108 protein-coding genes (2 of these 108 only partly in view) are annotated in these 113012 nt (G+C 64.0%); 49 read left to right on the top strand and 59 right to left on the bottom strand.

What is annotated here, in order from left to right:
* From ACTJK6_RS02110 to ACTJK6_RS02100, 3 genes are all read left to right on the top strand, one after another.
* On the top strand, positions 1-235 hold the 3' portion of the coding sequence (locus ACTJK6_RS02110) for an ABC-F family ATPase (RefSeq protein ID WP_440838234.1). Its footprint begins 1388 nt before the window's first position; only the last 235 of its 1623 coding nucleotides appear in the window; its start codon lies off the left edge, out of view; its stop codon occupies positions 233-235.
* A 242-nt stretch (positions 236-477) separates the two neighbouring features.
* Positions 478-1101, top strand: a complete 624-nt coding sequence (locus ACTJK6_RS02105) for a carboxymuconolactone decarboxylase family protein (protein ID WP_440838233.1) — start codon at positions 478-480, stop codon at positions 1099-1101.
* A gap of 320 nt (positions 1102-1421) precedes the next feature.
* Entirely contained in the window at positions 1422-2969 is a 1548-nt protein-coding gene (locus ACTJK6_RS02100) for an acetyl-CoA hydrolase/transferase family protein (protein ID WP_232042777.1), read from the top strand.
* 17 nt (positions 2970-2986) lie between these two features.
* Here the strand turns inward: ACTJK6_RS02100 and ACTJK6_RS02095 are convergent, their stop codons facing one another.
* Both ACTJK6_RS02095 and ACTJK6_RS02090 read right to left on the bottom strand, forming a co-directional pair.
* Positions 2987-3880, bottom strand: a complete 894-nt coding sequence (locus ACTJK6_RS02095; protein ID WP_440838232.1) for a LysR substrate-binding domain-containing protein — start codon at positions 3878-3880, stop codon at positions 2987-2989.
* 169 nt (positions 3881-4049) lie between these two features.
* The gene (locus ACTJK6_RS02090) at positions 4050-4586 is read right to left on the bottom strand and encodes a hypothetical protein (RefSeq protein ID WP_343617931.1); all 537 of its coding nucleotides are present in this window, start codon (positions 4584-4586) and stop codon (positions 4050-4052) included.
* A 151-nt stretch (positions 4587-4737) separates the two neighbouring features.
* Between ACTJK6_RS02090 and ACTJK6_RS02085 the strand changes: the two genes are divergently transcribed.
* Positions 4738-6174 carry an aldehyde dehydrogenase family protein gene (locus ACTJK6_RS02085; protein ID WP_440838231.1) on the top strand — a complete coding sequence of 479 codons (1437 nt, stop codon included), beginning with the start codon at positions 4738-4740 and terminating at the stop codon, positions 6172-6174.
* 68 nt (positions 6175-6242) lie between these two features.
* Here ACTJK6_RS02085 and ACTJK6_RS02080 read toward each other — a convergent pair whose 3' ends face one another.
* Positions 6243-6503 carry a DUF1289 domain-containing protein gene (locus ACTJK6_RS02080; RefSeq protein WP_440838230.1) on the bottom strand — a complete coding sequence of 87 codons (261 nt, stop codon included), beginning with the start codon at positions 6501-6503 and terminating at the stop codon, positions 6243-6245.
* Positions 6504-6508: 5 nt separating this feature from the next.
* On the bottom strand, positions 6509-8410 hold the full coding sequence (locus ACTJK6_RS02075) for a glycoside hydrolase family 15 protein (RefSeq protein WP_440838229.1): 1902 nt from the start codon (positions 8408-8410) through the stop codon (positions 6509-6511).
* 42 nt (positions 8411-8452) lie between these two features.
* Between ACTJK6_RS02075 and ACTJK6_RS02070 the strand changes: the two genes are divergently transcribed.
* The 5 genes from ACTJK6_RS02070 (at position 8453) to ACTJK6_RS02050 (ending at position 14598) form a co-directional block, all read left to right on the top strand.
* Positions 8453-9679: a DUF2252 family protein gene (locus tag ACTJK6_RS02070; RefSeq protein ID WP_440838228.1), complete on the top strand. Its 1227-nt coding sequence runs from the start codon at positions 8453-8455 to the stop codon at positions 9677-9679.
* Positions 9680-9777: 98 nt separating this feature from the next.
* On the top strand, positions 9778-10908 hold the full coding sequence (locus tag ACTJK6_RS02065) for a 3-deoxy-7-phosphoheptulonate synthase (RefSeq protein ID WP_232042782.1): 1131 nt from the start codon (positions 9778-9780) through the stop codon (positions 10906-10908).
* A 485-nt stretch (positions 10909-11393) separates the two neighbouring features.
* Positions 11394-12341 (top strand): fimbrial protein, encoded by a 948-nt coding sequence (locus ACTJK6_RS02060; RefSeq protein ID WP_440838227.1) that lies wholly within the window; start codon positions 11394-11396, stop codon positions 12339-12341.
* Positions 12342-12487: 146 nt separating this feature from the next.
* On the top strand, positions 12488-14029 hold the full coding sequence (locus ACTJK6_RS02055; RefSeq protein WP_440838226.1) for a methyl-accepting chemotaxis protein: 1542 nt from the start codon (positions 12488-12490) through the stop codon (positions 14027-14029).
* Between the two features lie 101 nt (positions 14030-14130).
* On the top strand, positions 14131-14598 hold the full coding sequence (locus ACTJK6_RS02050) for a hypothetical protein (RefSeq protein ID WP_440838225.1): 468 nt from the start codon (positions 14131-14133) through the stop codon (positions 14596-14598).
* Positions 14599-14616: 18 nt separating this feature from the next.
* Here the strand turns inward: ACTJK6_RS02050 and ACTJK6_RS02045 are convergent, their stop codons facing one another.
* The 12 genes from ACTJK6_RS02045 to ACTJK6_RS01990 all read right to left on the bottom strand — a co-directional run bounded on the left by ACTJK6_RS02045 (position 14617) and on the right by ACTJK6_RS01990 (position 26656).
* Positions 14617-15339, bottom strand: a complete 723-nt coding sequence (locus ACTJK6_RS02045; RefSeq protein WP_081785425.1) for an MgtC/SapB family protein — start codon at positions 15337-15339, stop codon at positions 14617-14619.
* 99 nt (positions 15340-15438) lie between these two features.
* Complete coding sequence (locus ACTJK6_RS02040) at positions 15439-16542, bottom strand: SDR family oxidoreductase (protein ID WP_252692543.1); 1104 nt, start codon at positions 16540-16542, stop codon at positions 15439-15441.
* A gap of 274 nt (positions 16543-16816) precedes the next feature.
* Entirely contained in the window at positions 16817-17848 is a 1032-nt protein-coding gene (locus ACTJK6_RS02035; RefSeq protein WP_260774515.1) for an XdhC family protein, read from the bottom strand.
* Positions 17849-17904: 56 nt separating this feature from the next.
* Complete coding sequence (locus tag ACTJK6_RS02030) at positions 17905-18579, bottom strand: SRPBCC family protein (RefSeq protein WP_440838224.1); 675 nt, start codon at positions 18577-18579, stop codon at positions 17905-17907.
* Positions 18570-19802: a vWA domain-containing protein gene (locus tag ACTJK6_RS02025; RefSeq protein WP_440838223.1), complete on the bottom strand. Its 1233-nt coding sequence runs from the start codon at positions 19800-19802 to the stop codon at positions 18570-18572. The genes ACTJK6_RS02030 and ACTJK6_RS02025 overlap by 10 nt, the downstream gene beginning before the upstream one ends.
* 3 nt (positions 19803-19805) lie before the next feature.
* Positions 19806-20702: an AAA family ATPase gene (locus ACTJK6_RS02020; RefSeq protein ID WP_260802496.1), complete on the bottom strand. Its 897-nt coding sequence runs from the start codon at positions 20700-20702 to the stop codon at positions 19806-19808.
* Positions 20703-20722: 20 nt separating this feature from the next.
* Positions 20723-21529 carry an FAD binding domain-containing protein gene (locus ACTJK6_RS02015; protein WP_440838222.1) on the bottom strand — a complete coding sequence of 269 codons (807 nt, stop codon included), beginning with the start codon at positions 21527-21529 and terminating at the stop codon, positions 20723-20725.
* Positions 21530-21543: 14 nt separating this feature from the next.
* Positions 21544-23922, bottom strand: a complete 2379-nt coding sequence (locus ACTJK6_RS02010; protein ID WP_440838221.1) for a xanthine dehydrogenase family protein molybdopterin-binding subunit — start codon at positions 23920-23922, stop codon at positions 21544-21546.
* A 19-nt stretch (positions 23923-23941) separates the two neighbouring features.
* Positions 23942-24469 (bottom strand): (2Fe-2S)-binding protein, encoded by a 528-nt coding sequence (locus ACTJK6_RS02005; RefSeq protein ID WP_260802494.1) that lies wholly within the window; start codon positions 24467-24469, stop codon positions 23942-23944.
* 369 nt (positions 24470-24838) lie between these two features.
* The gene (locus ACTJK6_RS02000) at positions 24839-25015 is read right to left on the bottom strand and encodes a hypothetical protein (RefSeq protein WP_009238172.1); all 177 of its coding nucleotides are present in this window, start codon (positions 25013-25015) and stop codon (positions 24839-24841) included.
* 162 nt (positions 25016-25177) lie between these two features.
* On the bottom strand, positions 25178-25657 hold the full coding sequence (locus tag ACTJK6_RS01995; RefSeq protein ID WP_440838220.1) for a CreA family protein: 480 nt from the start codon (positions 25655-25657) through the stop codon (positions 25178-25180).
* A gap of 33 nt (positions 25658-25690) precedes the next feature.
* Positions 25691-26656: a LysR family transcriptional regulator gene (locus ACTJK6_RS01990; protein WP_232042796.1), complete on the bottom strand. Its 966-nt coding sequence runs from the start codon at positions 26654-26656 to the stop codon at positions 25691-25693.
* A 64-nt stretch (positions 26657-26720) separates the two neighbouring features.
* Between ACTJK6_RS01990 and ACTJK6_RS01985 the strand changes: the two genes are divergently transcribed.
* Positions 26721-28274, top strand: coding sequence for an MFS transporter (locus tag ACTJK6_RS01985; protein WP_440838219.1), 1554 nt, complete (start codon positions 26721-26723; stop codon positions 28272-28274).
* 271 nt (positions 28275-28545) lie between these two features.
* On the opposite strand, the gene ACTJK6_RS01980 is transcribed toward ACTJK6_RS01985, so the two are convergent.
* Positions 28546-31581, bottom strand: coding sequence for a transglycosylase domain-containing protein (locus ACTJK6_RS01980; RefSeq protein WP_440838218.1), 3036 nt, complete (start codon positions 31579-31581; stop codon positions 28546-28548).
* A gap of 103 nt (positions 31582-31684) precedes the next feature.
* A complete protein-coding gene (locus ACTJK6_RS01975; protein ID WP_414560632.1) occupies positions 31685-32596 on the bottom strand; it encodes a LysR family transcriptional regulator in 912 nt (303 codons plus the stop codon).
* Positions 32597-32707: 111 nt separating this feature from the next.
* On the opposite strand from ACTJK6_RS01975, the gene ACTJK6_RS01970 reads away from it, so the two are divergent.
* From ACTJK6_RS01970 to ACTJK6_RS01940, 7 genes are read left to right on the top strand one after another with little or no spacing between them, the layout of a single operon-like run.
* On the top strand, positions 32708-33817 hold the full coding sequence (locus tag ACTJK6_RS01970; RefSeq protein WP_322016687.1) for a muconate/chloromuconate family cycloisomerase: 1110 nt from the start codon (positions 32708-32710) through the stop codon (positions 33815-33817).
* Positions 33818-33855: 38 nt separating this feature from the next.
* On the top strand, positions 33856-34146 hold the full coding sequence (gene catC / locus ACTJK6_RS01965; RefSeq protein ID WP_232042801.1) for a muconolactone Delta-isomerase: 291 nt from the start codon (positions 33856-33858) through the stop codon (positions 34144-34146).
* Positions 34147-34201: 55 nt separating this feature from the next.
* Positions 34202-35137 carry a catechol 1,2-dioxygenase gene (gene catA / locus ACTJK6_RS01960; RefSeq protein ID WP_440075922.1) on the top strand — a complete coding sequence of 312 codons (936 nt, stop codon included), beginning with the start codon at positions 34202-34204 and terminating at the stop codon, positions 35135-35137.
* 28 nt (positions 35138-35165) lie between these two features.
* Entirely contained in the window at positions 35166-36524 is a 1359-nt protein-coding gene (locus ACTJK6_RS01955) for a Rieske 2Fe-2S domain-containing protein (protein WP_440838217.1), read from the top strand.
* Positions 36521-37009, top strand: a complete 489-nt coding sequence (gene benB / locus ACTJK6_RS01950) for a benzoate 1,2-dioxygenase small subunit (RefSeq protein ID WP_260802487.1) — start codon at positions 36521-36523, stop codon at positions 37007-37009. The genes ACTJK6_RS01955 and benB overlap by 4 nt, the downstream gene beginning before the upstream one ends.
* Positions 37010-37056: 47 nt before the next feature.
* Positions 37057-38085 carry a benzoate 1,2-dioxygenase electron transfer component BenC gene (benC, locus tag ACTJK6_RS01945; RefSeq protein ID WP_440838216.1) on the top strand — a complete coding sequence of 343 codons (1029 nt, stop codon included), beginning with the start codon at positions 37057-37059 and terminating at the stop codon, positions 38083-38085.
* A complete protein-coding gene (locus ACTJK6_RS01940) occupies positions 38082-38864 on the top strand; it encodes a 1,6-dihydroxycyclohexa-2,4-diene-1-carboxylate dehydrogenase (protein WP_260802485.1) in 783 nt (260 codons plus the stop codon). Before benC ends, ACTJK6_RS01940 begins: the two co-directional genes overlap by 4 nt.
* A 93-nt stretch (positions 38865-38957) precedes the next feature.
* Here ACTJK6_RS01940 and ACTJK6_RS01935 read toward each other — a convergent pair whose 3' ends face one another.
* Positions 38958-39125 (bottom strand): hypothetical protein, encoded by a 168-nt coding sequence (locus ACTJK6_RS01935; protein ID WP_232042807.1) that lies wholly within the window; start codon positions 39123-39125, stop codon positions 38958-38960.
* Between the two features lie 392 nt (positions 39126-39517).
* Between ACTJK6_RS01935 and bioA the strand changes: the two genes are divergently transcribed.
* From bioA to ACTJK6_RS01910, 5 genes are all read left to right on the top strand, one after another.
* Entirely contained in the window at positions 39518-40924 is a 1407-nt protein-coding gene (gene bioA, locus ACTJK6_RS01930) for an adenosylmethionine--8-amino-7-oxononanoate transaminase (protein WP_260802484.1), read from the top strand.
* On the top strand, positions 40911-42158 hold the full coding sequence (gene bioF, locus ACTJK6_RS01925; protein ID WP_232042809.1) for an 8-amino-7-oxononanoate synthase: 1248 nt from the start codon (positions 40911-40913) through the stop codon (positions 42156-42158). The genes bioA and bioF overlap by 14 nt, the downstream gene beginning before the upstream one ends.
* A gap of 1 nt (position 42159) precedes the next feature.
* Complete coding sequence (bioD, locus tag ACTJK6_RS01920; RefSeq protein WP_440838215.1) at positions 42160-42849, top strand: dethiobiotin synthase; 690 nt, start codon at positions 42160-42162, stop codon at positions 42847-42849.
* Positions 42850-42904: 55 nt separating this feature from the next.
* Entirely contained in the window at positions 42905-43423 is a 519-nt protein-coding gene (locus ACTJK6_RS01915; RefSeq protein WP_322016693.1) for a hypothetical protein, read from the top strand.
* 165 nt (positions 43424-43588) lie between these two features.
* Positions 43589-44113 (top strand): hypothetical protein, encoded by a 525-nt coding sequence (locus ACTJK6_RS01910; protein WP_260802481.1) that lies wholly within the window; start codon positions 43589-43591, stop codon positions 44111-44113.
* A 42-nt stretch (positions 44114-44155) separates the two neighbouring features.
* On the opposite strand, the gene ACTJK6_RS01905 is transcribed toward ACTJK6_RS01910, so the two are convergent.
* Together ACTJK6_RS01905 and ACTJK6_RS01900 are read right to left on the bottom strand one after the other, a co-directional pair.
* Positions 44156-44365: a DUF1653 domain-containing protein gene (locus tag ACTJK6_RS01905; RefSeq protein ID WP_316871303.1), complete on the bottom strand. Its 210-nt coding sequence runs from the start codon at positions 44363-44365 to the stop codon at positions 44156-44158.
* Positions 44366-44372: 7 nt separating this feature from the next.
* On the bottom strand, positions 44373-44720 hold the full coding sequence (locus ACTJK6_RS01900; RefSeq protein WP_440838214.1) for a hypothetical protein: 348 nt from the start codon (positions 44718-44720) through the stop codon (positions 44373-44375).
* Positions 44721-45077: 357 nt separating this feature from the next.
* Between ACTJK6_RS01900 and ACTJK6_RS01895 the strand changes: the two genes are divergently transcribed.
* Together ACTJK6_RS01895 and ACTJK6_RS01890 are read left to right on the top strand one after the other, a co-directional pair.
* Positions 45078-46064: a hypothetical protein gene (locus ACTJK6_RS01895; protein WP_440838213.1), complete on the top strand. Its 987-nt coding sequence runs from the start codon at positions 45078-45080 to the stop codon at positions 46062-46064.
* 191 nt (positions 46065-46255) lie between these two features.
* On the top strand, positions 46256-46594 hold the full coding sequence (locus tag ACTJK6_RS01890) for a zinc ribbon domain-containing protein YjdM (RefSeq protein WP_440838212.1): 339 nt from the start codon (positions 46256-46258) through the stop codon (positions 46592-46594).
* A 139-nt stretch (positions 46595-46733) separates the two neighbouring features.
* Here the strand turns inward: ACTJK6_RS01890 and ACTJK6_RS01885 are convergent, their stop codons facing one another.
* The gene (locus ACTJK6_RS01885) at positions 46734-47945 is read right to left on the bottom strand and encodes an MFS transporter (protein WP_260802476.1); all 1212 of its coding nucleotides are present in this window, start codon (positions 47943-47945) and stop codon (positions 46734-46736) included.
* Between the two features lie 119 nt (positions 47946-48064).
* Here ACTJK6_RS01885 and ACTJK6_RS01880 point away from each other — a divergent pair, with 119 nt between their 5' ends.
* On the top strand, positions 48065-49027 hold the full coding sequence (locus ACTJK6_RS01880) for an AraC family transcriptional regulator (RefSeq protein ID WP_260802475.1): 963 nt from the start codon (positions 48065-48067) through the stop codon (positions 49025-49027).
* A gap of 3 nt (positions 49028-49030) precedes the next feature.
* Here ACTJK6_RS01880 and ACTJK6_RS01875 read toward each other — a convergent pair whose 3' ends face one another.
* The gene (locus tag ACTJK6_RS01875) at positions 49031-49948 is read right to left on the bottom strand and encodes a LysR family transcriptional regulator (protein ID WP_440838211.1); all 918 of its coding nucleotides are present in this window, start codon (positions 49946-49948) and stop codon (positions 49031-49033) included.
* 234 nt (positions 49949-50182) lie between these two features.
* On the opposite strand from ACTJK6_RS01875, the gene ACTJK6_RS01870 reads away from it, so the two are divergent.
* From ACTJK6_RS01870 to ACTJK6_RS01860, 3 genes are read left to right on the top strand one after another with little or no spacing between them, the layout of a single operon-like run.
* The gene (locus ACTJK6_RS01870; protein ID WP_440818449.1) at positions 50183-51484 is read left to right on the top strand and encodes an MFS transporter; all 1302 of its coding nucleotides are present in this window, start codon (positions 50183-50185) and stop codon (positions 51482-51484) included.
* A gap of 34 nt (positions 51485-51518) precedes the next feature.
* Complete coding sequence (locus ACTJK6_RS01865) at positions 51519-52730, top strand: M20 aminoacylase family protein (RefSeq protein WP_112184854.1); 1212 nt, start codon at positions 51519-51521, stop codon at positions 52728-52730.
* Positions 52731-52750: 20 nt separating this feature from the next.
* Complete coding sequence (locus ACTJK6_RS01860) at positions 52751-54226, top strand: amidase (protein WP_440818448.1); 1476 nt, start codon at positions 52751-52753, stop codon at positions 54224-54226.
* On the opposite strand, the gene ACTJK6_RS01855 is transcribed toward ACTJK6_RS01860, so the two are convergent.
* Entirely contained in the window at positions 54215-55144 is a 930-nt protein-coding gene (locus ACTJK6_RS01855; protein ID WP_440838210.1) for a LysR substrate-binding domain-containing protein, read from the bottom strand. The genes ACTJK6_RS01860 and ACTJK6_RS01855 overlap by 12 nt on opposite strands.
* A 142-nt stretch (positions 55145-55286) precedes the next feature.
* Between ACTJK6_RS01855 and ACTJK6_RS01850 the strand changes: the two genes are divergently transcribed.
* Complete coding sequence (locus ACTJK6_RS01850) at positions 55287-55970, top strand: FMN-dependent NADH-azoreductase (protein WP_440818446.1); 684 nt, start codon at positions 55287-55289, stop codon at positions 55968-55970.
* Here ACTJK6_RS01850 and ACTJK6_RS01845 read toward each other — a convergent pair.
* From ACTJK6_RS01845 to ACTJK6_RS01820, 6 genes are read right to left on the bottom strand one after another with little or no spacing between them, the layout of a single operon-like run.
* The gene (locus tag ACTJK6_RS01845) at positions 55967-56815 is read right to left on the bottom strand and encodes a phosphodiesterase (protein WP_440818570.1); all 849 of its coding nucleotides are present in this window, start codon (positions 56813-56815) and stop codon (positions 55967-55969) included. The two genes, ACTJK6_RS01850 and ACTJK6_RS01845, sit on opposite strands and share 4 nt — an antisense overlap.
* Positions 56816-56820: 5 nt before the next feature.
* Positions 56821-57882 carry an ABC transporter ATP-binding protein gene (locus ACTJK6_RS01840; protein ID WP_232042825.1) on the bottom strand — a complete coding sequence of 354 codons (1062 nt, stop codon included), beginning with the start codon at positions 57880-57882 and terminating at the stop codon, positions 56821-56823.
* The gene (locus ACTJK6_RS01835) at positions 57879-58676 is read right to left on the bottom strand and encodes an ABC transporter permease (protein WP_232042826.1); all 798 of its coding nucleotides are present in this window, start codon (positions 58674-58676) and stop codon (positions 57879-57881) included. Before ACTJK6_RS01835 ends, ACTJK6_RS01840 begins: the two co-directional genes overlap by 4 nt.
* A complete protein-coding gene (locus ACTJK6_RS01830; RefSeq protein WP_440838209.1) occupies positions 58673-59524 on the bottom strand; it encodes an ABC transporter permease in 852 nt (283 codons plus the stop codon). Before ACTJK6_RS01830 ends, ACTJK6_RS01835 begins: the two co-directional genes overlap by 4 nt.
* Positions 59525-59526: 2 nt before the next feature.
* Positions 59527-60558 carry an ABC transporter substrate-binding protein gene (locus tag ACTJK6_RS01825; protein ID WP_024975671.1) on the bottom strand — a complete coding sequence of 344 codons (1032 nt, stop codon included), beginning with the start codon at positions 60556-60558 and terminating at the stop codon, positions 59527-59529.
* Positions 60555-61625, bottom strand: coding sequence for a LacI family DNA-binding transcriptional regulator (locus tag ACTJK6_RS01820; protein WP_260802465.1), 1071 nt, complete (start codon positions 61623-61625; stop codon positions 60555-60557). The genes ACTJK6_RS01825 and ACTJK6_RS01820 overlap by 4 nt, the downstream gene beginning before the upstream one ends.
* Positions 61626-61866: 241 nt before the next feature.
* On the opposite strand from ACTJK6_RS01820, the gene egtB reads away from it, so the two are divergent.
* Positions 61867-63165 (top strand): ergothioneine biosynthesis protein EgtB, encoded by a 1299-nt coding sequence (egtB, locus tag ACTJK6_RS01815; protein WP_440838208.1) that lies wholly within the window; start codon positions 61867-61869, stop codon positions 63163-63165.
* Between the two features lie 28 nt (positions 63166-63193).
* Here egtB and ACTJK6_RS01810 read toward each other — a convergent pair whose 3' ends face one another.
* The 6 genes from ACTJK6_RS01810 to mltG all read right to left on the bottom strand — a co-directional run bounded on the left by ACTJK6_RS01810 (position 63194) and on the right by mltG (position 68051).
* A complete protein-coding gene (locus ACTJK6_RS01810) occupies positions 63194-64045 on the bottom strand; it encodes an ankyrin repeat domain-containing protein (protein ID WP_232042831.1) in 852 nt (283 codons plus the stop codon).
* Positions 64029-64832 carry a TatD family hydrolase gene (locus ACTJK6_RS01805; protein WP_232042832.1) on the bottom strand — a complete coding sequence of 268 codons (804 nt, stop codon included), beginning with the start codon at positions 64830-64832 and terminating at the stop codon, positions 64029-64031. Before ACTJK6_RS01805 ends, ACTJK6_RS01810 begins: the two co-directional genes overlap by 17 nt.
* Before the next feature lie 52 nt (positions 64833-64884).
* Positions 64885-65304, bottom strand: coding sequence for a PilZ domain-containing protein (locus ACTJK6_RS01800; protein WP_440838207.1), 420 nt, complete (start codon positions 65302-65304; stop codon positions 64885-64887).
* A gap of 42 nt (positions 65305-65346) precedes the next feature.
* On the bottom strand, positions 65347-66357 hold the full coding sequence (locus tag ACTJK6_RS01795; RefSeq protein ID WP_316881126.1) for a DNA polymerase III subunit delta': 1011 nt from the start codon (positions 66355-66357) through the stop codon (positions 65347-65349).
* Between the two features lie 81 nt (positions 66358-66438).
* Complete coding sequence (tmk, locus tag ACTJK6_RS01790) at positions 66439-67056, bottom strand: dTMP kinase (protein WP_440818443.1); 618 nt, start codon at positions 67054-67056, stop codon at positions 66439-66441.
* A complete protein-coding gene (mltG, locus tag ACTJK6_RS01785; protein ID WP_260802459.1) occupies positions 67053-68051 on the bottom strand; it encodes an endolytic transglycosylase MltG in 999 nt (332 codons plus the stop codon). Before mltG ends, tmk begins: the two co-directional genes overlap by 4 nt.
* A 133-nt stretch (positions 68052-68184) precedes the next feature.
* On the opposite strand from mltG, the gene ygfZ reads away from it, so the two are divergent.
* The 3 genes from ygfZ to ACTJK6_RS01770 all read left to right on the top strand — a co-directional run bounded on the left by ygfZ (position 68185) and on the right by ACTJK6_RS01770 (position 70474).
* Positions 68185-69225, top strand: coding sequence for a CAF17-like 4Fe-4S cluster assembly/insertion protein YgfZ (gene ygfZ, locus ACTJK6_RS01780; protein ID WP_260802458.1), 1041 nt, complete (start codon positions 68185-68187; stop codon positions 69223-69225).
* A gap of 14 nt (positions 69226-69239) precedes the next feature.
* Positions 69240-69530, top strand: coding sequence for a DUF4936 family protein (locus ACTJK6_RS01775; RefSeq protein WP_260802457.1), 291 nt, complete (start codon positions 69240-69242; stop codon positions 69528-69530).
* A 128-nt stretch (positions 69531-69658) separates the two neighbouring features.
* Positions 69659-70474 (top strand): NRDE family protein, encoded by an 816-nt coding sequence (locus ACTJK6_RS01770; RefSeq protein ID WP_260802456.1) that lies wholly within the window; start codon positions 69659-69661, stop codon positions 70472-70474.
* A 12-nt stretch (positions 70475-70486) separates the two neighbouring features.
* Here the strand turns inward: ACTJK6_RS01770 and ACTJK6_RS01765 are convergent, their stop codons facing one another.
* Entirely contained in the window at positions 70487-71395 is a 909-nt protein-coding gene (locus tag ACTJK6_RS01765) for a sterol desaturase family protein (RefSeq protein WP_232042838.1), read from the bottom strand.
* Between the two features lie 100 nt (positions 71396-71495).
* Here ACTJK6_RS01765 and ACTJK6_RS01760 point away from each other — a divergent pair, with 100 nt between their 5' ends.
* The gene (locus tag ACTJK6_RS01760; protein ID WP_440838206.1) at positions 71496-72401 is read left to right on the top strand and encodes a LysR substrate-binding domain-containing protein; all 906 of its coding nucleotides are present in this window, start codon (positions 71496-71498) and stop codon (positions 72399-72401) included.
* Here ACTJK6_RS01760 and ACTJK6_RS01755 read toward each other — a convergent pair.
* Genes ACTJK6_RS01755 through ACTJK6_RS01745 form a run of 3 tightly spaced genes read right to left on the bottom strand, consistent with a single transcriptional unit; the run spans position 72391 to position 74293 of the window.
* Positions 72391-72843 (bottom strand): GNAT family N-acetyltransferase, encoded by a 453-nt coding sequence (locus tag ACTJK6_RS01755; RefSeq protein WP_232042840.1) that lies wholly within the window; start codon positions 72841-72843, stop codon positions 72391-72393. The genes ACTJK6_RS01760 and ACTJK6_RS01755 overlap by 11 nt on opposite strands.
* Before the next feature lie 9 nt (positions 72844-72852).
* Positions 72853-73290, bottom strand: a complete 438-nt coding sequence (locus ACTJK6_RS01750; protein ID WP_440838205.1) for an acyl-CoA thioesterase — start codon at positions 73288-73290, stop codon at positions 72853-72855.
* Positions 73291-73312: 22 nt separating this feature from the next.
* Entirely contained in the window at positions 73313-74293 is a 981-nt protein-coding gene (locus ACTJK6_RS01745) for an alpha/beta hydrolase (RefSeq protein ID WP_440838204.1), read from the bottom strand.
* Positions 74294-74403: 110 nt separating this feature from the next.
* On the opposite strand from ACTJK6_RS01745, the gene ACTJK6_RS01740 reads away from it, so the two are divergent.
* Positions 74404-75552: an iron-containing alcohol dehydrogenase gene (locus tag ACTJK6_RS01740; RefSeq protein WP_440838203.1), complete on the top strand. Its 1149-nt coding sequence runs from the start codon at positions 74404-74406 to the stop codon at positions 75550-75552.
* A 9-nt stretch (positions 75553-75561) separates the two neighbouring features.
* On the opposite strand, the gene ACTJK6_RS01735 is transcribed toward ACTJK6_RS01740, so the two are convergent.
* From ACTJK6_RS01735 to ACTJK6_RS01680, 12 genes are all read right to left on the bottom strand, one after another.
* Positions 75562-76488, bottom strand: a complete 927-nt coding sequence (locus ACTJK6_RS01735; protein WP_440838202.1) for an alpha/beta fold hydrolase — start codon at positions 76486-76488, stop codon at positions 75562-75564.
* A gap of 36 nt (positions 76489-76524) precedes the next feature.
* Positions 76525-77427: an SDR family oxidoreductase gene (locus tag ACTJK6_RS01730; protein ID WP_045206327.1), complete on the bottom strand. Its 903-nt coding sequence runs from the start codon at positions 77425-77427 to the stop codon at positions 76525-76527.
* Between the two features lie 56 nt (positions 77428-77483).
* The gene (locus ACTJK6_RS01725; protein ID WP_440838201.1) at positions 77484-78440 is read right to left on the bottom strand and encodes a glutathione S-transferase family protein; all 957 of its coding nucleotides are present in this window, start codon (positions 78438-78440) and stop codon (positions 77484-77486) included.
* Positions 78441-78467: 27 nt separating this feature from the next.
* On the bottom strand, positions 78468-79316 hold the full coding sequence (locus ACTJK6_RS01720; RefSeq protein ID WP_232042845.1) for a class II aldolase/adducin family protein: 849 nt from the start codon (positions 79314-79316) through the stop codon (positions 78468-78470).
* A gap of 97 nt (positions 79317-79413) precedes the next feature.
* Complete coding sequence (locus ACTJK6_RS01715) at positions 79414-80424, bottom strand: NADP-dependent oxidoreductase (protein WP_260802449.1); 1011 nt, start codon at positions 80422-80424, stop codon at positions 79414-79416.
* A 44-nt stretch (positions 80425-80468) separates the two neighbouring features.
* Positions 80469-81872, bottom strand: a complete 1404-nt coding sequence (locus tag ACTJK6_RS01710) for a serine hydrolase domain-containing protein (protein WP_440838200.1) — start codon at positions 81870-81872, stop codon at positions 80469-80471.
* Positions 81873-81953: 81 nt separating this feature from the next.
* Positions 81954-82388 (bottom strand): PaaI family thioesterase, encoded by a 435-nt coding sequence (locus tag ACTJK6_RS01705; protein WP_027681422.1) that lies wholly within the window; start codon positions 82386-82388, stop codon positions 81954-81956.
* Between the two features lie 32 nt (positions 82389-82420).
* Positions 82421-83203 (bottom strand): SDR family oxidoreductase, encoded by a 783-nt coding sequence (locus tag ACTJK6_RS01700; protein WP_012762008.1) that lies wholly within the window; start codon positions 83201-83203, stop codon positions 82421-82423.
* A 37-nt stretch (positions 83204-83240) separates the two neighbouring features.
* Positions 83241-85109, bottom strand: a complete 1869-nt coding sequence (locus ACTJK6_RS01695) for an acyl-CoA dehydrogenase (protein ID WP_440838199.1) — start codon at positions 85107-85109, stop codon at positions 83241-83243.
* A 355-nt stretch (positions 85110-85464) separates the two neighbouring features.
* Positions 85465-86643 (bottom strand): acetyl-CoA C-acyltransferase, encoded by a 1179-nt coding sequence (locus ACTJK6_RS01690; RefSeq protein WP_232042849.1) that lies wholly within the window; start codon positions 86641-86643, stop codon positions 85465-85467.
* A gap of 66 nt (positions 86644-86709) precedes the next feature.
* Positions 86710-87348 (bottom strand): bifunctional nicotinamidase/pyrazinamidase, encoded by a 639-nt coding sequence (gene pncA / locus ACTJK6_RS01685; protein ID WP_440838198.1) that lies wholly within the window; start codon positions 87346-87348, stop codon positions 86710-86712.
* A gap of 36 nt (positions 87349-87384) precedes the next feature.
* Entirely contained in the window at positions 87385-89466 is a 2082-nt protein-coding gene (locus ACTJK6_RS01680; protein ID WP_440838197.1) for a 3-hydroxyacyl-CoA dehydrogenase NAD-binding domain-containing protein, read from the bottom strand.
* 359 nt (positions 89467-89825) lie between these two features.
* Between ACTJK6_RS01680 and ACTJK6_RS01675 the strand changes: the two genes are divergently transcribed.
* Positions 89826-91361, top strand: coding sequence for an amino acid permease (locus ACTJK6_RS01675; protein WP_440838196.1), 1536 nt, complete (start codon positions 89826-89828; stop codon positions 91359-91361).
* Between the two features lie 78 nt (positions 91362-91439).
* Positions 91440-92966, top strand: a complete 1527-nt coding sequence (locus ACTJK6_RS01670) for an amino acid permease (RefSeq protein WP_414560659.1) — start codon at positions 91440-91442, stop codon at positions 92964-92966.
* A gap of 67 nt (positions 92967-93033) precedes the next feature.
* On the opposite strand, the gene ACTJK6_RS01665 is transcribed toward ACTJK6_RS01670, so the two are convergent.
* From ACTJK6_RS01665 to ACTJK6_RS01640, 6 genes are all read right to left on the bottom strand, one after another.
* Entirely contained in the window at positions 93034-93753 is a 720-nt protein-coding gene (locus ACTJK6_RS01665) for an ABC transporter ATP-binding protein (protein WP_232042854.1), read from the bottom strand.
* Complete coding sequence (locus tag ACTJK6_RS01660; RefSeq protein ID WP_027681415.1) at positions 93753-94541, bottom strand: ABC transporter ATP-binding protein; 789 nt, start codon at positions 94539-94541, stop codon at positions 93753-93755. The genes ACTJK6_RS01665 and ACTJK6_RS01660 overlap by 1 nt, the downstream gene beginning before the upstream one ends.
* Entirely contained in the window at positions 94538-95872 is a 1335-nt protein-coding gene (locus ACTJK6_RS01655; RefSeq protein WP_440838195.1) for a branched-chain amino acid ABC transporter permease, read from the bottom strand. The genes ACTJK6_RS01660 and ACTJK6_RS01655 overlap by 4 nt, the downstream gene beginning before the upstream one ends.
* Entirely contained in the window at positions 95873-96820 is a 948-nt protein-coding gene (locus tag ACTJK6_RS01650) for a branched-chain amino acid ABC transporter permease (protein ID WP_024975637.1), read from the bottom strand.
* A 126-nt stretch (positions 96821-96946) separates the two neighbouring features.
* Complete coding sequence (locus ACTJK6_RS01645; RefSeq protein ID WP_232042856.1) at positions 96947-98203, bottom strand: branched-chain amino acid ABC transporter substrate-binding protein; 1257 nt, start codon at positions 98201-98203, stop codon at positions 96947-96949.
* 218 nt (positions 98204-98421) lie between these two features.
* A complete protein-coding gene (locus tag ACTJK6_RS01640; protein ID WP_232042857.1) occupies positions 98422-100050 on the bottom strand; it encodes a 3-(methylthio)propionyl-CoA ligase in 1629 nt (542 codons plus the stop codon).
* A 344-nt stretch (positions 100051-100394) separates the two neighbouring features.
* Between ACTJK6_RS01640 and ACTJK6_RS01635 the strand changes: the two genes are divergently transcribed.
* The 9 genes from ACTJK6_RS01635 to ACTJK6_RS01595 all read left to right on the top strand — a co-directional run bounded on the left by ACTJK6_RS01635 (position 100395) and on the right by ACTJK6_RS01595 (position 108588).
* Positions 100395-101984 carry a protein adenylyltransferase SelO gene (locus ACTJK6_RS01635; RefSeq protein ID WP_433867394.1) on the top strand — a complete coding sequence of 530 codons (1590 nt, stop codon included), beginning with the start codon at positions 100395-100397 and terminating at the stop codon, positions 101982-101984.
* A 159-nt stretch (positions 101985-102143) separates the two neighbouring features.
* Positions 102144-102530, top strand: a complete 387-nt coding sequence (gene msrB, locus ACTJK6_RS01630) for a peptide-methionine (R)-S-oxide reductase MsrB (RefSeq protein WP_440838194.1) — start codon at positions 102144-102146, stop codon at positions 102528-102530.
* A gap of 34 nt (positions 102531-102564) precedes the next feature.
* Entirely contained in the window at positions 102565-103140 is a 576-nt protein-coding gene (locus ACTJK6_RS01625; RefSeq protein ID WP_260802438.1) for a septation protein A, read from the top strand.
* On the top strand, positions 103140-103412 hold the full coding sequence (locus tag ACTJK6_RS01620) for a BolA family protein (RefSeq protein WP_065855099.1): 273 nt from the start codon (positions 103140-103142) through the stop codon (positions 103410-103412). Before ACTJK6_RS01625 ends, ACTJK6_RS01620 begins: the two co-directional genes overlap by 1 nt.
* 42 nt (positions 103413-103454) lie before the next feature.
* Complete coding sequence (locus ACTJK6_RS01615) at positions 103455-104252, top strand: peptidylprolyl isomerase (RefSeq protein WP_232042860.1); 798 nt, start codon at positions 103455-103457, stop codon at positions 104250-104252.
* 288 nt (positions 104253-104540) lie between these two features.
* Positions 104541-105521 carry an ABC transporter substrate-binding protein gene (locus ACTJK6_RS01610; protein ID WP_260802437.1) on the top strand — a complete coding sequence of 327 codons (981 nt, stop codon included), beginning with the start codon at positions 104541-104543 and terminating at the stop codon, positions 105519-105521.
* A gap of 175 nt (positions 105522-105696) precedes the next feature.
* Positions 105697-106605 carry an ABC transporter permease gene (locus ACTJK6_RS01605; protein WP_232042862.1) on the top strand — a complete coding sequence of 303 codons (909 nt, stop codon included), beginning with the start codon at positions 105697-105699 and terminating at the stop codon, positions 106603-106605.
* Position 106606: 1 nt separating this feature from the next.
* Complete coding sequence (locus ACTJK6_RS01600) at positions 106607-107401, top strand: ABC transporter ATP-binding protein (protein WP_232042863.1); 795 nt, start codon at positions 106607-106609, stop codon at positions 107399-107401.
* Between the two features lie 86 nt (positions 107402-107487).
* Positions 107488-108588, top strand: coding sequence for a J domain-containing protein (locus ACTJK6_RS01595; protein ID WP_322016730.1), 1101 nt, complete (start codon positions 107488-107490; stop codon positions 108586-108588).
* 84 nt (positions 108589-108672) lie between these two features.
* On the opposite strand, the gene ACTJK6_RS01590 is transcribed toward ACTJK6_RS01595, so the two are convergent.
* On the bottom strand, positions 108673-109746 hold the full coding sequence (locus ACTJK6_RS01590) for a porin (RefSeq protein ID WP_440838193.1): 1074 nt from the start codon (positions 109744-109746) through the stop codon (positions 108673-108675).
* Between the two features lie 207 nt (positions 109747-109953).
* Here ACTJK6_RS01590 and ACTJK6_RS01585 point away from each other — a divergent pair, with 207 nt between their 5' ends.
* From ACTJK6_RS01585 to ACTJK6_RS01575, 3 genes are all read left to right on the top strand, one after another.
* Positions 109954-110646 (top strand): response regulator, encoded by a 693-nt coding sequence (locus ACTJK6_RS01585; protein WP_232042866.1) that lies wholly within the window; start codon positions 109954-109956, stop codon positions 110644-110646.
* Positions 110643-112061, top strand: coding sequence for a sensor histidine kinase (locus tag ACTJK6_RS01580; protein WP_440838192.1), 1419 nt, complete (start codon positions 110643-110645; stop codon positions 112059-112061). The genes ACTJK6_RS01585 and ACTJK6_RS01580 overlap by 4 nt, the downstream gene beginning before the upstream one ends.
* A gap of 442 nt (positions 112062-112503) precedes the next feature.
* A protein-coding gene (locus ACTJK6_RS01575) for an ABC transporter ATP-binding protein (RefSeq protein ID WP_232042868.1) crosses the window boundary here: on the top strand, positions 112504-113012 show its beginning. Its footprint extends 580 nt past the window's final position; the window shows 509 of its 1089 coding nt (coding positions 1-509); the start codon lies at positions 112504-112506; the stop codon falls past the right edge of the window.

Raw genomic sequence — 113012 nt, 5'->3', positions numbered from 1 at the left:
CCGCCACAACGTGCTGGCGCTGGACGAGCCGACCAACCACATGGACATGGAATCCATCGAGTCGCTGCAGATCGCGCTGGACAAGTTCGAAGGCACGCTGATCTTCGTGTCGCACGATCGCGAGTTGATTAGCGCCCTGGCCACGCGCGTAATCGAAGTGTGCCCGGACGGCACGCTCACCGACTACCTCGGCACCTACGACGAATACCTGCAGAGCCAGGGCGTCGAAGTCTGAGCGCCGATCCTCTGCCGTCACGAAGGGGCCGCCGATGTGCGGCCTCTTTTTTTGGCGGCGGGCTTTGCAAGGCGAACACACGTTTTCCGATCCTGATCGGCGCTTCGCGCGCCGCTCGCCAAGGCTGCGTTGACAGTACCTCCTCCCGATTCCAGAATGCCTTGGGCGAACGCCGCACCTGCATGCGTGCCGTTGCGTTCTGCACCAGCAAAGAACAATCAAAACATATGAGGAGACTGACGTTGAAAAACGTACTGACATTACTGTCGACAGCCGCATTGGTGCTGATGACGTCTGCACACGCAGCCGGGCGCCTGCCAACCATTCCGCCGGACAAATACGACGCCGAACAGGCCAAGGCGGCGCAAGACTTCCAGGCTGCGCGCAAGGTGCCTGTATTCGGCCCGTTCGAGCCCCTGATGCATAGCCCGGAGGTGATGAGCCAGACCCGCGCCATGGGCGACTATCTGCGATATCACTCCGCCATCGGCAACACGCTGAGCGAATTGGTCATCCTCGTCACCGCGCGGGAGTGGAGCCAGGATTACGAGTGGTACGTGCACCATCCGATCGCCCTGAAGGCCGGCATCAAACCCGGTATTGCCGATGCGATTGCCGATGGCCGCCGCCCCACCGGGATGAGTGAGGACGAGGAGATCGTCTATGACTTCACGACCGAACTGATCCGCAACAAGCGCGTGGCCGACGGCACCTATGCACGGGCGGAAAAGCGCTTCGGCAATAAGGGCGTCGTAGACATGACCGGTATCTGCGGTTACTACACGCTGCTCGCCATGGAAATGAACGTGGCGCAGTATCCGGTGCCGAAAAATGCCGCCAAGCTTGCGCGTTTCCCCGAGCCCTGACAGCCGTGCTGCCGAGCGAGGACTACGCACAGCTTGATGCTGCGCATGGTTAGCATCGATTCTTCGCCGTAATCAAGGGGCCGCCTATGTGCGGCCCTTTGCTTTTGGTATTCACCGCAAGCGGCGGACGCGCCACCAAGGTCGGCCAGCTATGAATAAACCGACTGGATTCCATGATTTTTTATCGCTATCGGAATTCATTGCCGTCGCTACACTGGGGCTGCATATCACAGTGAACAAGCCGAGAGCTGCGGACCAGGCGCCGCGCGTCACACCAAGAAGCGCCAAACGCAGGCCCGGCGAAGTACCCAGGAGACGAGATGACCTCTGATATTGGCGGCCGCATTCGGTTGCAATCCTTGCTGGACAAAGTGGTATCTGCGGACGAAGCCGCAGCCCTGATCCGCGATGGCATGACGGTCGGCATGAGCGGCTTCACCCGCGCCGGCGACTGCAAGGCCGTGCCGTTTGCCCTGGCCCGACGTGCTGCGCACGAGCCGCTGCGCATCACCCTCATGACTGGCGCATCGCTGGGCAACGACATCGACAAGGTGTTGGCCGAAGCCGATGTCATTGCCCGCCGCCTGCCGTTCCAGGCCGATGCCACCTTGCGGCGCAAGATCAACGCAGGCGAGGTCATGTTCATTGACCAGCACTTGTCGGAAACCGTCGAGCAACTGCGTTCGCGGCAGATTGCACCGCTGGATGTGGCGGTTGTCGAAGCCACGGCCATCACCGAGAACGGCGGCATCGTGCCGACCACGTCGGTAGGCAATTCCGCCAGCTTTGCGGTGCTGGCGAAACAGGTGATTGTCGAGATCAACCTGAACATGCCCGCCAATCTGGAAGGGCTGCACGATATCTTCTTCCCGGTGCAGCGGCCGCACCGTCAGCCGATTCCGCTCATTGCACCGGAGCAGCGCATCGGCCTGCCGTATATCCCGATCGATCCGCGCAAGATTGCTGCCATCGTCATCACGGGGCAGGACGACAGCCCCTCCAACGTGCTGCCGCCCGATGTGGAGACCAACGCCATTGCCGGGCATCTGAACGCATTCCTGGCGCGAGAGGTCCGCACGGGCCGTCTTTCGCCCACGCTGCAGCCGCTGCAGGCGGGTATCGGGACGATTTCCAACGCGGTCCTGCATGGCTTCATCGACTCGCCGTTCCATGACCTCAAGATGTATTCGGAGGTCTTGCAGGACAGCTCCATCGAGCTGCTCGACTCGGGCAAGCTGGCGTTTGCCTCGGCTTCGTCGATCACGCTGTCCCGCCCGGTGTACAAGCGGTTCCTGACAGAACTGGAGCGCTACAAGTCGCGGGTGGTGTTGCGGCCGCAGGAGATCAGCAACCACCCGGAGGTGATCCGCCGGCTGGGTCTGATCACCATCAACACCGCGCTGGAATGCGACATTTACGGCAACGTGAATTCGACGCACGTAGGCGGCACGCACATGATGAACGGCATTGGCGGCTCGGGCGACTTTGCGCGCAATGCGCATCTGTCGGTCTTCGTGACCAAGTCATTGGCCAAGGACGGCGATATTTCGAGCATCGTCCCGATGGTCTCGCATGTGGACCACACCGAGCACGACGTCGACATCATCGTCACCGAACACGGGCTGGCCGATCTGCGCGGGCTGGCGCCGCGCGAGCGTGCCGTGCAGATCATCAGCAACTGTGCGGACCCCCGCTACCGCGAGCTGCTGCGCGACTACGTTGTGCGCGCGCAGCGGCGCGGCGGACATACCCCGCATCTGCTGGAAGAGGCGCTGGCCTGGCATGTCCGCTTCCGCGATGAGGGCTCGATGGCTCCGGCGGGGTTCACGGAAGAAGGCGTGCTCCCGGAACCTGCATTGAGCGCTTGATGCGTGGGCGCCGCTGCTCAGGCGCCCAGCACTTCCTCGCACGTCGCAAGCCACGCGCGAGCGGCGTGGGACAGGTACCGGCCCGGCGACCACAGGTGCGCAAGCGCCCAATCCATGTCGGGAGCGGTCAGGCGTGCCACGGCCAGCTTGTCGCGGTTGGCAAGGTTGGCCACCAGCGGCTGTGGCAAAAACGTCGTGCCCAGTCCCGCAGCCGCCATCGAGGCGAGGAATTCCCAGTGCCCGCTCTGCGCGGCGATGTGCGGCTCGATGCGGGCTTCGAGAAACGCCTGGCGCAGCTTGCGCGTGAGGGAAAAATCCTCGGCCAGCAACAGCAGCGGCTCGTCACGCAGCGCCGAGAGGCTGACGGTCTTGCCCTTGGCCCATTTCGCTTTGCGCGGTCCCACCACCCAGATCGGATACTTTGCAAACTGCCGCGTAGCGAGTTCGAGGCCGCTGTCGCCGGGCAGAACCGTGGCGCCGACCTCCAGTTCGCCGTTGGCTACCTGTTGTTCCACCGTCTTGCCGCCGTACTCGGCCAGGTTCAGCGCCAGGTTGGGATAACGCTGCCGAAATGCTCTGACGACGGGCGAGAAGAACAGGTTCACCATCGGTGGGATGCCGACCGTGAGTTCGCCCCGCCCAAGCGAAGACAAGTCAGCCACTTCAAGCGTCAGTCTGTGCACCACACCAAGCGTTTCCTGGCCGCGCGCATACACGACCCGGCCCACGTCGGTGAGCCGCACCTGCCTGCCTTCGCGGATCAACAGCGGCTGGCCAACCTCGTTTTCCAACTGACGCACCATCTTGCTGATGGTGGACTGTGTGACCGAGAGCGAACTCGCTGCCTGCGTGAAGCTCTGCAGCCGCGCGGTTTCAACGAAGTAACGAAGAGCTCGGATATCGATGGGCATGGGCGGACCTTTGCCATGAAGCACGCGAATGGGATTCGCCATGGTAATGAAGTTTTCCCATTCTGCGATGCGGCGGTTTCAAGATCCGACGGACGCTCGCATTCAACGGCGCGCGAAAAAAAAGGCGGTTCACGCGACCGCCTTTCATGCAAGCGACGACGTCCTGCCGTCAGCCGGTGGCCTCGTCGATCAGCAGATCGAGCTGGGCGATCACGTTGCTGGTGTCGGGCTCGCCGCGCGTTTTGCTCAGTGCGGTCTTGAGCGTGTCGCGCAGGGCGACAAGTTCGGCGATGTTGCCCGCTTTCTCCACTTTCATCTCAAGCAGATAGCCGCGCAGGCCAAGATACCGGCTGATGGTTTCGGTATAGAAGCGGTAGAGGCGTTGATAGCCTTCGGCGGCCGGCTCTTTTGAAGTTGCTGCAGATGCGGGGGACGCCGCCTCTGCAGTTGCCGCAGATGCGCTGGCCGGTGCCGCCTTCACGGTAGTGGCCCCAGGCACGTGCAGGCGTATATACCCGGCGTTCTCGAGCTCGCCGAACACGGCTTGCGTCATGCCCAGAGGCTGCAGCTGGACGAGGATGTCGTCGCAGGTTTTTTCGCCGTTGATCATCAGAAGGACCGCGCGGTGACGCTGGTCGAGGTGATTCGCACGTGTGCGGATCTCGTCCTGACCTTTTTCGGTCTTCTGGTAGATGGTGGTGGTCATGCTGTCTCCCTCGGCCGGCGCGTCTGCAGCGCGCGCTCTGCTGGCTCTACAATAGACCGATCATAACCGCCCGGGGGCGACGTGGGCCTCAGTCGCAACCCGGATAGCACAACGCGCAAATCGCGCATCCACCAGAGCGAGACGACCAACGATGCAGCAACGCGACAAGCTTTTCATCAATGGCAAGTGGGTGGCACCCCAAGGCAAGGGCGTCATTGAAGTGATTCATTCGGCCACTGAAGCGGTGATGGGGACCATTCCCGAAGGCAGCGCGGCCGATGCGGAAGCCGCCGTGGCAGCGGCCCGCGCCGCATTTGATGACTGGGCTGCCACGCCCGTGGCCAAGCGCGCCGAATACATCCAGAAGATTGCCGACGGCCTGCAGGCCCGCAGCGAAGAGCTGGCGCAGTTGATTGCCGGCGAAGTCGGCATGCCGATCAAGCTGGCACGCGCCATCCAGGTGGGCGGCCCCGTCTATAACTGGGGCAATTTCGCCAAGCTGCTCAGCACGTTTGAATTTGAAGAGCACGTTGGCAACTCGTTGGTGGTGCGTGAGCCGGTGGGCGTGGTGGGTGCCATCACGCCGTGGAACTACCCGCTCAACCAGATCACGCTGAAGGTTGCGCCCGCGCTGGCGGCTGGCTGCACGGTGGTGCTCAAGCCGTCGGAAGTGGCGCCGCTCAACGCCTTCGTGCTGGCGGAGGTCATTGAAGAAGCCGGGCTGCCGCCGGGTGTGTTCAACCTTGTCACCGGCTATGGCCCTGTGGTGGGCGAGGTGCTGGCAAGTGATCCGGATGTCGACATGGTGTCGTTCACGGGCTCGACGCGTGCAGGCAAGCGTGTGGCGGAACTGGCATCGCAGTCGGTCAAGCGCGTGGCGCTGGAGTTGGGCGGCAAGTCGGCGTCGGTGATCCTGGATGATGCGGACCTGGCATCGGCGGTAAAGGGCACGTTGTCGGCGTGCTTCCTGAACTCTGGGCAGACGTGCTCGGCGCACACACGCATGCTGGTGCCGCGCGCGAAGTACGAAGAGGTGAAGGCGCTGGCCGCGCAGTTTGCCGCCGCGTACGTGCCGGGTGATCCGGCGCAGGAGGCCACGCGCCTGGGGCCGCTCATCTCTGCTGTGCAGCGCGACCGCGTGCTGGGCTACATCCGCAAGGGCCTGGAAGAGGGCGCCGAACTCATTACCGGTGGAGCAGACACGCCGGAAGGCCTGTCCACCGGCTTCTTCGTCAAGCCGACGGTGCTCGGCAACGTCAAGACGACCGACACCGTGGCGCGCGAAGAAATCTTCGGCCCCGTGCTCACCGTGATCTGCTACGACGACGAGGAAGAGGCCGTCCGCATTGCCAACGACAGCATCTACGGCCTGGGCGGCGGTGTGTGGTCGGGCGATGAGGCGCGGGCGATTCGTGTGGCGCGGCGCATCCGCACGGGCCAGGTGAACATCAACGGCGGACCGTTCAACATGCAGGCGCCGTTTGGCGGCTACAAGCAGTCCGGCCACGGGCGCGAGAACGGCAAGTACGGCCTGGAGGAGTTCCTGGAGTACAAGGCGATGCAGCTCAATCCTGCGAAGACGGCCTGATCGGCTGGGCGTGCCGCACCAATGAAAAACCCGGCTTCTGCCGGGTTTTTTGTGTTTGACGCTTGCGCCTACTTGTGGCTGCCATCGGGGTTGTAGCCCTGGGCCGTGCCTTCGGCCAGGATGCGCGTCCAGACCGTGTTGCGCTCTTCGTCCGTCATGAACACCCAGTTGCTGACCTCAAGCTGTGTGCGCCCGCAGCCTTGGCAGACCTCGTCGAAGAGCGTCGAGCAGATGCCGATGCAGGGACTGTTTGGGCGGCCCAGCAGGGTGCTGTCGGAAGCACTGGTTGCGTCGTCTGGCATGGGGCTGAATGCGGTCGATTCGGTCATGGCCGCTATTTTACCGGGTTCGGCCGGTCGTCAGCTGCGCGGAGAGCCGGGGCGGCCGTGCGCTGGCTGACGTGATCCGCCGCGGCAGATAGCGTCAGCGCTGAATTCACGAGCGCGATGTGCGAAAACGCTTGCGGGAAGTTGCCAACCAGCCGTTTCACGCGCGGGTCGTATTCTTCGGCCAGTAGGCCCACGTCATTGCGCAGTGCCAGCAGCTTGGTGAAGAGCGCGCGAGCCTCGTCCTGGCGGCCTTGCATGACGAGGTTGTCGACATACCAGAAGCTGCAGGCGAGGAATACGCCTTCGCCCTGCGGCAGGCCGTCGGTCACGGCTTCGGTGCGGTAGCGGCGCACGAGGCCATCAACGAGCAGGTCTTCTTCGATGGCCTTGACCGTGCCCTGGATGCGCGGGTCGGATGCCGGCAGAAAGCCGACGAGCGGCAGCATCAGAAGCGCGGCGTCTAGCTCATCGCCGCCGTAGCTCTGAACGAAGCAGCCGCGCGTGGCGTTGTAGCCGTGCGCACAAACCTCCGCGTGGATGCGATCGCGCACGGCGCGCCAGCGCTCTACCGGGCCGTCCACATTGAATTGCTCGATGGTTTTGACGGCGCGGTCGAACGCCACCCACGCCATGACCTTGGAATGCGTGAAATGGCGCGACGGCCCCCGGACCTCCCAGATGCCTTCGTCGGGCGTCTGCCAGACGCTTTCGAGGTGCGTCATCAGCGCGACCTGCAGCTGCCACGAGGCTTCGTCGCCATCCAGGCCGCCTTTGCGAGCAATGAAGAGGGCGTCCATGAGTTCACCGTACACGTCGAGCTGGAGCTGCATCGCGGCCGCGTTGCCCACGCGCACAGGCTGCGCGCCTTCGTAGCCGGGCAGCCACGGAACAGTCCACTCGCCCAGGCGGCGCTCGCCGGCAATGCCGTACATGATCTGCACCTGTGCAGGGCTGCCGGCGATTGCGCGTTCGAGCCATTCGCGCCAACTGCGCGCCTCGTCATAGAACCCGGCGTTCATGAGCGCGAGCAGCGTGAGGGTGGCGTCGCGCAGCCAGCAGTAGCGGTAGTCCCAGTTGCGCACCCCGCCGAGCTGTTCAGGCAGCGACGTGGTGGGCGCGGCCACGACGCCGCCGGTGCGGTGATACGTCAGCGCCTTGAGCGTGATGAGCGAGCGTTCCACGGCTTCGGTCCATTCGCCCGCACCGTGGCAGCGGCCGGACCACGCGCGCCAGCGCGCCTCGATGTCGACCTGCGCTTCGAGCGCGTCGATCGACGCCGGCAACGGCAGGTGCGACGGCGAATGCGTGAGCACAAAGGGCACCGCGTCACCCTCGCTCACCGTGAAATCCGCCACGGTGGAGAGGTTCTCGCCGCGGATTGGCGCAGGCGTGCGGAGCGTCGTCATATTGGGCCCGGCCACCGCCCGCAGTACGCAATCGGGCGTGTCGCATGGGCGCTCCGCAGCCGCACCCGTGAGTTCGGACACGCGGCTCACCCATGGCACGGATGTGCCGTAATCGAAGCGCAGCGTGAGGTCCATTCGCATGTCCACGGTGCCTGACAGCCCGCGCACGATGCGGATGAGATCCGACGTGTCATCCCGGGCACCGGCCGTGCCCGGCAGCCGGGCCGTCATCAGGTCTGTCACGCTGGCGGAGCCGGTGTCGGTCTCGAATACGGTTTCCAGCACCAGGGTGCCAGGTAGGTAGCGGCGCCGCACGGTGCGCCCGCCAGCCCGCGGCGCCAGGCGCCATCGGCCGTTGTCCGGTGTGCCGAGCAGCGCGGCAAAACAGGCGCCCGAATCGAACCTCGGCCAGCACAGCCAGTCGATGGACCCGTCGCGCGAAACCAGTGCCGCGGTTTCGCAATCGCCAATCAACGCGTAATCTTCGATCTTCGAGGGCATTGCACTCCACTCCAAGCCAAACAAATCGACGAGGCCTCGACCATGCACGACAGCACCCGCATCCTGCTTGAATACAACGCGGGGCGTGATCCCGAGCGGCTGACCCGCAAGCTCGATGCCATTGCCGCTGACCCGTTTTCATTCTTTCGCGGCACCAACAACCTGTATGCCGCGTCGCTGGCCGATGCGGCGTTGCTGCACGACGCGCCCCGCACGCTCGTCTGCGGTGACCTGCACCTCGAGAACTTCGGCAGCTTCAAGGGCGACAACGGCCTCGTCTACTTCGACATGAACGACTTTGACGAGGCACTGGCCGCGCCGTTCACGGTCGACCTGGTGCGCGTGCTGTCCAGCCTGCAGGTAGCGTCCTTCAGTTGGAAGCTGGCCGATGAAGACGCTCATAACCTGTGCCGGCGCTTTCTCGACACGTATGCGGCTGCGCTGGTTGATGGCAAGCCGCGCTGGGTTGAGCGTGCCACTGCCACGGGCATCGTGCGTAATCTGCTGCGCGGCCTGCGCAAGCGCAACCGGGCGGCGTACCTGGCCGATCGCACCGAACGCAACGGCAACCGGGTCACCCTGCGCATCGACGGCCGGCGCACTTTACGGGCAAGCAAGGAAGAGGCCCGCCGCGCGCGCCGCATTCTCGAGGCCTACGGCCAGCAGGGCAACGGCCAGCGTTTCATTGCCATCGACGTCGCGCGGCGGATTGCCGGCACAGGCAGTCTGGGCCTTGAGCGCTATTCCGTGCTCGCTCGCCCCGAAAACGACCCCTCCACGCTGCGCCTGATCGACATCAAGCTCTCCATCCCAAGTGTCTGGGACGATGTGCTGGGCGACGCCTGTAGCGTTGCGCCGTGGCGTAGCGAGGCCGGGCGCGTGGTCGATATCCAGCGCCTGTCGCAGGCCATTTCGCCCGCACTGCTGCGCGGTGTTGTCTACGCAGCCAAGGGCGAGAAACCGAAGTCGTACGTCGTCAAGAGCCTCCAGCCGACCGCCGACCGCGTTGCGCTGGGCTCGGGCAAGAACGTGGTCGCCAACCTGGACGATGCCCTGCAGACCATGGCGCGCGTGGCAGCGTGGTGTCATTTGCGCGGCTGTGGCCGACACGGCACCGATCTGGTGGAAAAGGTGCAGGACTACGCGGCCGGCACGGCATGGCGCAAATCGGCGTTGAAGCTGGCGGCGCATGGCAAAGACGTGTCGCTCAAGCAATGGGCTGAGTTTGCTGAAGATTATCGTCAGGCGCGCGGTGGCAAGTCCGCCTAAGTCCGCTTAAGTCCGCTTAAGTGCGCGGCGTAAGTGCGCGATGGCGCGCCGTTGACGTCAGGCCCGTGACTACTATTTGAAATCCCCCTGAGATTGCAATGAAAAACCTCGACAACCCCTCACATGACCGCGAGGTGGGCACCGCCGACGCGACGCAAGACACGACGCGTATCGACGACACCCGCATCGGCGCGGTGCGTCCGCTCATTTCCCCGGCGCTGCTCCTGGACGAGCTGCCCGTGCCTGCCGATACGCAGACACTCGTCGAAGACACCCGCCGGGCCATCAGCAACATCCTGCACGGCCGCGACGACCGGCTGCTGCTCATCGTCGGCCCGTGCTCGATCCACGATCACGACCAGGCGCTCGATTACGCGCGCCGCCTCAAGGCTGCGGCCGATGCACTGAAGGACGACCTGCTGATCGTCATGCGCGTCTACTTTGAGAAGCCGCGCACGACGGTCGGCTGGAAGGGTTACATCAATGATCCGCGTCTGGACGGCAGCTTCCGTATCAATGAAGGGCTGCGCGCGGCGCGGCAGCTGCTGCTCGACGTCAACGCGCTCGGTCTGCCCGCCGCGACGGAATTCCTCGACCTGCTGAGCCCGCAATACATTGCGGACCTCATCGCCTGGGGCGCGATCGGCGCGCGCACGACAGAAAGCCAGAGCCATCGACAGCTTGCGTCGGGCTTGAGCTGCCCGATCGGCTTCAAGAACGGCACCGACGGCGGCGTGCAGGTTGCGTCTGACGCGATCATCGCGGCGCGCGCCAGCCATGCGTTCATGGGGATGACCAAGATGGGCATGGCTGCGATTTTCGAGACACGCGGCAACGACGACGCGCACGTCATCCTGCGCGGCGGCAAGAGCGGGCCGAACTACGACAGCGCGCACATCGAGGCGACCTGCGCGGCGCTGCGCGCGGCAAAGTTGCGCGAACAGGTGATGGTCGACTGCTCGCACGCGAATTCAAACAAGTCGCATGAACGGCAGGTCGACGTCGCGCAGGATCTGGCGCGGCAACTATCGCAGGGTGACCACCGGATCGTCGGCGTGATGGTCGAAAGCAATCTCGAAGCGGGCCGCCAAGACCTGAAACCGGGCGTGCCGCTCAAGTACGGCGTGTCGATCACCGATGCCTGCCTGAGTTGGGCGCAGACCGAGCCCGTGCTCGACATACTGGCCGAGGCGGTTCGGCATCGGCGCGCGTATTCGTACGACGGGTGAGATAAGGGCGGCGGATTCTGCTTTTGCCGCCTTGTACCGATCGCCGACGTACGTCAGCGTTTTTTTTGTCAATTCAATGACTGCCAGCCGGATGCGCACTCGCATGCGGCTTGGTCCCATCTTGCGTGCAGGCCTTCCCGCCCGCACGGCCCACGCCCTGATGCTGTCGCGTCGGCGGATCTCTTCCCAAATCACATTGTGTGTTCGGCTTGGCGCGTTGCGTGCCTGCATTGAGCTGCATTTAAGACTGCGCTTACATATCTGGCGTCGCCCGACATCCAGAATTCCGACCAGACATTGCATTGCAATAGCTGGAGAAGTCAATTAGCAGCGCGTTGTTCACCGTACGGACGGCGCTTCGGCGGCATCTCGCAATTCACCGGAGATGCGCGTAGGAATTCAGTCGGGTTTAAATTGAAATAACGCGATAAGTGAAATTAGGCTGCCCGGCTGCTGCAAAAAATATTTTTTGGGACGATTTAATCATGACAAAAAGACTGAGTGCGCAAGTCATGCGCAGAATTGGATGCACAGTATTGGCGGCCCTGATTTTTCCTGTGTCAACGTCGGCTTTGGCTAATACAGCTATCTATCCGTTTCCTGCTCTGCTGACACTGCCGAAAAACACTCCGGTCAATAAAGTTGTGGCAAGGGCATACAGGACGCCTCAAGAGTTATGTGGCGCGGCCACCTGCCGTTTATCTAATTTTGCTGCCTTCAATCTCCGCGGTAACACTTGGCACATGTGGGACACTGGGCCACTCGCTGGCACGGAAATCGTGAATTTGGATATGCAAGTCATTGTCAATGGGAAACCTCAGACAAAAATTGAAGGAGGCTCAGACCCAGTGGAATTTTCCTCTCCCGTCGAATTTCAGTTGGTGAGGAACAAGTCCGAAAACTTGGTGAATGGAATCTCCCACGACAAACTTCAGTTCTGGTTTTTCACACAAACAAAGCCTGGAACTACGGTGATCCAAAATTACATCAAATTCGACACGAGCCTCACCTGGCTCGAAGGAAGCTGCTCGGTGCCAAGTCAGACGGTAGAGCTGCCATCCACGCGGGCAGGGCGCTTAACCGGCATTGGGACGACGGCCGGCGAGCGCAGCTTCCAGATTCAGATCAACAACTGCCCCAAGGGATACAGCAAGATTCTCTACAGGCTCACGCCGGAGGGCGGCACCATTGAGAATGCACCGGGTGTATTGCCGCTTTCCGCTGATTCCACCGCAAAGGGCGTGAAGATCAAGGTGACCGACAATGCGGGCGCGGCGGCAGCATTTGATACGTCGATCAGCGTCGATGATTACAACAAGGACACGGGCGGCTCTTTCTCGATCCCGATGCGGGTGTCGTATGTTCAGACCGAAGCCAACATCACGCCGGGCACCGTGAATGGCGCCATGTCGGTGCTGATGGAGTATCAGTGACACGCCACGCATGTGCTTTAGTGACGCCTTCATCACTGCACTCTCAAGTTCCAGCGCTGCGCGGCCGATAGTGCCAGGGTAGCCGGCCGCCCGGCGCGATGGTCGCGCCTGCGGGAAGAGCCGTGCACGCCACTCTCGCCGCGCCCATGTCCGCTCGTCTGACCATCCGCACCCGCCTGGTGCTTTCGGTTTCCATTCTGTTTCTGCTTGCCTTGCTGATTGGCGTGGCGGGCCTGCTTGGCCTGCGCGATGCCAACCATGCGCACGAGGAAACCTTCACCAATCAGTTTCCGTCCGCACTCGCGCTGGGCGAATCCGACCTGAGCCTCACGCGTGCCCGCACCGCGCTCGACAAGGCGATGCTGTATCCGGAAGACAAGGGCGCGATGAAGCTGCTCGACCGCACCGAAGAGTTGATTGCGGAATCGGATGCAGCCTGGAAGAAATACCTGGCACTGCCGCGTGACGACGAGGAGGAACGCCTGGCCAAGGACGTCGCCACCAAGCGTGAAGCGGCTGCCGGCAGCTTGCGCAACATCATCAAGGCGCTGCGCGCCGGGGATCGTGCAGCGGCAGACAAGATCATGGAAAAGGGCGTCTCCAAGGCCTTCCGCGATTCCAACGATTCGAGCCTGGCGCTGAGCAAGAAGCAACTGGCGTTCTCCAAGGCCAACTACGACGCATCGCGCGACGCTTATGCGCGCTTCCAGTTGATTGTGATTGCCGCCATCGTCCTCGCGCTGGTGGTGGCGCTGTGGTGCGCGTGGTCGCTGCTGCGCGCGATCGTGGGGCCGCTGAACGCCGCGCTGGCGCAGTTCGATCGCATTGCTGCCGGTGACCTGACCGAGCGTGTGCGCATCGATCGTCACGACGAAATGGGCCGCCTGCTCGAAGGCCTGGCCCGCATGCAGACTGCACTGACCGACACCGTGCGCCGCGTGCGCACCGGCTCCGAGTCGATCGGCGCGGCCACCAAGCAGATTGCCGCCGGCAATGCAGACTTGTCGCAACGCACGGAAGAGCAGGCCAGCTCGCTGGAGGAAACCGCTTCCAGCATGGAAGAAATGACCTCCATCGTGCGCCAGAACGCCGACAACGCCCGTCAGGCCAGCCAACTGGCCGACAGCGCCTCGGAAGTTGCGAGCCAAGGCGGCGCGGTGGTGACCGACGTGGTGGCGACCATGCGCGAGATCAGCGCGTCGTCGCGCACGGTGTCTGAAATCATTGGCGTGATCGACGGCATTGCGTTCCAGACCAATATCCTTGCACTGAACGCGGCCGTGGAAGCTGCCCGTGCCGGCGAGCAAGGCCGTGGCTTTGCCGTGGTGGCCGGTGAAGTGCGCAACCTCGCGCAGCGCAGCGCCGCCGCCGCGAAGGAAATCAAGGAAATGATCGAGGCGTCGCTGTCCAAGGTCGAGACCGGCAGCGCGCTGGCCGAACGCGCGGGCAGCACGATGGAAGACATCGTGTCGTCCATCCGCCGCGTGACCGACATCATGGGCGAAATCGCTGCCGCCTCGAACGAGCAAAGCTCTGGCATTGAGCAGGTCAACAAGGCCGTCACGCTCATGGATGAGGCCACGCAGCAGAACGCCGCGCTGGTGGAGCAGGCTGCCGCAGCGGCGGAATCGCTGGAGGAGCAGGCCCAGGCCCTGAACGCCGCCATCGCCGCATTCCGCCTCGCCTGATATGGGCCCCATGGATGCACGGGGCCCGCTGAAGCCTTAAGACTTGCCTTGAGCGCCGTTTCGGTTGATATAACCGACTGGCCCATTCAAGGAGTCGCCTCATGCCGTTCATCATTGCCGCGCTCGCGCTGGTTGGTCTGCTGATCTACGGCGCGGTCCGGCTGTATGCGGTGGTTGCTGCCGCTTATGGCGCGGTGGTGGGCGGTGTTGCGGTGCTGGTTGCCGTGGCGCTGCTGGCCGGCGCAGTCACCATCTTCATCCGGCGTTACCGCGCCGTTCATGGCGTGAACGTGAAAGGGCAGCGGATTGTGTCGCTCAGCGCAAGCTGGGGGCAGGTCGCGGTTGATGCCGAACAGAAACGCGGGACGCTGCAGTTGCACGGGCAGGGCGCCCGTTTTCTCTTTGCCGATATTGCCGCCGCCGATGCGGTCGAACACGAAGGTGCCTGGTCGCTGGCGCTGCGTCTGAAGCATCAGACGCAGGCAGATTGGCCGATCCCGATGCGCAATCGCCATGAAGCGAAACGCTGGGCGAAGATCTTCGCGCTGGCGGCCAGCCAGGAGCTTTGACCGGCGCCTCGGTCCGGATTATTCCGTCGTACTTGGGTTCCAGAACGCCTGCGCCACGTGCGGCTGCGACTGCAGCGACGTGACGATGCGGTCCAGCTCGGCCGCGTTCACGGCCGTCGACATCAGCATCGCTTCAATTTCCACGTGGTCGTCGCCAAAGGGTTCGACTGACAGATCGCTGATGGGGTAGCTGGCCTCTTCCAGCAGGCGTTCCAGGTCGGCCAGCGCCTCTTTCTGGCGCTCGCTGGTGGAGATGACGCACATCGTGTACGTGACTTCGCTGGCCTGATTGTCGAGCGGCGTACGGTTGATACGGTCCACCACCGGCCGCAGCAGGATGTTCGAGGCCAGCACGAACAGCGTAATCAGAATGGCCTGGCCAACAAGGTCGGAGCCTGCCGCCGCACCCACAGCGGCCGAGCCCCACAGCGTGGCGGCAGTGTTCAGCCCGCGCACGTTCAGACCTTCCTTCATGATGGTGCCGGCACCCAGAAAGCCGACGCCCGACACCACATAGGCGATCACGCGCGTGGTGTCCGATGCGGTGCCGATCTGAGCGGCCATGTCGACGAACGCCGATGCCGCGACCGCCACCAGCGCATTGGTGCGCAGCCCCGCAGTCCGCTGCCTGACCTGCCGCTCGAAGCCGATGAGTGACCCGAGCGCAAAGGCCGAGGCAAGGCTGATGAACGAATCCACCAGTGTGGCGACATTGAGATGGACGAGGGCTTGCAGCGTCATCGGCGGCTCCTTGTTGTGGTGACCGGAGTCTTGGTGAAGGGCGCCGATGGTTATAGCACGGCGCCATGACACGCCGTGCGGGCCGGGGAGGCTGGACGGCTACTTATAGTCCCATTGCATCTGCTCGGGAATCGGCACGGCGTCCGAGGTCTCGAGGCAGCGGTCGAGGTAAGCGAGCAGGGAGCGCGGCTGAAAGCCCGTCTCTTGCACCAGGCGCGTGTTGTCGAACACGTAGCTCATGCTGGCGAACTTGGCATACAGGTGGATGCAGCGCGCGACCAGTCGCACGTTGCCGTCACCCGTCAGGCTCAGGAATTTACGCGCCAGTGCTTTCTCGGCGATTTTTTCCTGATACACGTAACCGGCCAGCGCCTGGGCGTCTTCTTCCGGCGTCTTGCAACGCTTGAAGCGCGGGTACAGCGTTTCGATGCGCTCGGAGTTCGCGTCGCCGGCGCTGATGTGATACAGGTCGTGCGCAAGCGTCGGCTTGGTCGACAGCTGCACGATGGCTTCGGCGCAGTCGTCCACGGGCAGGATGTCGACGCGGTCAGACAAGCGGCAGCTGAACGTTTCGAGCAGCGCCACCATGCGCAGCATCCAGAAGATGCTGCCCGACGGCTCGCACCCCAGCGTGCTGTGGCCGACCACGATGGACGGCCGCACCACCACGAGCGGCAGCTCGGGCACTGTTTCGCGCAGCTTCAGCTCGGCCATCCCCTTGGAATACGTGTATGGCACCGCATGCTGCTCCAGCGGGGGAACATCCCAGCTTTCGCTGACATGGCGATCCGCCAGTTGGCCGCACGACATGGCCGTGCCGATCTGCAGGAAGCGCTTCAGGCGTTTGCCCTGCGCCGCCAGCCGGCCCAGCGCCAGCACGCCTTCCACGTTGGTTTCCCACAGCGACGGGTGGTTCGAGAACGTTGCCAGTGCCGCGCAGTTGATGATGATTTCCGGATCGCCCAGCTTGGCGGCGCCGGCCTCGCGCAGGTCGAACGGCACGATCTGTGATTCGGTAATGCCGTCCAGCGTGCTCTGTGCGAATTCAAAACGCCGCAGGTTGTTGCGCAGCCGCGTCAACCCCTCGGCAGGTGTGTCGCCGCGCACGGCAAAGCGTGTGTCGGCCAGCAAACCTTTGGCTGCCAGATTGGCGGCAATGGCGCCGCCCACGAAACCGGTCGCACCGGTTAGCAAAATACTCATGCGAGAAAACCTGAATCCCTTGGGAAGCAAAACGGGCGACCAACCCGCTTGCAAACAACACTGCCGCTGCCGCACCGGCGAGGCACGTATTCGCAGTGCGCTCGAAGCTGGGGACAGGCAGGTCATGCCGGATGAAGCCGCGCACACGAAACAGGGTTCGCGGGCCGCAAGATTCGCGTGACGCGAAGCGGCCGAAACCTGCGCACAATCAGCGATTTATAAGAATGTAACCTTTCAGGTGCCTTTCAGCACCCCATTCCATCAGAGGGTTGACTCAAGTTTGCGGCACAGCGCAACTCGACGTGGCATTGGCGGCAATCTCGCGCGCGGCCTTGGCGCCCTCGACTTGCAGGATGGTCGGCAGCGATACGCCGTTCTTGGCGGCTGTCACCTCGGCCAGGATCGAGATGGCGATTTCGGGCGGCGTGCGGCTGCCGATGTAAATGCCGACCGGCCCATGCAGGCGCGCCAGCTCGGCATCGCTCAGGTCGAATTCCTTCAGGCGCTCGCGGCGGTTGGCGTTGTTGCGGCGGCTGCCCAGCGCGCCCACGTAGAACGCGGGCGTCTTGAGCGCCTCCATGAGCGCGAGGTCGTCGAGCTTGGGGTCGTGCGTCAGGGCGATGACGGCGCAGCGCTCGTCGAGCTTCATGGCCATCACCGTATCGTCGGGCATGGTGCGGACCATGGCCACGCCCGGGATCGACCATTCCTCGCTGTACTCCTCGCGCGGGTCGCAGACGGTGACCTGGTAATCGAGCCCCACAGCGATCTGGCACAGGTAGCGCGAGAGCTGCCCCGCACCGATGACGAGCATCCGGTAACGCGGCCCGTGAATGGTGACGAGGCGCGCTTCGTCAAACTGCAGGCCGTCGGTGACGGTGGCGTGCTGCAGTGTCGAGGCGCCGGTCGCCATGTCGAGCGTGCGTGCGACGAGCTGACCGGCCTCCACGGCACGCAACAGGGCGTCGATTCCGCTGGAGGCGTTCAGTGGCTCCAGCACGAGCTGCAGCGTGCCGCCGCAGGGCAGCCCGAAGCGATGCGCTTCTTCAGCGCTGATGCCGTATTTGACCGCTTCGGGCTGGGTGTAATGCAGGCCTTCACGGCGCACGCGGTCGATGAGGTCGTCTTCAATGCAGCCGCCCGAAACCGAGCCGATGACGACGCCGTCATCGCGCAGCGCAAGCATTGCGCCTTCGGGCCGCGGCGACGAACCCCACGTTTTGACGACCGTGACGAGCAGCACGCGGCGCCCTTGTTCCAGCCAGCGCACGCTGGTTTTCAAGACTTCGAGATCGACGCTGTCCATGATGCGTTGGCTGCGCTTTCGCGCGCTTGATGGTTCTGTTGCGGGGAATGCACCGATTATGCCCCGTGGTGCAAAAACAGGTAGGCGGCGGCCACGGCCACCAGCGCCACGATGATCCACGGCCATGGGTTCCGCGGCTGCAGCGCGGGGCTGACGTTGGGAGCGGCGCCCGGCGGTGCGCCGTGGGCTTGCAGTTGGCCGGCCGCGAGGTCGGGAATCGCCTGTGTGGCCGGCATGCCGTCGATCGGAGCGGCATGCCCGTCGATGCCAGCCGTATCTGCGGGACCGAACTCTGCCGCAAAACGCTGGAAGAACTCATCGGCCAGCTTGCGTGCGGCACCGTCGACGAGCCGCGAGCCAATTTGGGCAAGCTTGCCGCCCACCTGCGCGGTTGCCGTGTAAGAAAGCCGCGTGACCGTGGGGCCTTCCGGCGTGAGCTGCACTTGCGCGCTGCCTTTGCCGAAACCGGCCGCGCCGCCCTGGCCGTCGAAATGCAACGTGTAGCTACGCGGGGGCGTCACGTCGGCCAGTTCCATGCGTCCCTTGAAGCGCGCCTTGACGGGCCCGACGGCGGCGGTCATGGCGATGTCGTAGGCGGGGTTGGCGCTGCCCTCTGCGGCGGTGATGCTCTCGCAGCCGGGAATGCAGCGTTGCAGCACGGCTGGGTCGTTCAGCGCGTCCCAGGCGGTCTGGAGTGGCACGGGCAGGAGATGGGTCTGGGTCAGTTCCATGGGGCGGTCGATGGGGCTGGGGTTGGGTGGCGGGGGGTACGCGTGCGGCGAGCATGCGCCAGTTCGTGCTCCAGCGCAGTCAGGCTGTCGAAATGGTGCGCAGGCACCATCACATCGACATGCGGCAGGATGGCCCGCACGCCACGTGCCCGCGGCTCGAAGCCGGCAAAGCGCAGCAGCGGATTGAGCCAGACGATGCGATGGGCAAAGCGCGCCAGGCGCGCCATCTCGGTATCGAGCAGCTCGATGTGCTCATGGTCGAGCCCGTCCGTCACGAGCAGGACGGTGGCACGGCCGGATAGCGTGCGGCGCGCCCATTGGCGATTGAACTCCGCCAGCGCTGCGCCGATGCGCGTGCCGCCGGACCAGTCGGGCACAAGCTCGGCGATGGCTTGCACGGCGACATCCGGATCACGCTCGCGCAGTTGCCGCGAGACGTTCGTCAGCCGCGTGCCGAACAGGAAAGCCTGGATACGCTCACGCGACTGCACCAGCGCGTGGCAGTAATACAGCACGGCGCGCGAATAGCGGCTCATCGATCCCGAGATGTCGAGCAGCAGCACCAGCGGCGGCGTGCGGTCGACGGGCTGGCGGTATTTCCAGCCGGTCCATTCGCCGCCGGCGCGCACGGCCTGGCGAGCGGTGGCGCGCAGATCCGGATGGCGCCCGCGCGAAGCGGCCTTCAACCGGCGCGTCCGCTCCTGGGCGAGATGCACGCGCCGGCGGCGGATCATGTGTTGCAGCGTGCGCCATTCGGCCGCGTTGAGCGTGTCGAAGTCACGCGTGCGCAAGGCCTCGTTGGCGGAAAACGCCAGCGGCGCCACGATGTCATGGCGTTCGCCATCGGGCTTCGGGCCGGGCGGCAGGTTGGTCGACGGCTGAGCGCGCAGGGCATCGGCCAGGCGGTTGCTGCGCGCCGCGGGAATGCCGCCGCGGACTTTGGGCAGCAACAGCGCACGCAGCTTGCCTTCCCAATCCGGATCGCGCCAGAACACGTTGAAGGCCGCATCGAACAGCGTGCGCTCGTCGGGGTGAGAGACAAGCAGGGCGGACAGCGCAGCCTTCACGTCGTCGCGGCGGCCGATGTCGATATGGCTCAGGGCTTCGATGGCATCGACCGCGCGCGAGGGCGCAAGCGGCATGCCGGCATTGCGCAGCAGCCGCACGAAATGCGTCACGTTGCGCGCCAGCATCGGGAGCTGCATCGGCACGGTCGCTTGCATGCCTTACTCCGGCAGCGCGGGGGCGGCCAGCAATTGTTCGATGGTCGACATATCGACGCGCGCCAGGTCGTCCTGGTACTTGAGCAGCACGCCCAGCGTGTCCTGCACGGATTGCGGATCCAGCTCCGTCACGTTCAGCGCCGCCAATGCGCGACACCAGTCGATGGCTTCGGCAATACCCGGCGCCTTGAACAGGTCGATGCCGCGCAGGCGGTGCACGAAATCGACCGCACGCTGCTGCAGGCGGGCAGAGGTCTCGGGCGCGCGCTGCGCCACGATCTGCAGCTCCCGTGCCTTATCGGGGTAGCCGATCCATTGATACAGGCAGCGCCGCTTGAGCGCGTCGTGCACCTCGCGCGTGCGGTTGGACGTCATGATGACCAGCGGTATCACCTGCGCGCGCACCGTACCGAATTCCGGAATCGACACCTGGAAGTCGGACAGCAACTCCAGCAGAAACGCCTCGAAGGGTTCATCAGCGCGGTCGATCTCGTCGATCAGCAGAACGCGCGGTGTGTCGGGATGGCGTGGGTCGGGCAGCAGCGCTTGCAGCAGCGGCCGCTTGAGGAGGAATTCGTCGCGGTAGAGCGTGTCGGCGCGGGGCTTCTCACCGGCGGCCTCGGCCAGGCGCAGCGCCATGATCTGGCGCGGGTAATCCCATTCGTAGAGCGCACTGGCGGTGTCGAGCCCCTCGTAACACTGCAGCCGCAGCAGCGACGTGCCGAGCAACCCCGCCGCCGCCTTCGCCAGCTCGGTCTTGCCGACGCCGGGCTCGCCTTCCAGAAACAGCGGCCGCTGCATGCGCAACGCAAGAAACAGGGCCGTGGCCAGCTCTCGGCTGGCGAAATAGCCCTGGCCTTGCAGTTGCGCGATGCAGTTGTCGATGGAATCGACCGGCATGCCGTTCCTTGGGCGTTCGCTCAATGATGGTGCGCCAGTGCCTGTTCGACCGCGCGCGCCGTCAATACCGGAATGAGGTGCGCCCGGTATTCTGGCGAGGCATGCAGATCGCCCACCAGATCATCGGCCGGCACCACCACCTTGCGTGCGGCTTCCGATGTAAAGCTGGCCGTCAGTGCCTGCTCCAGCGGCGTGCAGCGGAACACGCACGGCGCCGCGCCCGTCACCGCCACGCGCACGTGGTTGCCCTTGCGGCTGATGAACACGCCCACCAGCGCAAATCGCGACGCGGGGTTGCGGAATTTCACGTAGGCCGCCTGGTCCGGCACGGGAAACTGCACCTCGGTGATGAGTTCATCCGCAGCCAGCGCGGTCTCGTACATGCCGAGGAAAAAGTCGTCCGCTGCGATGTTGCGCCGCTCGGTGACGACGGTGGCGTTCAGGCCCAGCACCGCAGCCGGGTAGCACGCCGCCGGGTCGTTGTTGGCAAGCGAGCCGCCGAGCGTGCCCATCGCGCGCACTTGGCGGTCTCCGATGCCGCCGGCCAGTTCACCCAGCGCGGGTAGCATGCGGGCGATGTCCGCGTTGTCCGCCACATCGGCATGGCGTGTGGCTGCGCCCACCGTAATCACGCCCGGCTGTGTGCGAATGCCCGACATGCCCGGAATGCGCGTGACATCCACCAGCGTTGACGGCTGCGCCAACCGCAACTTCATCGCCGCAAGCAGGCTCTGACCGCCGCCGAGGTATTTGGCATCGGTGTGCGTCTTCAGCGCGGTCACGGCGGTCTGGGCGTCGGTGGCTTTCTGGTACTCGAAGTCATACATGGTGGGCTCCTTGCCTAGGCCTTGGCCGCTTGAATGGTTTGCCAGACGCGGTGCGGCGTGGCGGGCATCTGGATGTCCTTCACGCCCAGCGGCGCAAGCGCGTCGACGATGGCGTTGATCAGCGCCGGCGGCGAGCCGATCGCCCCGGCCTCGCCGCAGCCTTTGACGCCGAGCGGGTTGTGCGTGCACGGCGTGCCCTTGGCGGTTTCCACCGTAAAGCTGGGCAGGTTGTCTGCGCGAGGCATGGCGTAGTCCATGTACGAGCCTGTCAGCAACTGGCCGTTCTCGTCGTAGACGCAGGCCTCCATCAGCGCCTGTCCGATCCCTTGGCCAAGCCCGCCGTGCACCTGGCCCTCGACAATCATCGGGTTGATGATGTTGCCGAAGTCGTCCACCGCAACGAATCGGTCGATGTGGGTTTCGCCGGTGTCGGGGTCGACTTCCACCTCGCAGATGTACGCGCCGGCCGGGTAGGTGAAGTTGGTCGGATCGTAGAAGGCGTTTTCGTCCAGCCCCGGTTCGAGCTTGTCGAGCGGGTAGTTGTGCGGCACGTAGGCCGTGAGCGCGACTTCGCCAAACGTCTTGGTGCGGTCGGTGCCGGCCACGCGGAAGACGCCATCCTTGAACTCGATGTCTTCCGCCGATGCCTCCAGCAGATGCGCGGCGATCTTCTTGGCCTTGGCCTCGATCTTGTCGAGCGCCTTCATGATGGCCGAGCCGCCCACGGCAATCGACCGCGAGCCGTACGTGCCCATGCCGAACGGGATGCGGCCGGTGTCGCCGTGCACGATCTCGATGTTGTCGATGGGCACGCCCAGCCGATCGGCCACCACTTGCGCGAACGTCGTCTCGTGGCCCTGGCCGTGGCTGTGGGAGCCGGTGAAGACCGTGACGGAGCCCGTTGGGTGCACGCGAATTTCACCAGCTTCGAACAAGCCGGCCCGCGCGCCCAATGCGCCGGCGATGTTCGACGGCGCCAGTCCGCACGCCTCGATGTAGCAGGAGTAGCCCATGCCGCGCAGCCGGCCCTTGGCGCGGGAGGCATCGCGTCGGGCCGCAAATCCTTTTACGTCCGCCAATTCGATGGCGCGGTCCAGGCACGGCTCGTAGTCGCCCGTGTCATACGTCAGGCCGACCGGTGTGGCATACGGGAACGTGCGGATGAAGTTGCGGCGGCGCAGCTCAGCCGGGTCGACCTGCAGTTCGCGCGCAGCCGTCTCAACAAGGCGTTCGACCACATACGTTGCCTCGGGCCGGCCGGCACCGCGATAGGCGTCGACCGGCGCCGTGTTCGTGAACACCGCTTTCACTTCGGCATAGATGGCAGGCGTCTTGTACTGGCCCGCCAGCAACGTCGCATACAGGATGGTCGGCACGCTGCTGGCAAACGTCGACAGATACGCGCCCATGTTGGCCGTGGTGTGCACGCGCATGGCGAGGAAGTTGCCCTGCGCATCGAGCGCCAGTTCCGCATGCGTGACGTGGTCCCGGCCATGCGCATCGGTCAGGAAGGACTCGGAGCGCTCGGCCGTCCACTTGATCGGTCGGCCCACCTTTTTCGATGCCCACGTGAGCGCCACGTCTTCCGGGTACAGGAAGATCTTCGAGCCGAACCCGCCGCCCACGTCCGGCGCAATCACGCGCACCTTGGCTTCGGTCAGGCCCAGCACGAACGCCGACATCAGCAGGCGTTCGACGTGCGGGTTCTGGTTGGCGACGTAGAGCGTGTAGCTGTCGTCCTGACGCGAATAGCTGGCGTTGACGGCGCGTGGCTCGATTGCGTTCGGGATCAGGCGGTTGTTGACGATGTCGAGCTGCGTTACGTGCGCGGCCTTGGCGAAGGCGGCATCCGTGGCGGCTTTGTCGCCGTGGCCCCAGGTGTAGCAGGTGTTGTTCGGCACGTCGTCGTGGACGGCGGTGCCGGCGGTATCTGCGGTGGCGGTGTCCACCACGGCGGGCAGTTCGTCGTATTCCACGTCGATCATCTCGACGGCGTCCTTGGCGATCTTCACCGATTCAGCCACCACCAGCGCGACCTGGTCGCCCACGTGGCGCACCTTGCCTTGCGCGAGCACGGGGTGGGGCGGCTCCTTCATCGGCGTGCCGTCAATGCTGTGGATGAGCCAGCCGCACGGCAGGCCGTTCACCTTGTCGGCAGCCAGGTCGTCGCCCGTGAGCACGGCCAGCACGCCCGGATGCTTGCGTGCGGCATCCGCATTGATGTGTTTGATGCGCGCATGCGCATACGGCGAGCGCAGGAACACCGCGTAGGACTGGTGGGCCTGCACGACATCGTCCGTGTACTGCCCGACGCCTGTCAGGAAGCGGAAGTCTTCCTTGCGCTTGACGGCCGCGCCGATCAGGTGATTGTTGGGTTCTGCGGGAGCGTTCATGGTGGTCTCCTCGCTGGGGTCAGGCGGCGTGGGCGCGCGCCGCGGCCAGGCTTTGCAGCGAGGCATCCTCGCCCTGGGCTTCTGCCATGGCTTCAGCCCCGTGCATCACGGCGCGCACGATGTTGTGATAACCCGTGCAGCGGCACAGGTTGCCGTCGAGCTGCTCGCGCACCGTGTGTTCATCGGGATGCGGATGCTGCGCAACCAGCGCCGTCGCTGCCATCACCATGCCTGGCGTACAGAAGCCGCATTGCAGGCCGTGGCATTGGCGAAAGGCTTCCTGCATCGGGTGCAGCGTGCCGTCCTTCGACAAGCCTTCGATGGTGGTCACCTCGGCGCCGTCAGCCTGCACAGCCAGGATGTTGCAGGACTTCACCGCGCGCCCATTCATATGCACGGTGCAGGCGCCGCATTGCGCGGTATCGCAGCCGACGTGCGTACCGGTCAGGCGCAGTTGCTCGCGCAGCAATTGGACTAGCAAGGTATGGGGTTCGACACTGACGGTGACAGGCGCACCGTTGACCGACAGCTTGAGGCTGATCGCCATGGGAGTCTCCTTGGGGAATGGGCGCCGGTGCCATGCTGCGCGCCTTCGTTGCTGCGAAGATGCGCGCGTGGTCTCGATATCGGTGGTCGCGGCTCTACTCAGTAAAGCACAGGCGAACCAGAAGACAACCGCAGCGCGGTGCGCTGGTCGCAGGAAAAAGGGCGATGCTGCGGCACGCAGACAAACCAAACAAATGCCGCAGAAATGACAAAGGGCCGGAATCCGGCCCTCGATTGGCACCAGGCGGTCATGACCTGGCGGGTGTGGCGGCGGGTGTGATGACACACGGCCGGCGCACGATGCTACTGAGACTGCGAGTACTGCTGACTGCTAGCTTGGGCACACGCCCATCAACAATAGCGTGGCGGGTTAGGCCTTGGCGGTGCGGTGCGTGCCGAACAGGTTCGCAATCGCCGAGAAGAACTGGGCGAACGAGAACGATTGGCCGCTCGGACGGCGATAGTAGTAGATACCTTCGGACATTTCGCGCTCGATCAGTTCGCGTTCGAGTTGATCGGTCAGCTTCAGGTCGTTCGTGTTTTGCATGATTGGCCTCTTAGGGAAATCCCGGTTAGGGAATACCCTGACTATACACCAGATGATGCAATGCACCATACGTAGGCTTACGTATGCACCCCTTTTGCGCCGTCCACCGTTGCTCCCCCACCACGCTTGCGTTGCGCCGCACCAATGTGGTGCGGCCACCGCTTATTTGACTGGAATCGGCTGGCTGGCCGGGATGGGCACCGCCGTCACGCTGTTTTTCGGGCTGCCCGAAATGACCTTGTCCGAATACGTCAGATAGACCAGCACATTGCGCTTGCGATCGACCGTGCGCACGACGTGCAGCGTTTTGAAGACGAGGGACAGGCGCTGCGTGAACATGTCGTCCTGCTGCGGCAGCGGCTTGGCGAAGCTGATCTCGCCGACTTGGCGGCAGGCCACGGCGGCTTCGCTCACGTCTTCGGCCACGCCCAGCGTGCCCTTGATGCCGCCGGTGCGCGCCCGTGAGACATAACAGGTCACGCCCTGAACGAGCGGGTCGTCAAAGGCTTCGATGACGATCTTGTCAGAGCCCGTGATGCGGAAATTGGTGCTGACGCTGCCGATGTCTTCCGCGCGGGAGCATCCAACAGTGCTCAGGGCGAGCGCGGCAATCAAAACGGGGAGTTTGGTGAACGGGCGCATGGCTTTGCGTAGGTAAAAAAAGAGGGTTGTCAGTCAGAGCAGCGATTCGGGCGGCCAAGATGCGGCTGCCTCGTCTACGAAGGTGGGCCGCATATCAGTGTGTTGGCGGGAATGCTCTATGCGGCGGTGCAGGGCGTCCATGAAGACCTTGACCTTGGCGGGCATCAGGCGGCGCCCTGGAAATACGGCATACACGCGCATCGGCGGGGATTGGAAATCCGTCAGCACTTCCTGCAGCGCGCCCGAAGCGATCAGGTCGGTAGCAAACACGGAGGTGATGCGAGCGACACCCAAGCCAGCAATGGCGGCCTGCATGCGCAATTCGCTGTTGGAGGTGCGCATGCGGAAGTCGAGCGGCAGGTTGATCGTCTCGCCGCCGGGCGTGCGGAACTGCCATTCGGCTTCGTTCGAGGTGCCGAGGCAAGGCCAATCGGCGAGCTGATCTGGGTGGGTGAGCGGCCCGAGGCGCTCCAGCAATTGCGGGGCGACGACCACGGCGCGCCGCAAATCAAAGACGCGCTGGGCGACGAGGCCGGAATCGGGCAACGGCCCGCGCGGCACGGTCAGCATGATGTCGTAGCCCTGGGCGAGCGGGTCGATCTGGCGCGGCGCCACGTCCACCTCAATGCGCAGGGCGGCGTGCTCGCGCATGACTTCGAGCACCACCTCTGCGAGCTGCTTGGCGGCAAATTCATATGGCATGGCAATGCGCAAGGTGCCGGCGGGTGACTGGAACGTCGCTGCGGCATCTTCCGACACTTCGCGCAGCCGCTGGAACAATGGACCGGCGTCGCGCAGCAGGGCTTCACCGGCGTCGGTCAGGCGCAGGCGGCGCGTACTGCGCTCGAAAAGGCGGACGCCCATCTTGCCTTCCAGGCGCGACACCGCCGTGCTGACCGACGACTTGGGCAGCCCGAGCCGATCGGCTGCGCGCGTGAAGCTGCCGAGCGTTGCCACCGTGCAGAAAGTGTCCCAGTCGTTCCAGTCCGTCGTTCGCATATTTGAACAATGAATTTGTTGGCAGGCGATTTCCGCCGGTTTCGAGGCAAATTACCATCCCTGCATGAACACGCCAAGCACAGACCACACGGTTTCTTCACCGCCCGCGCCGCGCAAACCGGCCGCCGAATCGACCGTCAGCAGCCGGATGGAATTGCGCATGGTGGGCATGGTGATTGGCCTGGCGACGGGCGTGGACTACATGTCCAACCTGATGTTTTCGATTGCCGGACCGCATATCGAAGGTGGGGTGCTGGCGTCACAGGATGTCTATCTCTGGGCCGTGACGGCGTACGCGGCAGCAGCCAGCCTGGCGATTCTGGTGATGGGTCGGCTGGCCGATCACATGACATACCGGAAGCACACGCTGCTGTCGCTGCTGGTGTTCATTGTCGGCACGCTGATGTGCGCGGCGGCCGAGGGCGGCACGATGCTGATCGTCGGCCGCGCGGTGCAGGGGTTTGGCGGCGGCCCGATGCTGTCCACCTCGCGCATCTTTGTGCAGCACAGCCCAGCGCAGGAACGCCGCACGATGATGAAGGGCATGATCTACGGCATCTTCGGGCTGAGTTGCGTGTCACCGATGCTGTCGGCGGCGCTCACGGAGCAATTTGGCTGGCGCGCCATCTTCGTTGCGCAGTTGCTGGTGGCCGTGGTGGTGTGCGGGCTGGTGGCGGCGTTCTATCCGCATCCGAAACTGCACGAGCGCAAGGGCGATTTCGCCTCGCTCGACTGGCCGTCGGCCATCGCGTTTGGGCTGGCGGCGCTGATTGCGCTGCACGGCTTTCAGCAGGCCCGCTTCATTCACCCCGACGGCTCGCCTGCGCAGGTGGTGCCGATCATTGCGGTGGTGGCGCTCGTCATCTGGGTCGGCATTCGCCAGACGGGCCATCCGCTGCCGTGGGTCGATTTACGAGCCACGCTGCAGCGGCGCTTCCTGATGGGCATGGTGTTCTACGCCATCTATTACATGTTTGCGAGCGCCTGGGGTTTCCTTTCGTCGAGCCTGCTGCAGAACGGTCTGGGTTTCCGCTACGAGACCACCGCGCAGTTGATGAGCCTGGGCGGCCTGGTGACGGTGGTGCTGGGCATCCTGAACTTTCAGTTGACGAACGTGCTGCCGACCAAGCGCGTGCTGATCTCCATCGGCTTTGTGCTGATGGCGACCGCGCTGCTGTGGATGTCGCATGTAGCCATGCCGGGTGCCTCGGTGGGGGCGGTGGTGCCGGGGTTCATGATCGAAGGCATGGTGGGAATGTTTGTGGTGATCCAGGTGGCGGGACTGTCTTACGTGGATTTGCCGGCCAAGGATTTCGGCCATGCCTACCAGTTCAAGGGAATCATGCGGGCCTGGGCGCAGGCGTTTGGGACGATGGGGGCGACGCTGTTGCTGCAGCGCGGGCAGGCGCAGCACCGCACCGACCTGGTCGGGCATGTGAGCGCGCTGACGCCGGCTTGGCAGTGGCCGCATCCGTTGCAGGGTTCGGAGTTGATTCGGATTTCGGCGGAGATCGATCGGCAGGCGACGTTATTGGCGGTGGGGGATTTGTTTGCCTGGGGCGCGGTGGTGGCGTTGGGGTGTGCGGGGGCGATCTGGTTGCAGCGGTCGTTGCGGTGAGGGGTGCTGCGGGCCGGGTGTTTCGTCCCCTGGCGGGGCCGACTTACTTTCTTTGTCTTGCCAAAGAAAGGTAAGCAAAGAAAGGCGCGCCCGATGCGGCGACTTCCTCCTTGGATTTCTGTCGCGGGGAGGGAAGGGAGGCAAACTCGCTGCGCTCAGACAGCCTCCCTTCTTTTCCCTCCCCGCAACAAAAATCCAAGGCGCCGCATAGGGCAAGGTACGGCCACACCATCGTGCGGCACATGCCTCCGCGATGGTCTCGTGGCTTGTCTCAATCCAGCTTCTGTTCCGGCGCTGTGGCCTGCGGCACCTTGCAGTTGAAGGCGGGCGCTTCGTCTTGCAGGTCCAGATGGTTCATCAGCGTGGGTGCTAGGACCTTGAGCACTTGCACCGTCAGTGCGCTGGTGAATTTGTACTTGGCGGCATCGGCCCCGGCCACGTACGCGACGACGGTGCCGAAGTAGCGGTCTCCCAGGTAGAAGACGAAGGCGCCGGAGCGGCTGACGACCCGTTCGGAGATGAGGCCGCCGCCGCGGCTGAACGTTTTGAAGCGGTTGTCGCCGGTGCCGGTTTTACCGCCGATGGCGATGGGTTTGCCGTCCTTCTGGACGAAGGTGCCGGAGATGCGCTTGGCGGTGCCGCCTTCGACGACGCCGGCCAGCGCGGATTTGACCAGGGGCGGAATTTCCGGCGGCAGCACGCGCTCTCCGGCGTTGGGATCGCGGCAGAGCATGACTTCGTAAGGCGTGTTGGCGGCAAAGCGCAGGCGATCGATGCGTACGCTGGGCAGGCGGATGCCGTCGTTTTCGATGATGCCCATCAGCTCCGCCAGCGATGCCGGCCGGTCTGCCGATGCACCGATGGCCGTGCCGTATGACGGCACCAGCGACTCGAACGGATACCCCAGCCGCTTCCACATGGCGTGAATCTGCTGGAACGCTTCAATTTCCAGCATCTGCTTGATGCGCTTGTCTTGCGCGGCCTTGCGGTGCGATTGCAGCAGCCATTTGTAGACGGACAAGCGCTCATCGGCGCTTGCGTCGTTCACCTGCGTGAGGGTGGCTTGTGGGTGGGTGCGCAGATACGCCACCAGCCACAGCTCCAGCGGATGCAGCTTGGCGATGTAGCCGCGGTCGGCCAGGTCGAAACGCTGGACGGAATATTTCTCATACAGGTTGGTGAGTTCGGCCTCATCCAGCTTTGCGCCTGGCAGGTAGCTGCGGATGAACGCAGCGAGTTTTCCTGGCCCGGCCTCCGGGTCGATGCTGCGGTAGATCGTGGCCAGCCGCACCGGCGTGGCGCGCGTGCTTTGCACCAGGATGGCTTCGCGCTCCTTGTCGGTCTTGCCTTTGTATTTGGCGTAGAACCGGCCCATGAAGAGCTTGCCTTCGCGGTCGGCAAAGCGTCGCAGGTAGACCTGCCGCTGTGGGGAATCCGGGTTGGTCAACGCCTCGGCGCCGGCATTGGGCAACTGGTGCTGAAAGTAGCGCGAGATGTCGCGCATGATCCGGACGAAGACAAGGTTGACGGAGTGCTTGAGCCCCTCGCGCACCGTGAAGTTCTGGGTGCCTTCCCATTTCTCGAAGTTTTCGAAGCTCTGCATGCCGCCGCCGGTGGCAAACCATTCGCCAGCGTTGCCGGAGTACTTGCGCTCCATCGATGCATCGAGCATCGCCGCGAGCGACCGGTCTTGCGTGTGGGCGAGGTAATCGACGGCCCAGCGCTCGATCGGGTTCTGCACGGGAATGTTGACCTTGCGCAGCGCCGCAGCAGGCTGGTCGGCATAGCGCTTATGCAGCTCCGCCACGATCTGGAGATACGTCACCAGCGTGCGCAGCTTGGCTGTTGAGCCCAGATCCAGCTTGACGCCTTCGTTGATGTCGAACGGCTTGTCGAACGTGTCGGCCTGCACCAGCACCCGGTTGCCGCCCGGCGCGCGTTCGTAGAGCGTGAAGCTGTACGTCACGCCGCGCGGGTCGCCGCGCTCCAGCATCATGTCGCCGACGAGGCCGGCGGCCTTGGCGTGCGCGGGGTCGCGCAGCTTGCGCAGCTCAGTTGAGATATCGCGCTGCAACGGCGCATCAAGCGTGCTGCTGGCGGTCAGGTCGAGCCGGTCGAGCGCATACATGCGCGAGATGCCGAGCATGCTCGCCAGATTGACGCGTACGGCGTTTGTGCCTTTGTGCTCGATGGGCGGAGGCGGTACGCGCGTGTTCAGTGCCTGCTGCTTGAGCGATTGTGCGATCGCCGCATCGCGCAGCGCTGGCGGAATCACGCCGGATACGGCCAGCACGCGCAGGTAGGCGTTGGTCAAGGTTTCGAGTTCATCGAGGTTCTCAAGGTAATACGACGGCCGCCGCTGCGATACGAGCAGGCTCAACGCCTCCTTGTACGCAAGCGCGCGGTCTGCGAGCGGGGCGGTCGATTGGGCCGAGAGCAACGCATTCACCTGGGCGAAGTCGCGTCCGTACCAGACCCATAGCGCATCGCCAATCCCTTGGATTTCGCCAAACCCGGCGCGCGCGCCCAGCGGCACGGTGTTCAGGTAATCGACCGCGAGCTGGTGGCGCGTGGCGGTGGTGTCTTCTCCGTTCAGGTAGGCACGCGCGGATGCGGAGAACATCTGGCGCAGCTTTTCGCTGGGGGAATCAGTGCGGCCCTCTGGCGAGTGGCGGTACTTCTCGATTTGCGTGGCGAGCGTGCTGCCGCCAGGCGATTCATGCGCCGGGTTCACGACGTGCAGGGCGCGGTCCCACACGGCGCGTGCCAGGCGTGACCACTCCACGGCCGGGTTGCGCTTGGGGTATTCCGTCTGCAGCAGGGTGCGGTTTTCAATTGCGAGCAGCGAGTTGACGAGCAGCGGCGGTACCGACGCGAAACTGTCATACACACGTTCGGGGTGCCGCACGCGGTAGATCGGTCGGCCATCATCGTCCAGCAATTCCAGGCCGGCCTGGTCTTTCTCGCGATAAGGCGGGTTCATGCCGCTGTCCATTCGCGCGACCATCTCTTTGGATGGCACAGCCTGCTGGGCAACGATGTAGCCGCGCGAGCGCAGGCGGTCTAGAAAGGTTGGAAGGTCGTGATAACCGAGCCGCTGGTCATACGGGCCGGAGCTCGGGTAGCGGGCCGACGTGTTTGGCCCCGGCTTGACGGGAAAGGTTTGCGATTGCGCCAGATGCGCGAAGTAGCGGGCTTGCCAGGCGGAGGTGCGGAATTCGTGAGCGACCAGCAAGGCGCCCACCGCAAGCACCAGCGCCACGACGAGGGCCAACTTGATGATGATGGGGCGGCGTATTCTTTTCACTCGCTTGCGCTCCAATCGCAGGCGAACGTGCGCCTTGCTTCAATCTAGCCCATGCGGCCGTCGTGTCCAGCGGCTTGTAACTTTGGTGCCACCATTGCAAGCCTTACGAGGGCGCGTAATACGGGATCTTCTGCTCGTCATACAACCGATACGTCAGCGCCAGCATGGCCTGGATGTCTTCAGACTCGTCGAGCAGGCGCGTGCTGAAGATAATGGGCGAGACCAATTGCGGATCGTCGAGTTCCATGTAGCAGACATCTTCCCGCCGCAAGCCCGCCACACTGCGCGGCACCACCGACACACCTTCGCCCGCGGCGACCAGTCCCAGGGCAATTTGCAATTCCCGTGCCTCGTAAATCTTGCTGGGTTCGAGCGCGCGATCGTGGAAGAGGGCGAGCACTTGGTCCGCATAGCTAGGACGCGGCGCGCGCGGGTAGATGATGAGCGTGTCGCCGACAAGGTCGCGCAGGGATACCGTCGGTCTGCCGTCCAGCAGGGCATGGCCTGATGGCAGCGCGACGATCAATCGCTCATCGCGCAGGAGGATGCGCCGCACGTTCGGGTCTTCGTAACGGATGCGGCCGAAGCCGACGTCGATGCGGCCGTCCTTGAGCGCCTGGATCTGGTCCATGGTCGTCATCTCGTGCATGGTCAGATCGACCATGGGGTACTCCGCCCGAAAGCGCCGGATGACCTTTGGCAGCATCCCGTACAGCGTTGAAGCCACGAAGCCGACGGACATGCGCCGCTCGATCTGGCCGACGCGTTGCGTCATCGAGGCAAGTTCCGCCGTCTGTGCGAGCAACTGCCGCGCGTGCGCGTGGAAAAAGCGGCCGGCTTCGGTCAGCTTGAGCGGGCGGCTGCCGCGCTCGAACAGCAGCACGCCGACTTCCTCTTCCAGTTGCTGAATCTGCCGCGACAGCGGGGGCTGCGCGATGTGCAGCCGTTCAGCGGCACGCGTGAAGTTCAGCTCTTCAGCAACCGCGACGAAATAGCGAAGATGGCGTAGCTCCATTTTTATACCCGTCAGGTATGAAGCCGATACTAAATCGGTGTTGGACGTGACAATTTGCGCTGCGTAATCTGGTTTCCACGTTGATAGCAGTTCTTCTGATACCTGGAAAACATGATTCGCTCGATCGAGGCCATTCTAGTGGATGTGCCCACCATCCGTCCGCACAAACTGTCCGTCGCCACCATGCACACGCAGACGCTCGTCCTCGTGCATGTGTGCTGTGAAGACGGCATCGAAGGCTGGGGCGAGGCCACCACCATTGGCGGTCTCAACTACGGCGAAGAGAGCCCCGAGAGCATCAAGGTCAACATCGACACGCACATTGCGCCGCTGCTGATCGGCATGGAGGCGCGCAACGTGGCGGCCGCCATGGCCAAGGTGCGCAAGACCATCCAGGGCAACCGCTTTGCCAAGTGCGCGTTGGAAACGGCGTTGCTCGATGCGCAGGCCCGCCGGCTTGGCGTGCCGCTGTCTGAGCTGCTGGGCGGCCGGCTGCGAGATGCGCTGCCGGTGGCCTGGACGCTCGCCAGCGGCGACACCAAGAAAGACATTGCCGAGGCAGAAGCGATGCTTGCCGAGCGCCGTCACCGCATCTTCAAGCTGAAGATCGGTCTGCGCGCGGTGGCTGACGATGTGGCGCACGTACTGGCGATCAAGCATGCACTGGGCGACGCCGTGAGCGTGCGCGTGGACGTCAACCAGGCCTGGAGCGAGCTTGACGCCGCCAACGGCATCGCCGCGTTGCAGGCCGGCGGCATCGACCTGATCGAGCAACCGGTGCGCGCGGAAAGCCGCGCCGCGCTCGAGCGCCTCGCCCGCCAGTTCGCGGTGCCGATGATGGCCGACGAAGCACTGCATGGTCCGCTGGATGCATTTGAGTTGGCCTGTTCTGCCAGCGCCGACGTCTTCGCCGTGAAGATCGCGCAATCCGGTGGTCTCGTGCCGGCGATGCAGGTCGCCGCCATCGCGCAGCTTGCGGGCATCGGCCTGTACGGCGGAACGATGCTCGAAGGGGCGGTTGGCACGGCGGCGTCAGCCCACGTGTTTTCCACCTTTGGCGAGCTGCAGTTCGGCACCGAGCTGTTCGGCCCCTTGTTGCTGACGCAGGAACTGCTGACCGAGCCGCTGCAATACCGCGATTTCATGTTGCAGGTGCCAACCGGCCCCGGCCTGGGCATCCAGATCGATCGCGACAAGCTGGCGCGCCTGCGCCGCCAATGAGAACAACCAGACCAAGACACCCCACCAAGGAGACCACGATGCTGTTCCACGTCCGCATGGATGTCCGCCTGCCGGCCGACATGCCCGCCGATGTCGCCAACGAGATCAAGGCGCGCGAGAAGGCCTATTCGCAGGACCTGCAGCGCAGCGGCAAGTGGCGCCACATCTGGCGCCTGGTTGGCGAGTACGCGAACGTCAGCGTCTTCGACGTGCAGAGCAATGCAGAACTGCACGACATCCTGACGGCGCTCCCGCTGTTTCCGTACATGGAGATTTCGGTGACACCGATGTGCCGCCACCCGTCGTCAGTGCACAGCAAGGACGATTGAGATCGCGCCTGACACATTCCACATTCCCCCAGAAAGCCACGAGGAGACACCCATCATGAACGCGCGCGTATTCGAAACGAAAGAAGTGCAGGACCTGCTGAAGGCCGCCACCAACCTGGACGGCAAAGAGGGCAACGCCCGCCTGAAGCAGATCACCCACCGTTTGCTGGCCGACCTGTTCAAGGCCATCGACGACCTCGACATCACGCCAGATGAAGTCTGGGCGGGCATCAATTACCTGAACAAGCTCGGCCAGGACGGCGAAGCCGCATTGCTGGCGGCCGGCGTGGGCCTGGAGAAGTATCTCGATATCCGTATGGACGCTGCGGACGAGGCCCTTGGCATCAACGGCGGTACGCCGCGCACGATCGAGGGCCCGCTGTACGTTGCCGGCACGACGGTGCGCGATGGCGTGTCCAGGATTGACATCGATCCGGACCCGGCGGCAGGCCCGCTCGTCATTCACGGCACGGTGACGGGGCCGGAGGGCAAGCCGGTGGCCGGCGCCGTGGTCGAGTGCTGGCACGCAAACTCGAACGGCTTCTATTCGCATTTCGATCCGACCGGTGCGCAGAGCCCGTTCAACCTGCGCGGCGCGGTCAGGACCGGTGCCGATGGCAAATATGAATTCCGCACGCTCATGCCAGTGGGCTACGGCTGCCCGCCGCAAGGTGCTACGCAGCAACTGCTGAACGGGCTTGCCCGCCACGGCAACCGGCCGGCGCATGTGCACTTCTTCGTCACGAGCAATGGCCACCGCAAGCTGACGACGCAATTCAATATCGAAGGCGATCCGCTGATCTGGGACGACTTCGCCTACGCCACCCGCGAAGAGCTGATTCCGCACGTGGTGGAGAAAACGGGCGGTGCGGCGCTGGGCCTGAAAGGCGATACGTACAAGGACATCGAATTCAATGTCGTCCTGACGCCGCTGGTTCAGGGCAAGGACAACCAGCGCGTGAACCGCCTGCGCGCTTCGGCAGAGGCTTGAGGCCGAGTGCCTCACCGTGGAGACGACCATGTCCGCCTTGATTGATAAAGCCAGCGAACTGGACCAACTGCTGTCAACCGCTGTGGTGGATGACGAAGAGGCCGGCATTTTCCGCTGCCGCCGCGACATCTTCACCAACCCCGATTTGTTCGAGCTGGAGATGAAGCACATCTTCGAGAACAACTGGGTGTATCTGGCGCACGAAAGCCAGGTTCCGAACAACAACGATTACTACACCACGTGGATCGGCCGCCAGCCGATCGTCATCACCCGCGACAAGACCGGGGAGCTGCATGCGGTCATCAACGCATGTGCGCACAAGGGCGCGATGCTGTGTCGTCGCAAGCATGGCAACAAGGGCAGCTTCACGTGCCCGTTCCATGGCTGGACGTTCTCCAACACCGGCAAGCTGCTCAAGGTGAAGGACGAAAAGACCACCGAGTATCCGGTGCAGTTCAACACGCACGCCTCGCATGATCTGAAGAAGGTCGCTCGGTTCGAGAACTATCGTGGCTTCCTGTTCGGCAGCCTCAATGCCGATGTGCAGCCGCTTGAGGCGTACCTTGGCGAAGCGCGTGTGATCATCGACCAGATCGTCAATCAGTCGCCCGACGGCCTGGAAGTACTGCGCGGCAATTCTTCCTACGTGTATGACGGCAACTGGAAGATGCAGATGGAGAACGGCTGCGACGGCTACCACGTCAGCACGGTGCACTGGAATTACGCCGCCACGATGGGGCGACGCAAGGAAGGCGGCACGCAGGCGGTGGATGCGAACAGCTGGAGCAAGTCGGTGGCGGGCGTCTATGGGTTCGAGCACGGCCACATCTTGCTGTGGACGCAGACGATGAATCCGGAGGTGCGGCCCGTCTATGCGCACCGCGAAGAAATCAAGGCACGCGTGGGTGAAACCCAAACGGACTTCATCGTCAACCAGACCCGCAATCTGTGCCTGTATCCGAACGTGTTTTTGATGGATCAGTTCAGCACGCAGATTCGCGTGGTACGGCCGATCAGCGTCGACAAGACCGAGGTCTCGATCTTCTGTTTCGCGCCGAAGGGCGAAAGCGCAACGGACCGCGCAACGCGCATCCGCCAGTACGAGGACTTCTTCAACGTTACCGGCATGGGCACCGCCGATGACCTGGAAGAATTCCGTGCCTGCCAGAACGGCTACGCCGGCACCACCGCGCTGTGGAACGACCTGTCGCGCGGGGCGCCGCTGTGGATTCACGGCCCCGACGAGAACGCAACGAAGATGGGATTGAAGCCGCTCATCTCGGGTGAGCGCAGTGAAGACGAAGGCTTGTTCGTCTGCCAGCACGAATATTGGGTGCGCGTCATGCGCGAGGCGCTCAAGCAGGAATGCGAAGGGGTGCCGGCATGAGCATGGATTACCAGAACATCTGCGCTGCCCTGTACCGCGAGGCGCGACTGCTTGATGACCGCGATTGGGACGCGTGGCTCGAGTGCTACGCAGAAGACGTCACCTACTGGATGCCCGCATGGGATGACGACGACCAGTTGACCGACGACCCGCAGAGCCAGATCTCGTTGATGTACTACGCCAATCGCTGCGGGCTGGAAGATCGCGTCTTCCGCATCAAGACCGAGCGCAGCGGGGCTTCCACGCCGGAGCCGAGAACCAGCCACACGGTCGCCAATGTTGAAGTTGTGGCCGAACGCGGCGATGAAGTCGACGTGCGCTACAACTTCCACACGCTCAGCCATCGGTACAAAACCACCGATCACTTCTTCGGCACGATGTTCGTCACCCTGCGCCGCGCGGGCGATGGCTTCCTGATCGCATCCAAGAAGATCGTGCTGAAGAACGACTACATCCGGCAGGTGCTCGACGTTTATCACGTCTGATTTGCACCCACGTATAGGACACGCACAAGAGGCAGCGGAGGTATTCCATGTCCAGTTTCACAGTCGCATTGAACTTCGAGGACGGCGTGACCCGTTTCATCGATTGCAAAGCGGGCGAGAAGGTGCTCGATGCCGCCTTCCGCGCGAAGATCAACCTGCCCATGGATTGCTCCGATGGTGTGTGCGGAACCTGCAAGTGCCGCGCCGAGAGCGGAAGTTACGACCTCGGCGACGATTACATTGACGATGCCCTGACCGAAGACGAGAAGAACACGGGCCTCGTCCTGACGTGCCAGATGGTGCCGCAAAGCGATTGCGTGATCGCGGTGCCGACCACATCGACCAGCTGCAAGACTGGTCAGAGCAGCTTCGGGACAACGGTGTCGAAAGTCGAGTTGCACAACGACGCAGCCGTCGTGCTGGAACTGGACGTGGATGCCACTGCGCCGGTGTTTCTTCCTGGCCAGTACGTCAACATCGGCGTACCGGGCACCGGCCAGCACCGCTCGTATTCGTTCTCATCCGCCCCCGGAGAATCGAAGATCAGCTTCCTCATCAAGAAGATTCCCGGCGGCGTGATGAGCCGTTGGCTGGAAACCGCGCAGCCCGGCGACAAGCTCGATCTGCACGGGCCGCTGGGCAGCTTCTATCTGCGCAATGTGCAGCGGCCGCTGTTGTTCCTTGCTGGCGGCACGGGGCTCGCTCCGTTCCTGTCGATGCTTGAAGTGCTGGCACGTGCGAACTCGCAGCAGAAGGTGCACCTGATTTATGGCGTCACCCGTGACCTCGACCTGGTGCAGGTCGACGCGCTTGAAGCCTATGCAGCGCGGTTGCCGAATTTCAGCTACGCCACGGTCGTGGCTGACGCCGCGTCGAATCATCCGCGCAAGGGTTGGGTGACGCAGCACGTGCCGGCCGATGCCCTGAACGATGGCGACGTGGATGTCTATCTGTGCGGGCCGCCCCCGATGGTCGATGCCGTGCGCAAGTACTTTGACGACACGAGCGTGAAGCCCAACAGCTTCTACTACGAGAAATTCACACCCAATGCAGTACCGGAGGCGAAGGCGGCATGAGCATGCAACGATTCTCAGGCAAGACCGTCGTCGTGACGGGCGCGGCCCAAGGTATCGGGCGCGGCGTGGCATTGGCGGTGGCCGAAGAGGGCGCCCAGGTGCTGCTGGTGGACCGGGCGGAGCTGGTCTACGAAGTACAGGCCGAGATTGCCGCAGCGGGCGGCCGAGCCCTCGCCACCACCGCCGATCTGGAGACCTACACCGGCGCGCAACACGCCGTGCAGGCCGCGCTCGATGCGTTCGGCGGCATCGACGTGCTCATCAACAACGTCGGCGGCACGATCTGGGCGAAGCCGTATCAGCACTATGAAGAAGCGCAGATCGAGGCGGAGATCCGCCGCTCGCTGTTCCCCACGCTGTGGTGCTGCCGCGCCGTGCTGCCGCACATGGTGGAGCGCCAGCGGGGCGTGATCGTCAACGTGTCGTCGATTGCCACGCGCGGTATCTATCGGATTCCGTATTCGGCGGCCAAGGGCGGCGTGAATGCGCTGACGGCCAGCCTGGCGTTGGAGCACGCGCAGGACAACATCCGCGTCAACGCCGTCGCCACGGGCGGCACCGAAGCGCCGCCACGCAAAATCCCGCGCAACACGGCGCCCATGTCGGAGCAGGAAGCCACTTGGTACCAGGGCATCGTTGACCAGACCATCGCCAGCAGCCTGATGCACCGCTATGGAACGATCGACGAGCAGGTGCGAGCGATCCTGTTTTTGGCGTCGGACGAGGCTTCTTACATCACCGGGACGGTGTTGCCGGTGGGCGGTGGAGATCTGGGCTAGGCGCACCGTCGAACGCCCCAAAACAAAAACGGCGCCGATGCGCCGTTCTTTTTACGTGTCTTTGCGGCATGGCCGAACATTCGGCCGCGGCATTCAGCCCAGGTACGAACCGGACTTGCCAACCACTTCTGCATACACCAGGTTGTCATCCCAACCGTTGCGGAAAAAATTGATGACTGCGCGCAGCAGCGACGTACGGTTGGTGGCCTGAACTTGGATGTCGCCGGCGAACTTGGGGGTGAAATAGGCTTGCTGGACCATGATGTTTTCTCTCGGTGTGTTATCTAGGGTTTTCCCGAGTATAGGGTTATCCCTAGGCCTGAGCAATGATGCAAAGCAAACCTGCGGTCCATTCTGAATATCACTCCAGGTAAATAGTCGGCCAAAGCTGCGCCACCCTAGCGCAATACCGATAGGCGTAAGCGTCGGGTTCTTCGAAGTGCCTTTTGGCACTCATTTGAGCCCTGGCACAAAGATTTTTTAGCGACATGATCCGCGCAGGACGTTGGGAATCCGCCGAAGAAGTGCGCTTCTTCTTTCTTTTTCGGCGTATGAGCGCGTAATTTCATCCAACGTGCGGGCTTGTTGTTTGATCCACATGACCTCTACCATACGCCGCCGAATCCCCCGCTTATGCTTCGAGGAGGCCTCGTATGGCGTATCCCCCAATCCCGGTGCCGGTCGACGGCGCGCCCAGCGCCAACACGGCGTGGCAGGCGCGCAGCCGCGCGGCCGTCTGGCATCCGTGCACCCAAAATGCACGGCTTGATGCCATGCCGCCGCTGCCGATCGCACGCGGCCAGGGGCCGTGGCTGATCGACTTTGACGGCAAGCGCTACCTGGACGGCACCAGTTCGTGGTGGGTCAACCTTTTCGGCCATGCGAATCCGCACATCAATGCGGCGTTGAAGACGCAGCTCGATTCGCTGGAGCACGTCATGCTGGCGGGGGCCACGCATCGGCCGGCAGTGGAGCTGGCGGAGCGCCTGATCGACCTGACAGGCGGTGTGCTGGGCCACAGCTTCTTCGGCTCCGACGGCGCTTCTGCCGTGGAAATCGCGCTCAAGATGAGCTTCCACGCCCATCGCAATGCAGGGCAGGGCGCACGCAGCCGCTTCGTCTGCCTGGAACACGGCTACCACGGTGAAACGCTGGGCGCGCTGGGGGTGACGGATGTCGCGATCTTCCGGGATGCCTATGACCCGCTGATCCTGCAATCGCACCGGGTGCCATCGCCTGACGCGCGCCTGGCCGGCCCGGGCGAGACCGCCGTCGACGTAGCCGAGCGTGCGCTGGCCGCGCTGCGGGATTGCCTGAGCACCCACGCCGGCACCATCGCCGCCGTCATCATCGAGCCGCTGGTGCAGTGTGCCGCCGGCATGGCCATGCACGACGTGAGCTATTTGCGCGGCGTGCGTGCGCTGTGCGATGAGTTTGATGTGCATTGGATTGCCGATGAAATTGCCGTCGGCTGCGGTCGCACCGGTACGTTCTTCGCATGCGAACAGGCCGGCGTGTGGCCGGACTTGCTGTGCCTGTCGAAGGGCATCAGCGGAGGCTATCTGCCGCTGTCGATCGTGCTGTCGCGCAATGCCATCTATGACGCCTTCAACGACGATGCGCCGGTGCGCAGCTTCCTGCATTCGCACTCATACACGGGCAACCCGCTGGCATGCCGCGCGGCACTCGCCACGCTCGACCTGTTTGCTGAAGAAGACGTCTTTGCGCGCAATCGCGTGACCGCGGCGCGCATCGCCCAGGGCCTGGCGCCGCTGTCGCACGATGCGCGTTTTGCCCATCTGCGGCAGACGGGGATGATCACCGCGTTCGACGTGCACCCCGACGTGGCCGGTGCGCGCTTTGCCGAACGCTTTGCGCTGACGGCACGCACGCACGGGCTGCTGCTGCGCCCCATCGGCAACACCGTTTATCTGCTGCCGCCTTATGTGCTGAGCGACGAAGAGACCGACACGCTGGTCGAACGCACGCTGCAGACGCTTGAAGACACGCTGGCCCAAGCTACGGGCGAAACAGAAGGACACACCTATGCGATTGCTTGACGACCTGCAGGCGGGCCTTGACGCCATCGACGCCGCGCACCTGCGCCGCGTGCGCCGTACCGCGTACAGCCCGACCGACCGCAGCCAGCGCATCAGCGTGCCTGGCGAAGAGCCGCGCGACATTCTGGGCTTTTGCGGTAACGATTATCTCGGCCTGGCAGCGCACCCCGCCTTGGCCGAGGCGGTGACGCAGGGCACGCAGCAATATGGTTTCGGCAGCGGCGCATCGCATCTGGTGAGCGGCCATTCGATCGCGCACGCGCGGCTGGAAGCACGCATGGCTGCACTGCAAGGCGAACACATTCCTGATGCGGATGCGCTGTTCTTCTGCACGGGCTACATGGCCAACCTGGCCGTGGTGAGCGCCATGGCGCAGGCTGGCGGTATCCGCCCGGCTGACGAATGCACGATCTTTTCCGACGCGCTGAACCACGCATCGCTCATCGACGGTGCGAGGTTGTCGCGCGCGCCCATCAAGGTCTATCCGCACGTCGACCTTGCTGCGCTGGAAGCGCTGCTGGCGGCGAGCACGAGTCGCAATAAGCTGATCGTCACGGATGGCGTGTTCAGCATGGACGGCGACATCGCGCCGCTGCCCGAACTGCTCGCGCTGGCCGAACGCTACGATGCCTGGCTGATCGTGGACGACGCGCATGGCCTGGGCGTGCTCGGTGAGAAGGGCGCGGGCGTGCTGTCGCATTTCGGGCTGCGCTCGAAGCGCCTCGTCTATGTCGGCACCTTCGGCAAGGCCGCCGGCGGATCAGGCGCCGCCATCGTTGCGCATCGACTGGTGATCGACTGGCTGGTCCAGCGCGCCCGCACGTACATCTTCACAACAGCCACGCCGCCGGGCATTGCGTGTGCGGTGGAAGCCGCTTTGGATCTGATCGCAGGCGAGGAGGGCGCTGAACGCCGCGCGCGCCTCGATCGGCATATCGCCGTGTGGAGTGCGCATGCACAGCGTCTGGCTGCGCGTTTCGGTTGGCAGTGGATGCCATCGCCCACGGCCATCCAGCCGATCGTGATCGGTGAGAACGCACCGGCATTGGAGTTGGCCGCTGCACTGGAACGCGAAGGCATCCGCATCGCCGCCATCCGCCCGCCGACGGTGCCGGCCGGAACGGCCCGTCTGCGCATCACGCTGTCGGCGGCACATACCGATGCAGACATCGAGCGCCTCGCGCAGGCGCTGGAAGCGGCCGGCCAATCGCTTCAGCCAGCCAAGGCAGCCTGATATGCGCGCACGCTTCGATTGCTTTGTCACCGGCACGGATACGGAGATCGGCAAGACGCTGGTCAGCGCGACATTGCTGACCAAGCTGGCTGATGCTGGCTACCGCGCCGCAGGCCTCAAGCCGATTGCTGCTGGCACGCTGGCGGGCGCGCCCACGCGCACCAACGAAGATGTCGAGCAACTGCGTGCCGCTGCGTCGGTCGATCTGCCGCTCGATACCGTTTGCTCCTGGTTGCTCGACGCGCCAATGTCTCCGCATTTGGCAGCAGCGCGCGAAGGCGTGACCATTACGCTGCCACCGATTCTCGACGCGTTTGCGCACGCCAGATCGCTGGCGGATGCCGTCGTGGTGGAGGGCGTCGGTGGTTTCCGCGTGCCGTTGTCGGACGACTTTGATACGGCCGAGATGGCCGTGGCGCTGGGCTTGCCCGTTGTGCTGGTTGTCGGGTTGCGCCTGGGCTGCCTGAATCACGCCGCGCTCACCGCCGAGGCGATTGCCGCGCGCGGCCTGCATCTGGCCGGCTGGGTCGGTAACGTGGTCGACCCGGCCATGGCAGGGCTTGACGACAACGTCGCTACCTTGCGTCGGTGGATCAACGCACCGCATCTGGGCACGATTCCGCGATTGCCGCGCGCCAATGCGCGCCTTGCCGCAACGCACCTCGATATCGCGCCGCTACTCGCACGTTGAGCTGACGCGCGGCGGTAAACTACGGGCTTCACTCAGTTTGGCGAGGACGGGCGTCATGCGCGCAATGCGGTGGGCGGCGGTAGCGATTGTGGTTGCGGCAACGGCGGGATGTGCTGCATTGGAATCCCCCGTCACCAAGGGCCAACGCTTGGTGGGCGCGGACGAGCCCGCTGTGCAGGCGCAGTTTGGGCCGCCGCGCGAAACCTATCCACTCAATGGCGGCACCCGCTGGCTCTATCCGACCAAACCGTACGGCCAGTTCACCTACGCGGCCGACTTTGATGCCAGCGGCAAGCTCGTCGCCTTCAAGCAGGTCTTGAGCAGCCTTGAGTTTGCCCAGGCCAGGATCGGCGTCTGGACTCGGGACGACGTGCTGCGACATTTTGGCCAGCCAGTGGAGACGGCGTATTTTCCGCGCATGGACCGCCTAGTCTGGTCGTACCGCTTCAAGGCGGACGATGTCTGGCCGTCGCTGATGCATTTCTACTTCGACCCCGCCGGCGTATTGCAGCTCACGCAGATCACGCCCGACCCGCTCTACGATCCGGACCGCCCGCGACTGTTCCGCCGATAGCTCGCCGGCAGTTGAGGTAGCGCAATCCGATTGTGCGCTCAGGGTTCCTCCCGCATTGCGCGCTTTGCGCAGCGACCTAAGCTACAGAGCAGGGGAGGCAGACGCCGCCGGCGCTTGCCGAAAGCAGCCGTCATCAGAACGGACGCGCATTGTTGGGGGTGCATCATGCTGACGCATCGCTGGGTCGACATCGACCCGATCGCAGCGGGTCAACATCCGCTGTACGGCATTGCCGGATGGCTGCCGTGGGTGCTTGCCATTGCCATCGCAGGGCCGACGTGGGTGTTCTGGCAGGGGCTTTCGATGGATGCACTGCAACTGGCCGGCGCCGACCTGTTCGATGCCAACGCGCCGGGCAGCGGGGCCATCAACCTCACCACACTGCTGTATCTGATTTCCAGCGTGACGGTGCTGGTGCTGGCCACCACGCACGACAGCGCATTCCGGCCGGCCATGCTCGTGCACATGGCGCTGCTACCGCCGCTGATTGGTCTGATGCTCATGGCTGGCGGCGTACCTGGAGCGCGCTCCACCTTCATCGACGGCGTGGCCGTTGCCGTGGCGATGACGCTGACGTGCGGCGTCTACCTGCAGGTCTCGCGCCGCGTGCACATCACCTTCGAACTACGCGACCGGGCGCCGGGCGAGCATGCCTGGTTCAAGCGTCAGAAACGGGCGGCGGCGGGTTGACCAGCGTGACCATCACGTAGCTCATGATGGTCAGATCCGCATTCAGTCGATCAGCGCAAAGCGCGGCACCTGCCGGCCGTCGACTTCAACCATCTCATGGAACATCGTCGATGGGCGTGTCCAGATCGTGCCGTTGGCGGCGCGATAGACCGTCATCTTGATGGCGGGATCGGGTTCGTACGTGGCCTCGCACAGCCATTCGTATTCGCCGCCCTTGTAGTGGCGGTAGCGGCGCCTTGGCATGTTCTGCATGATGGCTTCAGTGTTGCGTGGGCTTGTCTTCTTCGTCGACGTAGGGCACGTGCTTGCCTTCCTGCGTCTGTGCGCCAAGCTTGGCGTTTTCCATGGCGTCCTGGTAGGCCAGCATGGCGGCGGCCACGGCTTCGGGTTCGCCGTTGAAGGAAATCACGCTTTCGCCGCAGTTCGGGCATTCGCCGCCGAAGATCGCGTGGATGCCGGGCATGTCGCGCGGCTCCATCCCCTCGAATTCGGTAAAGGCGGTCTGGCAGGCGCCGCAGACGAGTTTTTCAGGGCGCAAGGCTTCCAGTCGGCTCCGCGCCTGGGACATGCGTTCGGCTTGCGTGCCGCGTCGTTTGGCTTCGCCCATGGTGGTTCTCCTGTTCAGCAACGGTCGTTGAAGGCTGGATCATAGAACGAAGACCGGTGCCTGTCGCGCACTTGACGGATTGCACACCAATTGAACAGGCGGGGATGTCCGCGAAAGGGCGGTGGCAATGACGCGCCGAGGCGAGGGCGGCCAAGCGAAAGAAAGGCGGATATTCAACGAATGAATTGAATTGAAGGTATAAGCAAATTCTGCTTTGGCAGATTATTTTCAGGGGAATTTTGTGTTGCGGTGGATCAATGAAGTTTTAATCATCAAGTGCAATGAAATCCACGATTCATAAGCTGATGTCTCCAGCATGGATTGTTGAATCTTCGTTAAAAGAATAAGGAGTTCGCCATGAAGACATTGCTGCAGACAACGCTGATCACTGCAATGGCAGCGGCTTTGGCCGCGTGCGGGGGCGGGGATGACGAAGGCGGTGTCGTTCCCCCTGTGCCGCAGCAACCTTCCTCCATCCGGCTGGCGGACCCTGCCAACGGTTACCTGAACGCGCGGACTGCTGCTGCCTATACGTACTTTGGTTCCCGCGATACCTACAGCCTTTACGCGATCAGCCTCTTCTCCGTCATCGCAGCGGGCAGCCAGGCGGGCCCTGGGAACTTCTCGTCCAACTGCACAGGCGGAGGCACCGCATCGATTACATTCGACGATCGAGATGGGTCGGGCAGCATCTCGGCAGGCGATACCGCCAGCATGACGTTCGCGAATTGCCAGGAGAACGTTGAACTTGCCGGCGCAACGTTATTGACGACGCTCAATGGCGGAATGTCATTTGTCATCAATGCGGCGTCGGGCCCGACGGCAAACCTGCAGGATTTTTCGTTTGTCGCGGCCGTCACCGCAAATAATCTGAGTGCGCAGGCTGGTACCGCCTCAATGACATTCAATGGAACCATGACGATTTCCAAATCGATTCCGCAGCCCGACAGCACGCTCAAATACATTGCGACGTCCAATGACGTAACCGTGAACCGCAACATCAATGGCGTTCAGGACTCCATCATGCTGGCAGGCTGGCGTCTGGATGATGCGCTTTCGCTGCTGACCTTTATCGATGAGGTGAAGCTTTCCGGCAACCTGAATTTCACAACGGCCTCGGGCAACGAAAACCTTCTGCTGACCACGACGTCGCCGTTGGTCGTGGGCGCCTCGGGCGTACCGAGCGCCGGTTCCGTGGCGTTTGCCACCACACAGGATCAAGCGAGCGCATCCTTTGCCTCCACGGGCGATGTGGCGCTTGCGATCGACGCAGGGAAAACGGGTACGGTTTCCGCGACCCTTTCAACGACGATCAGCGCGCTGGAGAGCCTGTTCGGCAACTGAGCAGGGCAGCCTTGAGGGCGTCGTAACGGACGACCTCAAAAGCGAGATGGAAACGGGCCCCGGTTGGCGACGGGGCCCGTTTTCTTGCTGGCGCGGAGCATATCGATATCGGCGTGACAATGGTCAAGCCATCCAGGAGGTTCCGGCTGGTATAGTGCGGGCCCCAATTCAGCCGCTTTATGCCACTCGACATGTCCACGATTCCCGCCTGTCCTCAATGTGCCTCTGAGAATACCTACCAGGACGGCGAACTCTATATCTGCCCGGATTGCGCGCACGAATGGAATCCGTCGGCACAGGACGACGAGGATGAGACGGAGGTGGCCATCAAGGACGCCAACGGCAATCAACTGAATGCTGGCGACTCTGCGACGCTGGTGAAGGACCTGAAGCTCAAGGGCGGGTCGGGCACGCTCAAGGCGGGGACCAAGATCAAGAACATCCGGCTCGTGGCGGGCGACCATCCGATCGACTGCAAGATCGACGGTGTGAGCTATCTGCTGAAGCCGGAGTTTTTGAAGAAGGCTTAGTGGAGGGCGTTGGATCGAGACCGGCGGATGCTGGTCGATCTACAATTTAACATAATGCAAATTATGAGAAATACAGATGGCGCGCACTGGACCGATTCAAACGGTAGCCGACCGACCCAGCGGCGCGCATCTCGCTCTGTCACTCCGCCATTGCCGGCACCACCTCGACGCGTTTCGGCACGCCCGTCACGATGGTCGCGACGGCAATCGCCAGCACCACAGCGGCGCCGATGAACACACCGGCCGCGCCGTTCGCGTCGAACACCACGCCGCCGGCTGCTGCACCGGTAGCAATCGCGAGTTGCACGGCGGCGACGATCAGGCCACCCGCGCTTTCGGCTTCGTCGGGCACGGTGCGCGTGACCCATGTCGACCACGCCACCGGCACGCCGCCAAACGCCATGCCCCACAAGGCGATCAGCACGGCGTCGATGACGGGCGCGCGCCCCAGCGCCACGAGTGCGATGCCGAGCACCACCATCAGCGCCGGCATTGCAATCAGCATTGGGCGCAGCCGGTGTTCCAGCACGCGGCCTGCGAGCGATGTGCCTACAAAGTTGGCAATGCCATAGCCCAGCAGGATTGCCGATAGCCCGTTCACGCCAACGCCCGCCACCTGCTCCAGGAACGGCCGCAGGTACGTAAAGAACGCGAAGTGCCCGGTGAACACGAGGATCGTGGCGAACATCCCGATGCCGACGGATGGGCGACGCAGCACGTCGACGAGCGTGCGCAGGCGCGTCGTGCCGCTTGGCGCCATCGAGGGCAGCGTCGCCACCTGCGAGACGAACGCAACCACGCCAAGCCCGGCCGCGGCCAGGAACACGTTGCGCCAGCCGATCAGATGGCCGAAGTAGCTGCCCAGGGGCGCGGCGGCAATCGTGGCGACGGCCACGCCGCTGAAGATGATCGACAGCGCCCGCGGCACCAGCGCTGCAGGCACGAGGCGCATTGCGGTAGCGGTGGCCATGGTCCAGAAGCCGCCCAGCGCAATGCCAAGCACCACGCGACCGATCAGGATCGTCGTCAGGTTGGTCGCAAACGCTACTGCAAGGTTGGATGCCACAAGCAGCACCGAAAACGCCAGCAGCACGCGCCGACGGTCAATGGAACGCGTGACGGCGGCGGTCAGCAAGCTGGTGACGAGCGCAACCGTTGCGGTGGCCGTGACGGCCTGCCCTGCCACGCCTTCGGTCACGCCCAGGCTTTCCGCCATGGGCGTCAGCAGGCTTGCGGGCAGGAATTCGGCCGTGACGAGCCCGAACACGCCCAGCGCCATCGCAAAGACAGCGCCCCAGGCGGGTTCACGCGGGGCCGCGATTGAAGCGGCCGTGGAGATTCCGGGATTCATGCGTCGTTCCGTGGAAAGGATCAGGGAAAGTACCAATAAGGCCGCATCGTAGGGCCCGTTAATCGGACGGTCTATGACATACAATCCGGTCTTGTTGATCAATCGTCCGGACTTTCGACATGCTCACTCCCCTGCCCGACGTGCACGACCTTGTCAGCGAGCTGCTGCTGGGCATGCGGCTGAGCGGTGTCCAGTACCGCCGTATCCACGTGGCGCGGCCCTTCGGGCTGAGCTTTGGTGAGGCGCCAGGGCGTGCGCAGTTCCACTTCGTGGGGCGCGGGCCCGTGTTGCTGCGCGACGCGTCGGGCGCAACCATGCAACTTGAGGCTGGTGATGCGGTGTTGCTGCCCCAGGGCACCCCACACGCGTTGCTGTCCGATCCGGATGCGCCTTGCCGCGAGATCGCCGGTTTTGAAGCCGCGAAGATCTGCGAGACGGTGGCGTCGGTCGGAGCCGGCACGGAAGCGGCCCCGGGCGATGCGCTCATTTTCAGCGCGTGCATGGAGTTGGATCTTGGCGGCATGCAGCCGCTTGTGGGCACGATGCCGGAGTTCATGCACGTCGGCACCCTGCTCGCGCGCTACCCGGAAATCCGCCCGATGCTCGACGCGATGGAGCGCGAATCGTGCTCCGAGCGCGCAGGCTTTGCCGGCATCCTCGCGCGGCTGGCGGACGTGGTGGCGGCCTTCATTGTGCGCGGCTGGGTGGAATGCGGTTGCGGCGACGCGACGGGCTGGGTGCAGGCGCTACGCGAGCCGAAACTCGGTCGTGCGATCGTTGCCCTGCATCGAGACCCGGGTCGCAACTGGAGCGTCGCGGAGCTGGCGGCGCAAGCAGGCGTCTCGCGCTCGGTGTTTGCCGAGCGCTTTCTTGCAGCGACCGGAATGACGCCCGTGCGTTATCTGACCGAGCTTCGAATGCGTCTCGCCGCGCAATGGATCACGCGCGACCGCGAGGCAATCGAAGCCGTCGCGTACCGGCTCGGCTACGGGTCTCTCGCTGCGTTTAGCCGCGCATTCAAACGCGTCGTTGGGCGACCGCCGGGGGCGATGCGCACGGAAGGCGCCGAACTTGGGGCGTGATGATCAGCGCTGGCGATAGTGCTGCGCCGCGTGCCGGATCTCTTTGCTGAATTCCGCACACACATGCGTCATCAGGTCCGCCGACCGATAGACCATGTAGACATTGAAATCCGGCAGCTCATCTTCCATCGGCAAGGTTTCGAGCGAGCCCGGCACCATGCGCAGCGGCCCGCCGGTGCCGCTGAAGACAAACTCCGACCACATGCTGACGACATCCGTCTTTGTGGCCAATTGCAGCCCCAGCAGATTCGACGCGCTTTGCACGATCCGGCGCGGGATGTCGAGACGATGCAACCGCATCAGACTCACCATCGGGCCGCCCGGATCCTCCAGCGGGTCGAGCACCAGCCAGTCGGCATCCAGCAGCGGGCGTAGCCGGCGCACGCGGCGCAACGGATGGCCCGGGCGCACCGCCAGGCGCATCGGCACTGAAAACAGCGGCTCCCACTGAAAACTGCCCGTGCCGGGGCCGCTGTTGCTGGAGATCAAGCCGATATCGAGCCGCCCCTCCCGCAGCCCCTCCAGAATCTGCTGCGGACGCTGTTCGAAGCCGCGCAGCGCAACGTTGGGAAAGCGCTTGCGCAATGCCGCCATCGCATCTGGCAGCGGCCCGCTCGACGCCACGGCGGTAAAGCCGATGTTGAGTTCCGCCTCCGCATGGCCACGAATGGCTTCGATGTCTTCCAGCGCGTGACGCAGTTCCTGCTCGACGACACTCGCGCGCTTGACCAGCGCCATGCCATATGAGGTCAGGCTCACGCCGCGCACCGAACGCGACAGCAGCGTGACGCCAAGCTCCCTTTCCAGTTCCGCAATCGCCTTCGACAGCGCCGGCTGCGAGATGTGCAGCCCGCGAGACGCTTCGTGGATGCTGCCGTGCTGTGCCACGGCCAGCAGGATGCGCAATTGGTGCAGTTTCACGTCGCTCCTCCCCATCGTTGGGCGCACTGCCCGGCATTCGGTACGTCACCCGACATCGCCCCAATGATTCGCGGGCTTTCCCCGATAGCGGATGCAGGCCGGTTATGACGGCGATTCTATTTGGTTATCGGGATGAATATTTACGATTTTTTCCGGACGGCGGCTTGGCGGAATACTGCAAGCGCCCAAGGGTTCGCAGAAGCCCTCTCGCCAATACCCCGGATGGAGATCCACATGAATGACGCCACCCTGCAGCCGCCCTTGACCGCCTCGGTCGCTGCTGCGCCCAAGCCTGTCGGCCAGGCACGCCTGATCGCCGCATGCTCGATCGGCAATGCGCTGGAGATGTACGACTTCACGGTCTACAGCTTCTTCGCACTGATGATCGGCAAGCTGTTCTTTCCGTCCGATAGCGCGTATGGCTCGCTACTGCTGGCAGTGGCGACGTTCGGCATCGGCTTTGTGATGCGCCCGCTGGGCGGCTTCGTGATCGGCAACTATGCAGACCGCCACGGACGCAAGGCCGCGATGACGCTGACGATCGGGCTGATGGTCGTCGGCACGCTGTGCCTGGCGGTTGCGCCGACTTACGCCACCGCAGGGCTGTTCGGCCCGCTGGTCATTCTGGCCGGCCGGTTGCTGCAGGGCTTTTCGCTGGGTGGAGAAATCGGTGCGTCGACCGCGATGCTGATGGAGTCAGGCGGCGTCCGTGGGCGCGGGTTTCGCGTGAGCTGGCAACTCGGCAGCCAGGGCATTGCGGCGCTGTGCGGCGCGCTCACTGCGGCCATTCTGTACGGCAGCCTGTCGCCGGAAGCGCTGCAGAGCTGGGGCTGGCGCGTACCGTTCTTCCTCGGCTTGCTGATCGCGCCGGTGGGCCTGTATATCCGCTCGCACCTGGATGAAACGCACACCGCCGAAGCGCATGCCCCGAGCCCGCTCGGCACCCTGTTCCGCGACCACGGCGGGCTGGTCATCAAGGGCGTGCTCACGATCATCGGCGGGACGGTCGGCACGTACCTGGTGATCTATTTCATGCCGACCTACATGATCCGCGAGCTGCATCTGCCGCCTTCGCTGTCGCTGCTGGCCGGCTGCGTGACGGGGCTGACTAGCTTTGGCGCGTCGCTCCTTTCCGGTTGGCTGGCGGATCGCCTGCCGCGCCGCAAGCCGCTGGTGGTGGGCGCAACGCTGGTCACCGTGGTGGCGCTCTATCCGGCCTTCTGGCTGATGACGCATTACCCGAGCGTGCCGCTGGTGCTGGCGCTGTCTGCGCTGCTGACCGGCACGTTGTACCTGGGCACCACGCCCATGCTGCTCATGATGATGGAGCTGCTGCCCATCAAGGTGCGCGCCAGCGGCCTGTCGGTCATCTACGCGATCGGCGTGACGGTGTTTGGCGGTTCGTGCCAGTTTGTCGTGACGTGGCTGCTGGCCCGCACCGGCAATCCGCTCTCCCCTGCCTTTTACATGATGGTGTGCAGCGCCATCACGCTGCTGACCGTGCTGAGCCTGCGCGAAGCGCGCGAAACCCACTGAACCCGATTCCTACCGCCCACCCCGGAGCCCCGACATGACCAAAGCCCCCACGCTCACGCCGTTCCAACTGTTGCCGCATCTGCTGCCGCCCGTCCACATCGATGCGGAAACGTTCGTCAACATCCGCCGCCAGATTCACGCGCAACCTGAACTCGGTTTCGAGGTGGGCGCCACCAGCACGTTGGTGGCCGATCTGCTCAAAAGCTGGGGCTACGAGGTCCACACCGGCATCGGCAAGAGCGGCGTGGTGGGCCAGCTGAAGCTCGGCAGCGGCACGCGCCGTCTCGGCATTCGTGCAGACATGGACGCCCTGCCCATCGTTGAAGCAACCGGTCTGCCTTACGCCAGCCGCAACCACGGCAAGATGCACGCGTGCGGCCACGACGGGCACACCGCCATCCTGCTCGCCGCGGCCAAGGCATTGGCCGAGAGCCGCGATTTTGACGGCACGCTGAACCTCATCTTCCAGCCCGATGAGGAAAACCTGTGCGGTGCGCGCGCCATGATCGAAGACGGCCTCTTCGAGCGCTTCCCGTGCGATGCCGTCTATGCCCTGCACAACATGCCGGGCGTGCCGGCCGGTAGCTTCCGCGTGCTGCCGGGGCCGGTGAGCCTGTCTTCCGACGTGGCCGACGTCACCATCAAGGGCATGGGCGGACACGGCGCGATGCCGCATCGCGCGCGGGATCCGATTGCCGCATCGGCCGCCATCATCACCGCCTTGCAGACCGTGGTCGCACGCAACGTCGCGCCCGATGACACGGCGGTGGTGTCGGTCGGTTTCATTCGCGGCGGGGCAACGCACAACGTGATTCCGGAATCGGTGACGATCGGCCTGAATGTGCGCGCGGCGCGGCCCGAGACGCGCGCGCTGGTGGAAATGCGCATTCGCGAGATCGTCAGCCTGACCGCACAAGCCCATGGCGTCGAGGCGCAGATCGACTATCGTCAATTGACGCCGCCCATGGTCAACACCGAGGCCGAGACGCAACTGGCGCAGCAGGTCTGCACCGAACTGGTGGGCGCGGCCAACGTCGTCACGCAGGCGCCCAAGGGGCTCAACGGTAGCGAAGACTTTGCCTGGATGCTGAACGAAGTGCCTGGCTGCTACCTCATCCTCGGCAATGGCGAAGGTGAGTTCGGCGGCTGCATGGTGCACAACCCTGGGTACGACTTCAACGACCAGGTGCTGCCGTTGGGCGCGGCCGCCTGGGTGCGACTGGCACAGACCTACCTGACCGCGTGAAGTGAACTTCGAGTCAAGCAATGCAAGCGAATCTGAGCCATGCAGCCACACCGGCGGCCACCAACGAAGAGATCGTGCAATGGAGCGCGATCGAGCTATCGCGGCGCATCCACGCGCGCGATGTGTCGTGCGTCGAAGTCATGGAGGCGTTCCTTGCGCAGATCGATCGCCATAACCCGGCGGTGAACGCCGTCGTCGCCCGCATCGATGCCGAATCCGCCATCGACCAGGCACGCGAGCGCGATGTGCTGCTGTCGCAAGGCTTGTCCGGCGGGTGGATGCATGGCTTTCCGCAGGCACCCAAGGATCTTGCCGCCACGGCGGGCATGGTGACGGCGATGGGCAGTCTCGCCATGGCGCGCAATGTGCCGACACACGACAGCATCGTCGTCGAGCGCATTCGCCGCCAAGGCACCGTACTGATCGGCAAGACGAACACGCCGGAGTTCGGCCTCGGTTCGCACACCTACAACCGCGTGTACGGCATCACACGCAACGCCTGGAACCCCGAGCGCTCGGCGGGCGGCAGCAGCGGTGGCACGGCCGCCGCGCTGGCGCTGAACATGCTGCCCGTGGCCGACGGCAGCGACATGATGGGTTCGCTGCGCAACCCCGCCGCCTGGAACAACATCTACGGCCTGCGCCCGAGCCTCGGTCGCGTACCTTACGGCCCCACCGGCGACGTGTTCTTCCAGCAACTCGGCACTGAAGGCCCGATGGCGCGCAATCCGCACGACCTCGCCTGGCTGCTCGCCACGCAAGCCGGTTACGACCCGCGTGCGCCGCTGTCGCTAAGCGACGATCCGGCGTGCTTCATGCAACCGCTGCACCGTGACTTCCGGCAGGCTCGCATTGGCTGGTTGCGTGATTTCGGGGGCTACCTTGCCATCGATTCCGACGTGCTGGCCGTCAACGAGCAGGCGCTCGACACGTTCGATACGCTGGGCTGCCATGTCGAGACCGTGCGGCCTTTCTTCGCCATGGACGCGCTATGGGAATGCTGGTGCACACTGCGCGCGCTGAGCGTGTCCGGCAACCTCGGCCTGCTGTACGACAACGCCGCCACGCGCGATTTGCTCAAGCCCGAAGCGATCTGGGAAATCGAGCACGGACGCAGCCGCACCGCCATCGACATCAACCGTGCCATCGCCACGCGTGCGAGCTGGTACCAGGCGCTGCTGCGGCAGTTTGCGCACTACGATTTTCTCGTCCTGCCCTGCACGCAGGTTGCGCCCTTCCCTGCTGAAGAACACTGGCCCAAGACCGTCGCCAGCCGCGCAATGGACACGTATCACCGCTGGATGGAAGTCGTGATTGGCGCCACGCTGGCGGGCGTGCCGGCCGCGAGCCTGCCGTCGGGCTTGACCGCCGAAGGCCTGCCGCTGGGCCTGCAGGTGATTGCGCCGCCCCGGTCGGAGTTTGCCTTGCTGCAACTTGCCGCCGCGTGGCACGAGGCGTTTGCGCCAGCGCGTGCGGCGTCGCCGCTATTGGGCTGAGGGGTGCACACGTGCCGTGTTTTCGCGGCACGCGCAGAGCCAATCCCACACCGCGCGCACGGCAACGTCGTCAAGCCGCGCAGATGGCGCCACGGCCCAGAAGGCATAGCGCTGTATGACTGGCGCTGCGAACGGCTGGACGAGCGCGCCAGCCTCCAAGGCATCGCGCACCAGCGGCAGGTTCGCCAGGATCACACCCTGCCCGGCCATTGCCGCCGACATGGCGTGCCCGTCGTCGGACAGCACGATGCCTGCGTCCGTCTTGAGGGTGTGCTCGATACCCGCTGCGCGTGCCCACATCGGCCAGCCAATCGCCTGCGGCAGCGTGCGCTGCCATTCGGAGTGGATGAGCGGCACGCGCGCCAGATCGTCGTGCGACTGCACCTTCAGGCCCGGGTGGCAGACGGGTGCATAGGCGTCGCCAAAGAGCCGTTCGGTGACGAGTCCATTTCCCGTGGCCGGCGTATCACCATAGCGCACGGCAAGGTCTGCACTGCCGCCATGCAGGTCGACCACGGTGTCGGACGCATGAATGCGCAGATCCACCCCCGGATGCTGCGTCGCAAATTCACCGAGCCGCGGCACCAGCCAGCGCGCAGCAAGCCCCATCGGCGCCGTGAGCGTCACGCGCTGACGCCCCGGTCGCGCCTGCTCGCCGCGAATGGCATCGATGGCCTGCGCAAACGCATCAAAGCCGGTGTTGAGCACCGGATACAACTGCTCGCCGGCGGCTGACAGGCGCAGCGCACGCACGTGGCGCTCGAACAGCGCCACCCCCAGCGCATCTTCCAGGCGGCGAATCTGATGGCTCACGGCCGTGGGCGTGACCGACAGCTCGTCGGCAGCGCGCTTCATGCTGAGGTGGCGCGCGGTGGCTTCAAAGGTCCGCAGCGCGCTCAGGGGTGGCAGTTTTCGCATGCGCGGGATTGTGTCATGAGCGCTTTTCCCGCGTGGGCGGCATGGATGAATCCATATCAGCCGTGGCACACAAAACATGTCGTTTGTCCTAGTGCAGCGCGGTTCGTAGAGTGGGCACACCTTCACTCATCAACGATCCAACATGACCCGCCTTCTGCATCTCGATTCCAGCGCCCGGCCGGGCACCTCCGAGACTTCGCGCCATGGCTCGCACACGCGCCGGCTCTCCGCACGCTTTGTACAGCGCTGGCTTGAGCATGAGCCCGACGCGCACGTCGTCTATCGCGACATCGGCGCTGAACCGCCAGCCCCCGTGGATGGCCGCTGGGTCCATGCCGCGTTCACGCCGCCCCCGCAGCGCGAACCGTGGATGCACGACCGCCTTGCGCAAAGCGATGCGCTGATCGACGAACTGCTCGCCGCCGACGTGATCGTGGCCGGCGTGCCGATGTACAACTTCGGCATGCCCGCGCAGTTCAAGGCCTACGTCGACAACATCGTGCGCGTTGGCCGCACGTTCGGCTTCGACCGCAGCCGCCCCGGCGAGCCCTATTGGCCGCTGCTGGCCGGCATGAACAAGCGCCTCGTCATCCTCAGCGCGCGCGGCGATTTCGGTTACGGCCCTGGCCAGCGCATTGCGCACCTGAACCACGTCGAGGCCGGCGTCGCCACGGCATTCGGCTACATCGGCATCACCGATGTGGCCTCCGTCGCTATCGAATACGACGAGTTTGCAGACGAGCGACTGCGTGCGTCCATCGCATCGGCGGAAAACGACGTCGATGCACTGGTCGCGCGGATGGCCGCCGCCGAGGAGGCGGCCTAGTCGATCAGCCGCCCGTCTGCCTCAAAGAACGGATGCGGACCATCGAATTGCCCCACGTAGGCGAGGTGGCTCACCAGGCCCTGCTCCGGCACCCATGCGTGCACCTTGTAGGCGGGCGGCTCCATCACGAAGCCGGGCGCCGCGTCCGGGTCGAGATCCAGCGCCACCTGGTGCGCGGGTGATGGGCATGTCGATGCGACGGTGCCCGCAAAGCGCACGTCAATGGAGCGGTGCAGATGCCCGCAGATGATCCGCTCGACGTTGCCGGCCGTACGCACGATCTGGGCGAAGGCCGGGATGTCTTCCTCGGCCAGCGATTGCACGTCCATGTGGCCGATGCCGGTGGCGAACGGCGGGTGATGCATCGCGATGACGGTCGGGCGTTGCGTCTCGCATGCCAGCGCTTCGGCCAGCCAATCCAGACGCCGCACGCCCAGGCGGCCACCCGGATGGCCGGCGTCCAGCGTATCGAGCGCGATCAGGCGCACGTCGCCAATGTCGGTCCAGTATTGGAAAGCGCGCGTGTCTTGCGCGGTGGCCGGAATGGGCGCAAGCCAATCGGCAAACGCTTCGCGGGCGGCATCGCGGCCGTCGTGGTTGCCCAGTACGGGCAGCATGCGGATGCCAGCCGCATCGAGCGGCGCCAGTACGGCGCGCAGGTGCGCGTACTCCTCCGGCGCGCCAGCGTCTACGAGATCGCCGGTCAGCACGATGGCGTCCGGTTTCTCCGGCTGCGCCAGGATATGCTCCACGCAGCGTGCCAGATACGCCGCCGAATCCACGCGCCGATACGCCAGTCGCCCCGGGCGCTTGATATGAAGATCGGTGAGTTGCAGGAAATGCATCGGCATCAGGCTTGCAGGGTCAGAAGGCGGTCTTCCGGAACATCGAAGCCGACCGTATGGCCCGGCGCAAATTGCTGGCGGCCGGGCACGTCAATGAACAGCGGCATGGCCGACACGCCCGCCACGCGCACGCGGGTGCGGAAACCGAGAAACACCGCCGATTCGACGGTGCCTTTGAGCGCGGCCTGGGCCGGGTCCGCCAGCACGGCATCTTCGGGGCGGAAAAACACGGCGTTGCCTTCGCCTGCCGGCACGAGGACGCGGCCCCCCGCGCAGACGAATGTGCCATCCTCTCGCGCGCCGTCAAGCCGGTTCATGACGCCGATGAAATCCGCCACGTGCCGATTGGCCGGCTGGAAGTAGATTTCGCGCGGCGTGCCGATCTGCGCAATGCGGCCGGCTTCCATGACGACGATGCGATCGGCCAGCGCCATTGCCTCTTCCTGGTCGTGTGTCACGTAGATGGTCGTGATGCCGAGGCTGCGCAGCAGGCGGTCCATCTCGGCGCGCACGGATTCGCGCAGCTTGGCGTCGAGCGCCGTGAGCGGTTCGTCGAGCAGCAGCACACGCGGCTCGGGCGCCAGCGCGCGCGCCAGGGCCACGCGTTGGCGCTGCCCGCCGGAGAGCTGATCCACACCGCGGTCTGCGTACGGCGTGAGGTGCATCATCTCCAGCAGCGTGTTCGCCCGGGCGCTGATCTGCGTGTCGGACAAGCCGTTCTGCCGGCGCTGGATGCGCAGGCCGTATTCCACATTGCCGCGCACGCTCAGGTTGGGAAATAGCGCGTAGCTCTGGAACACCATGCCGACGCGGCGGCGCTCGATCGGGCGTGCGGTGACGTCTTCGTCGCCAAAGTGCACGGTGCCGCCGGCGTCCGGCGCTTCCAGCCCCGCGACGATGCGCAGCGTGGTGGTCTTTCCGCAGCCCGAGGGGCCGAGCAGCACGACGGTCTCGCCCGCCGCGATGTCGAGGTCCATCGACTCCAGCACGCGCTGGCCGCCGAAGTGTTTTCCGCAGCCACGCAGCCGGATCGGCACGGGCGCGAGATGTAGGGGTTCGGTACTCATCGGGAAGCCTTTCCGTTGTTCACCCGCAGGCCGCCAAAGCGCTGCATCAGCACCAGCAGCGGCACGATCATGACGAAGAAAATCAGCGTGTAGGCGCTGGCGATTTCCAGGCGCATCGACGCATAGGTGTCGGCCAGGCCGACCGGCAGGGTTTTGGTTTCCGGCGTGTGCAGCATCCAGGTGAGGTTGAACTCCCCCACCGAGAGCGTCACGACTGTCAATGCCCCGGCCAGGATGCCGGGCTGCACGTTGGGCAGAACGATGGTGCGAAAGCGCTGCCAGAACGACGCGCCCAGGCTGGCGGCGCCCTCCTCCAGCGTCTTCAGGTTCTGGCCTGCCGCCACGGCTGCAACCGAGCGCACCATGAACGGCAGCGTGAACACCACATGCCCGACGACGATGAACCACAGGCTCTCGCGAAAACCGCCAAAGCCGCCATAGGCCACGATCAACCCCAGCGCCGTCGCCAAGCCAGGCAGCGCCACGGGCAGCGTCAGGAATTCTTCGATCAGGCGGCTCGCACGGCTCTGGCGGCGGGCCAGCACATAGCCCGCCGGCACGCCCGCCGCCAGCACAATTACCAGCGTGCACAGCGCCACCAGCAGCGACATCCAGATCGACGCCTGATACATATCCCAGACCTGGGCGACCCAATCGAGCGTCCAGCCACTCTTGAAGCCGCGGATGTAGTTACGTGTCAGGCCCACGGCCATCGACAGCACGACCGGGACGATCAGGAACAGGCACAGCAGCAGCGTGATACCCCACTGGGCAATGGACAAAGCGCGCTTCATGCTGCCGCCCCCGTCGGGCTACCGCTCGCAGTACGCGCAATTGCCAACACCAGCCACGTCACCACACCCAGCACCACCGACAGCGCCGCCGCCATCGCAATACCCGCGTTGAGCGTGAACTCGGTATAGATCGTCATCGGCAACACGTCGATATCGGTGGCGAGCGTAAAGGCGGTGCCGAACGCGCCCATCGACGTGGCAAAGCAGATGGCCCCCGAGGCGATCAGGGCGGGGGCGAGCCCGGGCACCAGCACATCGCGCGTCACCTGCCACGACGATGCACCCAGCGAGCGTGCCGCCTCTTCCAATGAACGATCGAGTTTTTCCGCCGCTGCCATGACCGTCAGCACCACGCGCGGAATCGAGAAATACAGGTAGCCGAGAAACAGCCCGCCGATGGAATACGCGAAGACCCATTTCTCGCCGACGAGCTTGTGCGTGAGGTCACCCAGCAGGCCCTGGCGCCCGGCCAGCAGGATCACCATGAAGCCGACCACCACGCCGGGAAACGCCAGCGGAAACGTCAGCATGGCGGTAATCATTCGTTTGCCCGGCACGTTGTGGCGCACCAGAAACAACCCGGCGATGGTCGAGAGAATGAGCGTCGCCAGCGTGACCGCCGCGGACAGCACCACCGTCGAGAACAGACTGCCCAGGTAGCGTGGTGTGGTGAGCGCCGCCGTGTAGGTTGCGACCAGCCCTTCGCTGCCGCTCACACGCAGCAGCGCGGCCATCGGCAGCAGCCAGAACGCGCAGAACAGCGCGACGGCCGGTGCCAGCAACGCCACCCGCCACCGTGCGGGCAACACCGCATCGTCGGACAAGGTGGTTCGGGTGACGGTGCTCATGCTCAGCGGACCTCGTTCAGGTAGCGCGTGCCAAACGCCTGCTGGCCGGCCGCCATCTTGTTGAAGTCGACCGTCTTGGCGCGGGCGTATTCGCTGGCCGGCAGGAAGCGCGAGGCGGCTTCCTTGCTCATGGCGCTGGCGCGCACCGGACGCAGGTAGGCGTTGGCCCACAGCGTCTGGCCTTCGTCCGACAGCACGAAATCCAGCACCTTCTTGGCATTCTCGGCATGCGGCGCACCGGCGGTCAGGCTCATCACGTACGGCACGGCGATCGTGCCTTCCTGCGGAATCACAAACTCCACGTTGGCGTGATCCTTGTACTTGGCGCGGTAGGCGTTGAAATCATAGTCCAGCAGGATGGGGATTTCGCCTGCCACAACGCGCGCGTAGGCCGTCTGCTTCGGCACGATCGGCGCGTTCTTCTTCAACTGCTTGAACCACTCGATGGCCGGGCCGAAGTTGTCGAGCGTGCCACCCAGCGCCTGGTTGACCGCCACGGCGCCCACGTAGCCGACAAAGGCGCTGCTCGGGTCCAGATAGCCGACCATGCCCTTGTACTCGGGCTTGAGCAGATCCTTCCACGAGCGCGGCACGGGCTTGCCCTCCAGCGCGTCCTTGTTGACGAAGAAGCCCAGCGTGCCGGAGTGGATCGAGAAGAACGCGCCATCCGGGTCTTTCATGCCGGCCGGAATGTCTTCCCAATGCTTCGGCTTGTAGTTCGCGACCAGGCCCTTTTCCTTGGCCTGATACGCGGACGTGATACCCAGGTAGGCCACGTCAGCCACGGGGTGCGATTTCTCGGCCAGCATCTGTGCGATGGCCTGGCCGGAATTCTTGTTGTCGAACGGCACAGTGATGCCGGTCTTTTCCTTGATGGCCTTGATCTGGCTGGCCCAATCGGCCCATTCGGGCGGGCAGTTGTAGCAGATGGCGACTTGCTGGCCAGCAGGTTGAGCCTGCACCGGCGCAGCCAGGGCAAATGCGCCGGCAGCCACAAGGCCGCACGCGCGCAGCCATTGAACGAGACGTTTCATCGAGACGCTCCTTGCGTATCAGACGTGAGGGAAGAAACAACGGAGAGAGACGCTTCAGCCGGCGCACGGGCCAGCGTGCCGCCCGCCAGCAGGCGGTGCGGCAACGTAATCGAGGGCACCGCCTCGCCAGTGATGCGGCGGGCCAGCGCCGTGGCCGCGTCGGCGCCGATCCGGCGGTGCGGCTGCGCCACGGTGGCCAGCGTGGGCGAAAGCCACTGCCCCATCGCCAGGCCATCAAAGCCGACCACGCTCACGTCTTCAGGCACGCGCAGGCCCATCTCGCGCAGCGAGCGGATGGTGAGCAAGGCAAGGCGGTCGTTGCTGCAGAAGATGGCGGTCGGGCGTGGCGGCGCCAGCAGGCGAGCCAGCTCGGCCGGCAGCATGGCGTCGGCATTGAAATCAATTTCGACGGGCGGCTGCGGCGCAATGCCGGCCGCCTCCAGCGCTTCGCGGTAGCCGTCGTGGCGCAGTGCTGCACGGTCGGAGGCGGCCAGCGTGCCGGTGAGCATGCGGATCTGGCGGTGGCCCTGTGCGAGCAACGCGCGAATGGCGTCGCGGGCGGCGGCGCGGTTGTCGACGGTCACACAGCAGCGTGCAGGAATGCGCGCCTGGCCGACCGTGTCGTTGTAGACCAGCACATAAGGCACATGCTCGGCGTCGAGGCGATCGAGATGCGGATTGGCGGCGGCATCGGCCACGGTCAGGATCAGGCCGTCGACGCGCTGTTCGAGCATGGTCTCGATGGCGCGGGCTTCTCGCTCGCGGTCGTAGGCGGTGGTCATGAGCATCACGCGCTGGCCTGTGATGGACGCAGCCTCCTCGATGCCCTGCATGCATTCGGCAAACACGGGGTTGGCCAGCGATGGCAGCACCACGCCCAGCAAGCCCGTGCGCTCGGCGCGCAGCTGGCGGCCCAGCGCGTTCGGGCGGTAGTGAAGCGCATCCATGGCCGCCTGCACACGGGCCAGCGTCGACGCGCTCACCCGCTCCGGCGTATTGACCGCTCGCGACACCGTGGCAATCGAAATGCCGGCATGCGTCGCCACGTCCTTGATGCTGCTGCCCACTGCGTGCCCCTTGGAATGTGTAAACGTTTACATCGTAGGCGGCCGCAGTGACTGTTTCATGACAATCGATGCTGCAGTGCAGTCATCGCCGCAACGCAGCATCGCCAGCCTCGTGCATGGCAAAGTTACAAAGCTCGCATATGCTTCTTACGAAAATGGGCAGGCGGCGTGCGCCAACGCGCGCGCAGCGGCATGGCCCACTTGCTGCTGTGCTGTTCTCGCTGCCTGCTCTGGAGACCCCATGCGCGTATCGCCCGTTTTTGATGTGCCAACTACCGCCCTGCCCGCGCTGATGCAGCACTACGGCGTCGTGCGAGCGCAATCGCTGGCCCTGGCCGCGCCCCTGTCCGACGCCGATGCCACCGTCCAATCGATGGACGACGCCAGCCCCGCCAAATGGCATCTCGCCCATACGACGTGGTTCTTCGAGGAATTCATCCTCGGCCCCAACGTGCCGGGCTACCGCTCGCCGGACGCACGCTACCGCTACCTGTTCAATTCGTATTACGAGACCGTGGGTGCGCGGCACCCGCGCCCGCGCCGTGGCATGCTCACCCGCCCCACGCTCGACGAAGTGCGTGCCTATCGGGCCCATGTCGATGCGGCCATGCAGCGCTTGCTGGCCGACGGCGTAACGGATGACCTGGCGCGCCTGATTACGCTTGGTCTGCACCACGAGCAGCAGCATCAGGAACTGCTGCTGACCGATCTGCTCCACTTGTTTGCACAGAATCCGCTATGCCCGGCCTATGCAGAAACGCCGCCGCCACGCGTGCATGCGGTGCCCGCGCAACCGTGCTGGGTGAGCTTCCAGGGCGGCGCAGTGCAGATCGGCAAAACCGAGTCCGATGCCGGTTTCATGTTCGATTGCGAAGGCCCGCGCCACACGGTCTGGCTGGAGCCCTATGCATTGGCCACGCACCCGGTCACCAACCGCGAGTGGCTTGCCTTCATGCAGGACGGCGGTTACCGGCAGCCAACGTTGTGGCTCTCCGACGGCTGGGCATGGGTGCAGCGCGAAGGCATTGACGCCGCGCTCTACTGGCGCGCCGGCATGGACGAGGCCGAAGGTTGGCAGCAGATGTCGCTGCACGGCCTGCAGCCGGTGGATCTGGACGCGCCGGTCACGCACGTCAGCTTTTACGAGGCCGATGCCTATGCCCGCTGGGCCGGCGCCCGCCTGCCGACGGAAGCCGAATGGGAGCACGCCGCAGAAGGTCTCCCCGTGCAAGGCAACTTTGCCGGACGGGGCGCACTACGCCCGTTGCCCGACCACGGCATCGCCGAGGCAGGCAGCCTGCGTCAACTGTTCGGTGATGTGTGGGAATGGACCGCCAGCCCTTATGGCCCCTACCCGGGCTTTGAGCCAGCCGAGGGGGCCGTGGGGGAATACAACGGCAAATTCATGTGCAGCCAGATGGTGCTGCGTGGTGGGTCGTGCGTGTCGCCAGAGGGGCATCTGCGGGCGACGTATCGCAATTTCTTCTACCCGCACCAGCGGTGGCAGTTCACCGGAGTGCGGCTGGCAAAGCGGGCGTGACGCTTCACGCCCGGTAGTTGCGTCGCGTCTAGCGGTTGCTGTCAAACAGCATGTTGGTTGGGGTGCCGATCGTTTCCTGGCCAGCCGGGCTGGGTGCCGCTGCGTCTCGTTTTGGTGCCGGCATTGGCGTTGACGTTGGCGTTGGTGTATCGGGCGCGCTTGCCTTGGCAGGCTGAGGGGCAGCCGCCGGAGCTGGCTGGCCGGCCTGCGCCGCCAGCTTGCGCCGGCGTGACTCCAACCCCGCCGCAATCTCATCCTGGTGATACCGCTTGGCGAAGTCGATCACGTCCATCTTCTGCTGGTTGCGCAGGTTCATGTCCGCGCCCTCGTCCAGCAGCAGCTTGACTGTCGTGATGTGCCCGCCCATGGCTGCCATCATCAGCGGCGTGGTCGCGTTGGGGCTTTCCGCATCGATATAGGCCGCGTGGTCGAGCAGGTATTTGACGATGTCGTCATACCCGTTGGTGGCGGCGTAATGCAGCGCGGTCCAGCCGGTCTTGTTGACCTCCACGTCGTAGGTTTCCACCAGCAGCTTCACCATGGGCAACAGGCCCTGGTAGGCGGCCATCATCAGCGCGTTTTCGCCGGCAGCGTTGGTGCGTTCGAAATCGATGTTCTTGGCGCGGATGAGCGCCTCGGCCACCTCGATGTTCTTGTCCTTGAGCGCGTCGACCAAGAGCGGCGTGCCGTCGCGCGTGTTCAAGTTCGGGTCAACGCCCTGCGCGATGTACTTCTGCACCAGCGCCGGGCGGTTGTACTCGACGGCGTTGCGAAGATCGTCCTGCGGCGTGGCGAATGCTGCGCCTGAAAAAGCCATCGTCAGCGCCGCAGCCAGCGCGATCTTGTTCATCATTTGCGTCAAGTTATCGCGGTATCGCATTGAATAGATTGAAGAAATTTTCGGTGGTGACCCCGGCAATACGCTCCAGCGGCTCACCCCGCAGCGTGGCCAGGAATTCGCCCACGTGCCGCACGTATGCCGGCTCGTTGGTCTTGCCGCGGAACGGCACCGGCGCAAGGTACGGCGAGTCGGTCTCGATCAGCATGCGATCCAGTGGCACCTTCCTGGCGGTTTCCTGCAGGTCCACCGCGTTCTTGAAGGTGACGATGCCCGAGAACGAGATGTAGAAACCCAGGTCCAGCGCGGCCTTGGCCACGTCCCACGTCTCGGTAAAGCAATGCATGACCCCGCGTGCAGCCTCGGCGCCCTCTTCGCGCATGATGGCCAGCGTGTCGTCAGCCGACGAGCGCGTGTGGATCACCAACGGCTTGCCGGTCTGCTTCGACGCGCGAATATGCGTGCGAAAGCGGTCGCGCTGCCATTCCATGTCGGCCACGGTACGGTCGCCCAAGCGGTAATAGTCGAGACCGGTCTCGCCAATGCCGACCACGCGCGGGTGATCAGCGAGGCTCAGCAGACGCTCCAGCGTGGGCTCTTCAATGGCTCTGCCTTCCTCAATGTCCGCTTCGGCATCAGGGTGCACGCCCACCGTGGCGTACACGTTCGGTTCCTGCTCGGCGATCTCCAGCACGCTCGGAAAGTCTTCCAGCGTGACGGAAATGCACAGCGCGTGGGTGACGCGGTTTTCGCGCATGCGCGTCAACAGCTCGGGCAGGCGCGCGCGCAGGTCGGGAAAATTGATGTGACAGTGAGAGTCGACAAACATCGAATAATCAGAAGGTTACGGCGCAAATTTGATGCGCCATATCAGGAAAAAATCAGAGGGTTTGCGTCGGGCGCTGCGAGTTGATCTGCTTGCCGAGCAACTCTTCGATCACGCGGCGCAACACGCGGCACTGCTCATCTTCGCCAAGATGCACGCCAATGCCCGGCGTCTTGGCAGGGGTGCCCACCGGCGTGATCCAGGCCACCTTGCCGGCCACCTGATACTTCTGCGGGCGATCCAGCAGCGACAGCACGAGGAAGACTTCCTCGCCAATCCGATAAGGGCGCTGCGTGGGCACGAAGATGCCGCCGTTCTTCAGGAACGGCATGTAGGCGGCGTGCAGGCCAGCTTCATCCTTGATGGCCAGCGAAACGATGCCCGGACGGGTCGGAGCGCCCGGCGCCGCGCCGGCTGCAGCGGGCGTGCCAGGGGTGACGGGGGTGCCGGGCGTACGAAGAGGTGCAGTGCTCACAGGGTGTCCACAGAGTGCAAACGTTCAGGTGCGGGTTCGGGTTCAGGCAGCCGGAAAGAGCTGCCGGTAATCCAGCAAAAGACTTTCGATGACGAGTCGTGCCGCCAGCGGATGTTGCTCGGTGCGGCGCCGCGCTGGCAGGGCACGCGCAAAACGTTCCAGGCGATCCAGTGGGATGGTGTTTGCGCAACGTTGCAACACATCGCGCTGCGCCGGAAAGTAGCGCGGACGCCCCGCCAGCCGCGCCGCCATCAGGTCAAAGACCCACCGGTGCATGGTACTGAGAACGGCAGGCACCGACAATTTCTGTAAATGATCCGCCGTGGCGAGCGCATCAAGCTTGGCGCCCTGACCCAGCTGTTCGAGCAGGAATTGCAACAGCGGACGGTCTTCGGACTCGGCGGCGGCCAACGCGGCCAGCGGCGCATTGCCGAACTCGGCCAGCAGGTTTTGCGCGTGCGGCACGCCTTGCTGCTCTAGCCACTGGCGCGCCGCCTCGGGTTGCGGCGGCTGCAGCGGAAACTGCCTGCAACGCGACAGGATGGTCGGCAGGATGCGGTCGATCCGGTCCGTCACCAGCAGGAACACAGTGTTCTGCGGCGGCTCTTCCAGCGTCTTTAGCAGCGCGTTGGCGCCCTCAGTCTGCAACGCGTCGAGCGGATACAGCACCACCACCCGCAACCCGGCCCGGTGCGTGCCCACCCCCACCCCCTCGATCAGGTTGCGGACCTGCTCCATGCGGATGATCTTGCTCGGCGCCTTTTTCTTGCCGTCGGCGTCTTTCTCCGTCTCGGGCGCGTCTTCCATGGCTTCCGGGCGCACGAGGTGGAAATCCGGATGGTTGCCCTGCGCAAACCAGTTGCAGGCCGCGCATGTGCCGCACGGCTGGCCGTCGGCCGCGGGCGTATCGCACAGCAGGCTCTGCGCGAAATGCATGGCGAAATCGCGCTTGCCGGTGCCAGCCTGGCCGTTGAGCAGAATCGCGTGCGGCAACTTGGCCCGCATGGCTTGCAGGCGGGACCAGTCAGCGGATTGCCAGGGATAAAGCATCATGAATCAATGGGTTGCGTCAGATTGTTGATGCAGAAACTCGTCGTGAAACCATTATTTCCGTATCCGAAATTGCCTGCAAAATCAGAGTGTTGCAAGCAGATTCTCTAAGTCTTTCTGGATATCGGCTCGCTCTCGGTTGGCGTTGAGCACGACAAATCGATCCGGCTCGGCTGCCGCACGGCGCAGGTATTCAGCACGGGTGCGCAAGAAGAACTGCGCGGACTCGGCTTCGAACTTGTCTGGCGTGCGGGCATCGGCCAGGCGTGCGGCGGCAATCTCGGGGGCCAGATCAAACAGGATGGTTTTGGTCGGCTGCAGGCCCTGCTGCACCCAGCGCTCCAGCACCTCTAGCCGGTCGATCGCCAAGCCCCTGCCGCCGCCCTGATAGGCGAACGTGGCATCGGTGAAGCGATCGGAGATAACCCAATTGCCGGCGTCAAGCGCAGGCTGAATCACCTCGGCGATGTGCTCACGTCGACCGGCGAACATCAGCAGCGCCTCAGTTTCAAGGTGCATGCGCTCGTGCAGCAGCACTTCGCGCAGCCGCTCGCCCAGCGGCGTGCCACCCGGCTCTCGGGTGACGATCACCTTTTTGCCCTGCGGAGCGAGCTTCGCCTGCAACTGCTGGGCAAACCACGCGAGGTGCGTGCTCTTGCCCGCGCCGTCGATCCCTTCGAATGTGATGAACTTGCCGGTCATGGTTGGCCGCGCTGATATTTGTTGACGGCCCGGTTGTGGTCCGTCAGGTTGGTCGAAAACTGGCTGCTGCCGTCGCCGCGCGCCACGAAATACAGCGCGTCCGACGGTGCCGGGTTCAGCGCCGCCTGCAGCGATGCCATGCCCGGCAGCGCGATCGGCGTGGGCGGCAGGCCCGTGCGCGTGTAGGTGTTGTACGGGGTGTCGGTCTGCAGGTCTCGCTTGCGCAAGTTGCCGTCAAAGCCGGCGCCAAGGCCGTAGATGACCGTCGGGTCGGTCTGCAGCAGCATGTTCTTTCGCAACCGGTTGACGAATACGGCGGCAATCATCGGCCGCTCCAGCTTCTGGCCGGTCTCCTTCTCGATGATGGAGGCCATGGTCAGCGCCTCGTACGGCGTCTTGTAGGGCAGATCCAGCGAGCGTTTCGCCCAGGCGTCATTCAGGCGCTTCTGCATCGCCTGATAGGCGTGGCGGTACAGCTCCACATCGCTGCTGCCACGCGCAAAAAGATAGGTATCGGGAAAGAACAGGCCTTCCGGGTTGGTTTCGGGCGCACCGATCTTGCGCATCAGGTCCGCATCCGACATGCCGGCCGTGTCGTGCTTGAGCGCGGGTTCCGCGTCAACCACCGCCCGCATCTGCCGCATCGACCAGCCCTCGATGACGGTAACGACGTAGTGCGTAACCTCGCCACGCGCCATCTTGTCGAGAATGGACATGGGCGTCGCGCCAGTCTCCAGCGCATAACCGCCGGCTTTGAGGCTCTTGGCGTTGCCCGTGGCACGCGCCAGCAGCGAAAACAACTGCGGCTGCACGCCGACGCCGGCATTGGCAAGCTGCTTGCCGACCGAGATCACACTCGAGTTCGGTTTGATCACCACTTCCAGCGGCGACGCCGCCAGGCTCACTGGTTGCTGGGCCCACCACACCACACCGCCTGCTGCCGCCAGCACAATCAGGGTCGCCAGCAGGATCAAGCGTTTGAGAAAAGAGAACATTGTGTTGCGAATCTGCGTGTGGAACCGGCCGACACCGGCGATTTCCGCACTCTTGAAATGGATAGACAGGGCACAAGCTGCCCTTCAGACAGCCCAATATAATACCGGTCTATCCAAGGCCGCCCCGCACACCATGAACGATGTCTTCCACGATTTTGTCGATACGCTGAGCTTTCCGCCGCTCGACGTGCAATTTGACGCCGCCACGCGCGGCAGTGTGCTGTGCGCACCGACCGATCTCGCGCGCATCGCCGTTGAAGGTGCCGATGCTGCCGAGTTCCTCCACAACCAGCTTACCAACGCCGTTACGGGCCTCGGCCTGAACCAGGCGCGCCTGGCCGGCTATTGCTCGCCCAAGGGCCGGCTGCTCGCCACGCTGCTGGTGTGGCGTCAGGCCGATACGATCGTGCTGCAGACAGACAAGCTGATCGCGCCCGCGTTGACCAAGCGCCTGTCGATGTTCGTGCTGCGCGCCAAGGCCAAGCTGCGTCCGATGGACGAGTTCATCGCCATCGGCGTCGCCGGGCCCGATGCGGCAGAAGCGCTGCGTGAGGCCGGCGCCGTCTTGCCTGAACCCGATACCGTCAACGCGGTGGCGCAGCAGCCCGCCACGGTTGGCCAGCAGTTCGGCGCGGTCGTCCGCCTGCCGGATGCCGGCGGGCGCCCTCGCTATCAATGGATGGTCCATGCCGAGCACTTCCAGGACGCCTGGAAGACGCTGTCGTCGCGCCTGTCGCTGGTCGGCACCGAGGTGTGGGACTGGCTGAGCCTGCAAGCAGGGGTGCCGCACATCACCCTGCCCACTCAGGAACAGTTCGTCCCGCAGATGGTCAACCTGGAGCTGCTGGGTGGCGTCGATTTCCGCAAAGGTTGTTACCCCGGCCAGGAAATCGTGGCGCGCAGCCAGTATCGCGGCACGCTCAAGCGGCGCATGCAGCGCGCGCACGTGAATGCACCCACGTCCGCTGGTGCCGAGGTCTACAGCGCAACTGATCCGAACCAACCTTGTGGCATGGTGGTCAACGCCGCCATGGCGCCGGATGGCGGCACCGATCTGCTGGTCGAGCTGAAGCTGGACGCGCTCGACACCGTCATCCACCTGGCCACAGCAGACGGGCCGGTTCTGACGTTGCAAAACCTGCCGTACGCCATTCCCGTTTCAGAAAACGCCTGACACCGTACCCCATCATGGCCGACCACCTGTTCGTCTACTTCCGCATCGCCGAGCATGACGCTGCCGCTGCGCTACCGCGCTGGCAGCGTTGGCTCGATACCGTGGAAGAGGCGACCGGCGTGGCCGGCGCGTTGATGCGCCGCCCGGAAACACGCGACGGCCAGGCCACGTGGATGGAGTCCTACGACGACGTCCCGCCCGCCTTTGCCGCCACGCTGGCGGCGCTGTGGGAAACCGGCGGCCCGCGCGAATTCGTCGCGGGTGAACGCCACGCCGAGCTGTTTGTCGATCTGGAAAACAGCTGACGGCGCCCTGCCGCAATCGTCATCGCAAAAATCCGGCAGGCTGCTATGCTTGGCCGAAGCCCGCGCGACACAGATCGTCACATTGGCCATTGGCCGTTCGTTGCGCGGCATGTTCAAAGGAAGTGCTCATGTGTTTGATTCTCACGGCCTGGCACGCCCACCCCGACTACGCGCTGGTGGTGGCCGCCAACCGGGACGAATTCTATGACCGCCCTGCCGCACCGCTGGCGTGGTGGAGCGACGCGCCCAATGTGCTGGCCGGGCGTGACATGGCCCAGGTGGTCGGTCACGCAGGCACGTGGATGGGCATGACGCGCGACGGCCGCTTTGCCGCGCTGACGAATTACCGCGCACCTTCTGAGCGCCGGCCCGATGCGCGCTCGCGCGGAGAACTTGTCTCGAATTTCCTGACGGCGGACGACATGTCGGTGCCAGCCTATCTCGATAGCCTCACCGCCCGCGACCGTGCCTACAACGGCTACAACCTGCTGACCGCCACACGCGACGAACTCTGGTGGACAAGCAACCGCGCCGAAGCGCCGCGCAAGCTCGCGCCTGGCCTATACGGGCTGTCCAACGCGCTGCTCGATACGCCGTGGTTCAAGGTGCGGCACCGCATGGCCGCCTTTGCCGAGGCGCTGGCCGCGGACACGGGCCGGCACGGCAACGCGCTGGATGTGGCGCGCTATCTCGATCTGCTGTCGGAAACGCGTGAAGCACCGACCGGCGCCCTGCCCGCCACAGGCGTGGCCCCTGAGTGGGAGAAGCTGCTTTCCGCCGCGTTCATCCGCTCGCCGCGCTACGGCACGCGTGCCAGCACCATCCTGCGCATCCGCCACGACGGCTGCTTCGACGTGACCGAACGCCGCTTCGACGCTCAGGGCCAGACCGGCGAGACGCGCTACCTCGGCGTGCTCGATACCGTCACGCACGCCGATACGTAAGCGCCGCCCCGCTCAGGCCGCCTCCTGCTTGGCGCTCGCGGCCTGATCTCTTTCCATTTCCATTTCGGTGACGGCGCCGCCGCCCGGGCGCAATGCCGAATGTTCGCGCTTGGACTGCACCAGCGGATAGAACATCTGCGCCGTCCAGGGTTCGGCGCCGAACAGCACGTCATCCTGCAAGCCAATCTTTGCGGGATATTTGCGCGTGATGTGCGCGGTGCCGAACAGCACATCCCAGAAGAACAGCAGGTTGCCGAAATTGCCTTTGTAGTGGCCAATGCCGTCGGCGTTGGTGAGCGCGTGATGCGCCCAGTGTGTGGCCGGCGTGGAAATCGTCCGCTCGACCACCCACATCAGCGGACGCAGCGCGCGAATACGATACAGCGGTGCGTCCCACGGCCAGGCGCAATGCGCGCCAACAATGACGGCCAGCTTGACGACCAGATACGCTGCATAGACCGGGCCAAAGCCCAAGTACACGGCCACGCCGCCAATCCACAGCCCCGGCATCATCAGGTAGTAGAAGAAGTTGTTGCGGTACGTAATGCGCACGCTCATGTACGACGCGCTGTGATGCGCGCGGTGCAGCGGCCACAGCAGCGGTGTGTGCGAGGCGCGGTGCCAGAGGTATTGCGTGAGGTCGTCGCCGATGAGCAGCAACCCCGTCATCGCCCACCAGGGCAGATCCGCCCACGCATTGTGCTGCGCCGGAATGAGCCACTTGCACAGGGCGTTGCTGCCCAGCAGCGCGATCGGCTGGGTGACGGCGACAAGGCTGATGAACATCAGCACCTCGAGCCAGGCATCGTTGGCCGTTGCGCGGCCACGCACGTTGGCTTGGTAGCGCCGCGTCACAAACTCCATGGCGGCAAATCCCAGGATGCAGGCGACGATCAGCGCGTGCTCCATGTGCGAACTCATTGGTGTCTCCTCGCTTTTGTTGTGGAGACAAGCCTAGGAGTGCCCCATCAATGCGTCCAATGCATAATTAACATCTGTTTAATGCACAAGACGCAACGCCATGGATTTGCGCCGCCTGAGTCACGTCGTAGCCCTTGCCGACACCCTGCACTTCGCGCGGGCCGCGCAAGCAGTGCATCTGAGCCAGCCCGCATTCAGCCGGAGCATCCAGGCGATTGAAGACGTTCTGGGCATCCGCCTGTTCGATCGCGAAACCGGTGACGTGCGTCCCACGCCCGCAGGCGAATTCGTCATCGAACGCGCGCGGCGCCTGCTGTTCGAGGCGCGCTGCTTGCAACGCGACGTTGATCTGTATCGCGACAGCCAGCTCGGCGATACAGCCTTCGGCGTCGGGCCGCTGCTGACGGCGACGTTGATGCCGCGCGCGCTGCAGGAACTGCGGCAGCAGCATCCCCGGGTCGCACTGCGCATGGAGGTCGGCAATTGGGTGCAACTGCTGGAGAGCCTGCGCAGCGAGAACATCGAATTCTTTGCCGCAGACGTGCGCGACATGCCGAAAGACGCCGCGCTCGATATCCAATTGATTGGAGGCCAGCCTCCTCACCTCTACGTGCGGGCTGGACACCCGCTTGCGGGGCGTACGCACACGCTGCGTGAAGTCTGGGAATACGGCATTGCCGTACCGAAACTCCTGAGCCCATCAAAGGTGGAGCTGGCGATGCTGCTTGGCCTGCCGGCCGGTCACGAAGCCAGCATCGCGCTGGAGTGCGACAACTACGGCGTACTGAAAACGGTTGCACTGTCGACGGACACCGTGCTGGGTGCCACGGATGCCGCCGTGCGGGAGGAACTGGAAAGCGGCGCGCTGGTGCAGCTGGCGGTGAAGGGTTGGCTATCACCGCCATCCACGACGGGGATCGTGCGGCTGCACGGCAGAACCGCGTCGCCAGCAGCGCAGGCGGCCATCGCAGCCATTGTGCGGGCCGCCCAGGACATCAACGTGTAAGCACGCGGCGCATGGTCCGGTGCGGAATACCGGCCTCTTCAAACTCCTCACCCTCGGCCGTAAACCCCGCGCGCACGTAAAACGGCATGGCGTGGGTTTGCGCGTTCAGGATCAACTCGGGGTAGCCAAGTGACTGCGCCTTGTCGATCAAGGCCTCCAGCACGCGCGCCCCGACGCCCGTGCCCCGCGCTTCCTTGCGCACGGCCATCCGGCCGATATGGCCGTCGGGCAGCAAGCGGCCCGTGGCAACGGCGCGCCCAGCCGTGTCGTGTGCCAGCGCATGCCAGCACTGGTCATCCCACTCGTCCCATTCCAGTTCAACGGGCACGCCTTGTTCGGTAACGAACACGTCGTAGCGGATGGCGCGCGCTTCTTCGCGCACGGCGTCCCAGCGGGCAACTTCAACACCGGCAAGCGGGCGGACAGATTCAGGGGCAGTCATGCTCAGTTCTCACACTTCAGGCTTCAGGACTTCGAAATTGAGGATGCGCTCGCGCAGCGTGTCGGGAATCGGCGCGGAGGTCTGCGTGGCAGGGTCAGCACCCACGTAGATGACTTCGCCGGTGACGAGGTGCTCGTCTGCTCGATACATCTCGATGATAAAGCGGATGCTGGAGCGGCCCAGGCGCGCCACACGGCAGCGCAAGTCCAGCTCGTCGTCAAAGCGTGCGGAGGCGTGGTATTCGAGCGTGGATTTGACCACGTAGAAATCCACGCCAAAGGTGTCGACCACATCCACCGGATACCGGACGCCGATGCTGCGCCAGTATTCGGTGATGCAGACATCGGCGTACAGCAGGTAGTGGCCGTTGAAGACGATGCTCTGCGCATCGACTTCGGCCCAGCGTACGCGCAGCGGCGTACTGTGGCGGAAATCCTCGATCGCCATGCGGTCTCCTTGTGTGCTCTCGTCAGGGGGATTCGGTCTCGGTGCCGAAGGCGCGGCGTAGCGCGTTGGCGGCATCGCGGTGCGCGTCTTCGACGGCCGGCACGAAGCGCCCGATCTTGAAGAAGTCGTGAATCATGCCTTCGTACAGTTTCAGCTCGACCGGCACCTCCGCCGCGCGCAGCTTGTTGGCGTAGCCGATGCCGGCATCGCGGATTGGGTCGAAGCCCGCCACGGCAATCCACGCGGGGCACACGCCGGTGACGTCTGCGCCGTGGCCACCGGCATCCAGCGGGGCGAAACGCCAATCGTCGCGGTCGGCGTCGGTGCGCAGGTATTGCGAGAAAAACCAGTGGATCATCTCCTGCGTCAGCAGGTAGCCCTCGGCAAACTCGCGGTGCGACGGCGTGGATTCGCGCGCGGTGGTGCCCGGATAGATCAGCAGTTGCAGCACAGGCGCCAGACCGCGGTTGCGTGCCTCGATCGCTGTCACTGCGGCCAGCGTCCCGCCCGCGCTATCGCCGCCGAATGCGATGCGAGCCGGATCGGCGCCGATGGTGGCGGCTTCATCGAACACCCATTGCAGCACGTCGAATGCGTCGTTCGCTGCGGTCGGAAATTTCCACTCGGGCCCAAGCCGGTAATCCACCGACAACACCATCGCCCCCGATTTAGCTGCCAGCGACCGGCAGAGCTGGTCGTGCGTCTTGATGCTGCCCACCGTAAAACCACCGCCGTGGAAATACACCAGCAACGGCAACGGATCGGCCCAGCTTGTCTCACGCGCCGCGTATGTGCGAATGGGGATGACATGGCCATCGCGCGCCGTCACCGTCAGGTCGTGCACGGCTTCCAGTGGGATGGCTGCGATGTCGACGATGGGGCTGCTTTTTTCGTAGGCGATCTTGGCGTCGGCCGGGTCAAGGGCATTCAGCGGCGGACGCTTGGCACGCGCCACCAGATCGAGCAACTGGGCGACGTGCGGGTCGAGAGAGGGGTGCTGCATTCGGGGCGGGAACTGAACGATCGTTCTAATTTGGCTATCATCGCAGTATCCATTGAACCACGCCCGCACGACAAGACAGGCGACGCAGACAAACACCCTCCGGAGACAGCATGGCCCTCATCTTTTACCTCACCCACGTCCACCTCGGTTTCGGCACCGTCAATGAGCTGAAAAGCGAATGCGCACGCGTCGGCATCCGCCGGCCGATGATCGTGACGGACAAGGGCGTGGCCGCTGCAGGGCTCGCACAGCGCGCCATTGACGCCACGGGCGGCTTGCCTGTCACCGTGTTCGACGAGACGCCTTCCAACCCGACCGAGGCGATGGTGCTGAAGGCCACCGCGCAGTACAAGGACGCCGGCTGCGACGGGCTGATCGCCATTGGCGGCGGTTCGTCCATCGACCTGGCCAAGGGCATCGCCATTGCGGCCACGCACCCGGAGCCGCTGACCACCTACGCGACCATCGAGGGTGGCAGCACGAAGATCACCGAAGCGGCGGCGCCGCTGATTGCGATTCCCACCACGGCCGGCACTGGCAGCGAGGTGGCTCGCGGCGCGATCATCATCCTGGAAGACGGCCGCAAGCTCGGCTTCCACTCGTGGCACCTGCTGCCCAAGTCGGCCATCTGCGACGCGGAACTGACGCTGGGTCTGCCGCCCGCGCTGACGGCCGCCACCGGCATGGATGCGATTGCGCATTGCATCGAGACTTTCCTGGCCCCGGCGTTCAACCCACCTGCAGACGGCATCGCGCTGGATGGTTTGGAGCGCGCATGGGCCAACATCGAACGCGCCACGCGCGATGGCGCCGACCGCGATGCACGCCTGAACATGATGAGCGCGTCGATGCAGGGTGCGATGGCATTCCAGAAGGGCTTGGGGTGCGTGCATTCGTTGTCGCACCCGCTGGGCGGTGTAAAGGTCAACGGCAAAACGGGGCTACATCACGGCACGCTGAATGCGGTGGTGTTGCCGGCGGTGCTGCGCTTCAACGAGACGGCGGAGACGGTGGTGCGCGACAACCGCTACGCGCGCATGCGCCGCGTGATGAACCTGCCAGCCAGCGCGGACCTCGCCCAGGCCGTGCATGACCTGACGGCGCGCCTGGGCCTGCCGACTGGCCTGCGCCAGATGGGCGTACCTGAAGAAGCGCTGGAACACGTCGTGGAAGGCGCCCTGCTCGACCATTGCCACAAGACCAACCCGCGCATCGCCACGGCTGACGATTACCGCCGCATGCTAGCGGAATCGATGTAACGCAGGCGTTCAGGAAACGAACGACCGGATCAGCGCGGCAATGCGCTCCGGTTGTTCGTGCACGACCCAGTGCGTTCCATCGGGAATGCGCTCCAGGCGCATATCGGGAATGAAGCGCTCCAGCCCGTTGAGCAGGCTTTTCGGCAGCGCCATGTCCATCTCGCCCCAGATCACGAGCGTCGGTACCTTCACGACAAACGCCTCGGGCGGCATCTGGTCGATGCGCAACGGCGCAACGCCCTCGGTAGGCGGATGCAACGGAGAGGCACGGTAGTAGTTCACGCCACCGGTCAGGCCGTGCGAGCCGCCCTCGCCCGGCTGGCTCCAGGCGGCGTGATAGCGCGCTCGCACCTCGGGCGTGAACCATTCCGCCACGGGCTGCCCCATGCCGTGAAAGAAACCTTCGAGCTTTTCAAAATCGTTGGCGGCCAGCGCGTCTTCCGAACCCGGCTGCCTCAACCAGTTCATGTACGCCGATGAAGCCTGCTGCGCGGGATCGCTTAGCAGTGCATTCGCAAACACCCACGGGTGCGGCGAATTGACGATCACCAACCGCTCGACCACCTCCGGATGCTGGATGGCAAGGTTCCAGCAGATCGCCCCGCCCCAATCGTGCGCCACCACGATGGCGCGCTCGTAGCCCAGCGCCGTGATGAACTGCGTCAGATCCTGCACCAGGACCTTCGGGCGATACGCATCCACCGCCGCCGGCTTGCTCGACAGGTTGTAGCCGCGCAAGTCGGGCGCCACGGCAAAGTGCGTATCGCCAAACGCAGCGAGTTGCGCTTCCCATTCGTACCAGAACTCCGGAAAGCCATGCACGAACAGCATCAGCGGTGCGCCGCGCTTGCCCGCGCTGGCGTAGTGCAGCCGTGTGCCGTTGGGCAGATCGGCGAATTGCGATTCCGTGATGGCGGCAGCCGTTGCAGTGTTCATGGCGATCTCGGCGTTGTGGCAGTCGTAGAGGTGGAATTACCCGCGCAGCGCATCGACCAGACGTGCGCGCACGTCTGGCTTGCCTTCGAACGGATCAGACGGATTGCGCTGCGAGATGATGTCTTCAAAGCGATGCTGCACGGGCGCCAGCGCGTGCGGATGCGAATAGATGTAGAAGCCCGCGTTGCGGATGGCATCGAAGGTCATCTGGCCGACCTGCTCGGCGGTGACCTTGCCGGAGCTGACCGCCTTTTCCGACATCGCCCGTGAAACCAGCTGCGACTTGGTGGGCGGTGCCGTGTTCGCCAGATCCTGCGGGCGGTTGCGGTCAGATTGCGTAATGCCGGTCGGCACAAAATACGGGCACAGCACCGAGCAATGGATCTGCTCGGTCACCAGGCTCAAGTCTTGATACAGCGATTCGGACAGCGCCACCACCGCGTGCTTGGACACGTTATAGATGCCCATGGCCGGCGCATTCAGCAGCCCCGCCATCGACGCCGTATTGACGATATGGCCCTCGTAGGACGGATCTTTCTTGGCGGCTTCCAGCATCAGCGGCGTGAAGATGCGCACACCGTGAATGACGCCGTGCAGGTTCACGCCAAGCACCCAGTCCCAGTCGCGCTCGGTGTTTTCCCAGATAAGGCCACCGGCGCCCACGCCGGCGTTGTTGAACAGCAGATTCACTTTGCCGAACGCCTTGATGGCCGCATCGGCCAGCGCCTGCACGTCTTCCACCTTCGACACGTCGACGCGCAGGCCAATCACTTCCACGCCCTGCGCCGAGAACTCGGCCACGGCAGCATCCAGCGCATCCTGTTGGATATCGGCCAGCACCAGCTTCATGCCCAACCCGGCAGCGTTCTTGGCGAACTCCTTGCCGAAACCCGACGCACCGCCCGTGATGACGGCCACACCGCCTGCGAATTGCTTCATACGTGTCTCACTGATGTCGTTGTAATAGGAAAGGCGATCGAGATGGCCGAGCCGTATCAGCCGGCCGCCTCGACCTTGCGCACGGCATAACCCACGCGCGGAAAATGCACGACCACCTGGCCGACGCGCGGGTCTTCGCGCAGCACGCCGACGCTATCGCGCGTGGAGACGACGAGGTCTCCTTCGACGGGATCGACGCCGTAGTCAACCGCGGCCACCGTTACGCGCGTGCCCTTGGGCAAGCCGTGGCTGTCGTCGAAGATGGCGTTCGTTTCAGTCAGCGCACGCGGTGTGGCGGCCTTGGCAACGTCCAGTGCTTCGGCGGGCGTCATCGGTTGCGCTTGGGAGTGACCGAATGCCGCAACGCGATGCATCCATGCAACGACTTCCGGGTGCGCATCGAGAATGCCCGCCACCGCCGTCGCGCGGCGGATGAACCACAGGCAGTGATAGACGGAAAAGTCGGCCACGGTCGGCTGCTCGCCAAACAGGAAGATGCGTTCGCCTGTTGCAAACTGCCGCTCCAGTTGCGCAAGGAACACCTGCAGTGTTGTGGTGGCTTCCGGCAGCGGCGTGCGCAAGCCGGTGCCGCCCACACGCATCGCCTTGCGGTCTTCCACAAAGGCTTTGACGAAGGCTTCCGGTGCATCACCGAACAGGCTCTGGAAGCCCGCCGGCTGCGTCACGAACGTTGCTGTGGCCCAGAACAGCGTTGTATCGGCCCACTGCGCCATCGAAAACACCGCTGCGGCATGGTCTGCCGGATACAGCGTCGGCGCGGGATGAATCGACTCCAGCACCTGCGCGATCAGCGCGGTATCGCAATAGATGTCCGCGCCGATCTGCAGGAACGGCGTGCGCCGGTAGCCGCCGGTGAGCGGCATCACATCCGGCTTGGGCAGAACCACGGGCACCGTGACGGACTTCCACGGCTGGTCCTTGTAGCCAAGGATCAACCGCACCTTCTCAGAAAACGGCGAGGTGGCGTAGTGATGCAGGATCAAGTCCGTCATGCGTGCTCCAGAAATTTGCGATGCCGATCAATCGAGCAGATCGGGTTGTTCTTTGACGATGCGCGCATACAGCGGCTGGAACTGGAACCACCCCGCCTGTGCCGATCCGACGATCGAGTACGCCTGACGGGCAGCGGCATCGGAAATCGTGCGCGGTGCGTCGCCAGTGCGCGCAGCGGCGGCTTCGGCCAGCAACTGCACCTGGCAGGAGCGCTCCATGGTGATGAACCACCATGCCGCCTCGTCGACCGTCTTGCCGACCGTCAGCAGGCCATGGTTCTGCAGGATGGCGGCCTTGTTGTCGCCCAGCGCTTCTGCAATGCGCTGGCCTTCGTCCAGCTCGACCACCACACCGCCGAAATCGTCGTAAAGGGCGTGGTCGTCATAAAAGGCGCACACGTCTTGCGTGAGCGGATCGAGCTTGCGGCCGAGTGTCGACCACGCGCGGCCGTACGTGCTGTGCGAGTGCGCCGCGGCCACCGCATCGGGCCGTGCCTGATGCACGCGCGAGTGAATCGCAAACGCGGCGGCGTTGACCGGGTAATCGCCTTCGACCACGTTGCCGTGGTGATCGCAGCGGATCAGGTTCGACACCGTCACCTGGCTGAAATGCACGCCGAACGGGTTCACCCAGAAGCTGTCCTGATGCTCCGGATCGCGCGCCGTGATGTGCCCGGCCACGCCTTCGTCGAAACCGAATTTGGAGAACAGCCGGAACGCCGCAGCCAGACGTTGCTTGCGGTGCAGGCGCTCTTCTTCAACGGTGGCGAATTGCGGCGGACGCGGCAGGTTGCGATAGCGGGCAGCGGCCTCGGGGCTGAGGCTGGCGGCCATGCTGTCGGGCCGCTTCGCTTGCGTGGTTTCAGGTGCGTTCATGGTGTCTCCTTCACGCGTTCGTTGTGGGTGGGGCCATTCTGTGGCGGCCCTCGCCCGGCGGACTGTCAAGCGATTGACAGTCCGCGTGCGGCTTAACTCAAACCAGCTTGACGAGTTGCTTGCCGAAGTTCTTACCCTTGAGCAGGCCCATGAACGCTTCCGGTGCGCTCGCCAAGCCCTGTGCCACGCTCTCGCGGAACTTCAGCTTGCCTTGCGCCACGAAACCGCCCAGCTCGCGCAGGGCTTCCGGCCACACGTCCATGTGTTCGGAGACGATGAAGCCCTCAATGGTCAGACGCGACACCAGGATCAATTGCGGGTTCTGCAGCGGCAGCGGCTGACCATCGTAGCCGGCGATCATGCCGCACATGGCGATGCGGCCGAACGCGTTCATGCGCGAGAGCACCGCATCCAGGATCGCGCCACCGACGTTCTCGAAGTACGAATCGATGCCGCCGGGCGTCGCTTCCTTGAGCATCTTGTACAGCTCTTTCGGGTCCTTGGCGGCCTTGTAGTCGATGCAGGCGTCAAAGCCAAGCTCGTTGACCACGTAGTCGCACTTGTCCTTGCCACCGGCAAAACCCACCACGCGGCAACCCTTGAGCTTGGCGAGCTGGCCGACCACGCTGCCGACAGCGCCCGAAGCGGCGCTCACCGCCACGGTCTGGCCCGGCTTGGGCAGCATGATCTTGTTCAGGCCATACCAAGCCGTCACACCGGGCATGCCCACCGAACCCAGGTATGCCGACAGCGGAATGTGGCGCGTATCGACCTTCTGGATGCCGCGGCCGTCCGACACACCAACCTCTTGCCAGCCGAACATGCCGACGACGTTGTCACCCACGGCAAACGACGGGTTCTTGGACGCTTCCACCACGCCCACGGTGCCGCCGATCATCACTTCATCCAGCGGCTGCGGCTGTGCATAGGATTTGCTGTCGTTCATGCGGCCGCGCATGTACGGATCGAGCGACAGGAAATGGTTGCGCACCAGCACCTGGCCGTCCTGCAGTTCCGGAATCTCCACCGTTTCCAGGCGGAAGTTGTCGGGCGTTACGGCCCCTTGCGGGCGCGAAGCCAGAACGATGCGCTGATAGGTCTTCGACATGAAAAAACGCTCCTGAATATCGGATATCGGTGTTGGGTCGGGTGTTACTTGTGTTGCATGAAGTACTCGGCCAGCGCCGCATACGCGCGGTGCGTGACCGGATCATTGGCAGCATTGGCAGCGATCGGGTGCGAGGCATAGCGCACGATCGTCATCTGGGCCACCGGATCAATATAGATGCGCTGGCCATGGATGCCGCGCGCTTCGAACGTGTGGTGGTCGTTGCTCGAAATCCACCACATGTTGCGATACGAATAGCCGGGCAGCGTCGTGTAGCCTGCCTTGGCAAACTTGGCTGGGTCGCCACCGCGGCGGATGTCTTCAATCACGCTCTTGGGCAGGATCTGTTTGCCGTTGAAGCGGCCGTCGTTGCGGATCATCTCGCCAAAGCGCGCCAGGTCGCGCAGCGTTGTGTTCAGGCCGCCGCCGCCCGATTCCGTACCGATGCTGTCGACCGAGAAGTACGCGTCATCCTGTGCCCCCATCGGTTGCCAGATCTGCTCGGACAACAGCGCCGCCAGCGACTTGTTCGACGCACGGCGCACGATCCACGCCAGCGTTTCAGCGTTGACGGTCTTGTACGAAAACTCCGCGTCGTGCTCGCCTTCCTTGCGCAGCGTCGTCAGATAGTCGTAGAAGTTGTCCGGGCCCTTGTAGCCAGCCGGGCGCGGCAGCATGCCGCCGGCGCGAGCGTAGGCCCAGACGTCGGCGTTGGGGTCGGCATAGTTTTCGGAGTAATGCACGCCCACGGTCATATCCATGACCTGGCGCACGGTGGCGTCGCCGTAGGCGGTGTCCTTCAGCTCCGGCACGTATTGCGTCACGGGCGCTGCCGGGTCGAGCTTGCCGTCGGCTACCAGCATGGCGGCCAGGGTGCCGACAAACGATTTCGTGACCGACATGGCGATGTGCTGCGTATGCGCATCGAGCGCGCCAAAGTAGCGCTCGTAGATCACCTTGCCCTTGTGCATGACGAGGATGCCGTCGGTGTAGGTCAGCTTGAGCGCTTCGGCAAACGTACGGCGCGTGCCGTTCGGATCGGTGAACAGCACGCCGCTGATATCGCGCTCGGCGCGCGGCAGCTTGCTGACGGGGCCATCGCCCCGCCACACCGCGCGCGTCGGCGCAAACTCGCGCACGTGGCTATAGCCGTAGCGCGTGCGCGGGAACATGTTGCCCGCCAGGTCAAAGCGGATGATGCGATCGGGCGGTGGCGGGAAGCCCTGCATCCAGCCCATCTTGTTCGGGTCGGATTCGTCCGCCGTGAGAGGCTTCTGTATCGGCGGCGCCGGTGCGGGGGGTGCCTGCACCGTGGTTTTCGTGTCAGCGGCTGTTGCGGCAGCAGGCGCGGAACTCGAGGCGCATCCTTCCAGGGTCATGGTCAGTCCGGTGCAGCAAAGCAGAGTGATGGCAAGGGCAGACGCCGTGCGCCGCGCAGGTTGTTGCATGCTTGTCTCCGTGGTTGCTCTTCTTGTGTGCCGGACGCTGTCCGGTGTGCAACTGGGTACTGCAACTGCGGTGTCGCCGGGTCAGCCGTCGGCGCCCGGCTCGGGCGTGCGCGGCGGCGGCATGCGCTTGACGAACTTGAACGTGCCCGAGCTGCGTGCGACCAGCTTGTCATCCGCATCGCGCACCTCGCCTTCGCAGAAGGCCATGGTGGTGGACTGATGCACGCAACGGGCGCTCGCCTTGAGCGTGCCGCGCCCGGGCTGCATGAACGCCGTTTTCATCTCGATGGTCACCACGCCGCGGCCATGCACGTCGGCCGAACGCCCAGCCATGGCCATGGCGACGTCGAGCATCGTCATGGTCACGCCGCCGTGGGCCATTTCCCAGCTGTTCATGTGCTGGGCTTCGAGTGCGAGTTCGACCACACCCTCGCCGTCGGCCACCTTCAGGCAGCGCATGCCGAGGAGCTTCAGGAAAGGAATGTCGATCGGAAAACCGTTGTTGTCTGCGTTCATGCTGCGTCAGAAAGAGTGAGAAGCAGCCGAAATTAGACCACGCTCACGCCGCCGTCGACAGCGAGGATCTGGCCAGTGATGTGCTTGGACGCATCCGACGCAAACAGCGCAGCCACGCCCTTGAGGTCTTCATCGTCGCCAATGCGATGCAGGGGGGATTTTTCGGTCAGCTTGTCGACACCAAGCTTTTCCAGCGAGCCACGCGTCATCTTCGACGGGAAGAAGCCCGGCGCAATCGCGTTGACGGTGATGTTGTGCTCGCCCCACTCACCAGCCAGCGCGCGCGTGAAGTTGACCACCGCGCCCTTGCTGGTGTTGTAGGCAATCGTGTCCAGCGACCCCGGCGGATTGCCCTTCAGGCCCGCAATCGATGCCACGTTGACGATCTTTCCATACTTGCGCGGGATCATCGAACGCTTGCCGATCTGCTGCGTAAGCAGGAACAGGCCGCGGATGTTCAGGTTCATCACCTTGTCCCAGGCTTCGACTGGGTGGTCTTCCGCCGGCGCGCCCCACGTCGCGCCCGCGTTGTTGACGAGGATGTCGACGTGGCCGAGCTTGGCCAGCGCCTCATCGGCCAGGCGCTGGATGTCGGCTTCGACGGCGCCGTCGGCAGCAATCCAGTCGGCCTCGATGCCAAGCGACTTCAGGTGCGCCTGCGCTTCCTTCAGCTCATCGGCCTTGCGGGCAGACAAAACGATGCGCGCGCCCTGCTCGCCCAGCGCTTCGGCAATCTGCAGGCCGAGCCCGCGCGAGCCGCCAGTGATCAGCGCCGTCTTGCCGGAAAGATCGAAGAGGTGTTTCAGCGTTCCCATGGTGTCTCCTGTGTCTCGTTGTGGTGGTGCGATGCCCTCAGAACCAGGCGTCCTGCATGTCCAGCGTGGTCGTATCGAGCGATCCCAGCAGCACGATCTGCGGGTCGATTTTCGGCAGTTCCCACTGGAAGAAATAGCGTGCGGCCTGCAGCTTGCCGCGGTAGAAATCGGCGTCTTCGCCTTGGGCGTTCGGCAATGCCTTGGCGGCGACCAGCGCCTGCTCCAACCAGATCCACGCGACAACCACGTGGCCAAAGGCCTCCAGATAGACGGAGGCATTCGCCAGCGTCACGCGCGGGTCGCCGGCGGCCCACAGCGTCTGCGTGACCTTGGCCAGTTTTTGCGTCGCCATGCCAAGCGCACGGCCGTAGCCGACCAGCGTTTCGTCGTCGGTTTCCAACGCACGGCCGACAGTGGCCTGCACGCGCTCACCCAACGCGGCGAAGGCGGCGCCGTCCTGCATCACGACCTTCCGCCCCAGCAGGTCCAGGCCCTGGATGCCATGCGTGCCCTCGTGGATCGGGTTCAGTCGGTTATCGCGGTAGAACTGTTCGACGTTGTATTCGCGCGTGTAGCCGTAACCGCCATGCACCTGGATCGCCAGGCTGTTGGCCTCCAGGCACCACTGCGACGGCCAGCTCTTGGCGATCGGGGTGAGGATGTCGAGCAGCAGACCGAGTTTGGTGCGTTTGGCTGCGTCGGTTTCGCCACGTTCCTCATCCACGAGCTTGGCGCAATACAGGTTCAGGCCCAGCGCGCCTTCCACGTAGGCCTTCTGCGCCAGCAGCATGCGACGCACGTCGGCATGATCGACGATGCGGATTTGCGCAGACGCTGCATCCTTGCCCGAAGGCCCGACCGGACGCCCCTGCGGACGATTGCGCGCGTAGTCCACCGCATGCAGGTAACCCGTGTAGCCGAGCATCGTCGCGCCCATGCCGACGCCGATGCGCGCCTCGTTCATCATGTGGAACATGCAGGCGAGGCCCTTGTGCGGCTCGCCGACGAGGTAGCCGATGGCGCCCGTGCGGGGCTGCCCGTCTGCGCCCTTCGGGCGGAACTGCGTACCCTCGCCAAAGTTCAGCAGGCAGTTGGTCGTGCCGCGATAGCCCATCTTGTGGTTCAGGCCGGCCAGCACGACGTCGTTGCGCTCGCCGAGCGAGCCATCGGCGTTGACGAGGAACTTCGGCACGATGAAGAGCGAAATACCCTTCACGCCCGGAATCAGCTTGCCGTCCGGGCCGGGAATCTTCGCCAGCACGAGGTGGACGATGTTGTCCGACAGTTCGTGCTCGCCGGCAGAGATCCACATCTTGTTGCCGGTCAGGCGATATTGCGCGCCGAGCGGCGATTCGCCTTCATATTCGGCGCGCGTGACGATGTCCGACAGCGACGAGCCTGCCTGCGGCTCCGACAGGCACATCGTGCCGTAGAAGCGGCCTTCCATCTCGGGCTGCACGAAGGTCTCGATTTGCGCGGGCGTGCCGTGCGCGAGCAGCAGATTCGCGTTGCCGATGGTTAGGAACGGGTACGAACTGGTGCCGACGTTGGCGGCCTTGAAGAAGCCGAAGCCGGCTTTTTCGACCACGGTCGGCAGTTGCATGCCGCCGCGTTCAAAGTCTTGTCCCGCAGCCATGAGGCCGGCTTTGTTGAAGGCGTCCAGCGCGACCTTCACTTCGGGGATGATGTGGACCTTGTTGCCGTCGAAGTGCGGTTCTTCCTGGTCGTTTTTCTTGTTGTGCGGGGCGAACAGGTCCGTTGCGATGCGCTCGCAGGTATCGAGTGCGGCGTCGAAGGTTTCGCGGGAGTGGTCTGCGTAACGTGGAATGCGTGTGAGCGATTCGACGTTGAGCCATTCGTAAAGCAGGAAGCTGAGGTCGCGGCGGGATAGCAGTTTCGAGGACATGATGTTGGTGGTGCATCCTGTGTTTCGTGCCCTGCCTGGGCGAGGGCCTTGGGTCAACCCCTTGTTTCGTGCCCTGCCGGGCCCGACTCACTTTCTTTGTCTTGCCAAAGAAAGTAAGCAAAGAAAGGCGCGCCCGAGATGGCGAAAGATTCCTTGAATTTCCGTAACCGGGCGGAGACGGGAAAAACTCGCTTCGCTCAGACAGTTTCCCGTCTTATTTCCGCCCGCTTACGAAAATTCAAGGCGCCATCTAGGGCAGGAACGGCACAAACCGTGTGCGTGCATGGGCTGACACTGAAATCAGCGCTGCCAGAAACAAAACAGGCTCCCGTTTTTACTCGGGAGCCCGGCCTCTTTAGAGCACCTCGAACAGGCCGGCTGCGCCTTGGCCGCCGCCGATGCACATGGTCACGACCACGTACTTGACGCCGCGACGCTTGCCTTCGATCAGCGCGTGGCCGACCAGGCGTGCACCCGACACGCCGTACGGGTGGCCCACGGCGATGGCACCGCCGTTGACGTTCAGGCGGTCCATGGGGATGCCCAGCTTGTCTGCGCAGTACAGCACCTGCACGGCAAACGCTTCGTTCAATTCCCACAGGCCGATGTCGTCCACCTTCAGGCCGGCCTTCTTAAGCAGCTTGGGCACGGCAAACACCGGGCCGATACCCATTTCATCCGGCTCGCAACCGGCTACGGCAAAGCCACGGAACACGCCCAGCGGCTGCAGGCCCTTGGCGGCTGCCACCTTGCCATTCATCACCACGGCAGCCGATGCGCCGTCTGAGAACTGGCTGGCATTGCCTGCCGTGATGACGCCGCCCGGCACTGCGGAGCGAATCTTTGCCACGCCTTCAAGCGTCGTGTCGGGGCGAATCCCTTCGTCGGCGGAGATGGTGACTTCGCGGGTCATGAGCTGGCCGGTCTTGGCATCGGCCACGCCCATCACCGTCGTCATCGGGACGATTTCGTCGTTGAACTTGCCGGCAGCAGCAGCGGCGGCGGCGCGCTGCTGGCTTTGCACGCCGTACTCGTCCATGCGCTCCTTGGCGATGTTGTAGCGCTTGGCGACGTTCTCGGCGGTCTGGAGCATGTTCCAATAGATTTCCGGCTTGTGCTTGTTGAGCCAGCCTTCGGTCATCATGTGGCGGTTCATTTCCTGCTGCACGCACGAGATGGATTCCACGCCGCCGGCCACGAAGATGTCGCCTTCATCGGCAATCACGCGCTGCGCGGCCATGGCGATGGTCTGCAGGCCCGACGAGCAGAAGCGGTTGACGGTTGCGCCCGGCACGGTCACGGGGCAACCGGCACGCAGGGCGATCTGGCGCGCGATGTTGGCGCCCGTTGCACCTTCCGGGTTCGCACAGCCCATCAGGATGTCTTCCACTTCGCCCGGCTCGATCTTGGCGCGCTCGATGGCGTGCTGAACCGCATGGCCGCCCAGCGTGGCGCCGTGCGTCATGTTGAAGGCGCCCTTCCAGCTCTTGGCCAGGCCGGTACGTGCGGTGGAAACGATGACTGCTTCGGTCATGGTGTTGCTCCTCGTATCTGGTGGCGGGCGCGGCTTCGGCAGCGCCCGATGTATTCCGTTATCCGTTCAAGACAAGGTGTTCAAAACGTCCGGCGACTGCAACCGCGCGATGCCCGCCTCCGTCATCCGCTGCCACGCCTGCGTAAGCGACCCGTTCAGGTCGATCGCGCGGCACGCATCCTCGATGACGGCAACTTCCAGCCCGGCGGCACGCGCATCCAGCGCTGACCACGCCACGCAGAAATCGGTGGCCAGCCCAACGCAGAACACGCGCTTGATTTCAAGCTCGCGCAGGTAGCCCAGCAGGCCGGTCGGCGTCTTGCGATCCGCTTCAAAAAATGCGGAGTAGCTGTCGATGTGCGGGTGATAGCCCTTGCGAACCATCAACTGCGCATGCGGCACGTCCAGGTTGTCAGCCAGCGCGGCGCCTGCGCTGTGCTGCACGCAGTGCACCGGCCACAGCACCTGCTGGCCGTACGGCAGATCGATCGTGCCGAACGGCTGCGTTCCCGCATGGTTGGCGGCGAACGACACGTGCTCGCTCGGGTGCCAGTCCTGCGTCAGCACCACGCGGCCGAATGCCTGGGCGAGCTGATTGACGACCGGGACGACTTGGTCGCCTTCCGGCACGGCCAGCGCGCCGCCGGGCAGAAAATCGTTCTGCACGTCGATGATCAGCAGGCAATCGGTGGGCGTGAGTTGCATGGCGGTTGCTTAGTCGCTTGGTCCGTTAGCCCCGCATCAGCCGTTGAAGCCCTTGCCTTCGTCGGCCAGCTTCTGCAGCAGCGGCGCGACCTTCCAGGCTTCCCCGTGGTAGCCCTTGCTATAGCGGTGCATGGCTTGCGCAACGTTGTACAGGCCGACGGTGTCTGCGTAGAGCATCGGGCCACCGCGGAACAGCGGGAAGCCGTAGCCGGTCAGGTAGACCATGTCGATATCCGACGCCTTGGAGGCAATGCCCTCTTCCAGGATCTTCGCGCCTTCGTTGACCAGCGCGAACACCAGGCGCTCGACGATTTCTTCGTCCGAAATCTTGCGGCGGGTGATGCCCAGATCCTTCGAATGCTGGACGATCATGTCGTTGACCTGCTGGTTCGGATACGGCTTGCGGTCGCCCGCCTTGTAGTCGTACCAGCCGCCGCCGGTCTTCTGGCCAAAGCGGCCCATCTCGCACAGCAGATCGGCGGTCTTCGAATAGACGATGTCCGGCTTGTCCACAGCGCGGCGCTTGCGGATGGCCCAGCCGATGTCGTTGCCAGCCAGATCGCCCATGCGGAACGGGCCCATCGCAAAGCCGAACTTTTCGATGGCCTTGTCGACCTGCTCCGGCAGCGCGCCTTCGTCCAGCAGATAACCCGCCTGGCGGCTGTATTGCTCGATCATGCGGTTGCCGATGAAGCCATCGCACACGCCGGACACGACCGCCGTCTTCTTGATGGCCTTGGACAGCTTCATGACGGTGGCCAGCACGTCCTTGGCCGTCTCTTTGCCGCGCACGACTTCCAGCAGCTTCATCACGTTGGCCGGGCTGAAGAAGTGCATGCCGACCACGTCCTGCGGACGCTTGGTGAAGCTGGCGATCTTGTCGACATCCAGCGTGGACGTGTTCGACGCCAGGATCGCGCCCTGCTTGACGACTTCGTCCAGCTTCTTGAACACGACTTCCTTGACGCCCATTTCTTCGAACACGGCCTCGATGACGAGGTCGGCGTCCTTGATGTCGTCGTAGGACAGCGTCGGGGTCAGCAGAGCCATGCGCTGCTCGACCTTCTCTTGCGTGAGCTTGCCCTTCTTGGCGCTGTTTTCGTAATTTTTGCGGATGGTGGCCACACCGCGGTCCAGCGCTTCCTGTTTGGTTTCCAGCATCGTGACCGGAATGCCTGCGTTCAGGAAGTTCATCGAGATACCGCCGCCCATCGTGCCGGCGCCGATCACGGCGACCTTCTCCACCTTGCGCACCGGCGTGTCTTCCGGCACGTCGGGAATCTTGCTCGCTGCGCGTTCGCCGAAGAACGCATGGCGCAGGGCGCGCGATTCCGGCGTATTCACCAACTCAATGAACAGCTCGCGCTCGAACTTGATACCGTCGTCAAAGCGCTTTTCCACCGCGGCCTGCACGGCGTCGACGCACTTGCCTGGCGCCGGGAAGTTCTTGGCGACAGCGGCCACCGTGTTACGGGCGAATTGCAAGAAACCTTGCGGATTGTCGTGCTCGACCTTGCGATCTCGCAGCTTCGGCAGCTTGCCTTCGGCAGCAGCTTTCAGCGCGAAGTCAATGGCGCCGGCCATCAGGTCGCCTTCGATCATCTGGTCGAACAGGCCGCTCTTGGCCAGCTTTTCCGACGGAATGGCGTTGCCGGAAACGATCATGTTCAGCGCCGGCTCCAGGCCGATCGCGCGCGGCAGACGCTGCGTGCCGCCTGCGCCCGGCAGAATGCCCAGCTTCACTTCCGGCAGCGCGATCTGCGCGCCCGGTGCGGCCACGCGGTAGTGACAGCCCATCGCCAGTTCCAGCCCACCGCCCATCGCCACCGAATGGATGGCCGCCACGACCGGCTTGCTGCTCGACTCCACTGCCTTGATGACGGCGTGCAGTGTCGGCTCTTGCGTGGCCTTGGGGGTGTTGAACTCACGGATATCTGCGCCGCCCGAGAAGGCCTTGCCCGCACCGGTGATCACGATGGCCTTGACGTTGGCGTCGTCGCCCGCTTTCACCATGCCCTCGACGATGCCCAGGCGCGTGGAGTGGCCAAGGCCGTTGACGGGCGGGTTGCTGAGCGTGATGACGGCAACGCCGTCCTGGACCTTGTACTCCGCAGTCATGCTGGTTCCTTTGGTGATGCGAGGGCCGGCAGATCAGGCGCGCCGTGCCTCGCGGTTGAACTGTCTCTCAACTATCGTTTTTTTAACGCGCGGTAAGGCCGCGACTCGACACAGAATACACAAAATAGCACGGTCGTTCAATTTTTATTTTTGCGCTGCACGGCGCCGTCTGGCGGGCGATGCGACGGGCCCCGACGGGTTCAAACGCGTGTGACGCAGCATGGATTTTTTGCCCGCTGCGTGACGGTTTTGATAGAGTCGCGCATTTCGTTCGCCGGACGCCCAACAGGCGCGGGAACGTTTCGTCACATTTCGTCGATTTGATTCGCGATCCGAGCAAAATCGACCACTCTGTATCCATGTCAGAACACGTTACCCCGTCTTCAGAGACGCCGGGCTTGCGCCGCACCTTGCGCGCGCGCCATCTCACCATGATCGCCATCGGCGGGTCGATCGGCACCGGGCTTTTCGTGGCCTCGGGCGCGTCGGTCTCGCAGGCAGGCCCCGGAGGCGCACTCGCCGCCTATATCCTCATCGGGGCAATGGTCTATTTCCTGATGACCAGCCTGGGCGAGCTTGCCGCTTACATGCCCGTTTCCGGATCGTTTGCCACCTACGGCGCGCTGTATGTGGACGAAGGCTTCGGCTTCGCGCTTGGCTGGAACTATTGGTACAACTGGGCTGTGACGATTGCCGTTGAGCTGGCGGCCGCGCAGCTCGTCATGCATTACTGGTTTCCCGATGTGCCGGGCGTGCTGTGGAGTGCCGTTTTCCTCGCCATCATGTTTCTGCTCAACGCCATCTCGGTGCGCGGCTTTGGCGAGGCGGAATACTGGTTCGCACTCATCAAGGTCGTCACCGTCATCTTCTTTATCGGCATTGGCCTGGCGATGATCTTCGGGATCATGAAGGGCGGTCCGCAATCGGGCCTGCAGAACCTGACGATCGGTGATGCGCCGTTCGTCGGCGGGCTGCCGGCGATGATCGGCGTGGCGATGATCGCGGGATTCTCGTTCCAGGGGACGGAGCTGATTGGCGTGGCGGCCGGCGAATCGGCCGACCCGGCGCGCACCATTCCGCGTGCGGTCAAGCAAGTGTTCTGGCGGATCCTGCTGTTCTACGTGCTGGCCATCTTCATCATCGGCGTGCTGGTGCCGTACACCGATCCGAATCTGCTCTCGACGGAAGTGACGAACATTGGCGTGAGCCCTTTCACGCTCGTTTTCAAGCACGCAGGCCTTGCGTTCGCTGCAGGCCTGATGAACGCGGTGATCCTGACGGCGGTGCTGTCGGCCGGCAATTCGGGCATGTATGCGTCCACGCGGATGCTCTACAACCTGGCCACCGAGGGCCGCGCGCCGCGCATCTTTGCGCAACTTACCCGGAACGGTGTGCCACGCAATGCGCTGCTGGCCACGACCGCCGTCGGCGCGCTCTGCTTCTTGAGTTCGTTGTATGGCGACAAGACGGTCTACCTGTGGCTGCTGAACACCTCGGGCATGACCGGCTTCGTGGCATGGCTTGGCATTGCCATCAGCCACTATCGGTTCCGCAAGGGGCTTGTGGCGCAGGGGCATGATCCGGCGCAGTTGCCGTACCGCTCCAAGTTCTTTCCATATGGCCCGTTGTTCGCGTTTGGACTGTGCCTGGTCATCACGCTCGGCCAGAACTACCAGGCATTCACCACCGGCACCGTCGATTGGCCAGCGGTGATCGCCACGTACATCGGCATCCCGGTCTTCTTCCTGATCTGGATCGGCTACCGGCTAGTGCGCGGCGGCGGCATTGTCCGGTACCAGAACATGCACTTCCCGCGCCCGCCGGTGCTGCGCGATTCGCTGGCCGGCCAAGACCCCGGCCCCGAATTGCCGACCGTCGCAAACCGTACGCAGTAATCCCCCCCGCTCCGCCAGCCGGTTGCACAGCATCCGGCGGGCGTTTTTATTGGGGCGCCCGCTCCGGCGCCACCGGCTATGCATACACCCATCACCCCCACCGGCCTCGAAGCCCAATCCGAACTGCGCCGACGCCTGCGCTCGCGCCACCTGATGATGATTGCCCTGGGCGGCGCCATCGGCACGGGGCTGTTCGTTGCGTCCGGAGCGTCCATCGCGCAGGCTGGCCCCGGCGGCGCACTGCTGACCTACACGCTGATCGGCGTGATGGTCTATTGCCTGATGACGAGTCTTGGCGAGCTGGCGGTGCATCTGCCCGTCTCGGGCTCGTTCGTGACTTACAGCCGCCTGTATGTCGAAGAAGGCTTCGGCTTTGCGCTCGGATGGAACTACTGGTTTGCGCTGGCCGTGTCCGTTGCCGTGGAACTGGCTGCCGCGCAACTCGTGATGAAGTACTGGTTCCCAGGCGTGTCGGGCATGGTCTGGAGCGCCGCATTCCTGCTGCTGATGTTTGGCCTCAACGCCTTCTCCGTGCGCGGTTTTGGCGAGGCGGAATACTGGTTCTCGATGATCAAGGTGGTGACCATCGTCGTGTTCCTGCTGATCGGCCTGGCGATGATCTTCGGCATCATGCACGGCGGGCCGCAGTCGGGTTGGCAGAACTTCACCGTGGGCGATGCGCCGTTCGTGGGCGGCGTGCCGGCCATGGTCGGCGTGGCGATGATCGCCGGGTTCTCGTTCCAGGGCGTCGAGACGATTGGCGTGGCCGCCGGCGAGGCGGAGAACCCCTCCCGCACGATCCCGCGCGCCATCCGCCAGACGTTCTGGCGCATCCTGCTGTTCTACGTGCTGGCGATCCTGATCATCGGCGTGCTGTTGCCGTACACCGACCCGAACCTGCTGCGCAATGAAGCGACGGACGTCGGCGTCAGCCCGTTTGCGCTGGTGTTCCAGCATGCGGGCCTTGCGTTTGCGGCTGGGATGATGAATGCGGTGGTGCTGACCGCGCTGCTGTCGTCCGGCACGTCGAGCCTCTATGTGTCGACGCGGATTCTGTACGACCTGTCGCTTGAAGGTCAGGCGCCGCGCTGGTTTGCCAAGGTGTCGGCCAACGGCGTGCCGCACCGCGCGCTGCTGGCCACGTCGGCGGTTGGCGCACTGTGCTTCTTCAGTTCATTGTTTGGCGACCAGGTGGTTTACCTGTGGCTGCTGAATACGTCTGCGGTCACGTGCTTCATCGCCTGGTTCGGTATTGCGCTGGCGCACTACCGGTTCCGCAAGGGGTTCACGAGCCAGGGGCATTCCGTGGCGCAACTGGCGTATCGGTCGCCGTTCTTCCCTTTCGGGCCGATCATGGTGGCGATCCTGTGCGTGGTGATCATTCTTGGGCAGAACACCAAGGCGCTGTTTGCGCCGGTCGACAACTTCGGCGCCTTCATCGCAACGTATTGCGGCGTGATCCTGTTCGTGGTGATCTGGCTGGCTTACCGCTGGAAGTTCAAGACGCGCTTTGTGAAGTATTCGGAGATGCAGTTCAGCGCCGAGCATCTGCAGCAGGCCAAGGCGACCACGGAAGCCTCTGCGGCGGGCACAGTCGTCAACTGACTGAAAAAAAATGCCCGCACGGTTGTCCATGCGGGCCATCTGTACGCCGTGGATCGACCTGCGGCGTTTAAACCTCCAGCCACTCCTGCCGGACCTTCGCATCGGCTTTCAACTGCTGGGGCGTCCCCTCAAACACGATCTGACCGTGCCCCATCACATACACCCGCTGTGAAATGTCGAGGGCAATGGCCAGTTTCTGCTCCACCAGCAGCACGGAGATCCCCCGCTCCTTGAGCGTCTTCAAATACTCGCCGACAAGCGTCACCACCAGCGGCGCAAGACCTTCGGTGGGCTCGTCGATGATGATGAAGTCGGGGTCCCCCATCAGCGTGCGGCAAAGCGTCAGCATCTGCTGCTCGCCGCCTGACAGCACACCCGCAGCCGTGTTCTCGCGCTCCTTCAAACGCGGGAACATCTGATACATGTCTTCCACCTGCCAACGCGGCTTGGGCTGACTCGGGTTGCGTTTCTCGCCAAGCAGCAGGTTCTGCCGCACCGTCAGCGTGGGGAAGATATCGCGGTTCTCGGGCACATAGCCGATGCCCTTGTGTGCGACTTCAAAGGTTCGCAGGCCGCTCACGCTTTTGCCGCGCAGCAGGATTTCGCCTTCGTGCCGGACCATGCCCATGATGGATTTGGCCAGGGTCGAACGCCCCACCCCATTGCGCCCGAGTAGCGCAACGATCTCGCCCTCGCCGACGTGCATGTCGACGCCGTGCAGGATGTGGCTCTTGCCGTAGTACGCGTGCAGGTCGCGCACCTCCAACATCGGAGTATTCGTTGCCATCAATGCGCTCCTGCAGGTTCGTCCAGCGTGGTGCCGAGGTAGGCCTCTTTCACGCGACGGTTATTGCGAATGGCTTCGGGCGTGTCGGTGGCGATCACTTCGCCATAGACGAGCACCGAGATGCGGTCGGCCAGGCCAAATACCACGCTCATGTCATGCTCGACCATCACCAGCGTCTTGCCGACCGTGACCTTGCGGATGAGGTCCACCGCGTGGTCAGATTCAGATCGGCTCATGCCGGCGGTCGGCTCATCCAGCAGGATCACGTCGGCACCGCCCGCAATGGTTATACCGATTTCCAACGCTCGTTGCTCGGCGTAGGTCAGCAGGCCCGCGGCGGCGTCTCGCCGATGTGTCATGCCGATCTGCTCGAGCACTTCTTCAGCGCGCTCGCGTGCGTCACGCAGCTCGGCCAGCTTGTGCCAGAACGAATATTTGTAGCCGAGCGACCAGAGCACCGCGCAGCGCAGGTTCTCGAACACCGACAACCGATGAAAGATGTTGGTGATCTGGAAGCTGCGCGACAGGCCCTTGCGGTTGATCTCAAACGGCGCCAAACCGCTGATCTCTTCGCCGTTCAGGCGCACGCTGCCCGAGCTGGCCGGAAAGCGGCCCGAGATCAAGTTGAACGTGGTCGACTTGCCAGCGCCGTTCGGGCCGATGAGCGCATGGCGCTCGCCCTTGCCAATGGTGAGGTTGACCCCTCGGATGATTTCCGTTGCGCCAAAGCGCTTGCGAACATCGCGCAACTCGAGCGCAGCGGTCGGCCCAGATGTCGGTTGGCTCATGGTTGCGGCTCCTGCAATGCGTGATCCCAAGCGGTGCGCAGCTTGCCAGCCGCGGCACGCAGGCCGAAGGCGCCCACCAGCCACAGCACGGCGGTAACGATCCACGGCTTGAAGGTATTCGGTTCGACAGACAGGCCAAACAGCGTGGCCACGCCACCCGAGGCGTCGTCCTGCACGGCGTAGATCATTTCCACGGTGGCGATCAACGCAACCAGCAGGATGATGGCCGGCACGATCGCCACCCCGTAAGCCGGCAGCAGCGTCTTGAGCTTGCCGCGCCGAAGGATCGGCAGGTGCATGACCAGAAGACTGGCGATGCCGCCTGGCGCGTACATGACCATCAGCACAAAGAACAACCCCAGGTACAGCAGCCACGCCTTGGTGATGCCCGACAGCGCCACGGTAAAGAACACCGTGAGCACCGCGCCGATGATCGGCCCGAAGAAGCTGCCCATGCCGCCAATGAAGGCCGCCAGCAGCACCGAGCCCGAGCGCACTGCAGACACGTTCTCGGCCGTCACGATCTCAAAGTTGATGCAGGACAGTGCGCCGGCAATGCCCGCGAAAAACGCGGACAGGATCACCACCAGAAAGCGCACGCGCTGCGTGTTGTAGCCGATGAACTCCACACGCTCGGGGTTATCGCGTACGGCGTTGGCGATGCGGCCCAGGGGGGTCTGCGTCCACGCATACATCAGCGCCATCGAAATCAGGCACCACGCGGCAATCAGGTAATACACCTGGCGCCCCGGCCCGAACGTCACGCCAAACAGCGCGTCGCCGATGCTGCGGTTCGTGGAGACACCGCCCTCGCCACCAAAGAAGTCCGGAAACATCAACGCGCTGGCAAACACCATCTCGCCGATACCGAGCGTGATCATGGCGAACGTCGTGCCGGCCTTCTTGGTGGTGACGTAGCCGAAGATCACGCCGAACAGCGCACCGCCCAGGCCACCCGCAATAGGCAATAGCGCAACGGCGAGCGGCCCGCCGATGCCCAGCGTCTGCATGGCGCCGACCTTGTTGAGCGCGTGCACCGCCATGAAGGCGCCCAGGCCGGCGTACACCGCGTGCCCGAACGACAGCATGCCGGACTGGCCAAGCAGCATGTTGTACGAGAGCGCGAAGATGATCATGATGCCCATCTGCGAGAGCAGCGTGATGGCAAAACCTTGCGGCCAGATGAGCGGCAGCACGATCATTACCAGCGCGGTGGTGCCCCAGAGCAGCCAGCGAGCAAGATTGACCGGCTTGAATTTCATCGTCCGCGCTCGATCGTTGGCCGGCAGCGCGGCTTGTTGTTGCGCTTGTTGGTGCATGGTGCGTTCCATTTAGCTCTCCCGCGTACCCATCAGCCCGCGCGGGCGGAAGATCAACATCAGCACCAGCAGCAGATACGGCAGCACCGGTGCGACTTGCGCAATCGTCAGGTTCCAGACAGAGATGAGCGGCACGTCCGGATTGAGCGTGACGCCGATCTTCTCCAGCACGCTCGTCACTGAGATATCAAGCGTGACGGCAAAGGTCTGGATGCAGCCGATCAGCAGCGACGCGATGAACGCCCCCACCAGAGACCCCATGCCACCCACGACCGCCACCACGAAGACGATGGAGCCGACCGCTGCCGCCATCGATGGCTCGGTCACGAACGCATTGCCGCCAATCACACCCGCCAAGCCGGCCAGCGCACAGCCGCCGCCGAACACCAGCATGAACACGCGCGGCACGTTGTGGCCCAGCGCTTCGACCATGTCCGGATGCGTCAGCGCGGCTTGAATGACGAGCCCGATACGCGTGCGCGTGAGCAGCAGGAAGATGCCAACCAGCATCAGCAGCGACACCAGCATCATGAAGGCGCGGTACTTGGGGAACGACGAGGTGAACAGCGTGAACAGCGGGCCGTCCAGTGCGTCCGGCACGCGGTACGCCACGGCGGGCAAGCCCCACACCAGCTTCACGCCTTCTTCAATCAGATAGGCCAGACCGAAGGTAAACAGCAGTTCGGCGACATGGCCATAGCGGTGCACCGTGCGCAGGCCGTAGCGCTCGACCACGGCGCCCAGCGCACCCACGAGCAGCGGCGCCACGATCAGCGCGGCCCAGAAGCCCAGATAGCCGCTGACGACATAGGCGAAATACGCGCCCAGCATGTAGAAGCTGGCATGCGCAAAATTGAGAACACCCATCATGCTGAAGATCAGCGTCAGGCCCGAAGACAACATGAACAGCAACAGCCCGTAGCTGATGCCATTCAAGAGATTGATGACTAGAAATTCCACGCTGCAGCCCTTCCAGCAGATTCGGCGGAGCATGGGACGCACGCATCAATGCGTGGCCCATGGACTCCGTTTAAAACATCGCCGCACGATAGCATCGGGCAGCCCTTCGGCACACCACCCGCGCCCTTACTGCGGACGCTTCATCTGGCAGGAGGTCGGCTGCGACGCGACGTACTGATCGAGCACAGCGTCGGTCTTCCAGCCGTAGCCGGTGTTCTCCTGGTCGAACTTGACGTTCTTGCCGTTCGTCTTTTCCCAGGTGGCGATGTAGAGCGGCTGCTGGCCCTGGTGGTCAGACGCGCGCATCTCGAAGGTGCCGTTCAGGCTGTCGACCTTCATGCCTTCAAAGGCCTTGGCAACCTTGGCAGGCTCGACAGACTTGGTCTGCTTGATGGCCTTGGCCAGCATGGCGATGCCGGTATACGAGGCCATGAGGTAGTAATCGTCGTTGTACTTCTTCTTGTAGCCCTCGACGATATCGGCGCCCTTGAAGCCGTCGTTGTTGACGTTCCAGTAGCCCACGTACTTCACGTGATCTGCGCCTGCAGAACCCATCGCTGTCGGCACGCCCGTGGTCGAGGCGTAGTACGTATAGAAGTTCGCGTTCAAGCCTGCATCCTTGCCGGCCTTGATCAGCAGGGCCAAGTCGCTGCCCCAGTTGCCGGTGATGACGGTATCGGCACCCGACGACTTGATCTTCGACACGTACGGCGAGAAGTCCTTCACCTGCGCCAGCGGGTGCAGGTCTTCACCCACGATCTCGATGTCCGGACGCTTGCGCTTGAGGTATTCCTTGGCCGCACGCGCCACCTGATGGCCGAACGAATAGTTCTGGTTGATCAGGTAGACCTTCTTGACCTTCGGATCCTTCGCCAGGAAGCTGGTCAGCGCTTCCATCTTCATGTCGGAGTTGGCGTCCAGGCGGAAGTGCCAGTAATTGCACTTGCTGTTCGTCATATCCGGATCCACCGCAGCGTAGTTCAGATAAACGATTTCCTTGCCCGGATTACGCTCGTTGTACTTGGCCACGGCATCTTCCAGCGCCATGCCGACGCTCGAGCCGTTGCCCTGCACGATGTAATGGATGCCCTGATCGGCCACCTGCTTGAGGGCCGTCAGGCTTTCCTGCGGCGAGAGCTTGTTGTCAAAGCCCACCACTTCGAACTTCGTGCCGTCGCCGGCCCAGTTCTTCTGCGTGGCGAGATCGGCGATGTACTGCCAGCTGCGCAACTGGTTCTGGCCCAGCGCACCCATCAGGCCGGACAACGGATCGATCCAGGCGATCTTCACGGTTTCGGCGGCGGACGATGCAGTGGGCAGGACTGCCCCACCGATTGCCGCAACACATGCAACAGCCACAACCAACGGACGGAACTTCGTCATGCGTGTCTCCTTCATGTGGTGGAGCCGCCGGCGAGTCACTCTCCGCGTGCCTCTGGTGGGCGTGCGGCTGCTTGCGTCTCCAGGTTGCAACGCGCCCGGGCTTCATCCCACCGCGTCGACGTGTCCGTCGCGCGGCGGCCGGCCCTGATCCGGTTGTCTTACGTCCGCCGTCCTCGTGCCGGGGTGACCCGTGCACGGGCGGCGGTTTCTATATGTAGCTAAGCCTGTACAGCGGGGAACTGATAATCCTTGAACTGCTCGCGCAGTTTCAGCTTCTGCATCTTGCCGGTGGCCGTGAGCGGAATTTCGGTGACGAACACCACGTCATCCGGAATCCACCACTTGGCGACCTTGCCTTCGAAGAACTTGAGCATCTCCTCGCGCGTGAGTTCCACACCGGGCTTCTTCATCACCACCAGCAGCGGGCGTTCGTCCCACTTGGGGTGATGGCATGCGATGCACGCGGCCATGTGCACGCCGGGGTGCGCAGCGGCCACGTTTTCCACATCGATGGACGAGATCCACTCGCCGCCGGACTTGATCACGTCCTTGCTGCGATCCGTGATCTGCATGTAGCCGTCGGCATCGATGTTCGCCACGTCACCCGTGGGGAACCAGCCGTCGACCAGGGGCGACTTGTCGTTGCGGTAATAGCTCTGGATCGTCCACGGCCCGCGCACGTAGAGATCGCCAAAGGCCTTGCCGTCCCACGGCAGTTCTTGGCCTTCAGCATCGACGATCTTCATTTCGACGCCGTAGATGGCGCGGCCTTGGCGCTCGAGCACGTGCTGCTTGGCCTCATCGGGCAGGTCTGCATGCTTGCCCATCAGCTTGCATGTGGTGCCCAGTGGTGACATCTCGGTCATGCCCCACGCATGGATGACTTCCACGTCCAGTTCCTTGAGCGTGCGGATCATGGCCGGCGGCGCAGCCGAACCGCCAATCACGGTCTTGCGGAACGTCGAGAATTTCAGCTTGTTGGCCTGCACGTGTTGCAGCAAGCCTAGCCACACGGTCGGCACGCCGGCGGAGAACGTCACCTTCTCCTGCTCGAACAGCTCATACAGCGAGGCGCCATCCAATTTCGGCCCCGGGAAGACCAGCTTGGCACCCACCAACGGCACCGAATACGGCAGCCCCCAGGCGTTGACGTGGAACATCGGCACCACCGGCAGGATCACGTCCTGCGCCGAGCACCCAAGGGCATCAGGCAATGCTGACGCATATGAATGCAGCACCGTGGATCGATGCGAATACAACGCGCCCTTCGGGTTGCCCGTGGTGCCCGACGTGTAGCACAGGCCGGCTGCGGTGTTTTCGTCGAACTGCGGCCAGGTGTAGTCGGCGCTTTGCGCGTCCAGCAGCTCTTCGTAGCAGAGCATCGGCACACTGGAGGTGGGCATGTGCGCGCGATCGGTCATTGCCACCCAGCCCTTCACGTTCGGGCAATGCGGCGCAATGCCCTCGATGAGCGGCACGAACGTCAGGTCGAAGAAGACGTACTGATCTTCAGCGTGATTGACGATGTAGGCGATCTGGTCGGGAAACAGCCGCGGGTTGATGGTGTGGCACACCGAGCCCGAACCAGACACGCCGTAATAGATTTCAAGGTGGCGATAGCCGTTCCAGGCCAGCGTACCGACGCGCTCGCCGGGCTGCACACCGAGTGCGGCCAGCGCATTTGCCAGTTGCTTGGAGCGGTCTCGCACTTGCCGGTACGTGGTGCGATGGATATCGCCCTCGACACGGCGCGACACGACTTCAGTCGAACCGGAATTGCGCGCTGCATGTTCGATGATGGTCGAGACGAGCAAAGGGGCGCTCATCATTTGTCCCATCAGGGCCATGGTGTCTCCTAGAAAAAACTGAACAACCGTTCTATTTTTTGGCCGATTGTTCCCGTGATCGCCAAGCACGTCAACGGGATATTGTTGTGCGCTGCCACATCGGCCCCCATGTTTACCCGGCCATCTGAAAAACCGTGCGAATCGTTGTGGTGCAAGGGTTCGCAGGCTGCAGCTTTCTTTACTCGCAAGTACAATACGCGATAGCGTTGCTGCGTCTCAACATGGCGTTTTCCCCTACGTAAAGCGTATTTTGCTGCGCTGCAAAGCGCACAACGTTTGAAGGTTCGGCACTGTTTTTGCGCCGTTTCCTGTGCTATCGGCCGCCTGCCCTGCCGCCCCACCCTATGACTTCTTCCCCTGCCGCCTTGCCTGACGATTCCCTTGCGAGCCCTTTCGACTGGCCCGGCCGCCCCGCCGCGGCCGCTGGTTTTTCTGCGCTTGGCGAACGCTTTCTGACGCGCCTGCCGCCCATGCCCATGCCTTCAGGGCCGATCGGCACGCCGTATCTCGTGGGTTTTTCACCAGACGCTGCAGCGTCGCTTGGCATCTCGCGGGCGGAACTTGACACCCCCGCAGGGCTGGCTGTCTTTACCGGTAACGCCGTCGCCCCCTGGAGCGATCCGCTTGCCACCGTCTATTCAGGCCACCAGTTCGGCGTGTGGGCTGGCCAACTGGGCGATGGCCGCGCGCTGTTGCTGGCCGAGCTGCAGACCGCCGAAGGCCCCTGCGAAGTCCAGCTCAAAGGTGCCGGCCGTACGCCGTATTCGCGCATGGGCGACGGGCGCGCCGTGCTGCGCTCGTCCATCCGCGAGTTTTTGTGCTCGGAAGCCATGGCAGGCCTCGGCATTCCAACCACACGCGCCCTGTGCGTGACCGGTGCCGACGCCCCCATTCGCCGCGAAGAGATCGAAACCGCCGCCGTTGTCACGCGCCTCGCGCCGTCGTTCGTACGCTTTGGCCACTTCGAGCACTTTTCGGCCAGCGAACAACTGCCCCAGCTTCGCGCACTTGCCGATTACGTCATCGACCGCTTCTACCCCGCCTGCCGCAGCGAGCCGCAACCGTATCTCGCCCTGCTGCGTGAACTCGCCCGCCGCACCGCTGAACTGATGGCCGACTGGCAAGCCGTTGGCTTTTGCCACGGCGTGATGAACACCGACAACATGTCGATCCTCGGTCTCACGCTCGACTACGGCCCGTTCGGCTTCCTGGATGGTTTCAACGCCAACCACATCTGCAACCACTCCGACACCGGCGGCCGTTACGCCTACGCTCAGCAGCCACAGATCGGCTACTGGAACCTGTTCTGCCTCGCGCAGGCGTTGCTGCCGCTGTTCGGCGAAGATCCCGACGTTTTCGTCAACTTGAGCGACGAAGCCCAGGCGCAACCCGCGATCGACGCCGCGCAAAACGTGCTGCTGACCTACCGCGACGTCTACGGCGCAACGTTCTACGCACGTTATCGCGCCAAGCTTGGCCTTTCCACCGCACAGGACGAAGACGAAACGCTGTTCGGCGACCTCTTCAAGCTGCTGCACACACAACGCACCGATTACACGCTGTTCTTCCGCCACCTTGCCGACGTGCGCCGTGACGACACGCCTGCCGCGGCAGAAGCGCGCACCGTGCGTGATTTCTTCTTCGACCGCGCGGCCGCAGACGTGTGGCTTGCTGCCTATCGCCAGCGCTTGCAGGCCGAACCGCAATCCGACGACCAGCGCGCGGCAGCCATGCACCGCGTCAACCCGAAATACGTGCTGCGCAACCACCTGGCTGAAATCGCCATCCGCCGCGCCAAGGAAAAGGATTTCTCCGAAGTCGAAAACCTGCGCGCCGTGCTGGCCCGCCCGTTTGACGACCACCCCGGCTTCGAGCACTACGCGCAGCCTGCGCCCGATTGGGCGTCATCGCTGGAAGTGAGCTGCTCGTCGTAATCCGGCATGCCGACATGCAGGCAGGCGTGATGCGCCGGAACTGACACCGTGCTCTAATCCGCGCCTGTCAGGATTACCGCGGCAGCACGACAAAACAACGTCAGCCGCCCGATCGCTTCCATCCCGCGGTTGCCGAATCCAACAAGGAGTCTCATCACCATGACCGTCACGAAGTCCGACGCCGAATGGCGCGACCAACTCTCCGACATCGAATACCGCGTCACCCGCGAAGCCGCCACCGAACGCCCCTTCACAGGCAAGTACTGGGACCACTGGGACCGGGGCGTCTACAACTGCGTCTGCTGCGGCACGCCGCTGTTTGAATCGTCGACCAAGTTTGATGCGGGCTGCGGCTGGCCGAGCTATTTCCAGCCCATCAACGGCGAGGTGATCGCCGACAAAACCGACCGCTCGCACGGCATGCTGCGCATCGAAGTGCAGTGCAAGAACTGTGGCGCGCACCTTGGCCACGTGTTCGAAGATGGCCCTGCGCCCACCGGCCTGCGGTATTGCATTAACTCGGCTGCGCTAAAATTCGGCGATTGATCTTCCGCATCTGCCCGCCTAAGCGCGTTCCCGCATGAAATTCCTGTTCGATCTGTTCCCGGTCATCCTGTTCTTTGCTGCCTTCAAGGTGGCCGGTATTTATGTGGCGACCACCGTCGCGATGGTCGCCACCGTGCTGCAGATCGCCTGGGTGTGGTTCAAGCACCGCAAGGTCGACGCGATGCAGTGGCTGTCGCTGCTCATCATCGGCGTGTTTGGCGGCGCCACGCTTATCTTCCACAACGAGACCTTCATCAAGTGGAAGCCTACGGTGCTGTACTGGCTGTTTGGCGTGGTGCTGCTGGGCAGCGTGGTGTTCGTTCGCAAGAACCTCATCCGCGCCATGATGGAGCAGCAGGTTTCGCTGCCCGATCCGCTCTGGGCCCGTCTGAACCTGGTGTGGGCGGCGTTCTTCCTGGCCATGGGCTGCCTGAACCTCTACGTGGCCTACAACTTCGACACCGACGTGTGGGTCAACTTCAAGCTGTTCGGCTCGATGGGCCTGATGGTGGTCTTCATCCTCGTGCAGAGTGTCTGGCTGGCGCGCCACATGCAGGAGCGCCCCGCCAATGCGGCCAACGACGCCAACAACATCGGAGACGACCGCTGATGGCTGCCGATCCGCGAGAAATCGAACGCCTTCTGCGCGAGGCGTTTCAGCCCGCCCACCTCGTCGTGGAAGACGATAGTGCCAAGCACGCCGGACACGCCGGCGCGGCCTCCGGCGGCGGACATTACAACGTCGAAATTGTCAGCGCGGCCTTTGCCGGCAAGAACCGTTTGGCGCGTCATCGCATGGTGTATGATGCGCTGCACACGCTGTGGCCGGCGGCAATCCATGCGCTGGCGATCCGCGCGGTCACTCCCGAAGAAAACACGTAAGCGCATTCCACGCTCACTCGTCCTTCCCTCGAACGCAATCCCATGAAGATTTCCAGCCTCACTGCCAGCCTGCTGGCTGTTGCCTTTGCTGCGACCGTTGCTCCCGCTATGGCGCAAAACGCCGCGGTGGTCAACGGCAAAGCCATCCCGAGCGCCAAGGTGGACGCGCTGATCAAGAAGTCGGGCCAGCCCGAATCGCCCGAGCTGCGTGCCAAGGCCCGCGACATGCTGGTCGACCGTGAACTGATCGAGCAGGACGCCGCCAAGCGCGGCCTGCTGGAACGCGACGACATTCAGGAACAGCTGGCATCGGCCCGCCTGAACGTGCTCGTGGCCGCCGAGTTCGAAGACTACGTCAAGAACAGCCCCGCCACCGAAGAAGAGCTGCACAAGCAGTACGACAAGATCAAGGCGCAGTTCGGCAACGGCAAGGAATACCATGCCCACCACATCCTGGTGGACAAGGAAGCCGACGCAAAGGCCATCATTGCCAAGCTGAAGGCCGGCGCCAAGTTTGAAGACATCGCCAAGGCGCAGTCGAAAGACAAGGGATCGGGCGCCAACGGCGGCGATCTGGACTGGGCGAACCCGGGCACCTACGTGCCGGAATTCTCGGCCGCGCTCACCAGCCTGAAGAAGGGCCAGATCACCCAGACGCCGGTCAAGACGCAATTCGGCTGGCACGTGATCCGCCTGGACGACACGCGCGACGCGAAGATCCCGTCGTACGAAGACGTCAAGCCGCAACTGCTTGAAATGATGATGGGCGACCAGAACTGGCAACGCAGCAAGTTCCAGGCGATGCTGAAAGACCTGCGCGAAAAAGCGAAGATCCAGTAAGCAGCGCGGCCCGTTGGGGCAGTAAAAAAAGGGGCCTCGTGCCCCTTTTTGATTTGATGGCTGCGTTGCATCGCACGCAACCGGAATCCCCTTTCCTGCCCCCGAGTTCTTTTGAAGTGTTTGCTGAAAAGCATTGCGATTTGTCCCATAATGTGCGCCCACGTGCGCCGGCATTGCACTGCTTCGGTGCGCTCAAGAATCGAGAGTCTGAAAAACCAACCACGCCGGCACGGGCATATCCCGCTCGCCGCCAGAGCGAAACCACCCAAAAGGAAACAGGAGATCCTTATGTCCACGTTCAAGCACGCCTTGCGCATTGCCGCGCTTGCCGCCATTCCGATGGCACTGCTGCAAGCCGCACCGGCACTGGCCCAGGCCACCAAGTCGGTCGAAGTGCTGGCCATCGTTGAGCACCCGGCGCTCGACGCCATCCGCGACGGCGCCAAGGAACAACTCAAGGCCGAAGGTTTTGACGCAGGCAAGAACCTGAAGTGGGAATACCAGAGCGCACAAGGCAGCACTGCCACCGCCGCACAGATCGCCCGCAAGTTCATCGGCGACAAGCCGGACGCCATCATCGCCATCGCCACGCCGTCGGCGCAGGCTGTTGTGGCCGCCACCAAGTCCATCCCCGTCGTGTATTCGGGCGTGACCGATCCGGTTGCCGCGCAACTGGTCAAGAGCTGGGCGCCGACCGGCACCAACGTGACCGGCGTGTCCGACAAGCTGCCGCTGGACAAGCAGATTGCCCTCATCAAGCGCGTGGTGCCGAATGCCAAGCGCGTGGGCATGGTCTACAACCCGGGTGAAGCGAACTCGGTCGTGGTCGTCACTGAACTGAAGAAGCTGCTGTCGGCGCAAGGCATGACGCTGGTCGAGTCGGCCGCACCGCGTACCGTGGACATCGCGCCGGCGGCCAAGAACCTGATCGGCAAGGTCGACGTGATCTACACGAACACCGACAACAACGTGGTGTCGGCGTACGAATCGCTGGTGAAAGTGGCCAACGAAGCGAAGATTCCGCTGGTTGCCGGCGACACTGACAGCGTGAAGCGTGGTGCCATCGCTGCGCTGGGCATCAACTACTACAAGCTGGGCCAGCAGACCGGCAAGGTCGTCGCCCGCATCCTGAAGGGTGAGAAGCCGGGCGCGATTGCGTCGGCCGGCAGCACCGACCTGGAACTGTTCGTGAACGAAGGCGCGGCCAAGAAGCAAGGCGCGACCCTGTCGGCAGATCTGCTGAAGGACGCCAAGGAAGTCATCAAGTAACTCGCAAGGCGCCAGGTCGGCTTCCGCCTGACGGAGCCGGCCTGGCGCGGGTCTGGCTGCCCGAGCCCCAACGCGGCTATCCGCCGCATAATGGCCGGGCGCTTACGCTGCTACCCACAAGCGTCCCCGTTCATTGCACACAGGCCGGTGCCCAATCACCGCGCCCCACTCTGTCATGTCACTGTTTTCATTACTCGGCGCCCTGGAGATCGGTCTGATCTTCAGCCTCGTGGCGCTCGGGGTGCTGATTTCCTTCCGCATCCTTAATTTCCCTGACCTCACCGTTGATGGCAGCTTCCCGATGGGCGGCGCCGTGGCGGCCACGCTCATCGCCGGCGGCCACGATCCGTTCGTGTCGACGATGGGTGGCACCCTGGCCGGTGCCGCTGCCGGCTTCATCACGGGCTGGCTCAACGTGCGCCTGAAAATCATGGATCTGCTCGCCAGTATCCTGATGATGATCGCGCTGTACTCGGTCAACCTGCGCATCATGGGCAAACCAAACGTGCCGCTCATCTCCGAGCCCACGGTCTTCTCACTGCTGCAGCCGGAATGGATGCCCGACTACGTGTTCCGCCCCGTGCTGCTGGCTGTCGTGGTGGTAGTGGTCAAGCTGCTGGTGGACTGGTTCTTCTCCACGCAGATCGGCCTGTCGCTGCGCGCCACGGGCGCCAACCCGCGCATGGCCCGCGCCCAGGGCATCGCCACCGGCGCTGCCACGCTGGCCGGCATGGCGCTGTCGAACGCACTGGTAGCGCTTGCTGGAGCGCTCTACGCGCAAACGCAGGGCGGCGCCGATGTGTCGATGGGTATCGGCACCATCGTCATCGGCCTGGCCGCCGTCATCATCGGTGAGACCGTGCTGCCGGCCCGCCGCCTGGTGCTGACCACGCTGGCCGTGGTGGTCGGCGCGATCCTGTATCGCTTCTTCATCGCCCTTGCGCTCAACAGCGATTTCATCGGCCTGCAGGCGCAGGATCTGAACATGGTGACCGCTGCGCTGGTGGTGATCGCCCTGGTGCTGCCCGGCATGCGTCGCAAGGTGTTCGGCAAGCTGGCCAAGACCGGTACCAAGGGGAACTGACATGCTGAGCGCACAAGGACTCACCCTCACCTTCAACCCCGGCACGCCCATCGAGACGCGCGCGCTGCGCGGCTTGTCGCTCGAGATCCCGTCAGGCCAGTTCGTGGCCGTAATCGGCTCGAACGGCGCCGGCAAGTCGACGTTCCTGAACTCCATCAGCGGTGACTACATCGTCGATTCGGGCAGCATCACCATCGACGGCGAAGACGTCACGCGCAAGACCGCGTGGCAACGCGCCGACAAGGTCGCCCGCGTGTTCCAGGACCCGATGGCCGGCACCTGCGAAAACCTGACCATCGAAGAGAACATGTCGCTGGCCATGTGCCGCGGGCAGCGTCGCGGTTTCTCGTTCGCGACCAACCGCAAGTGGCGCGAGATTTTCCGCGAGCAACTGCGCCGGCTGGACTTGGGCCTCGAAAACCGCCTGACCGATCGCATCGGCCTGCTCTCGGGTGGCCAGCGCCAGGCCGTGAGCCTGCTGATGGCCTCGCTGCAGCCGTCGCGCATCCTGCTGCTGGACGAGCACACCGCCGCGCTGGACCCGAAAACGGCCGCCTTCGTGCTGGAGCTGACCGCCAAGATCGTGTCGGAGAGCAAGCTGACGACGATGATGGTGACGCACTCCATGCGCCAGGCGCTCGACTACGGCGATCGCACGGTGATGCTGCACCAGGGCAACGTGATCCTCGACGTGCAAGGCGAAGAACGCCGCGGCCTGGACGTGCCGCACCTGCTGCAGAAGTTCGAGGAAACGCGCGGCGCCAAGGTGGACGACGACGCGCTGTTGCTGGGCTGATCCCGTTCCTGGGCGTCACCACGACGCTCAGGGCACATCACACACAGACCGGGCTCCCTTAGCGGAGCCCGCGACATTTCCGCTCCATGACCAAGGCCCATCGCCCTGCCATCAGCATCGCGCCCGATCAGCATGCGGACGACTCATCAGCGCTGACAAAAGGCCAGAAAGCATTCAACGCGCTGATCAAGCAGATCGAGAATCGGCGCAAGCGGCTGGCGGATTGGGAGACGGCCACCGTTCAGTTCCAGAGCCGATATGCCGGCGAGTTCCTGCCGCTGGAGCGCAGCCGAATCGCATTGCAAATCCGCTTTGTGCGCAACCTGGACCAGATCTACGAGCACGAAGCCTTCACCAAGGCCGAGCGCCGCAAGATATCCGCCCTCATCATCGATCTGACACGCGATCTGATCGATGAAGACACAAGCCTGAAGGCGCTTTACAACAAGTACAGCGGCACGGATTTCGACCGGGAAGCCGCGCTGCAAGCCGCGGAGATGAAGGCTAGGCTGGAGGCCGCCCTCGGCGTCGACCTGGGCGACGACGCGGATGTCCATTCAGAGGAAGCGCTACTGCAACGCGCCCGCGTGCACATCGAGCAACGCGCCGAGAAAAAGGCCGCCGCCGCAACCAAGCGTGAAGCCCGCCGGGCCGCGCGAAAGAAATCTCCGAAGCAACTTGCGGCAGAAGCGCGGGAAGAAGATGAACAGGCGCAGATCAGCATCTCCATCCGCGAGGTCTATCGCAAGCTCGCCAGCGCCCTGCACCCCGACCGAGAGAGCGATCCGCAGGAGCGCGACCGGAAGACGCGGCTCATGCAGCGCGTCAACGAGGCTTACGACAAGAACAACCTGCTGCAACTGCTGGAGTTGCAGCTTGAGCTGGAGCACATCGACCAGCGCTCGATCAACCAGATCAGCGAAGCGCGGCTGACGCATTACAACCAGATCCTGAAAGACCAGGTGCGCGAGCTGGACCGGCAGATCCATCGTGTCGAGACGACGTTTCGGTACACATACGGGTATCAGCGGTTCGGGGCACTTCCGCCGGACGCCATCTTGCAAAAGCTCGATATCGACATCGCAGCGCTGCGCCAACACGTCCGCAATATCGAGCAGGACCTTGCCGCCTTTGACGATTTCAAAGACGTGCGGCGCATGCTGAAATCCCGCCCAGTGCTCGACTGATGGCCTGTTGAGCTGCGCACCGATCCAACAGAACGGGCCCCCGAAGGTGCCCGTGTTCTTTACAGCGATCGTTCGATTGGCCGATCAGAAGCGGTGCTGCAGGCCCATCGTCACGCCAACCTGGTTGTTGGCGTAGCCGATCACGTCGCGCGACAGGCTCACGTTCTGGCCGTTCTTGGCCTTGGCATAACCGGCAGACAGATACGCCGTCGTGCGCTTGGACAGTGCGTACTGGCCGCGCACGGAGAACAGGATCGGATCGGCATCCGTGCCGTCCTTGATGTTCTGCTTGTACACCGCGCCGTACAGCGTGAAGGCCGGCGTCACGTCATAGCTGGCACCCGCCCAGTACATATCGCTGCGCAGGCTGGTGGCGGCCGTGGTAAAGGCGCGCTTGTAGTTGCGGTAGCCCGCAAACAGCTTCAGTGCACCAAAGTCGTAGCTGGCACCGGCATGGATGCCCTGGATGTAATCGGTCGTGTCTGCCGGCGTGGTGCTGGTGCCCGCGCCGTTCTGGCGATCCCACGTGACTGCGGCCGAGAAGCCGCCCACGCTGTAGCCGACGCCCAGGTCGTACTTGGAGCTGCTCTTGAAGTTGCCGGCCGCCTCGCCAAAGCCCACGGTGGCACCCAGCTTCAGACCGCCAAACTTGCCGTCATAGCGCACAGCGTTGGAGGCGCGCGAGAACAGGCCGTCCTTGCGATCGCCCGTGGCCGTGGACGACGTTGCCCACGAGTAGTTCGGCGCGTAGCCCATCGGGTCGTACGGCAGCATGAAGTCGTACGTGGTCGTGAAGGTGCGACCTGCCACCACTTGCCCGAAGCCACCCGCCAGACCGACCACGGCGCGGCGGTCGAACAGCGTGTTGTCGGTGTCGAGCTTGCCGGTGTCGATGGCGATGCCGCTTTCCAGGTTGAACACGGCCTTCAGGCCGCCGCCCAGATCTTCCGTGCCGCGCATGCCCCAGCGCGACGTGTTCTTGCCTCCCGAGACGAGGCGCGTGGCGCTGCCGCCGTTCGGGCCGGCGTGGTTCACGTATTCGATACCCGAATCCATGATCCCGTACAGGGTCACGTTGGAGGATTGTGCGGCGGCCGTGCCGGCCGTGGTAGCGGTGGCAAGCGCAACCACTGCCAGCGCCATCGAAGTCTTGTTCATCAGGTCTCCCTTATTCGTTGTCCTTGCGCAAGAGCCCCGGTCACAGGGGCTTTGGGCGGGACGGATCGTATGAGGGGCGCACTTTCAGTTCACTTTCGATTGGCGGGAAATTGCCGGTGTGTGTCGCGGCGTTCTCGGGGGTTTCCCTAGCTTCAAAACATGCGGCGATGTCTGTATTCCTCTGCGGCTGATTGAGAGACGTCCGATATGCGCATCCTGTTGGTGGAAGACAACCTGAAGCTGGCCAGCACGCTGGAAGAAGCCCTCGGCCAGGCCGGCTTCACGGTCGATTGCGTGCATGACGGCCACGCGGCCGACTTGCTGCTCACCACGCAGGACTACGCGCTCGCTATTCTCGACATTGGCCTGCCGCGCCTGGACGGACTGGAAGTGCTGCGCCGCCTGCGCGCGCGCAAGAACCCGCTGCCCGTGATGATCCTGACCGCACACGGCGCCGTGGAAGAACGCGTGCGCGGCCTGAACCTCGGGGCTGACGATTACCTTGCGAAACCGTTCGACCTGACCGAAGTGGAGGCCCGCGCCCGGGCGCTCATCCGCCGCAGCCACGGGCACGAGAGCACGCAGCTGCAATGCGGCCCGCTGCACTACGACGGCATCAGCGGGGCCTTCACGCTTCATGGCGAACTGCTCGCCCTCACCGGCCGCGAGCGCGCCGTGCTGGAGGTGCTGATGCTGCGCGATGGCCGCGCTGTCAACAAGGCCGCCATCTCGGAAAAGATCTTCAGCATCAACGAATCGGTCAACGCCGATGCCATCGAGATCTACGTGCACCGCCTGCGCAAAAAACTCGACGGCAGCGGCGTGGCCATCGTCATGCTGCGCGGTCTCGGCTATCTGCTGGAAGCCACGCCCAGCACGACCGCGACCGCAGGCCGATGAGCCTGCCCACCCTGCGCCGGCAGCTTTCGTTCTGGCTGCTGCTGCCACTCATGGGGCTGCTCGCGCTCGACGCGTGGCTTACGTATGCGCGGGCCATGACGGCTGCAAACGCCGCGTTCGACCGTACGCTCGAAGCGTCGCTCAAGGCCATGCGTGAAGGCGTGCGCCTTCGCGACAAGCAGTTCGCCATCGACCTGCCCTACCTCGCGCTGGACGTTCTGCAATCGGAAACCGGCAGCAGCGTCTTCTATCGCCTGACTGATGCCAACGGCAAGACGCTGACCGGTTATGACGATCTGCCCATGCCGACCGGGCGGCGGCCGGCGCCCTATCGCTCCGTCTTTTACGACAGCCAATTCCAGGGCATGCCCGTGCGCCTGGCTGCGCAAACCGTGCCCGTGCGAGACGCCCAGTCTGCCCAGATCCAGCTCGTGTGGCTGTTGGTGGGTGAGACATTGGAGCCGCGCGAGGCGCTGGCGCACGAGATCCTGGCGGGCTCCCTCCAGCAAGAGGGCCTGCTCGTGGTGCTGGCGGTCGGCATTGTCTGGCTGGGTATCAGGCGGGGTCTGCGACCACTGCGCCAACTGAGCGAGACCGTTACCGGACGCGGTACCGATGAGCTTGCCCCGCTACCGCAGCAAGGCTTACCGGCGGAAGTGGCTCCGCTGGTCGAGGCCATCAATCAGTATGTGGCGCGCCTGCTGCGCATGGTGCAAGCCCGCAAGCGCTTCTTTGCCGATGCCGCACATCAATTGAAGACGCCGCTGGCCGTGATCCAGGCGCAGTCCGAACTCGCGCTGCGCGAGCCCGATGGAGAACGCATCCGCCGCCACCTTGAGCCGCTGCACGGCACCGTGCGCCAGGCCGCGCGGGGCGTGCAGCAACTGCTGTCGCTCTCGCGCCTGGAGACCGACAGCGGCTACGCACCGCAGCTCCAGCCGCTGCGCCTGGACACACTGGCTGGCGATGTCGCGCTGGAACTGGCGCCCGTGGCCCGCAAATCCGGCGTCGACCTCGGCTTTGAAGGCGAACCCGTGACGATCGCGGGCGAATCCCAATGGCTGCAGGAGCTGATCAGCAACCTGCTCGACAACGCCATCCTCTACGCCGGAAACGGCGCGCGCGTCACGCTGCGGGTCAAACGGCAGGCGATGGCGATGCTCGGCGAGCAGGCCGTGCTGCAAGTGGAAGACGATGGCCCCGGCATTGCCGTGCCCGAGCGCGATGCGGTCTTCGGCCGTTTTTATCGCGGTGCGGCATCGGAAGGCCACGACGGCAGCGGGCTGGGGCTGGCGATCGTCCGCGAGATCGCTCGCCTGCACGGCGGCACGGTCGCGCTGTCTGAAACGCCCGGTGGGGGCCTGACCGTGAGCGTCTACCTGGCCCTGGCGTTGGCTGAGGACACGCCCGGCTGAACGCGGGTTGCTGCACGACAACATCGTCTTCCTAGCGCTCCACAAAACCTGCCCAACGCCTTGCACCATTTGCGTGACGACGCGGCGCACCATTTCCACGCGCCCTGACCGGGCCCGCTGTTCCGCCAAAATTGGTTCCATCCGCGCTCTGTTATGCCCGCCGCACGTGGGCTGGCGCACGACCTAAACTCAAACACATCGCACCCACCACACGATCGGCCGCCGAGCTTGCTCGGGCAAGGCATCCGGGGTTTTCCCTATTGTGGTGCCACGGGCCGCGCGCCCGTAGGCCGCGCCTGAGGTGTCGCTAAAAATGGCTCCATCAAATAACCAGGATTGGGTCCACTTTGCAGAACAATGAGCCGCTATAGTCCATCAACAATTCGTCACAACACGGCATGTTGACCGACCCGAAAGGATCGGAGAACGGCAGGAGGCAGCAATGAAGACCGACGACGTGATCGTCAGCTTTCGCGGTGTACGCAAGACGTATGACGGCGAGACCCTCGTGGTCAAGCATCTGGACCTAGACATCTACCAGGGCGAATTCCTGACCCTGCTGGGCCCCTCCGGCTCGGGCAAGACCACGTGCCTGATGATGCTGGCCGGGTTCGAATTCCCGACCGGCGGTGAGATCCGCCTGGAAGGCGCGCTGCTCAACAACGTGCCTCCGCACAAGCGCAACATCGGCATGGTGTTCCAGAACTACGCGCTGTTTCCGCACCTGACGGTGGCGCAGAACGTGGAATACCCGCTGACGGTGCGCAAGATTCCCGCCAGCGAGCGTGCAGACCGCGTGCACAAGGCCCTGCAGATGGTCCGGATGGAAGGCTTTGCCAAGCGCTACCCCGCGCAGCTGTCGGGCGGCCAGCAGCAGCGTATTGCGCTGGCCCGCGCGCTGGTGTTCGAGCCCAAGCTCGTGCTGATGGACGAACCCCTGGGCGCACTCGA

The organism is Ralstonia sp. 22086 (assembly GCF_052045975.1).
GTDB classification, from domain to species: Bacteria; Pseudomonadota; Gammaproteobacteria; order Burkholderiales; family Burkholderiaceae; genus Ralstonia; species Ralstonia wenshanensis.
The sequence above is the reverse complement of the archived record's forward strand: the minus strand, read 5'-3'. Positions and strand labels throughout refer to the sequence as shown.

Bases quoted from the DNA above. Each gene is read 5' to 3' on its own strand.
- pncA (WP_440838198.1), bottom strand. From the start codon at position 87,348: ATGCAACTCACGCCCACCGATTGCCTGCTGATCATCGACGTGCAGAAC.
- mltG (WP_260802459.1), bottom strand. From the start codon at position 68,051: ATGTTCTCTTTTCTCAAACGCTTGATCCTGCTGGCGACCCTGATTGTG.
- ACTJK6_RS01580 (WP_440838192.1), top strand. From the start codon at position 110,643: ATGAGCCTGCCCACCCTGCGCCGGCAGCTTTCGTTCTGGCTGCTGCTG.
- ACTJK6_RS01850 (WP_440818446.1), top strand. From the start codon at position 55,287: ATGACCCGCCTTCTGCATCTCGATTCCAGCGCCCGGCCGGGCACCTCC.
- ACTJK6_RS01865 (WP_112184854.1), top strand. From the start codon at position 51,519: ATGACCAAAGCCCCCACGCTCACGCCGTTCCAACTGTTGCCGCATCTG.
- ACTJK6_RS01615 (WP_232042860.1), top strand. From the start codon at position 103,455: ATGAAGATTTCCAGCCTCACTGCCAGCCTGCTGGCTGTTGCCTTTGCT.
- ACTJK6_RS01990 (WP_232042796.1), bottom strand. From the start codon at position 26,656: ATGCGAACGACGGACTGGAACGACTGGGACACTTTCTGCACGGTGGCA.
- ACTJK6_RS01940 (WP_260802485.1), top strand. From the start codon at position 38,082: ATGAGCATGCAACGATTCTCAGGCAAGACCGTCGTCGTGACGGGCGCG.
- ACTJK6_RS01600 (WP_232042863.1), top strand. From the start codon at position 106,607: ATGCTGAGCGCACAAGGACTCACCCTCACCTTCAACCCCGGCACGCCC.
- bioA (WP_260802484.1), top strand. From the start codon at position 39,518: ATGGCGTATCCCCCAATCCCGGTGCCGGTCGACGGCGCGCCCAGCGCC.
- ACTJK6_RS01895 (WP_440838213.1), top strand. From the start codon at position 45,078: ATGAAGACATTGCTGCAGACAACGCTGATCACTGCAATGGCAGCGGCT.
- ACTJK6_RS01680 (WP_440838197.1), bottom strand. From the start codon at position 89,466: ATGACTGCGGAGTACAAGGTCCAGGACGGCGTTGCCGTCATCACGCTC.
- ACTJK6_RS01900 (WP_440838214.1), bottom strand. From the start codon at position 44,720: ATGGGCGAAGCCAAACGACGCGGCACGCAAGCCGAACGCATGTCCCAG.
- ACTJK6_RS02060 (WP_440838227.1), top strand. From the start codon at position 11,394: ATGACAAAAAGACTGAGTGCGCAAGTCATGCGCAGAATTGGATGCACA.
- ACTJK6_RS01935 (WP_232042807.1), bottom strand. From the start codon at position 39,125: ATGGTCCAGCAAGCCTATTTCACCCCCAAGTTCGCCGGCGACATCCAA.
- ACTJK6_RS01735 (WP_440838202.1), bottom strand. From the start codon at position 76,488: ATGAACACTGCAACGGCTGCCGCCATCACGGAATCGCAATTCGCCGAT.
- ACTJK6_RS01910 (WP_260802481.1), top strand. From the start codon at position 43,589: ATGCTGACGCATCGCTGGGTCGACATCGACCCGATCGCAGCGGGTCAA.
- ACTJK6_RS01745 (WP_440838204.1), bottom strand. From the start codon at position 74,293: ATGCAGCACCCCTCTCTCGACCCGCACGTCGCCCAGTTGCTCGATCTG.
- bioD (WP_440838215.1), top strand. From the start codon at position 42,160: ATGCGCGCACGCTTCGATTGCTTTGTCACCGGCACGGATACGGAGATC.
- ACTJK6_RS01725 (WP_440838201.1), bottom strand. From the start codon at position 78,440: ATGACGGACTTGATCCTGCATCACTACGCCACCTCGCCGTTTTCTGAG.
- ACTJK6_RS02075 (WP_440838229.1), bottom strand. From the start codon at position 8,410: ATGCCCTCGAAGATCGAAGATTACGCGTTGATTGGCGATTGCGAAACC.
- ACTJK6_RS01620 (WP_065855099.1), top strand. From the start codon at position 103,140: ATGGCTGCCGATCCGCGAGAAATCGAACGCCTTCTGCGCGAGGCGTTT.
- ACTJK6_RS01590 (WP_440838193.1), bottom strand. From the start codon at position 109,746: ATGAACAAGACTTCGATGGCGCTGGCAGTGGTTGCGCTTGCCACCGCT.
- ACTJK6_RS02095 (WP_440838232.1), bottom strand. From the start codon at position 3,880: ATGCCCATCGATATCCGAGCTCTTCGTTACTTCGTTGAAACCGCGCGG.
- ACTJK6_RS01635 (WP_433867394.1), top strand. From the start codon at position 100,395: ATGACTTCTTCCCCTGCCGCCTTGCCTGACGATTCCCTTGCGAGCCCT.
- ACTJK6_RS02020 (WP_260802496.1), bottom strand. From the start codon at position 20,702: ATGCCGGTCGATTCCATCGACAACTGCATCGCGCAACTGCAAGGCCAG.
- ACTJK6_RS01625 (WP_260802438.1), top strand. From the start codon at position 102,565: ATGAAATTCCTGTTCGATCTGTTCCCGGTCATCCTGTTCTTTGCTGCC.
- ACTJK6_RS01905 (WP_316871303.1), bottom strand. From the start codon at position 44,365: ATGCAGAACATGCCAAGGCGCCGCTACCGCCACTACAAGGGCGGCGAA.
- ACTJK6_RS02010 (WP_440838221.1), bottom strand. From the start codon at position 23,922: ATGAACGCTCCCGCAGAACCCAACAATCACCTGATCGGCGCGGCCGTC.
- ACTJK6_RS01610 (WP_260802437.1), top strand. From the start codon at position 104,541: ATGTCCACGTTCAAGCACGCCTTGCGCATTGCCGCGCTTGCCGCCATT.
- ACTJK6_RS02055 (WP_440838226.1), top strand. From the start codon at position 12,488: ATGTCCGCTCGTCTGACCATCCGCACCCGCCTGGTGCTTTCGGTTTCC.
- ACTJK6_RS01675 (WP_440838196.1), top strand. From the start codon at position 89,826: ATGTCAGAACACGTTACCCCGTCTTCAGAGACGCCGGGCTTGCGCCGC.
- ACTJK6_RS02080 (WP_440838230.1), bottom strand. From the start codon at position 6,503: ATGACCGAATCGACCGCATTCAGCCCCATGCCAGACGACGCAACCAGT.
- ACTJK6_RS01670 (WP_414560659.1), top strand. From the start codon at position 91,440: ATGCATACACCCATCACCCCCACCGGCCTCGAAGCCCAATCCGAACTG.
- ACTJK6_RS01585 (WP_232042866.1), top strand. From the start codon at position 109,954: ATGCGCATCCTGTTGGTGGAAGACAACCTGAAGCTGGCCAGCACGCTG.
- ACTJK6_RS02000 (WP_009238172.1), bottom strand. From the start codon at position 25,015: ATGCAAAACACGAACGACCTGAAGCTGACCGATCAACTCGAACGCGAA.
- ACTJK6_RS01740 (WP_440838203.1), top strand. From the start codon at position 74,404: ATGGCCCTCATCTTTTACCTCACCCACGTCCACCTCGGTTTCGGCACC.
- ACTJK6_RS01885 (WP_260802476.1), bottom strand. From the start codon at position 47,945: ATGAATCCCGGAATCTCCACGGCCGCTTCAATCGCGGCCCCGCGTGAA.
- ACTJK6_RS01970 (WP_322016687.1), top strand. From the start codon at position 32,708: ATGATTCGCTCGATCGAGGCCATTCTAGTGGATGTGCCCACCATCCGT.
- egtB (WP_440838208.1), top strand. From the start codon at position 61,867: ATGCGCGTATCGCCCGTTTTTGATGTGCCAACTACCGCCCTGCCCGCG.
- ACTJK6_RS01765 (WP_232042838.1), bottom strand. From the start codon at position 71,395: ATGAGTTCGCACATGGAGCACGCGCTGATCGTCGCCTGCATCCTGGGA.
- ACTJK6_RS01660 (WP_027681415.1), bottom strand. From the start codon at position 94,541: ATGAGCCAACCGACATCTGGGCCGACCGCTGCGCTCGAGTTGCGCGAT.
- ACTJK6_RS01805 (WP_232042832.1), bottom strand. From the start codon at position 64,832: ATGTTTGTCGACTCTCACTGTCACATCAATTTTCCCGACCTGCGCGCG.
- ACTJK6_RS01760 (WP_440838206.1), top strand. From the start codon at position 71,496: ATGGATTTGCGCCGCCTGAGTCACGTCGTAGCCCTTGCCGACACCCTG.
- ACTJK6_RS01835 (WP_232042826.1), bottom strand. From the start codon at position 58,676: ATGAAGCGCGCTTTGTCCATTGCCCAGTGGGGTATCACGCTGCTGCTG.
- ACTJK6_RS01795 (WP_316881126.1), bottom strand. From the start codon at position 66,357: ATGATGCTTTATCCCTGGCAATCCGCTGACTGGTCCCGCCTGCAAGCC.
- ACTJK6_RS01915 (WP_322016693.1), top strand. From the start codon at position 42,905: ATGCGCGCAATGCGGTGGGCGGCGGTAGCGATTGTGGTTGCGGCAACG.
- ACTJK6_RS01730 (WP_045206327.1), bottom strand. From the start codon at position 77,427: ATGAAGCAATTCGCAGGCGGTGTGGCCGTCATCACGGGCGGTGCGTCG.
- ACTJK6_RS01955 (WP_440838217.1), top strand. From the start codon at position 35,166: ATGTCCGCCTTGATTGATAAAGCCAGCGAACTGGACCAACTGCTGTCA.
- catA (WP_440075922.1), top strand. From the start codon at position 34,202: ATGAACGCGCGCGTATTCGAAACGAAAGAAGTGCAGGACCTGCTGAAG.
- ACTJK6_RS02100 (WP_232042777.1), top strand. From the start codon at position 1,422: ATGACCTCTGATATTGGCGGCCGCATTCGGTTGCAATCCTTGCTGGAC.
- ACTJK6_RS01665 (WP_232042854.1), bottom strand. From the start codon at position 93,753: ATGGCAACGAATACTCCGATGTTGGAGGTGCGCGACCTGCACGCGTAC.
- ACTJK6_RS01715 (WP_260802449.1), bottom strand. From the start codon at position 80,424: ATGTCGAAGACCTATCAGCGCATCGTTCTGGCTTCGCGCCCGCAAGGG.
- ACTJK6_RS01695 (WP_440838199.1), bottom strand. From the start codon at position 85,109: ATGTCCTCGAAACTGCTATCCCGCCGCGACCTCAGCTTCCTGCTTTAC.
- ACTJK6_RS02040 (WP_252692543.1), bottom strand. From the start codon at position 16,542: ATGAGTATTTTGCTAACCGGTGCGACCGGTTTCGTGGGCGGCGCCATT.
- ACTJK6_RS02025 (WP_440838223.1), bottom strand. From the start codon at position 19,802: ATGCAAGCGACCGTGCCGATGCAGCTCCCGATGCTGGCGCGCAACGTG.
- ACTJK6_RS01645 (WP_232042856.1), bottom strand. From the start codon at position 98,203: ATGACGAAGTTCCGTCCGTTGGTTGTGGCTGTTGCATGTGTTGCGGCA.
- ACTJK6_RS01605 (WP_232042862.1), top strand. From the start codon at position 105,697: ATGTCACTGTTTTCATTACTCGGCGCCCTGGAGATCGGTCTGATCTTC.
- ACTJK6_RS02090 (WP_343617931.1), bottom strand. From the start codon at position 4,586: ATGACCACCACCATCTACCAGAAGACCGAAAAAGGTCAGGACGAGATC.
- ACTJK6_RS02050 (WP_440838225.1), top strand. From the start codon at position 14,131: ATGCCGTTCATCATTGCCGCGCTCGCGCTGGTTGGTCTGCTGATCTAC.
- ACTJK6_RS02030 (WP_440838224.1), bottom strand. From the start codon at position 18,579: ATGGAACTGACCCAGACCCATCTCCTGCCCGTGCCACTCCAGACCGCC.
- ACTJK6_RS01720 (WP_232042845.1), bottom strand. From the start codon at position 79,316: ATGAACGCACCTGAAACCACGCAAGCGAAGCGGCCCGACAGCATGGCC.
- ACTJK6_RS02070 (WP_440838228.1), top strand. From the start codon at position 8,453: ATGCACGACAGCACCCGCATCCTGCTTGAATACAACGCGGGGCGTGAT.
- ACTJK6_RS01690 (WP_232042849.1), bottom strand. From the start codon at position 86,643: ATGACCGAAGCAGTCATCGTTTCCACCGCACGTACCGGCCTGGCCAAG.
- ACTJK6_RS02065 (WP_232042782.1), top strand. From the start codon at position 9,778: ATGAAAAACCTCGACAACCCCTCACATGACCGCGAGGTGGGCACCGCC.
- ACTJK6_RS02035 (WP_260774515.1), bottom strand. From the start codon at position 17,848: ATGGACAGCGTCGATCTCGAAGTCTTGAAAACCAGCGTGCGCTGGCTG.
- tmk (WP_440818443.1), bottom strand. From the start codon at position 67,056: ATGACCGGCAAGTTCATCACATTCGAAGGGATCGACGGCGCGGGCAAG.
- ACTJK6_RS01810 (WP_232042831.1), bottom strand. From the start codon at position 64,045: ATGCGATACCGCGATAACTTGACGCAAATGATGAACAAGATCGCGCTG.
- ACTJK6_RS02015 (WP_440838222.1), bottom strand. From the start codon at position 21,529: ATGTATGACTTCGAGTACCAGAAAGCCACCGACGCCCAGACCGCCGTG.
- ACTJK6_RS01755 (WP_232042840.1), bottom strand. From the start codon at position 72,843: ATGACTGCCCCTGAATCTGTCCGCCCGCTTGCCGGTGTTGAAGTTGCC.
- ACTJK6_RS02005 (WP_260802494.1), bottom strand. From the start codon at position 24,469: ATGGCGATCAGCCTCAAGCTGTCGGTCAACGGTGCGCCTGTCACCGTC.
- ACTJK6_RS01825 (WP_024975671.1), bottom strand. From the start codon at position 60,558: ATGAAACGTCTCGTTCAATGGCTGCGCGCGTGCGGCCTTGTGGCTGCC.
- ACTJK6_RS01705 (WP_027681422.1), bottom strand. From the start codon at position 82,388: ATGAACGCAGACAACAACGGTTTTCCGATCGACATTCCTTTCCTGAAG.
- ACTJK6_RS01640 (WP_232042857.1), bottom strand. From the start codon at position 100,050: ATGGCCCTGATGGGACAAATGATGAGCGCCCCTTTGCTCGTCTCGACC.
- msrB (WP_440838194.1), top strand. From the start codon at position 102,144: ATGACCGTCACGAAGTCCGACGCCGAATGGCGCGACCAACTCTCCGAC.
- ACTJK6_RS01840 (WP_232042825.1), bottom strand. From the start codon at position 57,882: ATGAGTACCGAACCCCTACATCTCGCGCCCGTGCCGATCCGGCTGCGT.
- benB (WP_260802487.1), top strand. From the start codon at position 36,521: ATGAGCATGGATTACCAGAACATCTGCGCTGCCCTGTACCGCGAGGCG.
- ACTJK6_RS01775 (WP_260802457.1), top strand. From the start codon at position 69,240: ATGGCCGACCACCTGTTCGTCTACTTCCGCATCGCCGAGCATGACGCT.
- ACTJK6_RS01890 (WP_440838212.1), top strand. From the start codon at position 46,256: ATGTCCACGATTCCCGCCTGTCCTCAATGTGCCTCTGAGAATACCTAC.
- ACTJK6_RS01830 (WP_440838209.1), bottom strand. From the start codon at position 59,524: ATGAGCACCGTCACCCGAACCACCTTGTCCGACGATGCGGTGTTGCCC.
- benC (WP_440838216.1), top strand. From the start codon at position 37,057: ATGTCCAGTTTCACAGTCGCATTGAACTTCGAGGACGGCGTGACCCGT.
- ACTJK6_RS01770 (WP_260802456.1), top strand. From the start codon at position 69,659: ATGTGTTTGATTCTCACGGCCTGGCACGCCCACCCCGACTACGCGCTG.
- ACTJK6_RS01595 (WP_322016730.1), top strand. From the start codon at position 107,488: ATGACCAAGGCCCATCGCCCTGCCATCAGCATCGCGCCCGATCAGCAT.
- ACTJK6_RS01880 (WP_260802475.1), top strand. From the start codon at position 48,065: ATGCTCACTCCCCTGCCCGACGTGCACGACCTTGTCAGCGAGCTGCTG.
- ACTJK6_RS01855 (WP_440838210.1), bottom strand. From the start codon at position 55,144: ATGCGAAAACTGCCACCCCTGAGCGCGCTGCGGACCTTTGAAGCCACC.
- ACTJK6_RS01860 (WP_440818448.1), top strand. From the start codon at position 52,751: ATGCAAGCGAATCTGAGCCATGCAGCCACACCGGCGGCCACCAACGAA.
- ACTJK6_RS01845 (WP_440818570.1), bottom strand. From the start codon at position 56,815: ATGCATTTCCTGCAACTCACCGATCTTCATATCAAGCGCCCGGGGCGA.
- ACTJK6_RS01995 (WP_440838220.1), bottom strand. From the start codon at position 25,657: ATGCGCCCGTTCACCAAACTCCCCGTTTTGATTGCCGCGCTCGCCCTG.
- ACTJK6_RS01985 (WP_440838219.1), top strand. From the start codon at position 26,721: ATGAACACGCCAAGCACAGACCACACGGTTTCTTCACCGCCCGCGCCG.
- ACTJK6_RS01975 (WP_414560632.1), bottom strand. From the start codon at position 32,596: ATGGAGCTACGCCATCTTCGCTATTTCGTCGCGGTTGCTGAAGAGCTG.
- ACTJK6_RS02045 (WP_081785425.1), bottom strand. From the start codon at position 15,339: ATGACGCTGCAAGCCCTCGTCCATCTCAATGTCGCCACACTGGTGGAT.
- catC (WP_232042801.1), top strand. From the start codon at position 33,856: ATGCTGTTCCACGTCCGCATGGATGTCCGCCTGCCGGCCGACATGCCC.
- ygfZ (WP_260802458.1), top strand. From the start codon at position 68,185: ATGAACGATGTCTTCCACGATTTTGTCGATACGCTGAGCTTTCCGCCG.
- ACTJK6_RS01655 (WP_440838195.1), bottom strand. From the start codon at position 95,872: ATGGAACGCACCATGCACCAACAAGCGCAACAACAAGCCGCGCTGCCG.
- ACTJK6_RS01700 (WP_012762008.1), bottom strand. From the start codon at position 83,203: ATGGGAACGCTGAAACACCTCTTCGATCTTTCCGGCAAGACGGCGCTG.
- ACTJK6_RS02085 (WP_440838231.1), top strand. From the start codon at position 4,738: ATGCAGCAACGCGACAAGCTTTTCATCAATGGCAAGTGGGTGGCACCC.
- bioF (WP_232042809.1), top strand. From the start codon at position 40,911: ATGCGATTGCTTGACGACCTGCAGGCGGGCCTTGACGCCATCGACGCC.
- ACTJK6_RS01870 (WP_440818449.1), top strand. From the start codon at position 50,183: ATGAATGACGCCACCCTGCAGCCGCCCTTGACCGCCTCGGTCGCTGCT.
- ACTJK6_RS01750 (WP_440838205.1), bottom strand. From the start codon at position 73,290: ATGGCGATCGAGGATTTCCGCCACAGTACGCCGCTGCGCGTACGCTGG.
- ACTJK6_RS01710 (WP_440838200.1), bottom strand. From the start codon at position 81,872: ATGCAACAACCTGCGCGGCGCACGGCGTCTGCCCTTGCCATCACTCTG.